Raw genomic sequence first — 83,035 nt, 5'->3', positions numbered from 1 at the left:
CCCCCCCCCCCCCACCACCGCCCCCCCCACCACGCCCCCGCCCACCACCGCACCGCCCACCACGCCCCCGCCCACCACCGCACCGCCCACCACGCCCCCGCCCACCACCGCACCGCCCACCACGCCGCCGGTGACCACGCCGCCGGCCGGCGCGACCGGGTGCGCCGTCGGGTATTCGGTCACCGGGCAATGGCAGGGCGGATTCCAGGGCGAGGTGACGATCCGCAACACCGGCACGGCCCCGGTCGACGGCTGGACGCTGCAGTGGAGCTTCGCCGACGGCCAGCGGATCAGCCAGGCGTGGAACGCGAGCTACACGCAGAGCGGCGGCACCGTCCGTGCGACCAACGCCGACTGGAACGGTGCGATCGCGGCCGGCGCGACGACGAGCTTCGGTTTCCTCGCCGACGCCACCGGCGCGAACAGCCGACCCACCGGGTTCGCCCTCAACGGCACCGCCTGCGCGCTGTCCTGACCGTGGTCGGGCGGCCCCGGTCCGGGGCCGCCCGACCGCACGCCAGCTATTCAGCTCACCACTGCTGAACCGACTCCACCAGGCTCACAGTCAGCGCAGGTAGGCCGCGAGGCCCAACTGCTGGTTACGCAGGGCGGTGGCCACCACACCGGCGATCTGCCGGGCCCCGGCCGTCTCGAAGTGGGTGTGGTCGGCGCAGAAGAACGCCCCCACCGCGCCCGAGTTGTAGTCCCCGTTGTTCGGGCACAGCTTGAGCGTGTTGTAGAGCGTGTAGCTCAGCTTGTGCAGGTCGATGACGGGGACGTTGTTGGCCCGCCCCGCGTCGAACGTCTCGGTGAGGAAGCCCCGGTTGCCCACGGCGGTGCTGCCCGAGCAGGTGATCGCGGCGGCCGGGGTGAGGAAGACCGGGTACGCGCCGCGCTGCTGGGCCGCGCGGGCCATCACGCCGAGCAGTTCCTTGTAGCGGGCCGAGCCGACGTGCCGGTTGCAGGTGGCGCTGCCGTCGTTGATGCCGAACTGGATGAACAGGTAGTCGCCGGCCTTCATCCCGCCGTTGGCGTTGAGCATGGCCTGCCAGCGGGTCGAGTAGGTCTGCGGGTTGATCACGCACTCGCCGGCCGAGTTCATCGTGGTGGTGACGTTGGGGTCGTACAGCCAGGTCTGGATGCTGCGTCCGCCGACCGCGCTGTTGACCACGGTGGCGTTGCCGTTGAGGTACTGGCCGAACTGGTTGCCCCAGCCCACCGGGCAGGCCCCGCTGGACGACGGGTTGGCGACCGTGGAGTCCCCGGCCAGCCACACGGTGACCCGCGGCTGCGTCGAGGGCGTCGGGGTGGGGGTGGGCGTCGGGGTGGGGGTGGGCGTCGGGGTGGGGGTGGGCGTCCGGGTGGGGGGCGGCGTGGGCGTGAGGGTGGGCGTGGGCGTCGCGGTCGGCGGGGTGGACGGCGGTGGGCAGGGCGTCGCGGTCGGCGTCGCGCCGGTGCACGACACCCCGTTGAGCGCGAACCCGGTGGGGACCGGGTTCGCGGTGGTCCACGCACCGTTGAAGCCGAAGCTGACGCCGGCACCGGTGCCGATGGCGGCGTTGTAGCCGACGTCCTTCGCGCTGACCGCCGTCCCACTCTGGGTGACGGTGGCGTTCCACGCCTGGGTGACCTGTTGCCCGCTGGCGAAGGCCCAGGTGAGCGTCCAGCCGGAGACCGGGTCACCGAGGTTGGTGATGGTCACGTCCGCGCCGAAGCCACCCTGCCACTCGCTGGTGACCTTGTAGTCGACCCGGCAGCCGGTCGCCGCCGCGGTGGCGTTCCCGGCCGCGACCGCCACCCCGCCCGCGAGGACCGCCAGCGTGATCGCGCCCAGTCCGGCGACACGTCGTCGCGCTGCTCTCATGATCTGCTCCTAGTCGCCGGTGCCGGGCCGGCGTCGCCCGCCCCCATCTGGACGGCCGCCCGAGCCCCGCGACGATGGCCGGACCCCGGGACGAGAGGAGGCGAAAATCGATGTTACTCGATATTAATCTGCTCTCCCACCTCCGCCCGGTCGAACCGGCACGCCAGATGACGCCACACCGGGCCGCAGGCGGTCGCGCTCGGTCGCCAGGCACCGCAACCCCCTCGTCTAGGGTGGTGCGGTGCTCTACTTCCTGATCGTCATCGCCGTGCTGCTGCTGGCGTACGCCGCCGTACTGGTCAGCTTCGTCCGGCGCGGACGCAAGATCCCGCCGCAGGCGTACCTGGTGCTGGCGCTGCTCAACGGGCTCATCCTGGCCGCCGTGCTGGCCTGGGCCATCGCCCGCTGACGATCCGGCCGACACGCGAAGCGGGGCCCACCCCGACCGCCGTCGGCCCGGGTGGGCCCGGCCCACTGCGTCCCTCACCGCCCGAGGGCGGGATCAGTCACCGTTGGTCACCACCGGGTCGTCATCGTCGTCGTCGATGTCGTCCTCACCCCAGCTGCGCCGGACGAACGGCAGGATGACCCAGAACGTCAGGAACCACAGGCCGGTGACCACGGTGAGCACCACGGCGATGCCGGTGTCGAGCACGAAGTCGGCGATCAGCAGGACCGCACTCACCATGGCGACCAGCATGAAGGCCAGGCCGCCGGTGGCCATCCGGTGGGCGAACCGGACCAGCTCCGGCTTACGACCCTGGCGGAACAGCGCCCGGTGGAAGGCGACCGGCGAGATGATCATCGCGGTGGCCGCGGCGGCCGACAGCAGCGCGAGAATGTAGACGTCCCGCTGGAACTCGCTCGTCCGGGTGAAACCGTTGCTGAACGGCAGGGTCAGCAGGAAGGCGAAGAGGATCTGCACGCCGGTCTGGGCGACCCGCAACTCCTGGAGCAGATCGGCGAAGTTGCGCTGCCAGCGCTGCTTCTCGGATTCCTTCGACACGCGCTACCTCCGGATGAGACGGTACGACCGACGGGAGCACCTCCCGTCGGCAGCAACGCCAGTGCCCGATCCGCAATCGCCCGAAACCGATTCACGATCCCCGATCGGCCCGGTCCACCCTCGGCAGGGCGGCTCAGGCCGCCGGGCACACCCGGGCCAGGATCGCCTCGGCCAGGGGCCCCGGCGCCTCGTCGGGAATCCAGTGCGTCACCCCGGCCAGCACCATGAACCGGTAGTCCCCCGTGACGTGCCGGGCACAGGCCTGCGCGGCGGTACGCCCTACTGCCACGTCCCGGTCGCTCCACACGTAGCTGGTCGGCACCGGCACCGGACCGACCGCCTTCAGGTCCCGCCCCGACATCGCCCGGTACCAGTTCAGCGCCCCGGTCAGCGCGCCCGGCCCGCGCATCGGCTGGGCGTAGCGGGCCACCCGGGCGGAGTCACCGACGCCGGCCAGCAGCCGACGCAGGACCACCGCCCGCCCGGCCAGCAGCACCCGCTCCGCCAGGCCCGCCCGGCGGAACAACGTCATGTACGCCGAACGCGCCCGCTGCCGACGGTCGGTGGACAGCGCGTACCCGAAGGCCGCCGGATGGGGCACCGAGACCGCGGTGAGGGTACGCACCCGCTCCGGGTGCCACGCGGCCAGCGCCCAGGCGACGATCGCCCCCCAGTCGTGCCCCACCACGTGCGCGGTGTCGACGCCCAGCGCGTCCAGCACCGCCACCGCGTCGGCGACCAGTTCCGGCAGCCGGTAGCCGGCCACCTCCGTGGGACGGGCCCCGGGCGAGTAACCCCGCTGGTCGGGGGCGTACGTACGCAGCCCGGCGGCGTGCAGGGCGGGCACCACCGCGTCCCACTCCCCGCCGTGCTGGGGGAAGCCGTGCAGCAGCAGCACGACCTCGCCGCCCTCGGGCCCACCGGCCCGTACGTCGAACGTCAGTCCCCGCGCCGCCACCCGCATGACCGGCAGCCTACCCAGCGCCCCGGTGTGCGCCCGGGACGTCGAATGCCGGGAACCATGACCTGCTGGGCCGTTGCCGCAGGTCGGTGCTAGCGTCTGCCGAGACAACTTCACATCCGACAGGGGAGCGCACAGCGCTGAGAGTGCGGGCACCGCCCGCAGACCCTCGAACCTGATCTGGGTAATGCCAGCGCAGGGAGTTCGGTCGACCTCCAGCCGCGCCGCCGTCCGGCAGCCGCCGGGCGCGGCGTGCGTCTTCTCCTGGTTCGATCGCTGGACTGGGAGCACCGACATGCCGCACACCACCACCAACAGCAACCGGTGGCGCACGATCGACATCGTGGTCGCCGCCGTGATCGCCGTGGCCTTCGGCGTCATCTTCTGGGCCTGGGGCCTGGTCTGGAAGGCCGCCGACCCGGCATTCGCCGCCGCACCCGCCAGCCAGGCGGTGATGTACGGCGTGTGGCTGGTCCCGGCGGTCCTCGGCGGCCTGGTGATCCGTAAGCCGGGGGCGGCCCTGTTCTGCGAGGCCGTCGCCGCCACCGTCTCCGCACTGCTCGGCGCGGAGTGGGGCGGGATCACCATCGTGCAGGGGCTGATCCAGGGCCTCGGCGCGGAGCTGGCCTTCGCCGCGTTCCGCTACCGGTCGTTCCGGCTGCCGGTGGCGGTGCTGGCCGGGGCGTTGACCGGGCTGAGCGCCGCCCTGTTCGACTTCTTCGTCTGGAACGCCGAGTACGCCCTGACCAGCTACCGCCTGCCGTACGCGGCGTTGACCGTGCTCAGCGCAGCCGTCGTCGCCGGGGTCGGCGGTTGGTACCTGACCCGCGCGCTGGCCGAGACCGGAGTGCTGGACCGGTTCCCCGCCGGCCGTGACCGCACCCTGGTCTGATCCTCTCCTGACGATCATGGAGGTGCCGGCGACGTGGCGAGTGTGAGGCTGGTCGGCTTCGGCTGGCGGCACGCCGGTCGGCGGGCCTGGGCGGTACGCGGGGTGGACCTGCGCATCGACCACGGGGAGCGGGTGCTGCTGCTGGGGCCGTCCGGGGCCGGCAAGAGCACCCTGCTGGCCGCGCTGGCCGGGCTGCTGCCGGCGGACTCCGGCGAGCAGGAGGGCACCGTCGAGATCGACGGCCTCGACCCGGCCAAGGCCCGCGAACGGGTCGGCACCGTCTTCCAGGACCCGCAGTCCCAGCTGGTGATGGCCCGCTGCGGTGACGACGTCGCGTTCGGCCTGGAGAACCGGGGGGTGCCCGGCGACGAGATCTGGCCCCGGGTGGACGAGGCGCTGCGCCGGGTCGGTTTCCCCTACCCCCGGGACCGGCCCACCGCGGCGCTGTCCGGCGGCGAGCAGCAGCGGCTCGCCCTGGCCGGGGTGCTGGCGCTGCGGCCGGGGCTGCTGCTGCTCGACGAGCCGACGGCCAACCTCGACCCGGCCGGGGCGGAGCTGGTGCGCGGCGCGGTGGCCGGCGCGCTGGACCCGGACACCACCCTGGTCCTGGTCGAACACCGGGTCGCCGACGCCCTGCCCCTGGTCGACCGGGTCGTGGTGCTGACTCCCGGTGGCGGGGTCCGGGCCGACGGGCCACCGGCGACGGTCTTCGCCGCGCACGGTGCCGCGCTCGCTGCCGAGGGTGTCTGGGTGCCCGGCCACCCCACCGGGTCCCGGCCGGCCACCGGGCCGCCCGGTGCGGGGTTGCTCACCGTCGACCGGCTCGGCCTGCCACCCCGGCTGGCCCCCACCGACCTGACGGTACGCGCCGGCGAGGCGCTCGCCGTCCTCGGTCCCAACGGGGCCGGCAAGTCCACCCTGGCGCTGCTGCTCGGTGGGCTGCTCCGCCCCGGCGTCGGTCGACTGACCGGCACCGCCGCCCTGGCCGACAGGGACGCCCGTACGCCCCCGCACCGGTGGCGGGCCCCCGCGCTGGCCGGTCGGATCGGTTCGGTCTTCCAGGACCCGGAGCACCAGTTCGTCACCCGCACCGTCCGCGACGAACTGGCCCTCGGGCCGCGTCGGACCGGCCGCCCGGAGGTCGCCGTCCGGGCCACCGTGGACGGGTTGCTGGACCGGTTGCGGCTGACCCGGCTCGCCGGGGCCAACCCGTACACCCTCTCCGGTGGGGAGGCCCGGCGGCTCAGCGTGGCGACCGCCCTGGCCACCGCGCCCCGGCTGCTGATCTGCGACGAACCCACCTTCGGCCAGGACCACCGCACCTGGGGTGAGCTGGTCGACCTCTTCGCCGACCTGCGTGACGCCGGGCACGGCGTGGTCACCGTCACCCACGACCGGGACTTCGTCGCCGCGCTCGCCGACCGGACGGTCACCCTGCACCCCGCCCGGGATCAGCCGTGATCGGCCTGGAACCCGTCGCGACGCCCGGTGCGCCGCTGGCCCGGCGTAACCCGGTGGCGAAACTGGCAGCCGGGCTGATCTTCTCGTTCGTGCTGGTGGCCAGCCTCGACCCGGTCGCACCGGCGGTCGCCATCGCCGTCGAGCTGGCGCTGCTGCCGCTGTTCGGCATCCGCTACCGGGTGCTGGCCCGACGGGCGTGGCCGTTGCTGGCCGGTGCCGTCGGCATCCTGGTCACCCTGCTGCTGTTCGCCGCCGACCGGTCCGGCCCGGTGCTGTGGGCGGCGGGGCCGCTGCTGGTCACCTCCGGGGTGCTGGTCACCGCGCTCGGGCTGGTGCTGCGGATGCTCGCGGTCGCCCTGCCCGGAGTGATCGTCTTCGCCACCACCGACCCGACCGACCTGGCCGACGCGCTGGTGCAGAACGCGAAGGCCCCGGCCCGGTTCGCCATCGGCGCGCTGGCCGCGTTCCGGCTGGTGCCGCTGCTCGGCCAGGAGTGGCAGATGCTCACCATGGCCCGCCGCGCCCGGGGCGTGGACGCCGGCCGCAACCCGCTGGCCCGGCTGCGGCTCTTCGTCGCCACGGCGTTCGCCCTGCTGGTGGGCGCGATCCGGCGCGGCACCCGACTGGCGGTGGCGATGGACGCCCGGGGGTTCGACGCCGGCACCCCGCGCACGGTGGCCCGCCGGCAGGTGTTCCGTCCCGCCGACTGGCTGCTGGTCGCCGGTGCCGCCACCCTGGCCGGCGGCGCGCTCGCGGTCAGCGTCGCCCTCGGCACCTTCCGGCCCCTGATCGGCTGACCCGCGCCCCACCGGGCCGTCGCCCCACCACCCCGTCGGGCACGCCGGCCACCAGGCACACCGGGGCGCACCGGCACCACTGTGCTGAAACAGCGGTATCCGGAGGTCCGGATACCGCTGTTTCAGCTATCTGGTGTGGGACGTCTGCGCCCGGGCGGCTCAGCTGCGCCGGAAGGCGTACCGACGGCCCTGGCCCTGGGCGGCGGTGGAGCCGGCCCGGACCGGCCGGCCCGACCGCGACGGCGGCCGGGGTGGGTTCGACCGGACGAGATCGTCCGGGTGGGGCGGCGTCACGGCGACCGGGACCGGGTGCGCGGGCGTCACGGTGAGTGCCGCGAGCGCCGCCGGATCCACCTCCACCGGCGACGGTACGACAGGTCGGGACTTCTTGGGACTGCGCTTGGCGGGCATTCGCTGCCTCCTGGGACGTGCGGAGGACCACACCGTCGCCTCAGCGGCGGGCGGTCGACGGACGGGATCGGCTCCGGACGACCGGCCACGAGTCATCCCCGGTCAGCAGGGGACGGGAGACGCGGACGCCCGAGCACGCGGACCCGCGGCCACGGCGGCGGGTCGGCTCTCAGAAAGGGCGTCAGATGCGCATGTCGTCACGGTAGCCGACCCCCACGCCCGGCGCACCCGCTTTTCCCGACGAGCATCCCGGCCCGACGACCATCCCGGCCCGACGGCGGAAGTCCCGACGACCCCGCCGCCCGACGACCATCCGGCCCGACGACCCCGCCGCCCGACGGCGGAAGTCCCGACGACCGGCCCGGCCCGGCGGCGGGACGGTCGCTGCCGCACGCACGCGACCACCCTGTGACACTGGGTGGACGGCGGCTGCCGGCCGTCGCGGGCGCGCGATACGGTCGCAGCACACAGGTGACGTGAGAGGGCGGGTACGGATGACGCAACAGGCGACGGCGCAGATCGGCGTGACCGGGCTGGCGGTGATGGGTCGCAACCTGGCCCGCAACCTGGCCCGGAACGGGTTCACCGTGGCGGTGCACAACCGCTCCCCGGAGCGCACCCGCAGCCTGGTCGCCGAGCACGGTGACGAGGGCACCTTCGTGCCGTCGGAGTCCCTGGCGGACTTCGTCGGCTCGCTGGAGCGGCCCCGCGCGGTGATCGTCATGGTCAAGGCGGGCGCCCCCACCGACGCGGTCATCGACGAGCTGGTGCCGCTGCTGGAGGAGGGCGACATCGTCGTCGACGCCGGCAACGCCCACTTCGCCGACACCCGCCGCCGGGAGGAGACGCTGCGCGAGCACGGGCTGCACTTCGTCGGCACCGGTGTCTCCGGTGGCGAGGAGGGCGCGTTGCTCGGGCCGAGCATCATGCCGGGCGGCTCGGCGGAGTCCTACCAGAAGCTCGGGCCGATGTTCGAGAAGATCGCCGCGCAGGTGGACGGCGTCCCCTGCTGCCAGCACGTCGGCCCCGACGGCGCCGGCCACTTCGTCAAGATGGTCCACAACGGCATCGAGTACGCCGACATGCAGCTCATCGCCGAGGCGTACGACCTGCTGCGGGCCGGGCTGGGGGCGACCCCGGCGGAGATCGCGGAGATCTTCCGGGAGTGGAACACCGGCGAGCTGGAGTCGTTCCTCATCGAGATCACCGCCGACGTGCTGGCGCACACCGACGCCGCCACCGGCAAGGCGTTCGTCGACGTGGTGCTCGACCAGGCCGAGCAGAAGGGCACCGGCCGTTGGACGGTGCAGATCGCCCTCGACCTGGGCATCCCGATCACCGGCATCGCCGAGGCGACGTTCGCCCGGTCGCTGTCCGGGCACGCCGGTCAGCGGGAGGCCGCCCGCCGTACCTTCGGCGACGCGGGCGAGAAGTGGCAGGTCGAGGACCGGGACGCGTTCGTCGAGGACGTCCGCCGGGCGCTGCTGGCCAGCAAGATCGTCGCGTACGCGCAGGGCTTCGACCAGATCCGGGCCGGCAGCCGCGAGTACCACTGGGACATCGACCTGGGTGGCACCGCCACCATCTGGCGGGGCGGCTGCATCATCCGGGCCCGCTTCCTGGACCGCATCCGCGAGGCGTACGACTCGCAGCCGGAGCTGCCGACGCTGCTGGTCGCGCCGTACTTCGCCGACGCGGTGAGCGACGGCGTGCCGAGCTGGCGTCGGGTGGTGGCGGACTCGGCCCGGGCCGGCGTGCCCACCCCGGCCTTCTCCTCGTCGCTTGCCTACTTCGACGCGCTGCGCGCGGAGCGGCTGCCGGCGGCCCTGATCCAGGGCCTGCGGGACAACTTCGGGGCGCACACCTACCACCGGGTCGACCGGGAGGGCGCGTTCCACACCCTGTGGGCGACCGCCGACCGCTCCGAAGTGGCCGGCTGACCCACCACACCTTCCCGGCGTGCCGCGGTGTCCCTGGTGGGGCACCGCGACCACCGGACCCGCACCAGTGCCACGCGAACGCCCCGCCATCCCGGTGAACAACCGGGTGGCGGGGCGTTCGCCGTGAGGTCGGTGGTGACCCGCTGGTCACCGGGGAAGCCGGTGCCGGGTGGTCACCAGAACCGGCGACGCCGGGCGGCCTTACGGGGGCGCAGCACGTCGGCGCCCTTGGAGAGCATCCGGCTCACTCCGCTGGGCCCCCGTCGGGACTCCAGGGTGTGGCTCAGCTGGCGGGCACCGGCTGCGGCCAGCGGCACGGCGACCGCCATGATTGCCCACTGCGCGATCCGCTTCTGAATCATGTGTGCCCACCTCCGCGATTGGCTGTCGGGGTGGTGGTACCCCGCAGGTGAGATCACCAATCGTGGGCCGGTCAGCGCGGCGGGGCCACCGGGTTGGGCAGCGCGCCGCCGAACCGGCGGTCCCGCTGGGCGTACAGCTCGCAGGCGTACCACAGGTGGCGGCGGTCGAAGTCCGGCCAGAGGGTGTCCAGGAACACCAGCTCCGCGTACGCCGACTGCCAGAGCATGAAGTTGGAGATCCGTTCCTCGCCGGAGGGGCGCAGGAAGAGATCGACCTCGGGGACCTCCGGGTGGTAGAGGTACTTGGCCACGGTCTTCTCGGTGACCTTGTCCGGGTCGAGCCGGCCGGCGGCCACCTCCCGGGCGATCGCGGCGGCGGCGTCGGCGATCTCAGCCTGGCCGCCGTAGTTGACGCAGAACTGGAGGGTCAGCGTCGAGTTGCCCCGGGACATCTCCTCGGCGGTCTGCAACTCGGAGATGACGCTCTTCCACAGCCGGCCCGCCCGCCCCGACCAGACCACCCGCACCCCCAGGTCGACCAGCTGGTCGCGGCGGCGACGGATGACGTCCCGGTTGAAGCCCATCAGGAAGCGGACCTCGTCCGGCGAGCGCCGCCAGTTCTCGGTGGAGAAGGCGTACGCCGACAGGTAGGGCACACCCAGCTCGATCGCCCCCTCGACGGTGTCGAAGAGGCTGTATTCGCCCTGCTCGTGGCCCTTGGTGCGGGGCAGTCCACGCTCCTTGGCCCAGCGGCCGTTGCCGTCCATCACCACGGCGACGTGCTTCGGCAGCGCCTCGGCGGGCAGCGCCGGTGGCCGGGCGCCCGACGGGTGCGGGGTCGGCGGCACCGGCGTCCGCCGGTCGGCCCTCAACGATCGGATCACTCGGTCATCTCCTTGTCCCCACCCTCCACGCCGACCCGGGGCGGCGGCACCCGGCCACCCGGGGCACCCCCGTCGTCCCCCGTCGGCCCGCCGCCCACCGGGCCGGTGTCCGGCGCACCGGGCGTCGGGCCACCCCGGTCGACCAGCGGCAGCGAGCGTAGCGCGCGTTCCAGGTGCCACTGCAGGTGCGCCGCGACCAGGCCACTGCACTCCCGGCGTACCCCGGTGGCGGTGGCGTCGGCGACCTGCCAGTCGCCGCTGGTGAGGGCGGACATCAGGTCGATGGTGGCCGGCGCGGGGTGGGCCGCGCCGGGTGGCCGGCAGTCCGGGCAGACCGCACCCCCAGCGGGTACGGAGAACGCCCGGTGCCGCCCCGGGGTGCCGCAGACCGCGCAGGCGGTCAACGCGGGCGCCCACCCGGCGAGGCTCATCCCGCGCAGCAGGTAGGCGTCGAGCACCAGCGTGGTGGCGTGCTCACCCCGGGACAACGCCTTGAGCGCGCCGAGGGTGAGCTGGAACAGCCGCAGCGACGGTTCCCGCTCGACGGGGGTGAGGCGTTCGGCGGTCTCCGCGATCGCGCTGGCCGCCGTGTACCGGGGGTAGTCCCCGAGGAAACGTTTGCCGTACAGGTCGATGCCCTCGACCTGGCTGACGCTGTGCAGCGAACTGCCGGTGTTGCCCTTCGGGTCGCCGGCGAGTTGCAGGTCGACGTGGCCGAACGGTTCCAGCCGGGCGCCGAACTTGCTGGTGGTGCGGCGTACCCCCCGGGCCACCGCGCGCAACCGGCCGTGCCGGCGGGTCAGCAGCGTGATGATCCGGTCGGACTCGCCCAGCTTCTGCACGCGCAGCACCACCGCGTCGTCGCGGTAGAGCTGTCGGCGGTACCCGGCCATCCGGTCATTCTCCCTCGGGGTGGGAAATCAGGGTCGGCTCGGGGTGGGCCCGCGCTTCGCCCCCGATGTGCCGCAGGTGGCGACGGTCGTAGGTTGCTGGGCATGGCTCTTCCCCGCAGCGCGGTCGCCCTGGGTGCGACCGCCGCCCTCATCCTCGTCACCGGGTGCGACACGCTCTCCTTCCGGCGGCTGGACTTCGACACCACCGAGGCGGCGAAGATCGCCCGGATCACCGTACGGCCCGGCTCCGGGGACGTGGTGGTCCGGGCGACCGGCCCCGCCACCGGCGTACGCGTCAAGCGGGTGCTCCGTTACCAGGGTGACCAGCCGGACACCACGTACGAGATCACCGGTGACGAGTTGGTGCTGGACACCGAGTGCGGTCCCCGCTGCTCGGTGTCGTACGAGGTGACCGCCCCGCCCGGGGTGCGGGTGCAGGGGGAGACCGGTTCGGGTGACGTGGACCTGAACAGGATCGGCTCGGTCGACTTCACCCTCGGCTCGGGCAACATCCGGATCATCGAGGCGGCCGGCCCGGTGCGGGCCGAGACCGGGTCGGGCAACATCGAGGTGCTCAACGTCACCGGCCCGGTCGACCTGCGGGCCTCCTCCGGCGACGTCACCGGCACCCGGCTCGGTGGCGACGTCTCCGCCGAGACCGGTTCCGGCAACATCACGCTCACCCTGAGCAGGCCGGCTTCGGCGCGGGCCCACGCCGGCAGCGGGGACGTCGAGCTGACGGTGCCGGCCGGCCGGTACCGGGTGAAGTCGAATGTCGACTCGGGGGACACCGAGATCGGGGTCACCAACGACCCGGGCGCACCGCTGGTGCTGGACCTGGAGGCTGGCAGCGGAAACCTGACGGTCGTGCAGCGCTGAGCGGGTGGCGTACCTCAGCGGGCCCTGATCTCGGCGGTGTCGGCCTCGGGTGTCCGGGGTGCCGGGACGCCGGGCGACGCCGTCGCCGGGCGGGGGTGCGGGCGGCCGGGGACCAGTTCGGGGCGGCGGTGGGCCGCCACGTCCTCCACCCAGCCGACCAGCAGGGTCACCACCGCGACCAGGAGGAAGACCAGCACCACCCGGATCGCCAGCCCCCACGGGTCCCGGGGTGACCAGCCGACCAGGCCCACCAGCGGGGTGAGCGCCACCACGAAGGGCATGTGCCACAGGTAGGCGGTCAACGCGCGCCGGTTCGCCACCGTCACCAGCCGGCTGAAGATCCGGTTCCGGTCCACCCAGGCGGCGGTGGCCGGGGCCCGGCCGATGACCACCAGGATGAACGCCGCCGACCACAGGGCGTTGCCCAGCGGGATGTCGTTGAGGTCGTAGCCGCGCGGCCCCGGGTGGGTGAGGATCCACGTCGTGCCGGCCCCGGCCAGCAGCACCGCCACCGGCACCAGCACCCGGTCGGCCAGCCGGCACAACATGCCGTCGTGGTGGGCGAAGCCGAGCAGCCAGGCCCCGAAATAGAGGCCGAAGGCGCGCAGCACCGCCGAGGTGGTCGGTAGGAGACCCACCTCGATCGCGACCAGCAGCAGGTAGGGGGCGGCCAGGGTGGGCAGTGGGGCCCGGCGGAACAGCCACAGCGCCACCGGGGAGGCGAGCAGGAACCACAGGTAGTCCCGCAGGTACCAGATCGGGCTGAGCGCGAGCCCGCCCCAGTAGTTGGCGGGCGGGTCGGTGATCGGGAACAACCAGATCACCACCCGGGGGGTGAACTCCAGCCCGGTGAGCAGCATGGCCGGCACGAAGATCACCGCCACCACCCACAGCGAGGGCAGCAGACGGCGCAGCCGACGCCGTAGCGCGGACACGCCGTACCGGTCCATCGACGCCGCCATCAGCGACCCGGCCAGGGCGAACATGATCGACATCGCCGGGAAGATCAGCGTCAGCGTGGCCAGCCCGGTGACGTGGTAGACCACGACCCGGACGATGGCCAGGAAACGGAGCAGGTCCAGATATCGGTTACGCATCAGGCTGCATCTATGTCGGGGACGGATGAACGTCCCCTACCCTGCGCACCCGACCTGTGAAACCGCTGCTAATCGGGGCCTGACGTGAAACTTCCCATATCGGTGTCCGGATTTCACCCCGGCGTACGGGTCAGAAACCCAGCTTGCGCAGCTGCTTCGGGTCCCGCTGCCACTCCTTGGCCACCCGCACGTGCAGGTCCAGATAGACCCGGGTGCCGAGCAGCTCCTCGATCTGCTTGCGGGCGGTGGTGCCGACCTCCTTGAGCCGGCTGGCCCGGTGGCCCAGCACGATCGCCTTCTGGCTGGGCCGCTCGACGTAGACGTCGGCATAGATCTTCATGAGCTGACCCTCGGGGATCATCTCCTCCACCACCACGGCGATGGAGTGCGGCAGCTCGTCGCGGACCCCCTCCAGGGCCGCCTCCCGGATCAGCTCGGCGACCAGCACCTGCTCCGGCTCGTCGGTGAGCATGTCGTCCGGATACAGCTGCGGCGACGGCGGCAGGTAACCGGTCATCACGTCGACCAGGGTGTCCACCTGGTGCCCGGAGACCGCGCTGACCGGCACCACGGCGGCGAAGTCGGCCAGCTCGCTGACCGCGAGCAACTGCTCGGCCAGCCGCCGCTTGTCGACCAGGTCGGTCTTGGTCACCACCGCGAGCACGGTGGCCTTCAACTCGCTCAACTCGCCGCTGATGAACCGGTCGCCCCGACCCACCGGCTCGTCGGCCGGAATGCAGAGGCCGATCACGTCGACCTCCGTCCAGGTGGTGCGCACCAGGTCGTTGAGGCGCTCACCGAGCAGCGTCCGGGGCCGGTGCAGGCCGGGGGTGTCGACCAGGACCAGCTGCGACTCCGGCCGGTGCAGCACCGCGCGGATCACGTGCCGGGTGGTCTGCGGCTTGTTGGAGGTGATCGCGATCTTGGTGCCGACGATGGCGTTGGTCAGCGTCGACTTGCCGGCGTTCGGCCGCCCGACGAAACACCCGAAACCCGCCCGGTACGGCCGCTGCTCCACGCCGGTCACTCGACCACCGTGCCGAGGACCGTGCCATCCGGGGCGGCCACGTGGATCGGCGCGTCCGCAGCCAGATCCCGCACCGCCGCGTGCCCCGCCCCGTCCAGGGTCGACGCCTCGGTCACCACCGCCGCCGCCTCCAACCGGCTCGCCCCCGCCGCCGCCGCCGAGGCGACCGCCAACTGGAGCGCCGTGACGGTCAACGAGGGCAGCGAAACGCTCGCCGCAGCGTACGTCCGGCCGTCCTGGTCGCGGACCGCCGCGCCCTCCACGGCAGCCACCCGGGCCCGGGCGCCACGGGCCAGCACGACCAGCTTGCCGTCCTCGGCGCTCAACTCGGCCGGATCGGACGGGGTGGGCCGGGCGGCCGGCACGGCGGGTGTCTCAGGCATCGGCGGGTTGCCTCTCCTCGGTGCTGTTCTGGTTGTCACGGGAATCGGGGCCCCCGGTCGACGGCACCCGGCTGACCAGCACGCTGTCGATCCGGTTACGTCGGCCGGTGGTGCCCTCGGCGACCAGCTTCAGGCCGGCCACCTCGGCGTCGGCACCCGGGATCGGCACCCGCCCCAGGGCCTGCGCCAACAGGCCACCGACCGTCTCCACCTCGTCGGTGGGCAGGTCGGTGTCGAACAACTCGCCCAGGTTCTCCACCGGCAGCCGGGCGGTGACCCGGACCGCACCGTCGGCCAGGTGCTCCACCGGCGGGCGCTCGACATCGTACTCGTCGGTGATCTCACCGACGATCTCCTCCAGGATGTCCTCGATGGTGACCAGGCCACCGGTGCCGCCGTACTCGTCGACGACGATGACCAGGTGGTTGCGGGCGGCCTGCATCTCCGACAGCAGGTCGTCGACCGGCTTGGACTCCGGCACGAACGTCGCCGGTCGCATCAGCTCGGCCACCGGGGTCTGGTGCGCCCGCAGGTCACCACCCCGGGTATGCCGGATGAGGTCCTTGAGATAGAGCACACCGAGCACGTCGTCGACGCTCTCCCCGATCACCGGGATGCGGGAGAACCCGGAACGCAGGAACAACGCCAACGCCTGGGAGAGGGCCTTGCCCTCCTCGATCCACACCATCTCGGTGCGCGGCACCATCACCTCCCGGGCGATGGTGTCGCCGAGCGCGAAGACCGAGTGGATCATCTGGCGTTCGCCGTGCTCCACCACCCCCCGCTGCTCGGCCAAGTCGACCAGCTCCCGCAGCTCCACCTGGGTGGCGAACGGCCCCTCCCGGAAACCGCGCCCCGGGGTGACCGCGTTGCCGATCAGGATCAGCAGCGAGGCCAGCGGGTTGAGCGCCCGGCCCAGCCAACGCACCAGCGGCGCCACCGCCCGACCCACCGCGTACGCGTGCTGCCGGCCCAGGGTGCGCGGGGCCACCCCGACCACCACGAAGCTGACCACCGTCATCGCCCCGGCAGTCACCAGCGCCGCCCGCCAGCCCGCGCCGAAGCTGTCCACCGCCACCAGGGCGACCAGGGTGGTGGCGGTCAGCTCCGCGAGCAGCCGGAGCAGCAGCAACAGGTTGAGGTGGCGGACCACGTCACCGGCGACGGCCTGGAGGGTACGCGCGCCGCGCGCCCCGTCGCGGGCCAGCTCCGCAGCCCGCGCCGGGGAGACCGCGGCCAGCGCGGCCTCGGTCATCGCGATCAGGCCGGCGAGCACCACCAGCCCGGCCGCGAAGAAGATCAGCTGAAGATCGGGAAGGCCGGCGGTCGGGCCGGCCGCGACTATGTCCATCACCGCGACCGGGTCGACCGCCAGCTGGCCAGCAACCGGGCCTGGAGGGCGAACATCTCCCGCTCCTCCTCCGGCTCGGCGTGGTCGTAGCCGAGCAGGTGCAGCACCCCGTGCACGGTGAGCAGGTGCAGCTCGTCGGCGGCGGTGTGCCCGGCGGTGGCCGCCTGCTTCGCCGCCACCTCCGGGCAGAGCACGATGTCACCGAGCAGGGCCGGCTCACCGCTGGCCGGGGCGCTCTCCCCCGGGCCGTGGTCGACGCTGCCCTCGTCCATGGGGAAGGCGAGCACGTCGGTGGGGCCGTCACCGCCCATCCAACGATGGTTCAGCTCGGTCATGTAGCCGATGTCGACAAGCAACACGGACAGCTCGGCGAGCGGGTTGACCCCCATCTCGTCGAGGGCGTGCCGGGCCACGGCGAGCACGGAGTCGGTGTCGACCTCGACACCGGACTCGTTGGCGATCTCGATGGACAACTGTCTTCCTCTGGTTGGTTAGCGGCGGCGGCCGGCCCGGCCGCCCTGGGCGGTCCGCCCCGGCACGGCGTGCACGCCCTGCGCCTGCTGGTTCTCCCGCTCGTCCCAGCGGGCGTACGCGTCGACGATCTCCCCGACCAGCCGGTGCCGGACCACGTCCGCGCTGGAGAGCTGGGCGAAGTGCACGTCCTCGACGTTCACCAGGATCTCCCGGACCACCCGCAGCCCGCTGGCCGTCCCACCGGGAAGGTCCACCTGGGTGACGTCACCGGTCACCACGATCTTGGAACCGAAGCCCAGCCGGGTGAGGAACATCTTCATCTGCTCGGGCGTGGTGTTCTGCGCCTCGTCCAGAATGATGAAAGCGTCATTTAACGTCCTTCCCCGCATATAGGCCAGCGGGGCGACCTCGATCGTGCCGGCGGCCATCAGCTTCGGGATGGACTCCGGGTCGAGCATGTCGTGCAGCGCGTCGTAGAGCGGGCGCAGGTACGGGTCGATCTTCTCGTTCAGGGTGCCCGGCAGGAAGCCCAGCCGCTCGCCCGCCTCGACCGCCGGCCGGGTCAGGATGATCCGGCTGACCTGCTTGGCCTGGAGCGCCTGGACGGCCTTCGCCATCGCCAGGTAGGTCTTGCCGGTGCCGGCCGGGCCGATGCCGAACACGATCGTGTTGGCGTCGATCGAGTCGACGTACGTCTTCTGGCCCAGCGTCTTGGGGCGGATGGTGCGCCCGCGCCGGGAGAGGATGTTGAGGGTGAGCACCTCGGCGGGCCGCTCGGTGCCGCCCTGTTCGAGCATGCCGACGGTACGCCGGACAGCGTCAGTGGTCAGGGTCTCGCCCTTCTCGATCAGTTCGAGCAGCTCGCTGAAGAGGCGCTCGGCGAGAGCATTGTCCGCGGGCGCACCGGTGATGGTGATCTCGTTGCCACGGACGTGCACGTCACTGGTGACCGAACGTTCGACGAGTCGCAGGATCTCGTCGCCCGCGCCGAGCAGGTTGACCATGATCTTGGCATCGGGAACCGTGATCCTGGTCTGCACCCGGGGCGGGCCGGGAGGTGGGGTGCCGGTCATAGGTCGGGCCGTGGGGCCCTGCGCCACCTGCTTCCATCTCGCGCCGTGCCCTGCTGGCACGGCGTGCGGACGATACGCCTATCGTATCCGCTCCGCACCGGCGGCACCGCGTCGAATTTCCCGGCCCGGTCGCCCGGTCAGGCCCGGAAGTCGTACCGGTCGAAGGTCTCCTGGTGACGGGTGAAGCGGTAGGTGGCCCAGTGCATCGCGACCACCGTGCCGTCAGCGTCCCGGGTAAGCCGCAGCAACTCCCCGACCTCCCGCCCGGCGACGGTCCGGAACACGTCAGGCGACTGCGGCGTCGGCGCGAAGACCGCCGGGGGCCGGCCCACCGGATCGTCCGCGCCCCGGGCCCGCAGCGTCCCCTCGTGCCAGCTGAAGACGTACTCGAATCCCTCGCCCCACCAGCGGCCCAACACCCCGCGCAGCGGCCCGGGCGCACCCGTGCCCGGACGCCACGGCGGGATGTCCGCCGGGTCGTGCTCGGCGGCGGCGGCCAGCAACCGGTGCGGCAGCTCCAGCACCTGCGCCGCCGTGCCCGAGGAGGCGAGCACCGCGCAGCCCATCGCGCCGGCCGTGCCGTCACCACCGCGCCGGCCGTAGACCCCGGCCAGGAAACCGGGCATCGCGCCGTCGTGCCCCACGTGCACCACCCGGTCCGGGTACGGCACCAGAATCAGGCCGAGGCCGAAGCCGGCCTTCCAGGCCGTCTCGTCGGTGGTCGTCACCGGCCAGCGCATCTCGTCCAGGGTGGCCGGGGCGAGCACCGCCCCGCCCGGGTCGAGGGCCCCCGGGTCGGCCAGGAACGCCGCCCACCGGGCCATGTCCGTCGCCGTGCTCCACAACTGGCCGGCCGGCCCGACCGCCCCGAAGTCGGTCGGCGGCTCCGGATGCGCCTCGTCGGAGTACGCGTCGACCAGGAACCCGGTCACCGCCTGCGACCCCGGGTCGACCGAGGTGTCGGCCAGCCCCAGCGGGGTGAGCACCCGGTCGGCGAGCACCTCGGCCCAGGTGCCGCCCCGCAGCGCGCCGACCAGCCGGCCGAGCAGCGCCATGCCCAGGTTGGAGTAGTGGTAGCGGCGGCCGGTGGGCAGCACCCGCTCGACCCGGACCAGGTCGGCGATCAACTCGTCCACCTGCGGCGCGCGCAGCGTGTCCCAGACGTCCCCGTACGGCTCCCGTTGCAGCCCGGCGGTGTGCGACAGCAACCGGCGTACGGTCAGCTCGCCGTGCGCCGGCAGGTCCAGGTGCCGGCCCAGCGGGTCGTCCAGGTCGAGCAGGCCGTCGTCGCGGCACTGCAACACCAGCACGGCGGTGAAGGTCTTGGTGACCGAACCGATCCGGAACCGGCTGCGCGGGCCGAGCACGGTGTCGTTGCCGGTGCCGCCGACCTCGCAGGTCCACAGCGGACGGTCGGCCCGGTGCAACGCCACCGCCAGCGCCGGCACCCGGGCCTGCGCCTGGACCTGCCGGACCAGCCGCGCCAACCGGTGGGTGGCGGCCGGGCCGGTGCCCGGTCCCGCCTCGGACGTCACACCGGTCTCCGATCGTCGACGACCGTCACGTCGCAGGCCGGGTCGCCGGCGGTGGTCACGCCCGGCCCCGGGCAGCCTCCGCAGGTCACGCCAGGTCCCGGGCCAGCATCGGTCCGAGCGGCGCGCCACCGAGCAGGTGGGCGTGCACGTGGAAGACCTCCTGCCCGCCGTACGCGCCGGTGTTGAACATCAGCCGGAAGCCGTCGCCGGTCAGCCCCTCGTCCTCGGCCACCGCGGCAGCCGTGGCCAGCACCTCACCGGCCAGCGCCGGGTCACCCTGGCCGAGCGTCGCCACGTCGGCGTAGTGCTCCTTGGGGATGACCAGCACGTGCACCGGCGCCTTCGGCCCGATGTCGCGGAACGCCAGGGTGCCGGCGGTCTCCTTGACGATGGTGGCCGGAATCTCCCCGGCGACGATGCGGCAGAACAGACAGTCAGCTCCCATCCCCCCACTCTAAAGACCACCCCCACCACCCCCACTCCCCCACCACCCCCACTCCCCGCCACCCCGACCCGCCCCATCCCCCGCCAGCCCACCCCACCCGGCCCAGCCCGCCGACCCCACCCAGCCCCGCCCCGCCCCGCCCCGCCTCGGCCAGCCCTCTCGTCCCGGTGATCAAGAGCTTTACGCCAATTTCAAGCCCCCAGATGACCCAAACCTCTTGATCACCAGCCACCAACGCCGAGGGTTGGGTGGTGGGCTCGGTGATCAAGAGGTTTAGGGCGGGATTGGGCTCGCGGATGACGTAAAGCTCTTGATCACGGGACGAGGGAGGTTGGCCGGGGCGAGGTGGGGCGGAGGTGGGGCGAGGGAGGGAGGGGAAGAGGGGGTTACCAGCGGGGGAGGCGGGTGGAGAGGACGGAGAGGGCGGCCACGCCGGCGGTGGAGGTACGCAGGACCGAGGGGCCCAACCGGACCGGGCGGGCGCCGGACTCGGTGAAGGCGGTCAACTCGGTCGGGGCGATGCCGCCCTCGGGGCCGACCACGAGGATGATCTCGCCGGTGGTCGGCAGCTCGACCGTGGTCAGCCGCTCCTCGGCCTCCTCGTGCAGGACGAACGCCGCGCCGGCCCCGGCGATCCGGCGGGCCACCGTGGCGGTGGACTCGTCCGGTGCTCCCGCCACCACCGGCAACCAGGCACGACGGGCCTGCTTGGCCGCCTCCCGGGCGGTCGCCGCCCACTTCTCCCTGGCCCGTACGCCCCGGTCGCCGCGCCACTGCACCACCGAGCGGGACGCCGCCCAGGGCACGATCTCGTCCACCCCGACCTCGGTCATCGCCTGCACGGCGAGTTCACCCCGGTCGCCCTTGGCGATGCCCTGCACCACGACCAGCCGGGGGACGTCCGCGTCGATGTACCCCCGGGAGGTGACGGTGAGGTCCAGGGTGCCCCGGCCGACGGCGGTGACCACGGCGGTGGCGGTGCCACCCCGACCGTCGGCGAGCAGCAGCTCCTCGCCGACGCGCAGCCGTTGCACGGTGGCGGCGTGGTGGCCCTCGGGGCCGTCCAGGATGAGCTGGTCGGCGGTGGGCAGCGACTCGACCAGGAACAGCGGCGCGGACACGCCGATCAGGCTAACCGGCCCGGCCCCCACCGCCCCGGACCGGGCCACCACCCGGACCAAGAAACCCAGACCGGGAAACCACCGGACCGGGAAACCGTCCGAGGGCCGAGCTGACCGGAGCCGGCCCGGGGTCAGGCGTGGCCGTTGAAGGCGTCGCGCATCCGGGAGAAGAAGCCGCCCTGCTTGCTCAGCTCGGCGACCTCCTCGCCCCGGGTCTTGGCGAAGTCCCGCAGCATCTTCTCCTGGTCGGCGTCGAGCTTGGTGGGGGTACGCACGTCCAGGTGGACGTAGAGGTCACCCCGGCCGGTGCCCCGCAGGTGCGGTACGCCCCGGGCGCGCAGTCGCAGCGTGCTGCCCGGCTGGGTGCCGGCCTTGACGTCGACCGTCTCCTCGCTGTCGAGCGTCTTGATGGTCAGTCGGGTGCCCAGCGCGGCGGCCGTCATCGGGACGGTGACCCGGCAGTGCAGGTCGTCGCCCTTGCGGGAGTAGACGTCATGCGGGCGCTCGTGGATCTCGACGTAGAGGTCACCGGCGGTGCCGCCGCCCGGGCCGACCTCACCCTGCTGGGCGAGCCGGATCCGCATGCCGTCCTCGACCCCGGCGGGGATCTTGACGGTCAGCGAGCGGCGGGTCCGCACCCGGCCGTCGCCGGCACAGGTCGGGCAGGGGTGCGGGATGGTGGTGCCGTAGCCCTGGCAGACGGTGCACGGGCGGGCCGACACCACCTGGCCGAGGAAGGTCCGCTGCACCGACTGCACTTCGCCCCGGCCCCCGCACGCCTCGCAGGTCGCCAGGTGGGTGCCGGCTGCGGTGCCCGCCCCGGAGCAGGTGGTGCAGAGCACTGCGGTGTCGACGGTGATTGGGGCCTCGACGCCGAAGGCGGTCTCGTGCAGGTCCAGTTCCAGCCGCAGGATCGCGTCGGCTCCGGGGCGGGTACGCGGGCGCGGACCGCGCGCCCCACCGGCCGCACCACCGAAGAAGGCGTCCATGATGTCCTGAAAGCCGACGAACGGGCCGGCCCCACCGGGGCCACCCGGGCCACCGGCGCCCCCTCCGCCCGGGGCGAGCGGGTCGCCGCCCAGGTCGACGATCTGCCGCTTCCGGTCGTCCGAGAGGACCTCGTACGCGGCGTTGATGTCCTTGAACTTCTCCTGTGCCTCCGGGTCCGGATTGACGTCCGGGTGGAACTGCCGCGCCAGCTTGCGGTAGGCACGCTTGATCTCGTCATCGGAGGCTTCCCGGCCGACGCCGAGAATGCCGTAGTAGTCCCTGGCCACTGCGTTCCGTGTCCTCATGTTCGTCTCGCGTTGCGCCGGTCGGCGGCCGGAGCCGGCCGTCGGCCCTGACTGGTCAGTTCTGGGCCAGCAGCTCGCCCACGTAGCGTGCCACGGCCCGCACCGTGGCGATGGTGCCGGGGTAGTCCATCCGGGTCGGGCCGAGCACGCCCAGCCCACCGACGATGGTGCTGCCGGGGCCGTACCCGGTGCTGACCACCGAGGCGGCCCGCAGGTTGTCGACCTCGTTCTCGTCGCCGATCAGCACCCGGGTGGTGCTCGGTTCGGCCTCGCCGATCAGCTTGAGCAGGACGACCTCCTCTTCGAGCGCCTCCAGGATGGGTCGCAGCGAACCCTGGAAGTCGAGCAGGCCGCCCCGGGTGAGGTTGGCGGTGCCGGCGAGCGCCAACCGCTCCTCGGTGCGCTCGACGAGGGTCTCCAGCAGCACGGTGGACAGGGTGGTCATGGCCCCGCGCAGGTGCGGCGCGGACTCCTCGACCAGCGCCTGGACCAGCGGTGGGGTGTCGGACAGCCGACTGCCGACCAGTTTCTCGTTGACCAGCCGGCGCAGGTCGGTGACGTCGTCGGCGGGGACCGGCGTGGGCAGTTCGACCAGCCGCTGCTCGACCCGCCCGGTGTCGGCGATCATGACCAGCATCAGCCGGGTGGTGGAGATCGGCACCAGCTCCAGGTGCCGCACCGACGAGCGGGCCAGCGACGGGTACTGCACGACGGCGACCTGCCGGGTGAGCTGCGCCAGCAGCCGTACGGTGCGGTGCACCACGTCGTCGAGGTCGACCGCGCCGACCAGGAACCGCTCGATGGCCCGACGTTCGGCGGGGCTGAGCGGTTTGACCCGGGAGAGCCGGTCGACGAAGAGGCGGTAGCCCCGGTCGGTGGGCACCCGGCCGGCGCTGGTGTGCGGCTGGCGGATGTAACCTTCCTCCTCCAGCACCGCCATGTCGTTACGGACGGTCGCCGGGGAGACCCCGAGCTGGTGCCGCTCGACGAGCGTCTTGCTGCCGACGGGCTCCTGCGTGGCGACGTAGTCCTCGACGATCGCCCGCAGCACGGCGAGTTTGCGGTCGTCGAGACCCATCTCCCACCTCCTGTCGCACGGCGACCGGACTTCTGACGCGTCCGGCGAGCGCTCTGGCACTCGACTGTAGCGAGTGCCAGTCTACGACGGCAGTACCGCCGCTGCGTTGATCAACGACGGACCGTCGGTGCGACCGCCCCGGTGGGTTGCCGGCGTGGCCGCTGACCGAATGTCGAGGCCAACCTCACCAGTGTCGCTCTGGTGCACCCTTGCCAGCAGCCCCTACCGTGACGGGCATGACTGAACCACCTCGCCCGCCCGGCGCGGGGGACGGCTACCCGCCGGACCCGAACGCTGGCCAGGGCTCGCCATATGAGCCGCCCACCGCACCACTGTCCGGGGCACCGGGTGCAGGCGGGTATCCCCCGCCCGGCGGGTATCCGCCGCCCACCGGCGACCAGCCGCCGTCGGGTGGCTACGACCCGTCGGGGGGCTACGGCCCGCCGGGTGGCTACGGCCCGCCGGGTGGCTACCCCCCGGCCGGTGGCGGATATCCGACCGCCGGCGCGTACGGCGCCCCGACCGGTGGATACGCCAACAGCGAGGACAAGACCTGGGCGCTGGTCGCGCACTTCGGCGGGGCCGCCGGCGCGCTGATCAGCCTCGGCCCGCTCGGCTTCGTCGCCCCGCTGATCGCCTACCTGGTACGCGGTCAGCAGTCGCCGGCCGTCCGGGCGCAGGCGTTGGCCGCGCTGAACTTCCAGATCCTCTGGTCGATCATCGCGTTCGTGCTGCTCTTCGTGAGCTGGTGCCTGCTCTTCCTGCCCAGCATCGCGGTCGTGGTGATCCAGATCCTGTTCGGGATCATCGCTGGCATGAAGGCCAACGAGGGTCAGGCCTACCGCTACCCGATGTCCACCAGTTTCATCAAGTGAACCCCGGCCGGCCGCTCCCCCGGCCGGTCGGGCACCACCGCCGGCCCCGGCCCGCCCCGCTGCGGTGCGCGGCGGGCCGGCGGGGCCACGCTCAGGGCAGCAGGTCGCGGACCACCGCGTCGGCCAGCAGCCGGCCCCGCAGGGTGAGCACCGACCGCCCCTGCGGGTAGGCCACCGGGTCCAGCAGCCCGTCGGCGAGCGCACGGGCGGCGGCGGCCCGGCCCGCGTCGTCCAGCACGTCCAGCGGCAGCCCGGAGGCGAGCCGGAGCCGCAGCATCACGTCCTCCATGTGCGCCTCGGCCGGGGTGAGGATCTCCCGGGCCAGGCCGGGCGAGTGCCCGGCGGCGAGCCGTTGCGCGTACGCGCTGGGGTGTTTGACGTTCCACCAGCGCACCCCGCCGACGTGGCTGTGCGCCCCCGGGCCGAGGCCCCACCAGTCGGCCCCGGTCCAGTAGAGCAGGTTGTGCCGGCACCGGCCCGCCTCGCTGCGGGCCCAGTTGGAGACCTCGTACCAGGAGAACCCGGCCGCGTCGAGGGCGGCCTCCGCCGCCAGGTAGCGGTCGGCCGCCACGTCGTCGGAGGGGTACGGCAGCTCGCCGCGCCGCATCCGGGCGGCCAACCGGGTGCCGTCCTCCACGATCAGGGCGTACGCGCTGACGTGGTCGACCCCGGCGGCGACGACCTGCTCCAGCGAGGCGGCGAAGTCCTCGGCGCGCTCCCCCGGCGTGCCGTAGATCAGGTCCAGGTTGACGTGGTCGAACCCGGCGTCGCGGGCCTCCCGGGCGGCCTCGGCGGCCCGGCCGGGGCGGTGGGTCCGGTCGAGGACCGCCAGCACCCCGGCGGCGGCGGACTGCATGCCCAGCGAGATCCGGGTGTAGCCGGCGGCCCGCAGGGTCTTCAGCGACTGCGGGGTGACCGACTCGGGGTTGGCCTCGGTGGTCACCTCGGCGTCGGCGGCCAGTCCCCAGGTGCGGTCGATGCCGTCCAGCAGGCGGGCCAGGTCGTCGGCGGGTAGCAGGGTGGGGGTGCCGCCGCCGACGAAGACCGTGTCGACCCTCGGTGGCGGGGCGTCGCCGAGCACCCGGGCGGCGAGCGCCAACTCGGCGAGCACGGTGTCGGCGTACGACTCCCGGCTGACGCCTGCGCCCAGCTCGGCGGCGGTGTAGGTGTTGAAGTCGCAGTAGCCGCAGCGGCTGGCGCAGAACGGCACGTGCAGGTAGACGCCGAAACCGCGCGCGCCGACCTCCCGCAGGGCGGTGGTGGGCAGTGCGCCGTCGACGGGAACGGTCTCACCATCTGGAAGGACGCCGGGCATGGCCACTAGTGTGCCCGGCATGACCTCTCCCGACCGACTCGTGCGGGTCGCCACGGCCCGTGGGGTGACCACGCTCACCCTGGACAGCCCGCACAACCGCAACGCGCTGTCCACGGCGCTGATGACCGAGCTGCTGGCCGGGATCGCCGCGGCGGTCGCCGACGACGCGGTCCGGGTGGTCGTGCTGGACCACACCGGTCCGGTCTTCTGCTCCGGGGCGGACCTGAAGGAGACGGCGGCGGCGTACGCCAGCGGGTCGGTGCCGGCCGGGATGCTCGGTGACGTGCTGGTGGCGGTGCGGGAGTGCCCGAAGCCGGTGCTGGCGAAGGTGGCCGGGCCGGCGCGGGCCGGCGGTCTGGGCCTGATCGCGGCGGCGGACCTGGCGGTCTGCGCGCAGGAGGCGACGTTCGCCTTCACCGAGGTGCGGATCGGGGTGATCCCGGCGGTGATCTCGGCGACCGTGCTGCCCCGGCTGCATCCCCGGGCCGCTGCCGAGCTGTACCTGACCGGCGACACCTTCGACGGTGGGCGGGCCGCCGAGGTGGGCCTGGTGACCGCCGCCGTGCCGGCCGCCGAGCTGGACGCGGCGGTGGCCGGGTACTGCGCGTCGCTGGTCCGGGGGGCGCCGGGGGCGTTGGCCGGGACGAAGGAGTTGCTGCGCCGACCGCCGGCCACGGACCTGCGGGCGGAGATCGCCGACCTGTCCGCCCGCTCCACCGGTTACTTCCTGTCGGCCGAGGGCCGCGAGGGCGTGGCGGCGTTCCGCGAGCGGCGGGACGCCGCCTGGGTACCGACGGATTGAGCTGGTTTCTTCCGATTCCGTGCGGGAACGTGAACCGGTCGACCGACCCGGGGTCCCCGGATGACGACGTAGGCTGGCTCCGACCCTGAAACAGGAGGTGCGGGTGCGGACACGGACATTCGTGGCAGCCGGTGTCGTGGTGGCGTTGTTCGCCATCGTCGGGGGCTGGGGAGTCCGTCAGTTCGACGGGGAGCTTCGGCTCCCCATCGCGGGCCGCAGTTGCACCGTTCAGGCCGACGGCACCGTGAAGCTCGACGCCGACCAGATGGCCAACGCGGCCACCATCGCCGCGATCGGCATGCAACGGCAGATGCCCGAACAGGCCGTGGTGGTCGCCCTGGCCACCGCCTACCAGGAGTCGGGGCTGCGCAACCTCACCCACGGTGACCGGGACTCGCTCGGCCTCTTCCAGCAGCGCCCCAGCCAGGGTTGGGGCACCCCGGAGCAGATCCGCGACCAGCGGTACGCGGCGACCCGGTTCTACAAGGCGTTGAAGAAGGTGCGCGGCTGGGAGCGGATGGAGGTCACCGACGCCGCCCAGGCGGTGCAGCGGTCGGCGTACCCGACGGCGTACCAGAAGTGGGCCGACGAGTCCCAGGTGCTGGCGCGGGCCCTGCTCGGCGAGGCGACCGGCGCCGTGGCCTGCACGGTGGGGCGTACCCCGGTGATGCGCGGGCAGGCGGCGGCGGCTGAGCTGACCCGTGGCCTGACCCTCGACTGGGGTCTGCCCGACGCCGGGGCGGTGGCCGAGCTGACCGACGTGACGGTGCCCGCCACGGACGTCCGCGACGGCTGGCGGTACGCGCACTGGTTGGTCTCGCACGCCCCCGACCACGGGGTGAAACGGGTCCGCTTCGACGGTCTGGAGTGGAGCGCCGACAACGGCCGGTGGGCGAAGGTCTCCGACGGCCGGCCGACCGAGGCGAGGGTGCTGGCCGAGGTCTTCGCCGACCGCGCCTGACGGGTCGACGGGCCGGTGCGGTCAGCCGGCGACGTTCAGCCGGCGACGCACCTTCTCCCGGGTCGATTCGGGCAGGTCGGGGACGTCGAGCAGCCGGGGCAGCAGTTCCGGTTCCAGGCTGGTGGCCCGGAACACCTCGCCGATGGTGACGCCGTGCGCCGGCCGGTCCACCACCTCGACCGGGTCGCCCGCGCCGACCTCGCCGTCGCGCAGCACCCGCAGGTACGCCCCGGGCATGGCCCGGACGGTGAACCGCTTGATCAGGTCGGGCACCCCCCAGAAGCCGGCGAAGGTCAGGCACGGGGTACGCGGCTTGGTGACCTGGAGCAGCGCCGACCCGACGGCCCAGCGTTCGCCGATCACCGCGCCGGTGACGTCCACCGCCCAGGTGGTGAGGTTCTCCCCGAAGCCGCCGGGGCGGATGTCGCGGCGCAGCTCGGCCGACCACCAGCCGGCGTCCTCCTGGGCGTAGGCGTAGACCGCCTGGTCGGGGCCGCCGTGCTGGGCCCGCTCACCGATGAAGTCACCGACCACCCCGTCGGCGCGCAGCAGCACCGGACCGTCGACCGGCCGCTTGTCGATGCCGCTGCGTCCGCTCGCGTCGCCCGCCCACTGCGCCTGCGTCACCACGCCGAGGTTCACCGCCGCCACCCTGCCCGTCATGGCCCCAGGGTACGGCCGGGCGCGGGTGGTCACCGTCCCGGCTCAGCCCTTGACCGCACCGGCGACCAGACCGGAGACCATCCGCCGCTGCACCAGCAGGAAGAAGACGATCACGGGGAGGGTGAACAGGGTGGAGGCGGCCATCACCGATCCCCAGGCGGTGTCGTCCCGGCCGAAGAAGAACGTCATCGCCACCGGCAGGGTGTAGCGGCTCTGGTCGTTGACGAAGGTCAGCGCGAAGATCAGCTCGTTCCAGGCGGTGATGAAGGAGAAGATGCTGGTCGCCACCAGGCCCGGCGCGACCAGTGGGAAGAGGACCTTCCGGAAGATCTGCGACCGGCTCGCCCCGTCGATCGCGGCGGCCTCCTCCAGCTCCTTGGGCACCGCCGCGACGAAGCCGCGCAGCATCCACACCGCGAACGGCAGGGAGAAGCCCAGGTAGGTCAGGATCAGGCTGGGCAGGGTGTTGTAGAGGCCGAGCCGCTGGATCATCAGGAACAGCGGGATGACCAGCGCCTCCAGCGGGATCATCTGCACCACCAGCAGCAAGATCAGGAAGGTGGTCCGCAGCCGGAACCGGAACCGGGCCACCGCCGTCGCGGCCAGCAGCGCCACCAGGCCGCTCAGCACGACCGTGCTCACCGCCACCAGCACGCTGTTGAGCAGGAAGTCGCCGAAGGTCACGCCCGGGATCAGGTTGCCGGTGAGGATCTCCCGGTAGTGCTCCAGGGTGGGGTGTGCCGGCACCGGCCGGGGGGTGGCCGAGAAGATCTCCCGGTTGGGCTTCAGCGAGGTGGCGACCATCCAGTAGACCGGGAAGACGGCGAAGAGCGCCACCAGCAGGCCCGCACCGTTGAGGGCGACCTTCTTCACGACTCGTCCTCCTGCCTGAGCACCATCCGGACGTACAGGCCGGTCACCAGCAGCAGGATAAGCGTGAGGATGACCGCGATGGCCGAGCCCACGCCGTACCTGGGCGGTGGGGAGAACGCCTCGGCGTACGAGTAGATGGCGAGCATGAACGTCGGCCGGTCCTGGGTGCCGCCGGCCAGGACGAACTGCTGGGTGAAGACCTTGAAGTCCCAGATGGTGGAGAGCACCACCAGGATGCCGAAGACCGGCCGCAGCAGCGGGAAGGTGATCTTCCAGAACACCGTCCACGGGCCGGCCCCGTCGACCCGGGCCGCCTCGTGCAGCTCGCTCGGTACGCTCTTGAGCCCGGCGAGCACGCTCACCGCGATGAACGGGAACGAGTGCCAGACCACCACCAGGGTCAGGATCGCGAAGAACAGCAGCGGCGAGTTGAACCAGCCGTAACCCGACCAGTCGGTGCGGCCGAAGAGCGCCTGCGACAGCCCGTCGGGCAGGGCGTTGAACGCCCAGGTGACCAGGCCGGAGGTGTCATCGAAGATCCATTTCCAGACGATCGTGCCGGTCAGCGCCGGGGTGGCCCAGGCCAGCATCACGCAACCGGCCACGAAGGTGGCCATCTTCCGGCCGAGCCGGTGCAGCAGCAGCCCGACCAGGGTGCCCAGCACCATCGTCAGCAGCACGTTCGCTGCGGCGAAGAGCACCGTGTTGCGCAGCACCGTACGGAAGAACGGGTCGCCGAGGATCTGGGTGTAGTTCGCCAGCCCGACGAACGGCCACTCCCGGTCCCCGCGCAGCTGCCGGACGTTGTCGAGCCGGAAGAACGACATCGTCACCACCTGACCCAACGGCCAGAGCAGCAGCACCCCGATCACGACCAGGCAGGGCAGCAGGAGCAGGTACGGCAGGCGGTCCACCCGGGACCGTCGCCGCGCGGGGGTCTCCCGCGCGGCGTCCGTCCGGGTGTGCTCGGTCAGCGTGCTCACTTGGCGTTGAGGATGCTTTCCATCTCGGCGGCGGCGTCACCGGTGGCCTGCTCGACCGATTTCTGCCCCTTGATGATCGAGCTGTTCATCGCCTGGGTGACCGTCTTCGTCCGGCTGACCTCCACCCACTTGGGGGTCAGCGGCGTCACCCGGGTGCGCTGCATGGTGCTGGCGAACGCCGACATCAGCTTGTCGTCGGCGTAGTTCCCGCCCTGCACGAGGTCGGCGTAGACCGGGAAGAACCCCAGGCTGCCGGCGAAGGTCTGGGCGTTCTTCTTGTTCAGCAGCACGGTCAGGTAGTCCCAGGCCAGGTCCTGCCGCTTGCTGTCGCGCCACAGGGCGATGTCCGAGCCGCCGGCGAAGGCCGGGGCCGGCCTGCCGTCCAGGCCGGGGATCGGGAAGGTGCCCCAGACCTTCTCGATGTCGGGGTTGTCCTTCTTGATCGCGCCGGCCTGCCAGCTGCCGGCGAAGGCCATCGCCGCCTTGCCGGTGGCGAACTGGGTACGGGCGTCGATCTCGTTCCATCCGGCGGCGGCGGGCGGGGCGACCTTGTGCACGGTCACCAGGTCGGTCCAGAACTTCACCGCCTGCCGCGCCTGCGGGCTGGTGTAACCGGACTTCCAGGTGCCGCCCTGGTCGGTGGCGATCTCGCCGCCGGCACCCCAAAGGAAGGAGTAGAAGGGCAGCTCGGAGTTGCCGGGCAGGGCGATGCCGTAGGTGCCGGGCTTCTTGGCCTGCACCGCCTTGGCGACCGCGACCAGGTCGTCCCAGTTCTTCGGCGGCTGCACGCCGGCCTCGGCGAACCAGTCGGTGCGGTAGTAGATCGCGCGCACCCCGGCGTACCAGGGGACGCCGTACTGCTTGCCGTCGAGTTGCGCGTTGCGCACCAGGTCGGGCAGGACGTCCTTGCCGTCGGCCCAGCTGCCGAACCTGCCGGAGACGTCGGCGAGGGCCTCCTGGGCCGCCCAGCCCTGGGTCTCGGTGTTGCCGAGTTCGGTGACGTCCGGGCCCTCGCCGCCGGCGAGCGCGGCCTGGAACTTCTTCGGCGCCTCCAGCCAGGGTATGTACTGGACCACCACGTCGGTGTCGGGGTGCCGCTGCCGGAACTCGGTCTCGACGCCGTCGAGGAACGTCGTCTGGGCGTCGCTCCCCTCGCCCATCATCCAGACCGTCAGCTTGCTGTCGTCGGCGGCTTCGTCGTCGCCGGAACCGCCGCAACCGGCGAGCACCATCGCGGCCGAGGCCACGATGGCGGTGACCGGGGCCAGCCGTTTCCACCTGTTCACGCCACTTCTCCCTCGCGCTGTCCGGCATTTACCTTCTCAGCCGCACCCTAGTAGGAAAATTTCCTTTACGACAGGGGTGGGTGCCGCCCCGCGCGAGCGGACCGTCGACGGCACGGCGGCGGACGGCGGGGCGTTCGGCGAGGCGACCGTATCGCAGGCGGGGGCCGCTCTGGCAGGCCCCGCGACGACCCGTCGGGATCGATGGTCACCATCCGGACGAGCGGATGCCCGCCCCCGAACCGGGGGCGGGCATCCGCTGAGTTGGTCCGCGCCGGCCGGTCACCGACCGGCGGGCGGGGTCACCGGTGGCTGACGCCCCGACGACGACCCACACCGGCCACCAGGGCCACGGCGATGGCGGCGAGGACGACCTGCACCAGCAGCTCGGTCCAGTCGATGCCGGCGGTCTGAGTGGCGATGCCCATCGCCCGGGCCAGCACGGTGCCCAGCAGCGCGGCGCCCACACCGATCAGCATGTGCAGCCAGATCGGCATGTTCTGGCGGCCCGGCACGACCAGGCGACCCAGAGCGCCGATGATGAGACCGACGACGAGCGCGGTGATGATGCCCCAGACGGTGAACTCCACGGCCGTCCTCCTTCAGTAGATATGTCGTTGGTGAGTGTTTGTTGCTGTGGTGATCGATAGGTTCCCGAAGCGGAGAATTTCCAAACCGACTCCGGTAACGATCTGGTCTAGACCGCCCGCCACCGGCGACGACCCCCGGCCGCCCGGCCCCGTACGCCAGCGGGCGCCCGACCCCGTGGGGGTCGGGCGCCCGCTCAGCGGTGCCGCTTGACTTACCGGTGGGTGACGCTGCGGCGGCGACCCACACCGGCCACCAGGGCCACGGCGATGGCGGCGAGGACGACCTGCACCAGCAGCTCGGTCCAGTCGATGCCGGCGGTCTGAGTGGCGATGCCCATCGCCCGGGCCAGCACGGTGCCCAGCAGCGCGGCGCCCACACCGATCAGCATGTGCAGCCAGATCGGCATGTTCTGGCGGCCCGGCACGACCAGACGGCCCAGAGCGCCGATGATGAGACCAACAACGAGCGCGGTGATGATGCCCCAGACGGTGAACTCCACGGTCGCCCTCCTCCTGAAGATTGAGTCACACGGTATGTGTGGTTCCTGTCGTGACAGCTAGATTCCCGACCCGCCGGAAAACCAAACCGACTCACCACCACACATGTCGCCGCACGTCGATCGAACACCGCTGCGTCGGTTCGCCGGCCGTCGATGTCCGTGCAGCTCAGGGCACTCGCGCCAGCCCATCCGGCAGCGACGCCGGGGCGGAAAAATTCGTCCGTACGACACCGGGGCGCGCATGCCGACGGCCGGCGGCCCGGTCGGAACACCGGGTCCGCCGGCCGTCGTGGGACACCTGGACCGGCCGTGCCGCGCGGGCGCGGCCGAGCCGACGGGCCGGGCGTACGCGCCCGCTGCGGGCGGCTACTTCTTGCCGGCCGGCTTGGCGTCGCCGGAGTCCGAGGAGAGCGCGGCGATGAATGCCTCCTGGGGCACCTCCACCCGGCCCACCATCTTCATCCGCTTCTTGCCCTCCTTCTGCTTCTCCAGCAGCTTGCGCTTACGGCTGATGTCACCGCCGTAGCACTTGGCCAGCACGTCCTTGCGGATGGCGCGGATGGTCTCCCGGGCGATCACCCGACTGCCGATGGCCGCCTGGATCGGCACCTCGAACTGCTGGCGCGGGATCAGGGTGCGCAGCTTCGCCGCGATCGTGGTCCCGTAGTTGTACGCCTTGTCCTTGTGCACGATCGCGCTGAACGCGTCCACCGGCTCACCGTGCAACAGGATGTCCACCTTGACCAGGTCGGACGCCTGCTCGTCGGTGGGCTCGTAGTCCAGCGAGGCGTAGCCCTTGGTGCGGCTCTTCAACTGGTCGAAGAAGTCGTAGATGATCTCGGCGAGCGGGAGGGTGTAGCGCAGCTCCACCCGGTCGGCCGAGAGGTACTCCATGCCGAGCAGGCTGCCGCGCCGACCCTGGCACAGCTCCATCACCGCGCCGACGTAGTCGTTCGGGGTGAGCACGCTGGCCCGCACCACCGGCTCGTACACCTCGGCGATCTTGCCGGTGGGGTACTCGCTCGGGTTGGTCACCACGATCTCCTGGCCGTCCTCGGTGATGGCCCGGTAGACCACGTTCGGGGCGGTGGAGATCAGGTCGAGGTTGTACTCCCGCTCCAGCCGCTCCCGGATGATCTCCAGGTGCAGCAGGCCGAGGAAGCCGCAGCGGAAGCCGAAGCCGAGCGCCCCGGACGTCTCCGGCTCGTAGTCGAGCGCGGCGTCGTTGAGCTTGAGCTTGTCCAGCGCCTCACGCAGGTTGGGGTAGTCCGAGCCGTCGATCGGGTAGAGGCCGGAGTAGACCATCGGCTTGGGGTCCTTGTAGCCGCCGAGCGCCTCGGTGGCCGGCCGGGCGTTGATCGTGACGGTGTCACCGACCCGGGACTGCCGGACGTCCTTGACACCGGTGATCAGGTAGCCCACCTCGCCGACGCCGAGCGCGTCGGCCTTGACCATCTCGGGCGAGATGACGCCGATCTCCAGCAGCTCGTGCACGGCGGCGGTGGACATCATCTTGATCCGGTCCCGGGCGCTGATCCGGCCGTCGATGACCCGGACGTAGGTGACCACGCCCCGGTAGACGTCGTACACCGAGTCGAAGATCATCGCGCGGGCGGGCGCGTCGGCGTCACCGACCGGCGGGACGAACTGCCTGACGATCTCGTCGAGCAGGTACGGCACCCCGTCACCGGTCTTGCCGGAGACCCTGATGCAGTCGGCCGGGTCGCCGCCGATCAGGTGGGCCAGCTCCTCGGCGTACTTCTCCGGCTGGGCGGCCGGGAGGTCGATCTTGTTGAGCACCGGAATGATCTTGAGATCGTTCTCCAGCGCCAGATAGAGGTTGGCCAGCGTCTGCGCCTCGATGCCCTGGGCGGCGTCGACCAGCAGCAGCGCCCCCTCACAGGCGGCCAGCGACCGGGACACCTCGTAGGTGAAGTCCACGTGGCCCGGGGTGTCGATCATGTTGAGGACGGCCTGCTCACCCGTCCGCTCGCCCTCGCGGATGGTCCACGGCATTCGGACGGCCTGGCTCTTGATGGTGATGCCGCGCTCGCGCTCGATGTCCATCCGGTCGAGGTACTGCGCGCGCATCTGCCGGGGATCGACCACGCCGGTCAGCTGCAACATCCGGTCGGCCAGGGTCGACTTCCCGTGGTCGATGTGGGCGATGATGCAGAAGTTCCGGATGCGCGCCGGGTCGGTGGCACCAGGAGCGTTCGCGCCGGGATCGAGCGTCGGTGGCACAGCGGTCCGTTCTGGTCGGCTGACGGGAGCGGGCCGACGCACGCCGGCCCCCTCTATGCTCCCACGTCGCCGCGAACCCGGTCCGATCACTCCTGGGGTACCCGGACCGGACCCGACGCGGCAGGGCCCGGCGGGGTGCACTCCTCGGCCACCTCGACGGAGAGGGCGGGCCCGGCGGGGTTCACTCCTCGGGCGGCTCGACGAAGAGGGCGGCGAGCTTCGGCAGCCGACGGCGGGCCTCCTGCTCGTCGTCGAAGTCCCAGAAGTCGTTCAGGTCGGGCACCGGCACCCGGTCCCGCTCCGCCGGCAGGTCGGTGGCGGTCGCCTTACGGTAGGCGTCCCACGGCACCGCCAGCATGTCCTCGCACTCGAACTCCTCACCGCTGAGCGCCGCTGACCGGACCCGGGGCACCTCGGCCAACGAATCCGGCGCGGTCACCGCGGCGGCGAAGACCGCCCGCCCCTGGGTCATCAGCCAACCCCGGAAATACTCGAACCCGTCGTCGGAGCAACCCCCGTTGATCAGGTACGCCGCACCCCACAGGTCGACCCGGTAGGAAGCGGCAAGCACCCGCTGCTGGTGGTGCGCGTACCCGACGATGTCCTGCGGGGTGCGTTCGGCGAGCAGCGCGACCGCCCGGGCGGCGACCGCGCCGGCCTCGCCCCCGCCCCCGGCCCGGGCCTGGTCGATCAGCTGCCAGAAGTCGTCGGTCCTCATGGCCTGGAGTCTCCCAGACCCCCGCCGGCACCCGGTCGACGCCGGGCCACCGTCGTCCCGGCCGGGGCGCACGCGCCGCGCGGGTCGGCGGTCCACCCGGTTCGGCCCGACCGGGCACGATGGTGGGGTGTCCACGACGCCGCCGCCGTACCACCGCACCGCCGTGCGGCCCGACTGGCGGGAGCTGCCCGCCGGCCTGCGGGACGCGGTCACCGCCCGGCTCGGTGCGCCGGTGGTCACGGCCCGGACCGCGACCGCGGGCTTCACCGGCGGCTTCGCCGCCGTGCTGGAGACGGCAGCCGGCACCCGGGTCTTCGTCAAGGCCGCCGAGTTGGCCCGGCAACGCCACCTGGCCGACTGGTACGCCCGCGAGCTGGCCGTCCTCGCCCGGCTGCCGGCCGGCCTGCCGGTCCCCCGCCCACGCTGGGCGCTCGACGCGGCCGGTTGGTACGCGGTCGGCCTCGACGCCCTGGACGGGCGGACGCCCCGCCTGCCCTGGGACCCGGCCGACCTGGCCGCCGTGCTCACCGGCTACGCCGAGGTGGCCGCCGCGCTGGTCGACCCGCCGGCCGCACTGACCGCCCTCGGCCTCCCCCGGCTGGCCCAGCTGGCCCGCGACGACATCCTCTGGTGGGGTGAGGTGGCCGCCGGCCGGGAGCCGATGCCCGCACTGCCCCCGGCGGCCCGCGACCGGCTACCCGACCTCGTCGCGCTGGAGTCCCGGCTGCCCGGCTACGCGGCAGCCGCACCCGGCCTGGCCCACGGTGACCTGCGGCTGGACAACGTGCTGCTCGACCCAGCCGGGCGGGCCTGGTTCTGCGACTGGAACTGGCTCTGCCACGGCCCCGCCTGGTTCGACCTGGCCGGCCTCCTGATCACCGGGTACGGCGACCGGGTGGACCTGGATGCGGCCTTCGCCGCCCACCCGGCGGCGGCCGACGCCCCGCCCGACGCCCTGGACGTGACGCTTGCCGCCCTCTGCGGCTACTACCTCACCGCCGCCGGCCCACCCTCAGCCGCCGCCTCCCCGCCGGCTGACGCTCTCCCGCCGATTGGCGGCCCCCCGCCGGCTGGCGGCCTCTCAACGGTCGCCGGCTCCTCAGCGGCTGATTGCCTCGCGGCGGCCAGCGGCTCTCCACCGGCCGGGGGCTCCCCACCGGCCGGGGGCTACCCGGCGGCTGCCCAGGGGGCGGGCGGCCCGGGGGCGGCGGGCCCGTCCGCGCTGCTGGGAGTGCATCGACGGTTCAGCGGGGAGCAGGCTCTGCGCTGGCTCGCCGCCCGGCAGGGCTGGTGGTGACCACCTGCCGTGCCGGGCTGGCCGGTCCGGGCGGGGGTGGGGCGTTTTGGCTCGTCCGGACCGACCTGGTAGCCTGGCTTTTCGCGTGGCGATGACGCATGCTCGTCGCGCGCGGTAATGCAGACCAAACCGAGCTATCAAGACGAGGCTGTCGCGTGGCGAACATCAAGTCCCAGATCAAGCGCAACCGGCAGAACGAGAAGCGCCGGCTGCGTAACAAGTCGGTCAAGTCGTCGCTGAAGACCGCCATCCGGAAGTTCCACGAGGCTGCGGAGGCCGGTGACGCCGAGAAGGCCACCGCCCTGATGCGTGACGCCGCCCGCAAGCTCGACAAGGCCGCCAGCAAGGGCGTCATTCACGCCAACCAGGCGGCCAACCGGAAGTCGGCCATCTCGAAGCGCGTCGGCTCGCTCTCGGCCTGACCGAGCGACCCAAACCCGACCGTAGGCCCCGGAGCAGTGCTCCGGGGCCTACGGCTTCGTACTTTCCGGGCCTCGACCCGTCGTCCGCGCTGCCCTGACGAGTCAGGTCTACCCGGGAGAGACGAGCGGCGAGTCGCGTCTACCCGTGGGAGACGGGCGGGGCGGCGGGTCGGGTCTACCTGCGGGAGACGGGCGGGGGCGGCGAGTCGGCCGGCTCCCAGCGGGCAGGTGCGGTGGTGACCATCGCGCCCGGCAGGGCGTAGGGCACCCGGGCGCGTCCGACCACCGGCTCGACCTGCCGCCGGAACCGGTCCCGCTCCTGCTCCGGCACCAGCGCCGCCGAGTGGACCACCCGCTCGGCGACCTCGTCGTTGAGTTTCACCATGACCGCCACCGCCATCGGCAGCACCGGCACCGCCCACCAGTTGACCAACTCGGCCAGGGCAAGAAGCACCGCGAGCGCCACCGCCCCCTCGAAGAAGAGGAAGCAGAGCACCCCACCCGGGTTGACGAAGCGCAGGCCGAGCAGCCGGGCGTAGAGCGGTCGGTAACGCTGGTCGTCCGCCGGCACGGTCGACCAGCCCGGCCGGCCGTGCCCCGTCACCGGGCGGGTGGTCCCGCTCACCGGCCGGTGCACGCCATCCACCTGCCGCAGGTGGCCGGCCGCCGGGCGGATCGGGCCGGTCACCGGGCGGTGCCCTGCCGGGCGGCGGCGACCGAGAAGACCGCCTTCTCCAGGGCGTACGCCCGGTCGTCGGCACCGCCCTTGACCGCCGCGTTGCACTCGGCCGCCGCCCGCATCGCCTCGACCAGCCCTTCCGGTGTCCAGCCCCGGGCCCGCTGCTGGGCATTCTTGATCTTCCAGGCGGGCATGCCGAGGGTGCTCGCCAGCTGGTACGGATCGCCCCGGCCGGCGGCTGCGACCCGGGCCACCGTCCGGACCCCGTCGGCGAGGGCGTCGGCGATCGGCACCGGGTCGACCCCGACGTGCAGCGCCCAGCGCAACGCCTCCAGCGCGGCGGGGACGTCGCCGATCATGGTGGCGTCGGCGACGGTGAAGCCGCTCACCTCGACCCGACCCCGGTAGTAGCGGGACACCGTGTCCGCGCCGATCCGCCCATCCGTGTCGGCGATCAGCTGGGAGCAGGCGGCGGCCAGCTCCCGCAGGTCGGTGCCGACGGCGGCGATCAACGCGTCGGCCGCGTCGTCGGTGCACCTGCCACCGCCCCGGCGGATCTCGTCGCGGACGAAAGCCACCCGCTCGCGGTGCCCCTTGAGCTTCGCCGCCGCGATGACCGTCGCCCCGGCGGCGCGCAGCCCGTCGGCGAACGCCTTGCCTTTGCCCCCGCCCAGGTGCAGCGCCACCAGTTGGACGTCCGGGTCGGGGTTCTTCGCGTAGCCGAGCAGGGCGGTGACCAGGTCCTTGCGGGCATCCTGGGCGGACCGCAGCACCAGCACCCGCCGCCCGCCGAACAACGACGGGCTGAGCATCTCGGCGATCTCGCCGACGGCCAACGCCCCGGCCTGGTATTCCCGGACGTCGACCTCGGGGTCGACGCTACGGGCCTTCGCCACGGCTTCGCTCACCGCGCGCGTGGCGAGCAGCTCCTCGTCGCCGAGGACGAGCAGAATAGGAGCAAGGTCGACGCCGGTCACGTCGCTCATCTTGGCACGCTCGGCGGCTGATCGTGCCTGCTCGTCGACGGCTGCGACGGCCCACCCCGCACTCAGCGCAAATATAGACATTTACCTTGATTGTCGGGCAGTGGGCGCAATATGGCTCTGATTCCTGATTTCCCTTCACCTTCGTCCGGCCTGCCCCGGGCTGGCCAGCCGCCCACCCCACCAACCGGGGCAGGCCCGGAAGCACCGTTTCGTCCCACCCGGGTCAGCGGCGACCCGGGGGCAGGCCCCGACCGACCACTGCCAGCCGGCCGGACCGCAGCACCACCGCCACGTCCCCGTCGGTGTCGGTACGCAGCACCCGGGCACCGGCTCGGGTGAGCCGATCCAGGATCACCGGACTCGGATGGCCGTAGTCGTTGTCGGCTCCCACCGGCACCAACGCGACCATCGGCCGGACCGCATCGAGGAAGGCCGGCTCCTGGTATGCGCTGCCGTGGTGGGCCACCTTGAGCACCTCGGCCCGCAGTTCCTGCGGCGGCGTCCGGTCCAGCAGTGCCCGCTGCTCCTCCGTCTCCGCGTCCCCCGGCAGCACGATGCGGACACCGGCCACGGTGGCCCGCAGGACGAGGGAGTTGTTGTTCGGGTCGGACCGGGTGCCCCGCATCGGATAGGGCGGACCGAGCGCGACCAACTCCACCCCACCCGACCGGTACGACCAGCCCGCCGCCGGCACCACCTGCCGCGCGGCACCGGCCGCGAGCGTCACCGACTCCCGTCCCGCCGCCGGCTCGGCCAACGCCGGGGCGACCACCATGGCCACCCGTCGGCCCCGGGACACCCCGGCCACACCCCCGACGTGGTCGGCGTGGAAGTGGCTGACCACCAGCAGCGAAACCTCCCGGACGCCGAGCCGGCGCAGGCAGCCGTCCACCGCCGACGGCTCCGGGCCGGCGTCCACCACCACCGCCCGGCCTGCCGTCACCGGCAACACGAGGGCGTCTCCCTGGCCGACGGCGCAGGCCACCACCACCCACCCGGGTGGCGGCCACCCGCTGGCGACCAGCCGGACCGGGAGGGTGCCCAGCACCACCGCCACCGCACCGACCGCCACCAGCCGGCGGACCAACGGGCGGCGGACGGCCAGCAACAACCCCAGGGTCAGCCCGGCCAGCAGCAACGCGCCCGGCAGTCCGCCCGGCCAGGGCAGGGTGCCGGCCGGCAGACGGGCCCCGACCCGGGCCACGGTGACCAGCCACCAGGCCGGCCAGCTCGCCAACCAGGCGGTGAACTCCGCACCGGCCGGCCACACCGGGGAGACGACCGCCGCCGCCACCCCCAGCACCGTGGCCGGGGCGATAGCCGGCACCACGAGCAGGTTCGCCGGTACGGCCACCAGGCTCACCGTGCCGGAAATGCCCGCCACCACCGGCCCGCAGGCGAGCTGGGCCGCCGCCGGAACGGCGAGCGCCTCCGCCAACCCCGCCGGTACGCCCCGGCGACGCAGCCCGTCCCGCCAGCCCGGGGCGAGCAGCAGCAGCCCACCGGTGGCCAGTACGGACAGCGCGAAACCGGCGTCACCGGCCAGCTCCGGGTCGACCAGCACCAGCACGGCCACTGCCGCAGCCAACGCAGGCAGGGTCGCCCGGGGACGCCCGGCAGCCAACGCGGCCAGCCCGATCGCCCCCATGGTGGCCGCCCGGACCACGCTGGGCGAGGGGCGGACCAGGACGACGAAACCGATCAGGGCGAGCCCACAGAGGATCACCGCCAGCCGGGGACCGGCCCGGACCCAGCGGGCCAGCAGCAGCACCGCGCCGACCACGATCGCCACGTTCGACCCGGACACCGCGTTGAGGTGGGTCATCCCGGTGGCGCGGAAGTCCTCCTCCACGGTGGCCGGCAACCGGCTGGTGTCCCCGACGACCAGGCCGGGCAGCAGACCACCCTGGTCGGGCGGGAGCGGGGCGCACGCGCGGTGCAGACCGGCCCGCAGGGTGCCGGCGGCACGCTGGAGCCACGGCGGTGGCCCGTGCCGCACCGGTGGACCGGGCACGCTCAGCACGGCAGCGGTGAGGTCACCGCCCCGGGGTGCGGCCAGCCGCCCCTGGGCGGTCAGTCGCTGTCCGGGCAGCAGACCACGCCAGGTCGGGTCGGTGGCGAGCACGAGCACGCGTACCGGGGCCCGCAGGCGGTGCCCCTCGGGGTCGGTGAGCGTGGCCAGGTCCGCCGTGACGAGCAGGGTCGCCGGGCGGCCGGGTGCGCCGCGTACCGGGCGGGGATCGTCGCGGAGCACCAGGTCGGCGGTGACCCGGGCCCGGTCGTCGACCAGGGCACGCACCGGGGCGGCGTCCCGCACGTGCAGGCGGGCTCCGGTGGCGGTGCTGCCACAGACCACGCCGAGCAACACGGCGACGGCGATCCAGCCGTACCGGCGGACCGGGGTGGCCGGGGTGCCCAGCACGCCGTGCAGATGCCCGGCGAGCAGCGCGGCGAGGACGGCGGCGGATGCGGCGAGCAGGACCGCCGTGCGGGTGGTGAGGTGCAGGCAGCTCAGCGCCGCCAGCCAGGCCGCCACCGCCAGCCCCGCCAGTCGCAGGTCGGGGGTCCGGTCGGAGGCAGGACCGCCGGGGTCGGTGAGCGGCGTCCCGGCCGGGGTCCGGTAGGGGGCAGGACCGCCGGGGTCGGTGGCCGGTGTGCAGCCGTCGGCAGCCGGTCCGCCCGGCCCTGGCCACCGACCGGCGGTGACGCCCCACCGATCCGGGAGCGGCCCGGGACCGCCGGTCGCACCGTCATCCCACCCGGGACCGCCGGTCACACCGTCACCAGGTCCTTGAGCTGCTCGTACCGGGCGTCGCCGATGCCGTCGACCTGACGCAGGTCGCCCACGCTGCGGAAGCCGCCCTGCTGGTCGCGGTGGGTGAGGATGCGTTGGGCGAGCACCGGACCGACCCCGGGCAACGCGTCGAGCTGCGCCAACGTGGCGGTGTTCAGGTTGACCCGGCCACCCGGCACACCCCCGCCCGGCGCGGCTGGGCCGGCCGCAGCGGCGTCCGGCCCGGTCGCGCCGGGCGGGGCGGTCACGCCGACCAGGATCAGCTCGCCGTCGGCCACCTTCCGCGCCGGATTGAGCAACGCCACGTCGATGCCGGGCAGGACACCGCCGGCCGCCTCGACCGCGTCGGCGACCCGCGCCCCGGCCGGCACCCGGACGAGCCCGGGGCGGCGTACCTTGCCGGCCACCGCCACCACCAGCTCACCTGTCGGCTTCGGGGCCGGGCCCGACGCGGACCCGGCGGAGGACTCCGGCCCGGCCACCGCCGTCGCCGTCGGGACCGGTTCCGCCTCGGGGCGCGACCGCCAGGCCCAGAACCCGGCACCGAGCACCACGACCACCGCCACGGCAGCCAACGCCCGGACACCGCGCCGGCCAGGGTCGAAGGCACCGGGGCCGGGCAGCCGACCGACCGACGCCGGGTCGTCACCGTCGGCGCGGGGCAGCCGGTCGGGGTCGAGTGCCTCGCGGCGGGGCAGCCGGTCGGGGTCGAGTGCCTCGCGGCGGGGCAGCCGGTCGGGGTCGAGTGCCTCGCGGCGGGGCGCCCCACCACCCGGGACCGGATCGTCCAGGTCTGCCTGACGCGACCGGTCGACAGCGGGAGGGTCGACGACGCGCGCGCCCACCCCGGGTGAACCGCCGACGGGGAGACCACCGACCTCCGGTGAGGCGGCCCGGCGGGATCTGGAGCCGCCGGCCGGGCCGGGCCGTCCGGCCGGCACCCCACCTGCGCCGTCGCCGGACGGTACGCGAAGCCCGACCGCCGGCCGGTACGGGCGGGGTGGCGGCTCCGGCGGCCCTGCCGCCCGCACCGTCGACACCCCGTCGGTCAGCCGGTACAGCCGTCGCCGCACCATGGTTTCCTCATCCTCCGACACGGCGCGAGGTTAGGCCGACGGACGGCACCCGCTCAGCCCGACGGAGGTCGGCTGTGGACGACGACGAGGGCTGTGGACAACCACCTGGCCATGGCCGGGATCTGCTATGGCACGGGCAGGCAGGACGTGTCGGCCCGTACGTACACCGGCCCTCATCCTCGGGCCCGCGCCCAGGCGACGACGCGGTCCGCCAGGTCCGCGTGCCGGTCGGGGTTGAGCTGGGTGAGTTGGCTCGCCGCCTCCTGCATCAGGGTGCCGAGGTAGACGAGCAGGGCGGTCCGATTTCCCCGGTACTCGACGAGGAGCGCGAGCTTGGCCGGCTGGCACGGCCACTCCCTGCCGCAGTTGCGGCAGCGGCACAGCGGGCGCATGGCGACGTGCGGTACGGGCGGACGGCCTGCTCAGTCGGATACGGGACGCCCTGATCAGGGAGAGCCTGATGCCGTGGTTCCGCGAGTGGGTCACGATCGAGCGGCAGGAGATCCTTGAGCGGGACAGTCCGCCACTGTTCGTGGCGGTGTTCGACTACACCGCCCTGGAGCGCCCGATCGGTGGCCAGAAGGTGATGCACGAGCAGTTGCTCCACCTCCGGGAAGTGGCGCAGCGGCCACGAGTCCACATTCGCCTGGTCCCGAAGGGCACGGGGGCGTACCACGGGCTGAACGGCGCCTTCGTGATCGCCACCCCGGCGGAGGGTGACGACGTCGCCTACCTGGACAACCAGCTACAGGGATCGATCGTCGAGCGGGCGGCGGACGTACACTCTCTGCGGCAGGCCTGGGAGTCTGTGCGCGCAGCGGCTATGCCCAAAGGGCCACCCTCAAGTTGATCTCGGAGGTGGCAGAGTCGTGGAGCTGACCGGCGCGATCTGGCACAAGAGCACGCGGAGCAGTGGCAACTCCGGCGACTGCGTCGAGGTGGCGGACAACCTGCCCGGTGTCGTGGCCGTGCGCGACAGCAAGGACCCGTCCGGCCCGGTGCTGGCCTTCGATCCGACGACCTGGCGGTCGTTCGTCGGGTTCGCCAAGCGCGCCTGACCCCGGCACGAAACGACCCGCTCCGCGCGCGGTACGGGCGGGAGCCGGCCATCGGTGCCGCTCACCCACCCCGCGTCAGGCCGGCCGGCGGTGGACCACGACGCTGGCCAGTCCCGGTCCGGCGTGGGCGGCGACCACCGCACCCGCCTCGGAGGCGTAGGTGTCGTGCAGGCGGTCGCCGAGCCGGGCGGTGAGCGCCTCGACCAACTGCTGGGCGCGTTGCGGGGCGGCGAGGTGGTGCACCCCGAGGTCCACGTCGGCGTCGCCGGCTGCCTCGACGGCCAGGTCGATCAGGCGGGCCACCCCCCGGCTGGCGGTACGCACCTTGTCGCGCACCACGATCGCGCCGTCCGGCATGTGCATGATCGGTTTGACTGACAGGGCGGTGCCGAGCAGTGCCTCGGCCGCGTTGATCCGGCCGCCCCGGCGCAGGAACTCCAGCGTGTCGACATAGAAGAAGATGGTCGTCCGGTCGACGGCGGCCAGCGCTGCGGCGCGTACCCCGGCCAGGTCGGCACCGGTCTCGGCGGCCGAGGCGGCGGCGAGCACCGGGAAGCCGAGCCCCATCCCGGCGGACCGGCTGTCGACGACCTCGACGCGGCCACCGACCTCGGCGGCGGCGAGCCGGGCCGCCGCCACCGTGCCGGACAGCTCCGCCGACAGGTGCACCGACACCACCCCGTCCGCACCGTCGGCCAGCAACCGCCGGTACGTCGTGACGAACTGGGCCGGCGACGGTCGGGACGTGCTCACCGAGACCCGCCGGCCGCCGAGTGCCCGGGTGGCGTCGGCGGGGAAGGTCTCCACCCCCTCCAGCCCTTCCGCTCCGTTGAGCACGACGGTCAACGGCACCACGGTCAACCGGTGCGCCCGCACCGGCTCGGGGGGCAGGTAGGCGGTGGAGTCGGTGACGACCGCGACGGACATGACCGGCACGCTAGCCGATGCCGGGGCGGGTCGCCCGCGCCGGCCGGCTCAGACCGGCTCGGACGACGCCGGCCGGGCCGGCGGGCCGACGTTGTGGGCGCGCAGGTGCCAGCCCCGGACGTCGTTGCGACGCAGCTCGGTCCAGTGGCAGTTGGCCAGTGCGCCGACGCTGCGCAGCACGTCATGGTCCCAGCCGAGCAGGTGACCGACGCCCTGCCGGGCCGCGCCGCCGTGGGTGGCGACCACGACCGTGCCGCCGTCGGCCAGCTCGACGGCGGCCAGCAGCGCCGTACCGACGCGCTTACCGAGGTCGTCGAGGGGTTCGATGCCCGCGCCCGGGTCCGGGTCGCCGGCCCGCCAGCGGGCGTACTCGGTGGGGAACCGTTCGGCCGCGTCGGTCAGGGCGAGGCCCTGCCAGTGGCCGAAGTGGCGTTCCCGCAGCCTCGCGTCGGGGCGGACCGGATGGCCGGTGAGCTGGGCGAGCGCGGCGGCGGTGTCGGCGGCGCGGCACAGGTCGGAGGCGACGACGACGTCCGGGCGCAGCGCCGCGAGCAGCGGCGCGGCGCTACGGGCCTGCTCCCGGCCGAGGTCGTTGAGGGGTACGTCGGTCTGCCCCTGGACCCGGCCGGCAGCATTCCAGTCGGTGTTGCCGTGCCGCCAGATGATCAGGCGGGTCATTCGGCGGCGGCACCCGTGGCGTCGGCGTCGACCAGGTCGCGGTCGACGAACGGGAGCTGCGGGCAGTCCTTCCAGAGCCGGTCGAGGGCGTAGAACTCGCGCTCCTCGGTGTGCTGGACGTGGACCACCATGTCGACGTAGTCGAGCAGCACCCAGCGGCCACCGCGCTCGCCCTCGCGGCGGAGCGGCTTGGCCTTCTCGGGCAGCTCCAGCAACCGCTCCTCGATGGCGTCGACGATGGCCATCACCTGGCGCTCGTTGGGCGCCGAGGCCACCAGGAACGCGTCGGTGATGGCGAGCTGGTCACCCACGTCGATGATGACGATGTCCTGCGCCTTTTTGTCAGCCGCAGCCTGGGCGGCGGCCATCGCCAGCTCGTGAGCGCGTTCGGAAACTGTCACCGTTCTCCTTCGATCAACCGTGCGACCCGTCAAGCGTCTCACACCCGACGCGGAGACGACTTGTCAGTTCTGGCCGGTTACCGGGACGAACTGGCGGTTACCGGGCGGAATCACTGCTGGTAGAGCCGTCGTTTCGCGATGTACTGCACCACACCGTCGGGCACCAGATACCAGACCGGTTCCCCCCGACCGACCCGGTCGCGGCAGTCGGTCGACGAGATCGCCATCGCGGGCACCTGCACCAGGCTGACCGTGTCGGCGGGCAGGTGCTCGTCGGTCAACGCGAACCCGGGCCGGGTGACCCCGATGAAGTGGGCCAACGCGAAGATCTCGTCCAGGTCTTTCCAGGACAGGATCCGCTCCAGCGCGTCCGCGCCGGTGATGAAGTGCAGCTGCGCCTTCGGGCCGTACTCGTGGTGCAGGTCACGCAGGGTGTCGACGGTGTAGGTGGGGCCACCACGGTCGATGTCGACCCGACTGACCTGGAAACGCGGGTTGGAGGCGGTGGCGATGACCGTCATCAGGTAACGGTCCTCGGCCGGACTGACCGGGGTGTCCGCCTTCTGCCACGGCTGGCCGGTCGGCACGAAGACCACCTCGTCCAGGCCGAACCGGTCCGCCACCTCGCTGGCCGCCACGAGGTGGCCGTGATGGATCGGGTCGAAGGTGCCGCCCATGATGCCGATCCGCCGGATGTCTTCCTCCACCCGATGATCGTAGGCCCGGCCCACCCCGCCTGAGCGGCCGGTGGGGATGCCGGGCATCCCCACCGGCCCCGTCAGGCGGCGGCAGCGGCGACCGCCGTCCGGGCGACCAGCGCCCGGCGCAGGTCGTCGGCGGCGTCGACGACGCTGCGCCGCAGCCCGGGGGTGAGGTCGTCCCGGCTGAGCAGGGCCGCGGCCGAGTCCAGGGTGGGCTGGGCCACGGCGTACCGGGGGAAGGCCAGCCGGGCGACCCGTTCGGCCACCCACGCGGTACGCCGTCGCGCCGCCGCCGGCATCTCGGTGAAGTACCGGTCGACGTACGTGCCGGTCAGCTCAGCCTGCTCGGGTTGCCAGAACCCTTCGGCCGCCGCCTCGACGAGCCGGTTGGAGCAGCTGGTGTCCCGGGTGATGATCTCCCAGGCGGCGTCCTTCGCGGCCACCTCGGGCCGGGCCGCCCGGCACCGGGCGGCCCGCTCGGCACCGGTGGCGCTGCGGTCGGCCGACGCCTCGGCGGCGATCTCGGGCTCGCCGGCCGCACCCAGCACCACCAGCCGGTGCAGCAGCGCCCAGCGCAGCTCGGCGTCGACGGCCAGCCCGGCCGGCACCTCCCGGCCCGCGAGCCACCCGGCCAGCAGGTCGGCGTCGGCGGTGGCGGAGAGCAGCCCCCGGGCAGCGGCCAGTTGCAGCGAACCGCCGGCCGGGGCGGCGGCGAGCAACGTGGCGCACGCTTCGGCCGTCCGCAGCAGGGCGGCGTCGCGGGCGAGCGGGTCGAGGTAGCGGTCGACCAGGTTGCGACTGCGGGCGAGCACGCTCTCGGCGACGGCCACCTCGGTCTCGGCGGGCAGGGCCACCGTCAGCAACGACACCACCGCCGACACCGGCCGCTCGCCGTCGGTCGCCGCGTCCAACGACTCCTCCCAGAGCAGGGCGCGGGCCAACGGGTCGGTGAGCGTGGGCAGCACGGTGCCGACCGCGTCCGCCGACGCCGGGTCGAGCCGGATCTTGGCGAAGGTGAGGTCACCGTCGTTGGGCAGGAGCAGGCCCTCGGCGACCCGACCGGTCAGCTCGGGCAGCTCGGTACGCCCCCGGTCGGCGGCCGGGTCGAGGTCGACCTCGATCCGTTCGGCCGCGCCGTCGGGGGTGTACCGGCCGACGGCGATCCGGTGCGGGCGCAGCACCGGGTACTCCTGCGACGCGGTCTGCACCACGGCCACCGAGGACCACCGGCCGTCGGCGTCCACCGAGGTCTCCGTCCGCAGCGTGTTGACCTGCGGTTGACGCAGCCACCGGGCGGCCCAGTCGGTGAGGTCCCGCCCGCTGGCGGCGCTGAGGTTGGCGAGCAGGTCGGCCAGGGTGGCGTTGCCGAAGCGGTGGGCGGCGAAGTGCCGGTTGAGCCCGGCCAGGAAGGCGTCGTCGCCGAGCCAGGCGACGAGCTGGCGGAGCACGCTGGCGCCCTTGGCGTACGAGATGCCGTCGAAGTTGAGCAGGCCCTGGGCGGCGTCGGCGACCTCGTCCGGAGCGACCGGATGGGTGGACGGGCGCTGGTCGGCGGCGTACCCCCAGGCTTTGCGGCGGATCGCGAAGGTCGTCCAGGCCCGGTCGAACCGGGTCGCCTCGGCGGTGACCCGGTTGCCCAGGTACTCGGCGAAGGACTCGTTGAGCCACAGGTCGTCCCACCAGCGCATGGTGACCAGGTCACCGAACCACATGTGGGCCATCTCGTGGGCGATGGTGGTGGCCCGCTGCTCCCGCTCGCTGTCGGTGACCGCCGAGCGGAAGATGTCGTCGTCGCGGATGGTGACCAGGCCCGGGTTCTCCATCGCCCCGGCGTTGAACTCCGGCACGAACGCCTGGTCGTACTTGACGAACGGGTAGGGCTCGGCGAAGAGCTGGTGGAAGCGGTCCAGGCACTGCTTGGTGACGGTGAGGATCTCGTCGAGGTCGGCATCGAGGTGGGTGGCCAACGACTGCCGGCAGTAGACGCCGAGCGGGATGCCGTCGTGGTCGTCCCGCCGGACGTGCCAGGGGCCTGCGATCAGCGTGACGAAGTAGCTGGCCAGCGGCGCGGTGGGGGCGAACTCCCAGCGGCCCGGGGCCGGGTTGGCGGTGAGCGGGCCGTTGGCGGCCACCGTCCACTCTGGCGGGGCGGTCACCGCGAGGGTCACCGGGGCCTTGAGGTCGGGCTGGTCGAAGGCGGCGAAGATGCGCGGCGCCTCGTCCAGGAACGACATCGCATAGAGGTACGTCGCCCCGTCGGCCGGGTCGACGAACCGGTGCATCCCCTCACCGGTGTTGGAGTAGGCCATCTCGGCGGTGACCGTGAGGGTGTTCTCCGCCGCCAGCCCGGTGAGGGGGAACCGGCCGTCGGTGAGCGCTCCCGGGTCCAGCTCCCGGTCGTTGAGCCGGACCGTCTCCAGGGTCGCGGGCTTGACCTCGACGAAGGTCTCGGCACCGGCGGTGGCCCGGAACCGGATGGTGGTCGTCGACCGGAAGCGCTCCTCGCTACCGGTCAGATCGAGGTCCACCTGATAGGACTCGACATCGATCAGTGCGCGACGCGCGGTCGCCTCTACACGGGTCAGGCTCGGCATCCGCTTATCCTGCCCGACGGGGAGCCGGCCGGGCTTCCCGATACGCGCGGCAATGGAGGATCAACAATGGGTCAGCACCCCAAGGGCGACTTCGACCTGTCCCGGGCGGTCTGGCAGCGAGCCGAGGGAGACACCTCCGACAGCGCGGTCGAGGTGGCCTTCGTGGACGACCTGATCGGGATGCGCAACTCGGCCGAGCCGGACGGCCCGGTCCTGGTCTTCACCCAGGCCGAGTGGGACGCGTTCGTCGCAGGCGCGCAGGACGGCGAGTTCGACCTCGACTGAGTGCCGGACGCCGACCCCCGGGCGGTAGGTGGCGAGACACCCTACCCCCGGGGGCACCGGCCCGGTGGGCGTCCGGCTGGCCATCGGGCGGCCGGCCGGTCGACCGGTGTCGGGCCCCCGGCTCACCCGTCCCCCTCGCCCCAGCCGAGCCCGCCCGGCCCGGGTGCGTAATGGAACCCCGGGTGGCCGGCGACGTCGACGCAGCGCTCGCCGTCCGGGCCGACGACGTGACAGAAGAGCCGCTGCGCGGCCCGCCAGGAGCCGGCCGGTGACAGGGCGGCCGAGGCCAGCACCAGCTCCGGGCGGAGCAGGCTCAGTGCCTGCGCGTACGCCACCGCCAACTCCCGGGCCTGCTCCGGCCCGTCGGCGGCGAAACCCAGGTGCACGGTGAAGTGTCGGGGTGGCCGACGGGGACGCCGGATCAGCGGCTGATCCGGCGGGCGGACCCCACCCGGCCCACCGGGCAGGTCGACCAGCCGCCGCTCCCGCCAGTACGGCGGTGTGTTCTCCCGCATCGGGCCTCCCCCGTCGTCGAACCGGCCCCCGTGGTGGCCGTACCGCTGAGCCAAGCAGGTTTCCGGCGTCGCGGGAGGGGCCAGCGGTCGCCCGGCTGCTGGCCCACAGCCGACCCGGCCCGCCGCGGTGGCGGGGGCCGGCCGGGGGATTCAATGCCCCAAACCCGGGTAGAACACCCAAGGCCGACCAGCCGGGTCCGCCCACCGTCACCGCGTCAGGAGAGCCCGATGGCCACCACCCCGGCCGACCGCAGCCCGGAGAGCACCCTGGCGTTCTTCCGCGAGGGCTACCGGTTCATCAGCACCCGGTGCGAGCGCTACGACACCGACATCTTCACCGCGCGGCTGCTGCTGGAACCGACGATCTTCCTACGCGGGCGGGACGCGGCGGAGCTGTTCTACGACACCGAGCGGTTCCGGCGGGCCGGGGCGGCACCCAAGCGGGGCCAGCGGACGCTGACCGGGCAGGGCGGGGTGCAGGGCCTCGACGGCGCGGCCCACACCGAACGCAAGGCCATGTTCATGTCGATCATGACCCCGTCGGGCGTCGCGCGGCTCGGCCAACTCTTCGCCGACCAGTGGCGCACCCGACTGGCGAGCTGGGGTGGACCCGGCCCGGTGGTGCTGCGCGACGAGGTCGGCCCACTGCTCCTGCGGGCCGTCTGCGCCTGGGCGGGCGTACCGCTGCCGGAGAGCGAGGTCGTCCGGCGCAACGCCCAGATGCAGGCCATGATCGACGGGCCGGCCGCACTGGGTCTTCGGCACTGGCGTGGTCTGCGCGGACGCCTGCGCGCCGAACGCTGGATCACCGACGTGGTGGAGCGGGTACGGATCGGCACCCTGGCCGCGCCGCCGGGAAGCGCGCTGGCGGTCATCGCCGAACACCGCGACGCCCAGGGGCGGCTGCTGCCCCGCCGGGTCGCCGCGGTGGAACTGATCAACGTGCTGCGCCCCACCGTGGCCGTCGACCGGTACGTGGTCTTCGCCGCCCTGGCCCTGCACGACCACCCGGCCTGGCGGGACCGGGTCCGCACCGGCGACGAGCCGACCGAGTGGTTCGTCCAGGAGGTACGCCGCTACTACCCCTTCTTCCCGGTCGCCTTCGCCCGGGTGCGGCACTCCTTCGAGTGGCAGGGACACCACTTTCCCAAGGACCGCCGGGTGCTGCTCGACCTGTACGGCACCAACCACCACCCCCGGCTCTGGCCCGAACCGGAGCAGTTCCGCCCGGAGCGGTTCGCCGGCTGGCGCGACGACCCGTACGGTTTCGTGCCGCAGGGCGGAGGCAGCCACCTGGGCGGCCACCGCTGCGCCGGGGAGTGGATCACCATCGAGCTGATGAAACAGGCGGTCGGTCTGCTGGCCGGGGCGATGGACTACCAGGTGCCACCACAGGACCTGGCCCTGGACCTGTCGCGGGTCCCGACCCTGCCCCCCAGCGGCTTCGTGCTCACCGGCGTCCAGCGCGCCGACTGAGCCGCCGGGCCGACTGACCAGTCCCGCCACCCGAACCCGACCGGGGAGCCGACCCGGGAGCCGGAAACCAGAAGCCTGACGTCGGGCGCCGGGCGCCGGGCGCCGGGCACCGGGCGTCGGGCATCGGGCATCGGGGACTGGAAGCCGGTAGCCGGGCGCGGGGTTGCCGGACACCGGCGGGTGAACCGAGGCGTACCGGGGAGCCACGCGGTTTGTCACGGCGCGGGTGGGGGATGCCCGGGGACCGCCGTCACCGGGAGGACCCTTGCCCGCCACCGTCACCCGCCGGGCCCGCCGCACCGGCCGGCACCGCCGTACCGGCACCTTCCAGGGCCACTGGTCGGCGGGCGGATGAGCGCCCCCGCCGCGCGGCCGGTCCCGGTCGGGTCCCGCCCGACCGCCACGCCGGGCGGCCCACCCCGGCTCCCCGTCGAGTACGTCCTACCGCTGTGCCACGGTGACGACGACAGCCCGGACGAGCTGACCGGCTACCTGCGCACGCTGGGCCGGCTGGTCGACGTGACCGTGGTCGACAGCTCACCGCCGGAGGTCTTCGCCCGGCACGCCGCCCGCTGGCACGGCCTGCTGCGCCACCTGCCACCCGATCCGACGGTGCACGGCGTCAACGCCACGGTGCGCGCGGTGCTGACCGGGGTGGCGGCGGCGCGGCACGAACACGTGGTGATCGCCGACGACGACGTCCGGTACGACGAGGCGGGGCTGCGGGCGGTGCACCGGTTGCTGGACGCCGCCGACCTGGTCCGCCCGCAGCACTACTTCCACCCGCTGCCCTGGCACGCCTGGTGGGACACCGGTCGGACCCTGCTCAACCGGGCGTTCGGCGCGGACCGGCCGGGCACCCTGGCGGTGCGGCGCAGCACCTTCCGGGCGATGGGCGGCTACGACCCGGACGTGCTCTTCGAGAACCTGGAACTGGTCCGCACCGTCCGGGCGTACGGCGGGACCGAGGCCAGCCCCGCCTGGCTCTACGTACGACGGTTGCCGCCCGGTGTGGCGCACTTCCGCAGGCAGCGGGTCCGCCAGGCGTACGACGACCTGGCCCGGCCGGCACGGCTGCTGGTCGCGCTGGCGGTGCTGCCCGGGGCGCTGACCGCGGTGCTGGCCCGCCGGCCGGGTCTGCTGGCCGGCGCGGCGGCCACTGCGGTGGCGGTGGCGGAGGTCGGCCGACGGCGGGCCGGCGGATCGGCGGTGTTCCCCCCGACCACCGCGCTGGCCGCGCCGTTCTGGCTGCTCGAACGCGGGGTCTGCGGCTGGCTCGCGCTGGCCCGTCGGGTGGGTCGCGGCGGCGTCCGCCACGCCGGTCGACGGGTCCGGCTGCCGGCCCACTCGGTACGGGCGCTGCGTCGCCAACTGACCCCGGTGGAGCCCAGCGACCTGACCCGGTGGATCCGCGCCGATCCCGCCACCCGGGGCCGCTGACCGGGCCTGACCCACCGCCCGGGCCGCTGACCGGGACTCACCCGACCACCCCGGGCCGCTGACCGGGACTCACCGACCACCCGGGCCGCTGACCGGGCCCGACCGGCCGGCCGGTCATGGGGTCCGGCCGCCGGAACCGGCCGTTGCCGGCCGGCCGCCACCGCGCGGGTGCCGCAGCAGGTGGTCGGGGTCCTTTCGTCGTTTCCCCCGCCCAGGGCCGCCACACCGCCCAGAATATGGAGATCGTCCGACCGTCGGCCCCTGGAGGTGACAGCGATGGCCCACGCCACGCGACGGCCCGCCCCGGCCGCCCCGAAGCCCCGGGTCCAGATGGTCGCCACCATCGTCGCGGCCGTCTTCCTGCTGCTCGGCATCCTCGGCTTCGTCCCCGGCGTCACCACCGGCTACGGGGAGCTGGCCTTCGCCGGCCACCACTCCGGCGCGGAACTGTTCGGGGTGTTCCAGGTGTCGGTGCTGCACAACCTGCTGCACCTCGTCTTCGGCCTGGTCGGCCTGGTGCTGGCCCGCCGGCTCGGCGGGGCCCGGCTCTACCTCACCGTAGGCGGGGTGCTCTACCTGGCGCTCTGGCTCTACGGTTTCGCCGTCACCCGGGACACCCCGGCCAACATCGTGCCGTTCAACGACGCGGACAGCTGGCTGCACCTCATGCTCGGCCTCGGCATGCTCGCCGTCGGCCTGCTGCTGTCCAACGACGCCGGCACGGGCGGTCGGCTGGACGTCCCACCCGACCGGGGCTGACCCTCGCGTTCAGGCCGCCACGGGCAGCCGCTTGGCGAAGCACACGCTGTACGGGTTGTCGACGTACTCGCCGTAGACCGGGATCGGCCGGTAGCCGCAGGAGGTGTAGAGGCCGATCGCAGCCGGCAGGTAACTGCCCGTCTCCAGGCAGAGCACCGAGTGGCCCTGCTGGAACGCCAACTCCTCCAGCGCGCTGAGCAACTGCCGGGCGATCCCCCGCCCCCGGTAACCCGGGCGGACGTACATCCGCTTCAACTCGCCGGTGTCGGCGTCGAGGGACTGGACACCACCACAGGCCACCACCCGGCCGCCGTCCACCACCACCAGGTAGCGGATGCCGTCGTGCACCACCGTGGCCTGCCCGTCCAGCCCGCCGTCGGCCTCGCGCAGCTCCCGCTGCTGGGCGGCGACCAGCGCGTCGACCTCCGGGTCGGTGGCGGGACGGGACTCGATCAGCATCACCCCACGCTAGGCCGGGTCCGTTTCGCGGAGGTTTCCGGAAAACGACCCGGGCCCGACCGGTACGGGGCTACTCCTCGTCCTCGTCGTCATCCTCGTCGTCGTCCGGCAGGTCATGCGGGGCCGAGGCCAGCTCGTCCTCGGGGCGCTGCCGGCGGGCCTTGCGGGCGGCCAGCCGCTCGGCCGCCGCGGGGCGCGACGACTTCTCCTCCAGCCGCACGTCGGTGCCCCGGTTGCCGGGGACGAAGTCGACGCCGGCATACAGGGTCGGCTGCCAGTCGAACTCCCGCTCGCCGATCCGGACCAGGTCACCGGGGCTCGCGCCGGCCTTGGCCAGCTTCTCCTCCACCCCCAGCCGGGCCAGCCGGTCGGCGAGGAAACCGACCGCCTCGTCGTTGTCGAAGTTCGTCTGGCGTACCCAGCGCTCGGGTCGGACCCCCCGGACGGTGAACGAGCCGTCGGCCGCCGCCTCGATGGTGAAGCCGGCGTCGTCGACCGCCGTGGGGCGGATCACGACCCGGGTCGGCTCGGCCGGCGGCGCGGCACGGCGGGCCTGGTCGACCAGCTCCGCCATCGCGTACGTCAGCTCCTTGAGCCCCTCCCGGGTGGCCGCGGAGACGTCGAACACCCGGAACCCACGCGCCTCGAGGTCGGGGCGGACGATGTCGGCGAGGTCCTGCCCGTCGGGCACGTCGACCTTGTTGAGCGCCACCAGCCGGGGCCGGTCGGCCAGCCCGCCGTACTCGGCCAGCTCCGCCTCGATGGTGTCGATGTCGGCCAACGGGTCCCGGCCCGGCTCCAGGGTCGCCGTGTCGACCACGTGCACCAGCACGGCGCACCGCTCGACGTGACGCAGGAACTCCAGGCCCAGCCCCTTGCCGGTGGCCGCACCCGGGATCAGACCCGGCACGTCGGCGACGGTGAAGGTGTGGTTGTCCACCCGGACCACGCCCAGGTTGGGCACCAGGGTGGTGAACGGGTAGTCGGCGATCTTCGGCTTGGCGGCGGAGATCACCGAGATCAGCGACGACTTGCCCGCCGACGGGAAACCGACCAGGCCGACGTCGGCGACGCTCTTGAGTTCGAGCACCACGTCGAGCCGGTCACCGGGCTCGCCCAGTTCGGCGAAGCCGGGCGCCTTGCGTCGGGCGTTGGCCAGCGAGGCGTTGCCCCGCCCGCCGCGCCCACCCCGCGCCGCCTCGAAGGTGGTGCCCACACCGACCAGGTCGGCCAGCACCGTACCGTCGAGGGTCTGCACGACCGTGCCGTTCGGCACCTTGATCAGCAGGTCGTGGCCCTTGGCGCCGTCCCGGTTCGAACCCGCGCCGCCCTTGCCGTTCTCGGCCTTCATGTGCGGGCGGAAGTGGAAGTCCAGCAGCGTGGTCACCTGCGGGTCGACCACCAGCGAGACACTGCCGCCGTGTCCGCCGTCGCCCCCGTCCGGGCCGCCGAAGGGCTTGAACTTCTCCCGGTGGATGGAGACACAGCCGTGCCCGCCGTCGCCGGCCTGCATGTGCAGGACGACCCGGTCAACGAACGTCGTCACGACGCCAATCCTTCCAGCGGGGTCCGGCCCCGCACCTGAAAACACCCCCCGGGCCCCGGCGCGACGGCGACGGGCACCCGGCGGTGGGAGCATCCCCCACCTGAAACGGCGAAGCGGGCCGGGACCCGAGGTCCGCGGCCCGCTTCGCCTTCGAGCTACTGCGGCACGATGCTGACGGTCTTGCGACCCCGCTTGGTGCCGAACAGGACCGAGCCGGCGGCCAGCGCGAACAGCGTGTCGTCGCCACCACGGCCGACCAGGTCACCGGGGTGGAACTTGGTGCCACGCTGACGGATGAGGATCTCACCCGCGCTGACGACCTGACCACCGAAGCGCTTCACGCCGAGTCGCTGGGCCGCGGAGTCACGACCGTTACGCGAGCTGGACGCACCCTTTTTGTGAGCCATTGTCCGACGACCTACTTCCCGCTGGAGATGCCGGTCACCTTGACCTGGGTCAACGGCTGGCGGTGACCCTGGCGCTTGTGGTAGCCGGTCTTGTTCTTGAACTTGTGGATCCGGATCTTCGGGCCCTTGGTGTGCGCGGCGATCTCGCCGGACACCGCGACCTTGGCAAGCTTCGCCGCGTCGGTCACCAGGTCGTCACCGTCGACGAGGAGCACCGCGGTGAGCTTCACCGCGTCACCGGGGGCACCGGTGAGCTTCTCGACCTCGATCACGTCGCCCTCGGCGACCTTGTACTGCTTGCCGCCGGTCTTGACGATCGCGTACATCGGAGGCGGACTCCCTGTCGTTGAGGCTGCTGGCGGTCGTTCCCATGGCAACTCGCCGGGTAGCTGTGACACCGGCAGCGCGGGCACGCGGGAACTCGGCACACCAAAGTGCGCCGCAGGAAAGAGTACGCCATCATCCACCCGCGCCCCAAACCGACCCCCCCCTGTCGAGCGGCCCTCCCGGCGGCCGGGCGGGTCGACCGACCACACCGCCACCGACCGCCGTCAGCGGGAGCAGAGCTGGTCCAGCCGCTGCTGGAGCCGGTCCAGCTCGGTCTCGTCGATCGAGTCGACGTCGGTGCCGAGCCGGCCGATCTCGGTGGCCAGGTCGGCGAGCAGGGCCTTCAACTGGGGGTCGGTGGCCCGGCCGGACTGCTGCCGCAACACGGTCCGCCACGTGGTCAGCGCCGTCTCCGCCCGCTTGCGGGCGGTGTCCGCCGCCGTGCTGTCGTTCGCGCCGACCGCCGCGATCATCTTGCCCAGTTCCTCGACGTAGGTGCGCACCGCCGTGGTCGACGCGGCCTCCGCGTCGGCGCACACCTGCGGCCCGTTGCCACCCGCCGGGGAACCGCTCACCACGGCGGACGGGACCACGGTGGCGGGGGTCACGGCACCGGACGGTTGGCCGGAGGTGGTCGGCGGGTCGGCCCGGTCGCCGGAGCACCCGACGCCGGTCAGCAGGACGGTGGCCACCACGATGGCGGCGGGCAGGCGGCGCATGTCATCTCCTAGCCGGGGTGCCCGATCGTATCGTCGGCCACCGGCACGGCAGGACCCCTCCCACCGGCGGTGTGCCGGGGAAGGGGTCCGGTGCTGCCAGGTGCGGGTCAGCCCGTCACGGCCGGGTACGGCGACGGGCACCGCCCCGGCGGGAACGACGCCGGCCCGTGCCGGCCTCCCCGCCGTCGTCGTCGCCGTCGGCCTCGCCGAGCGCGTCCGGGTCGTCCGCCCCCGCGAGCCGGGCCGACTCGCCCGTCTGGGCGTCGGCCACGGCCGGGGTCTGCGTCTCGTACCGGGACAGGTCGTAGCCCATGGTGTCGTCGTAGCCGGCGTCGACCGCCGGGGCGGCGACCTCGACGTCGGTGGCGTCGGTGGTCTCGACCACGGTCCGCTCCGCCGTGGCCGCCTTGCGGGCCCGCCGCCGCGACGACGCGCTGACCGGCGGCTCGGCCGCCGGGGCGGTGACCGCCGAGGCGACGGCCTTGACCCGGTCGCCCGCGCCGCCGTTGACGGCACGCGGCTTCTCCGGCACCGGCTCGGTGTGGATCACCAGGCCCCGGCCCTTGCAGCACTCGCAGGGCTCGCTGAACGCCTCCAGCAGGCCGGCGCCGATCCGCTTACGGGTCATCTGCACCAGGCCAAGCGAGGTGATCTCGGTCACCTGGTGCTTGGTGCGGTCCCGGCCCAGGCACTCGGTGAGCCGGCGCAGCACCAGCTCCCGGTTGGACTCCAACACCATGTCGATGAAGTCGATCACCACGATGCCGCCGATGTCGCGCAGCCGCAGCTGGCGGACGATCTCCTCGGCCGCCTCCAGGTTGTTGCGGGTGACCGTCTCCTCCAGGTTGCCCCCGGAGCCGGTGTACTTGCCGGTGTTGACGTCGATGACGGTCATCGCCTCGGTACGGTCGATCACCAGCGAACCACCGGAGGGCAGGAAGACCTTGCGGTCCAGCCCCTTGATGATCTGCTCGTCGATGCGGTACTCGGTGAACACGTCGGCGGTGCCGACGTACCGGCGCACCCGGTCGACCAGGTCCGGCGAGACGTGCGACAGGTACGACTCGACCATGCCGTACGACTGCTCACCCTCGATGACCAGCTCGCGGAAGTCCTCGTTGAACAGGTCCCGGACCACCCGGATGACCAGGTCGGGCTCCTCGTAGAGCAGCACCGGAGCGCCGCCACCGGTCGCCTTGGCCTGGATGTCCTCCCACTGGGCCTGCAACCGCTTGACGTCCCGGGCCAGCTCGTCCTCGCTGGCCCCCTCGGCGGCGGTCCGGACGATCACGCCCGCGCCGTCGGGGACCAGCTTCTTGAGCACGTCGCGCAGCCGCTTGCGCTCGTTGTCGGGCAGCTTGCGGCTGATCCCGGAGGCGTTGCCGTTGGGCACGTAGACCAGGTGCCGGCCGGAGAGCGCGACGTGGCTGGTCAGCCGGGCACCCTTGTGGCCGATCGGGTCCTTGGTGACCTGGACCAGCACCGAGTCGCCGGAGCGCAGCGCCTGCTCGATCGAGCGCGAACGCCCCTCCAGGCCGCTGCTGTCCCAGTTGACCTCACCGGCGTACAGGACGGCGTTGCGGCCCCGCCCGACGTCGACGAAGGCCGCCTCCATGCTGGGCAGGACGTTCTGCACCTTGCCCAGGTAGACGTTGCCGGCCATGGTGCCCGACGAGTTGCGGGTGACGTAGTGCTCGACCAGGACGCCGTCCTCCAGGACCACGATCTGGGTCCGGTCGCCGCGCTGGCGGACCGCCATCACCCGGTCGACCGCCTCCCGGCGGGCCAGGAACTCCGACTCGCTCAGGATCGGCGGCCGGGTCCGGCGCTGCTCCCGGCCGTCCCGGCGACGCTGGCGCTTGGCCTCCAGCCGGGTCGAGCCGGAGACGCCCTGCACCTCGTCGACGGCCTTGCGGGGCTCCCGGATCTTGACCACCGTGGGTACGCCGTCGTCGGCGCCACCCTCGACGTCCCCGGCACCCCGACGGCGACGCCGACGCCGACGACGGGTCAGCCCGTCCCCGTCGCCCTCGTCCTCGGCGTCGTCCCCCTCGGCCTCGGCCTGGGCCGGCTCCTCGATGTCGTCCTCGTCGGCGTCGTCCGCGCCGCCCTTGCCCCGGCCCCGACCCCGCCGACCCCGGCGGCGTCGTCGGCGCGCGGCGGCCGACTCGTCGTCGTCCTCGTCGTCGCCGTCGTCCTCGGCGCCCTCCTCGGCCTCGCCGGTGGGCTCCTCCACGACGGGCTCGACCGGCTCGACGGCCTCGACCGGCTCGGTCTCCCGGCGGCCACGGCGACGCCGCCGCCCGGTCTCGACGGGCTCCTCGGCGAGCTCCTCGACCGGTGCCTCGGCGACCGGGCCGGGCTCGACCACCCGGAAGGTGGGCAGCTCCTCCGGCTGCGGGGCCATGAACAGGACCGTCGGGGCGGCGATCGCGGCCCGTCGCCGACGGGTCCGCGGCTGCGGCTCGGCCGGCTCCACCGCCTCGTCCACGGCCGGCACGGCGACCCCGGGCGGCACCTCCCCGGTCCGGTTACCGGCCGCGGCCGGCGGCGTCGACACGGGGGTCGACCGGTCGGCTGCGGGCTCCTCCGCGACGGGCTCCCCGACCAGGGGCTCCTCGGCCTCGTCGGCGACGGTCGGCTCGGTCGGGGCAGCCGCCTCCACGGCGGGCTCCTCCGCCGCGACGACCGGCTCCTGAGCTGCGGCAACCGGAGCCACCGCCGCCGGAGCAGCAGGGGCCTCGGCGGCCGGCAGCGGCGCGGCCGGGGTCTCGGCGGGTGGCTCGGTCGCCGCCGGGGCGACGGCCTTCTTCCGCCGGGTACGGGTCACCTTCACCGGCGGGACGAGTTCCGCGCTGCCCTCCTCCACCCCGTCGGCGACCACCGGCTCCTCGGCCGCCTTGGCCGGGGTGGCCTTGCGGCGACGTCGGGTGGTCTTCGGCGCGGAGTCCAACTCACCGGCGACCGGGACGATCACCTCGGCCTGCTGTGACTCGTCGGTGGCCGAGGTGGCGGTGGCGGACGCCTCGGCGGGCGCTCCCCCGGTCAACTCCGGCTGGCTCAGCGGCGCGACCCGCCGTCGGGTGGTCCGCCGCCGGGTCGGGGGGGCCGCCGCGCCGTCCGGCGACGCCGCAGCGCCCTCCGGTGGCGTGGCGGCGGCTCCCGTGCCGCCGTCGACGGTGCTGTCGGCGGTGTCGCCGGCCGGCTGGGAACCGGTCCGTTCGCCGCCCTCGGGCTCGTTCTCGAGCATGGACGTTCTCCAGTTCTGGCGGCCCCGGGCGCGGGTGAGCGCTGCCACGCAGGATCGCCGCAAAAGTGTTTCCGCCGGGCACGCGACGTGCGCGACCGCCGAAGTCTGCCTGCCAGAACGCTGACCGACGGTCAGTGTTCTCCGATGGCTGCCCCGTCGCGATCCGCGTCCAACGGATCCACGATCGCACCCTGCGCCGTCAACACGCCCTGCGCCAGCCGGATCACCCTCGGGGAGACCGGCGGCTCCAGGGCGGCCACCACGCGGAGGCCGGAAAGGACGTCATCGGGTCGTACGGACGGGGTGACCTGCCGTACGACCAGTTCGAGTATCGCACATGACGAGTCCGCTGCCCCGGAAGGCGTCTCCCCCGGCGGCAGCACATCGATGTGGGTCACCGCGCCACGGGCGTCGAACGTCCGTCGGCCCTGCTTGGTCATCCGCTCGACCTGCACCTCGTCGGCGGCCACGAAGGCGGCCACCGCCCGTCGTGCCACGTCCGGGTCGACGTCGGGCAGCTCGATGCGCCAGTGCGACGCCTCGATCCGCTCGGCCAGGCTCCCCCCGGCGGCGACGACCACCTCCAGCACGTCGAGGCCCGGTGAGAGCGCCGCGTCGAGGGCCAGCCGCAGCTGCTCCGGGTCGACCGTCGCCTGGAGGCCGACCTCCAGGTACTCCGCCTCGCTGGCGACGCCGGTGGGGGCGGCGCTGGCGTAGGAGATCTTCGGATGCGGGGTGAAGCCCTGGGAGAAGGCCACCGGCACGGCGGCCCGGCGCAGGGCCCGCTCGAAGGCACGGGCGAAGTCCCGGTGGGAGGTGAACCGCAACGGCCCGCGCTTGGCGTACCGGATCCGGACACGCTGGACGACCGGCGCCTGCCCGCCCTCCGGCTGTGGTTTCCTGCTGATCGTCGTACTCCTCGGTCTGACGCCGGCCGGTGGTGCCGCGCCCCGGGTCGACCCGGGGCGCGAACTGCCGGTGACGATAGCTTCACGATCGTCGGAACGGGACGGGCGGCCCGCCACAGCGCGCCGGCCCCGCCCCGTCGGCGGTCACTGCTGGGCGCCGGTGGGCACCTTCAGCGCGGTGACCGGGGTGAGCGGCAGGAGCTTACGGCCGGTGGGCCCGATCTGGATCTCGGTGTCCATCGACGGGCAGACGCCGCAGTCGAAGCACGGGGTCCACCGGCAGTCGTCCTGCTCGTACTCGCCCAGCGAGTCCTGCCAGTCCTGCCACAGCCAGTCCTTGTCCAGGCCCGAGTCGAGGTGGTCCCAGGGCAGCACCTCCAGCTCGTCGCGCTGCCGGGTGGTGTACCAGTCCAGGTCCACGCCGAAGCCCGGGAGCACCGCGGCGGCGGCGTCCACCCAACGCCGGTACGAGAAGTGCTCGCTCCAGCCGTCGAACCGGCCACCGTTGCGCCACACCTCGTGGATCACCGCACCGACCCGGCGGTCACCCCGGCTGAGCAGCCCCTCGATCAGCGACGGCTCGCCGTCGTGGTAGCGGAAACCGATGGCCCGGCCGAGCGACCGGTCCGCGTTGATGGCCTGCTTGAGCAGCTTGAGCCGGCCGTCGATGACCTCGGGCCGCTCCATCGACGCCCACTGGAACGGGGTGTGCGGCTTGGGCACGAACCCGCCGATCGAGACGGTGCAGCGGATGTCCTTGGAGCCGGTGGCCGCCCGCCCGGCCCGGATCACCTCGTGCGCCATGTCGGCGATCTCGAGGACGTCGGCGTCGGTCTCGGTGGGCAGGCCGCACATGAAGTAGAGCTTCACCTGCCGCCAACCGTTGGTGTACGCGGTGACCACCGTGCGGATCAGGTCGTCCTTCGACACCATCTTGTTGATGACCTTGCGGATCCGCTCCGACCCGCCCTCCGGGGCGAAGGTCAGCCCGGTCCGCCGTCCGTTGCGGGACAGCTCCTGTGCCAGGTCGATGTTGAACGCGTCCACCCGGGTCGACGGCAGGGACAGCGACACGTTGGTGCCGGCGTACTGCTCGGCCAGGCCGGAGCACATGTCGCCGATCTCGGAGTGGTCGGCCGACGACAGCGACAGCAGCCCCACCTCGTGGAAGCCGGAGAACTCCAGCCCCTGCTGGACCATCTGCCCCACGGTGGTGATCGACCGCTCCCGCACCGGGCGGGTGATCATGCCGGCCTGGCAGAACCGGCAACCCCGGGTGCAGCCCCGGAAGATCTCCACCGCGTACCGCTCGTGCACCGTCTCGGCCAGCGGCACGAGCGGCTTCTTCGGGTACGGCCAGGCATCCAGGTCCATCGTCGTGCGCTTGTGCACCCGGAACGGCACGTCCGGGCGGTTGGGCACCACCCGCTGGATCCGACCGTCGGGCAGGTAGTCGACGTCGTAGAAGCGCGGCACGTAGACGCTCTCGGTGCGGGCCAGCCGCAGCAGCAGCTCGTCGCGGCCACCCGGGGAACCCTCCGCCTTCCACTCCCGGACGATCGTGGTGATCTCCAGGACCGCCTCCTCGCCGTCGCCGAGCACGGCGGCGTCGATGAAGTCGGCGATCGGCTCCGGGTTGAACGCGGCGTGCCCACCGGCCACGATCACCGGGTCGGCCTCGGTGCGGTCGGCCGCCAGCATCGGGATGCCGGCCAGGTCGATCGCGGTGAGCAGGTTGGTGTAGCCCAGCTCGGTGGAGAACGAGACCCCGAACACGTCGAAGCGGCGCACCGAGCGGTGCGCGTCGACGGTGAACTGCGGCACGCCGTGGGTGCGCATCAGCGCCTCCAGGTCGGGCCACACCGCGTACGTCCGCTCGGCCAGCACGTCGGGCAGCTCGTTGAGCACCTCGTAGAGGATCTGCACACCCTGGTTGGGCAGGCCCACCTCGTACGCGTCGGGATACATCAGCGCCCATCGGACGGTCGCCGCGTCCCAGTCCTTGACCACCGCGCCCAGCTCGCCACCGACGTACTGGATGGGCTTGGTCACCTGGGGCAGCAGCGCCTCCAGCCGGGGCCACACCGACAGCGTGGTGTCGTGGTGCGGCGACGCGACCGCCGCGTCGTCGGGCGTGGCCGCGGCGGGGCGCGGGGTCGTGGACGGAGCACTCATGGAGCCCAAGGGTACGCGTCCACCCACGGACGGCACGCCGCACCGCCGGTCTCCCCCACCGCCCCGACGGCCCGCTGGTGTCCGGTGCCCGGCGGGCGGGCGGACGGCCGGTGGCGGGGCCGGGGATTCCCGGACGCGGGGCGGGCGGTCGCGGTACCGCCGATTGGTCGAGGTGGCGCCCCGGTACTAACCTCGCAACCGGTGCGAGAGGAGATTGCCGCGATGCCGCAGCCGCAGCCGGGAACAGACCGGCTGGCCGAGGGGGGCGACCCGGTCCCGGGTCGGCAGCAGGATCCGGTGGTCTCCGCCGGGCCAGCCGACCTCCCCGTACCGCCTGACAGCGACCCTGCCGACACCGCAGCGCCGGCCGAGGAGCCCGCTGAGGTCACGCAGGGCGACCCCACGCACCCGGCCGGCGAGTCTTCCCCGCCCGCCGACTCCACCCCGCCGGAGCCGACCACCCCGACGGAGCCGACCACCCAGACGGAGCCAGCCAGCCTGGCCGACCCGCCCGCGCCGACAGGCCCAGACGAGCCGGCCACTCCGCCGAAACCGGCCGACCCGGACGAGCCGGCCACCGCGCCGGACCCGACCGACGCGGCCACCCCGCCAGAGCCGACCAACCAGGCCACCCCGCCGAAACCGGCCGAGCCGGACGAGCCGGCCACCGGGCCGGACCCGACCGCCCAGGCCAGCCCGCCGGAGCCGACAGGCCCGGCCGGACAGTTCAGCCCGCCGGTGCCCGGCACGGCGGCGGAACCGGCAAGCCCGGCACGGGGGGTCGCACCCGGCCCCACCACCCCGGCGCGCGGGTCGGCCACCGTTCCGGCCCGGAGCACGGCACCCGAGCCGCCGACACCCGAGCCGCCGCCCGGTCGACCCGACCCGACCCGGGTGGAGCAGCACCCCGGCACCCCCCGCCCCGACGCCGTTCGCCCCGACGCCACCCGGGTGGAGCACCGGCCCGACGCCACCCGGCTCGAACAGCGCCCCGACGCCACCCGGCTGGAGCAGCGGCCCGACCCGACGCTGGAGCAGCCCGCGGCCCCCCGCTGGAGTGGTTCCGCCGCCGTGCCCGCGCCGCCGCCCCGCCGCCGCAGCTGGGGTGAGTCGGTGGAGTTCGCCCCGGTGCCGCCGCCTCCGCCGCCCCTTCCGCCGGAGCTGCCCGAACACCGCGCCCCGGTGGACCCGTGGGCGGGCGTGGACACCGGCGGCTGGGACCTGCACCACCCGGAGCTGGCCGCGCTGCCCTACCCCCCGTCTCCGCCGACCCGCCCCTACCCACCGGCCGCCGACCCGGCCCCACCCCACCAGCACCCCCCGACCCCGACCCCGCCCCACCAGCACACGCCCACCCCGACCCCGCCCCAGCCGAACTCCCCGGCGCCGGCGTACCCGTCGGTGTCGTCGGCCGGCCCCGCCGCACCCTCACCGACCCGGCCGTACCCGGTCGCGCCGGTGCCGGTCGCGCGGCCGGCGTCCCCGCCGCCGGCCCGCCCGGCGCTGCCACCTGCGCCGCCGCCCGCGCCACCCCGGCCGCCGAAGCAGCGGCGGGTCCGCCCGGAACCGGCCGCCCCACCGCCGAACCCGGGCCGACCTCCCAAGGGGTACGTCCGCCGCAAGCGTCGGCGCTGGCCCTGGGTGCTGCTGCTCAGCCTGGCCTGCTGCTGTGGCTGCCCCGCCTGGTTCGGTAGGCCGGCCTGGCAGCAGTACCCGGCCGATGCCGCCCTGCCGACCCAGGTGGCCGACCTGACCCTGCGCGAGGATTCGGGCAGCGAGGTCGAGAAGCTCAAGACCGAGGTACGCAAGGCGAACCTGCTGGCCGAGGACGTCTACGCCGGGGTGTACAGCACCTCCGACGGCAAGCGGGTGACCGTCTTCGGCGACACCGGTTTCCGGTTCCGGCCGGAGTCCGAGGCGGACGACACGATGGTGCGGCTGACCGACACGTTCACGCTGGGCACGCCCCAACCGGTGGACAGCGGCGTCCGTGGCCGGTACGAGCGCTGCGCGACCGGTTCCTCCAGCGGCACCGCCGTGGTGGTCTGCACGTCGGTGGACTACGGCAGCAGCGCCACCGGGGTCTTCACCCGGCTCTCGGTGGACGACAGCGCCCGGCTGCTCGCCACCATGCGTGCCCAGATCGTCACCCCCAAGCAGGGCTGAGCACGCGCCGGCCCTGCGAGGTCAGCTCGGGTCGGGTGCGCAGAACCCCGCAGACCGGGGGTGGTCAGGCCGGGGTCTCGCCCGGGGTGGGCTCGGCCCGGCGGGGGGCGTAGCGGGGGACGTACTCCTGACCGGTGAGTTTCTGGATCTCGGCCATCAGCTCGTCGGTCATCTCCCGCAGTGAGGTGCGGTCGTCGGCGCGGCCGGTGAAGTCCAGCGGCTTGCCGAACCGGATGACGATCTTCGCCTTGCCGGGGCGGGGGATGCGGGTGCCGATCGGCTGGACCTTGTCGGTGCCGGTCACCCCGACCGGGATCACCGGCACCCCGGCCGCCACGGCCAGCCGGGCGGTGCCGGTCCGTCCCCGGTAGAGCCGGCCGTCGGGCGACCGGGTCCCCTCGGGATAGACGGCGACCAGGTCACCGGAGCGCAGCGCGGGGATGGCCGCGTCGAACGCGGACAGCGCGGCCCGGCCACCGGCCCGCTCGACCGGGATGGCCCCCAGGCCGGTGAGCACGAACTTGGACAGCGCGCCCTTCGGGCCGGTCCCGGTGAAGTACTCCGACTTGGCCCAGAAGGCGAGGTGCCGGGGGACTACGGTGCCGAGCAGCAGCTCGTCGGCGACGGAGAGGTGGTTGCCCGCGAAGATCGCGCCACCGCTCGCCGGAATGTGCTCCAGTCCCTCGACGGCCGGGCGGAAGGCCAGCCGCATCGCGGGTCCCACGGTGAGCTTGCCGATGGTGTAGAGCAGCGGCACGGGTCCTCCGGCGGTCGTACGGTGAACAGGCGGTGTCACGGTAGCGGACGGACGCCCCCGCGACCCAACGGGTGCACGCGCGTCCGCCTGCTGGATGGCGCGGGTGGTCGGTGGGGTCCCGACCCGTCGGGCCGGGACCCCACCGACGACCTCACACCGGGCGGACGGTCACCGTCACCCGCTCGCCGTCGCCGACCTCACCGGTGAAACCGGCCAGGCCGTCGGCGAAGTCCACCGTGTCGGCGAGCACCTCCCGGGCCACGAACCCGGTGTACGCCGACACCGCCGCCCGCACCTGCTCGGAGGCCGACACCGACACCACGATCCGGTCGGAGATGTCCAGGTCGGCGTCCCGGCGGGCCTGCTGCACGACCCGGACCACGTCCCGGGCCAGCCCCTCGGCGGCCAACTCCGGGGTGACCTCGGTGTCGAGCACCACCACGCCCTCACCACCGGGCAGCGGCGCGGAGTGCTCGGCGTCGGCGGCGACCAGGCGCAGCTCGTACTCACCCTCGGCGAGGGTGACCCCGGCGGCGACGGGGGCGCCGTCGTGCAGCTCCCACTCCCCCGCCTTGACCGCCCTGATCACCTGCTGCACCTGCTTGCCGACGCGGGGGCCGAGCGCCCGGGGCACCACCGTCAGCACCTGCTGGCAGTAGCTGGCGACCTCCGCCGAGAACTCCACCTCCTTGACGTTGACCTCGTCGGCGACCAGGTCGGCGAACGGCCGCAACTGGTCGGCGGCCGGGGAGGCCACGGTCAGCTTCGGCAGCGGCAGCCGGACCCGCAGCCCCTTGGCCTTGCGCAGCGACAGCGCCGCCGAGCAGACGTCCCGGGTGGCGTCCATCGCCGCGACCAGGTCGTGGTCGGCGGGCAGGTCCTGCGCCGACGGCCAGTCGGTCAGGTGCACCGACCGCTCGCCGGTCAGCCCGCGCCAGATCTCCTCGGCGGTCAGCGGGGCCAGCGGCGCCACCACGCGGCAGAGCGTCTCCAGCACGGTCCACAGGGTGTCGAACGCGTCGGCGTCGCCGGACCAGAACCGGTCCCGGGATCGCCGCACGTACCAGTTGGTCAGCGCGTCGAGGTAGGACCGGACGGTGCCGCACGCCCCGGAGATGTCGTACGCGTCCATCTGCGCGCCGGTCGTCTCGACCAGTTCCCGGGTCTTGGCCAGCACGTACCGGTCGAGCAGGTGCGTGCTGTCCACCCGCCGCCGGGCGGTGTGCCCGGCGGCGTTGGCGTAGAGCGAGAAGAAGTACCAGACGTTCCACAGCGGCAGCAGCACCTGCCGGACGGCGTCGCGGATCGCCGGTTCGGTGACCGCCATGTCGCCGCCGCGCAGCACCGGCGAGGACATCAGCATCCAGCGCATCGCGTCCGAGCCGTACGCGTCGAAGACGTGGTAGACGTCCGGGTAGTTGCGCAGGCTCTTGGACATCTTGCGCCCGTCGGAGCCGAGCAGGATGCCGTGGCTGAGGCAGTTGCGGAACGCCGGCCTGTCGAACAGCGCGGTGGCCAGCACGTGCATGGTGTAGAACCAGCCCCGGGTCTGCCCGATGTACTCGACGATGAAGTCGCCCGGGTAGTGGTGCTCGAACCAGTCCGCGTTCTCGAACGGGTAGTGCACCTGGGCGAACGGCATCGACCCGGACTCGAACCAGCAGTCCAGCACCTCCGGCACCCGGCGCATCGTCGACCGGCCGGTCGGGTCGTCCGGGTTGGGCCGGGTCAGGTCGTCCACCGCCGGCCGGTGCAGGTCGGTCAGGCGTACCCCGAAGTCCCGTTCGATGTCGGCCAGCGAACCGTAGACGTCGACCCGGGGGTAGGTCGGGTCGTCGGACTTCCACACCGGGATCGGCGAGCCCCAGAACCGGTTGCGGCTGATCGACCAGTCCCGGGCGTTGGCCAGCCACTTGCCGAACGAGCCGTCCTTGATGTGACCCGGCGTCCAGTTGATCTGCTGGTTCAGCTCCACCATCCGGTCCCGGAACTGCGTCACCGCGACGAACCACGACGACACCGCCTTGTAGACCAGCGGGGTGTCGCAGCGCCAGCAGTGCGGGTACGAGTGGGTGTAGGTGTCCTGCCGCAGCACCACCCCCCGCTCCTTCAGCTCCCGGATCACCGGCTTGTTGACGTCGAAGACCTGCTCGCCCTCATACGGCGGGACCAGCGCGGTGAACCGGGTGTGGTCGTCGACGGTGACGACGGTGGGGATGCCGGCGGCGTTGCAGACGTTCTGGTCGTCCTCGCCGAACGCGGGGGCCAGGTGGACGATCCCGGTGCCGTCCTCGGTGGTGACGAACTCCGCGCCGAGCACCTGGTAGGCGTGCTCGCCGGCCTGCTCGACGAGGAAGTCGTAGAGCGGGGTGTAGCGGCGTCCGACCAGGTCCCGGCCGTACACGGTGCCGACCTGCTGGTAGCCCTCCAGCTCCTTGGCGTACGCGCCGAGCCGGGCGGCGCCGACGACGAACCGTTCCCCGTCGCGGTCGAGCACCGCGTACTCGATGTCGGGGCCGACGGCGAGCGCGAGGTTGGACGGCAGGGTCCACGGGGTGGTGGTCCAGACGCCCAGCCTGACCGGCCCGCGCAGCAGCTCCGGGGCGGACTCGTCGGCGGTCAGCCCGAACCACACGGTCAGCGTCGGGTCGTGCCGGTCGCGGTAGACGTCGTCCATCCGGGTCTCGGTGTTCGACAGCGGCGTCTCGCACCGCCAGCAGTACGCCAGCACCCGGAAGCCCTCGTAGATCAGGCCCTTGTCGTGCAGGGTCCGGAAGGCCCACATGACGCTTTCCATGTAGTCCAGGTCGAGGGTCTTGTAGTCGTTGGTGAAGTCGACCCAGCGGGCCTGCCGGTTGATGTACCGCTCCCAGTCCTGGGTGAACTCCAGCACCGAGGATCGGCACGCGTCGTTGAACCGGGCCACCCCGAGGTCGAGGATCTCCGCCTTGCTGGTGATACCGAGCTGCTTCTCGGCCACCACCTCGGCGGGCAGGCCGTGACAGTCCCAGCCGAAGCGCCGCTCGACGTGCCGGCCGCGCATCGTCTGGTAACGCGGCACCACGTCCTTGACGTACCCGGTGAACAGGTGGCCGTAGTGCGGCAGGCCGTTGGCGAACGGCGGGCCGTCGTAGAAGACGTACTCGTTCTTGCCGTCGTCGCCGGCCGGCCGGGCCGTCACCGACGCCTCGAAGGTCCGGTCGGCGGTCCAGTGCTCCAGGACGCGGCGTTCGACCGCGGGCAGGTCCGGGCTCGCCGGGACGCCGGCGGCGGTCGGGTCGTGCAACGGATAGCCCATCGGGGGTCGCTCTCCTCTGGCAGCTCACTCAGTCGTGGTCTGCGAGGACGAGCCTGCTCCGGTACGCCGTGGTCGACGCCCCGGGCCGGGCCCGCGGTACCACCCCGCTTGACGGTCAGGATCGACCGCCCGCTCGTTGGCCGGCTGTGACGGGCCGCCCCGTCCGGTTCTAGTCGGGCCCGTCGGGCCCTTTCTTCCGGAGGCTCACCGGTGATGGCCGGGTCGTCGCCTGTGCCGGTAAGGATACTCGACCTGTCCGGGTCGCCGCCGCCGAGTAATGGGTGTGCGGGTCACCGGCCCGACCCATAGATTCGCGGCCATGGGTGAGCACGCGATCGAGGCGGTGGGGCTGCACCGCAGCTACCGCAGCCGGACCGGATGGCTACGACCGCAGCGTCGGGAGGTGCACGCCGTCGCCGGGGTCGACCTCACGGTGGGCCACGGTGAACTGTTCGGCCTGCTCGGCCCGAACGGCGCCGGCAAGACCACCACCATCAAGCTGCTCAACACCCTGCTCATCCCGACCGGGGGCGAGGCCCGGATCTGCGGCTTCGACGTGGTCCGGCAGACCCGGGAGGTGCGCCGCCGCATCGGGTACGTCTTCGGCGGCGACCGGGGCCTCTACGACCGGCTCTCCGCCCGGGACAACCTGCGCTACTTCGCCGAGCTGTACGGCGTACCGGGCCGGGAGCAGAAGCGTCGGATCGCCGAGCTGTTCGAGCTGGTCCGGTTGACCGGCCGGGAGGACGACCGGGTCGAGGGCTACTCCCGGGGGATGCGCCAGCGGCTGCACATCGCCCGGGGGCTGCTGCACCGGCCCCGGGTGCTGTTCCTCGACGAGCCGTCGATCGGGGTCGACCCGGTGGCCGCCCGGGAGCTGCGGCAGACCGTCGCCGACCTGGCCGCCACCGGCACCACCGTGCTGCTGACCACGCACTACATGGCCGAGGCCGACGAGTTGTGCGGTCGGATCGCGGTGATCGCGGGCGGTCAGATCCAGGCCCTGGGCACCCCCGCCGAGCTGCGCCACCACGCCGACGGCCGGCGGGTGCTGGAGGTGCAGGCGTACGGGGTGACCGACGGGCAGCTGGCCGCCATCCGGGCCCGGCCCGGCGTACGCGAGGTCAGCCTGGCGGTGCACGGGGCGGCGCAGGTCCTCGGGGTGCAGTCCGACGCGGGGGTGGACGTGCAGGCCGACGTGCTGCGGGAGCTGGACGGGGTACGGCTGGGCCGGGTGACCGCCCGGCAGCCCACCCTGGAGGACGCGTACGTGGCGATCGTCAACCGGGCGGCGGAGCCGACGCCGGTGGCCGGGCCGGTGCCGGCGTGAGCACCCTGCGGATGATCGCGGTCGGTGCGCTGCTGCACGTCAAGCAGCTCAGCCGCTCCCCGTTCGAGATCGCCATCGCGTTGTTCGTCCCGGTGGTGCAGGCGACCCTGGCGGTCTATCTGTTCCGGGCCGGCGGTGAGCCGGACCGGCTGCTGGAGGCGGCGGTCGGCGCGGGGCTGATGGGGGTCTGGTCGACGGTGCTGTTCGGCTCCGGCGGGGCGATCCAGAACCAGCGTTGGCAGGGCACCCTGGAAATGATCATGCTGGCGCCCCGGTCGCCCGCGCTGGTGCTGCTGCCGGTCACCCTGGCCACCGGCATCACCGGCACGTACGCGATGCTCGCCACGCTGGCCTGGGGCCGGTTGCTCTACGGCATCCCGCTCGACTTCGCCCACCCGGTGGCCTTCCCGGTGGCGGTGGCCGGTTGCATCGCCGGGCTGGGCATGTTCGGGCTGCTGCTGGCTTCCAGCTTCGTGCTGCTGCGGCACGCCAACGCGCTGGCCAACATGCTGGAGTACCCGATCTGGCTGGTCTCCGGGATGCTCGTGCCGGTCACCGCGCTGCCCGGCTGGACCGGGCCGGTCGCCGCGGTGCTCCCGACCACCTGGGGCGCCCGCGCCGTGCACGAGGCCGCGTCCGGCGGGCCGGTCTGGCCGGCGCTGGCCGTCTGCCTGGCGATCAGCCTGGCCTGCCTGGCCGCCGGCTGGGTGTTGATGACGTACGTCGAGCGCCGGGCCCGGGTCACCGCGACCCTGGCCCTGTCCTGAGGAGGCACCGGTGCCAGTCCCGTCCCGACCGGCCGACGGAGGTCCCCGGTGAGCGCGCTGTTCCGGCTCGTCGGCGTCGGTGGGGTGATCGCCTACCGGGCCCTGTTCAACTGGACCACCCCGTCGATCTTCGTGGGCACCCTGCTGGTGGGCCCGCTGTTCCAGCTCTTCTTCTTCGCCTACCTGGGGCGCGAGTTCGGGGTCGCCGACGACCGGTTCTACATCGTCGGCAACGCGGTGCTCACCGCCGCACTGGCCTGTGTCTTCGGCGGCACCATGGCGGTGGCCAACGAGCGGCGCTTCGGCACCCTCGGGCACGTGCTGCTCTCCCCGCGCAGCCGCACCGCCATCTTCCTCGGCCGGGTGCTGCCGTACGCCGGCAACGGCCTGCTGATCGCGGCGAGCACGCTCACCGTGGCCGCGCTCCTGCTCGGCCTGCGGATCCCGCCCACCGCCCTGCCCGGCCTGCTGCTGGCCCTGGCGACGGCCTCGCTGGCCTGTGGTTTCTTCGGGCTGACCCTGGGGGCGTTGGGGTTGCGGTTCCGGGACGTCTTCCTGATCTCCAACGTGGCGGTGGCGTTGCTGCTGCTGTTCACCGGGGTGAACGTGCCGGCCGACGCCCTGCCTGCGGGCATCCGCGCGGTCGGCGCGGTGCTGCCGATCACCCATGCCGCCGACGCGGCCCGACGGCTGGCCGGCGGCGTCCCGCTGGTCGACGTCCTGCCGGCGATCGGTGCGGAGCTGGCCGTCGGGGTCGGCTACGCCGTGCTGGCGGCCGGGCTGCTGCGGGTGTTCGAGGCGGAGTCCCGTCGTCGCGCCTCGCTCGACACCCTCTGAGCCCCGGGCCGGCCGCCCGCCCGGGCCGGCCCCACCGCGCGGGCGGTCGGCGGGGCGGGCGGGCGCGACCGCCACCCCGCCGGCCCGGGCCGGGCCGCGGCTCAGCCGGTGACCTCCAGGTAGCGGTCGAGCATCGCGTCGACCTGGGCCGGCACCTGGAGCTGGACGAAGTGTCCGGAGCCCACCGTCTGCCCGATGAACGCCTGCGGCGCGAGCTGGGCCAGCCGGGCGTAGTCGGCGAACGGGGCGTTGCTGCCCACGAAGAGCAGCGGGCGGTCCCACCGGTGCAGGGCGGCCACGTCCCCGTCGGTGGCGATCCAGTCGGCCAGTCCGGCGATCGGCGCGTACGCGACCTCGGTCGAGGGTCGGGCCATGGCCGCCACCACCCGCTCCACCAGACGCGGGTCGGAATACGCCGGGAAGTACGACCTGACGATCGACTCCCGGACCGCGCCGGAGGTGTCGTCCCGCAGCGAGGCCGCCACCTGGGCGATCGCGGCGGCGGCCCCGGGTGGCCCGGCCACCGCCGAGTCGAGCAGCCCCAGCCCGGTGAACCGGTCCCGGTCACCGGCGGCGGCCACCAGCGACCAGACGCCGCCCAGGCTGTGCCCGATCACGAAGACCCGGCGCAGGTCGAGGGCGTGGGCGAAGGCCCGCAGGTGGCCGGCCAGCTCGGGGACACCGTAACCGTCGGTCGGGGGTGGACTGGCCCCGTGGCCGGGCATGTCGACGGCGATCACCCGGGCCTGCCGGTCGGCCAGGTGCCGGGCCAGGGGCGCCATGAAGTCGTGGTCGCAGCACCAGCCGTGCACCAGCAGGAAGGTGCCCCGCCCGCCGTGCCCGTACGTCCGGTACCGCATCCCGGCGGCCGTCTGCCTGTCCGTCATCGAGTCCTCCCCGGAGTTTGCGCAGCGTAGTGGCGTTCTTCCACTTAAGCGCGCCCGGCCGCGTCCGGCGCGGCGTATTGTTCCTTTTGGCACACCTGGACCTTTTCGCCGGTGTGCCGGCGTGGGACGGGAGCGGGCGGTGGACGGGCGGATCGAGGAGTTCTTCGCCGACCTGGCCGCGAACGGCCGGGGACGGTTGCCCGCCGCCCCCACCGGGCTGCTCCGCTTCGAGATCGTCGCCGAGGACGGCGGGACCGCCGCCTGGTTCGTCCGGCTCGATGACGGGCACACCCGGGTGACCCGGCACGGGGACGACCCCGACTGCACGGTGGAGGTCCGGCCGGAGGCGTTCACCCGGTTGCTGGCCGGCCGGGACAACCTGGTGGCGATGCTGCTGCGTGGTGACGTCTCGGTCGCCGGCGACCTGGCGCTGCTGTTCACCTTCCGGCGGCTGCTGCCGGTCGACGCCGACAGCACCGGCACGGGGCCGGCCGCCGAACTGGTCCGGCACACCACCCCCAGCCTCATCGGGCTGCACGAGGTCAGCAGCGTCTTCGCCGGCAACATCTTCATGATCAGCGCCCGGAACGGTGACGTGCTCAGCGCCCCGAACACCCCGCTCGGGTTGTTCTCCTTCGACACCCGGTTCCTGTCGACCTGGCGGCTGACGGTCAACGCGGAGACCCTCTCGGTGCTCTCCGTCGACGACGTCGCCACCTACGAGGCCAAGTTCGGGCTGGTCCCCGGGGAACCCACCCACTACGTCAACGCCACCACCTCCGTGCTGCGCCACCGCTGGGTGGGCCCGGAGTTCGAAGAGGAGATCGTGCTGTTCAACTACGCACCGGAACCGGTGCGGTACGTCGTCCGGCTCGACGCGGGCGCGGACTTCACCGAGGTGCTGGAGGTCCGCGACGGCTTCCGCCGGGCCCGGCCGGTGACCGCGACCATCGCCGACGACGCGCTGCGGCTGCACCACCGGCGGGGCAGCCTGCACCGGGAGACCGTGATCACCTCCAGCACGCCGGCCGAGCTCGACGACCACGGCCTGACCTGGACGATCACCGTCGCGCCGCACGGCACCTGGTCCACCCGGCTACGGGTGCTGGCCCTCCTGCGCGACCTGCACCGCCGCGACCTGCGGGAACGACTGACCAGCTCGGTGGGGCGCAGCGAACACCAGCGGGGCCGGGACATCGCCGCCCGCACCGCCGGGGTGCCCCGGCTGCGCGCCGACCACAAACCGTTGCAGCAGGCGTACGAGTACGGCATCCGGGACCTCGCCGCGCTGCACTACCCGGGGCTGAACTTCCAGACCGCGCTGCCCGCCACCGGGCTGCCCTGGTCGATGGCGCTACTCGGCCGGGAGAGCCTGATCAGCAGCTTCCAGGCGCTGCCCTTCATGCCCGAACGGGCCGTCAACACGCTGCGCATCCTGGCGCTGAGCCAGGGTGTGCGGCAGGACCCGTTCCGGGGCGAGCAACCCGGCAAGATCGTCCAGGAGAGCCGGTACGGCGACTCCGGCGCGTTCAACGACACCCCGGAGGCCGCCAGCTTCAGCGCGGTCGACACCACCGCCGCCTTCGTCATCCTGCTCGACGAGTACGAACGCTGGACCGGCGACGCGGAACTGGTCCGCCGGTTCGAGTTCGAGGCCCGGGCCGCCATCGGCTGGCTCGACTCCGACGCGGACCCGCCCGGCAGCGGCTACGTCTGGTCCACCCGACGCCCGACCCGTACCGGTCCGCAGAACGAGAGCTGGCGCAACTCCGCCGACGCGATCTGCTTCCACGACGGCCGCCCGCCCACCTACCCCCTGGCGATCTGCGAGATCCAGGGGTACGCCTACGAGGCCCGCCGCCGGGCCGCCCGGATGGCCCGCCGCTTCTGGGGCGACCCGGGCTGGGCCGACCAGCGGGAACGCGACGCCGCCCGGCTGCGGGAGCGGTTCGACCGGGACTTCTGGTTACCCGAGCGTGGCCACTACGCGGTGGCGGTGCAACTCGACGGCACCCCGCTGGACTCGCTCACCTCCAACATGGGGCAGCTGCTCTGCACCGGCATCGTCGCGGCCCACCGAGCCGAGCAGATGGTGGCGCACCTGTTCTCCCCGGCGCTCTACTCCGGTTGGGGCATCCGCACCCTGGCCAGCACGGCAGCCGACTACAACCCGCTCGGCCACCACACCGGCGCGGTCTGGCCCTGGGAGAACTCGCTGATCGCCTGGGGGCTGCGCCGGGCCGGGTTCCGGGCCGAGGCCGCCCGGATCGCCACCGGGCTGCTCGACGCCGCCCGGCACTTCCAGGGTCGACTGCCGGCCTACCTCACCGGCTACGACCGGGCCACCACCCACGTTCCCGTCCCGCACGGCTTCACCGACAGCCCGTACGCCCCCTCGGCCGGGGCGCCCCTGTTGCTGCTGCGCACGCTGCTCGGGCTCGAACCGTACGAGGACCATCTCGCCGTCGACGCCGCGATGCCGGAGGAGCTGGGGCAGATCGAACTGCTCGACATCAGGGGCCGCTGGGGCTACGCCGACGCCCTCGGCCGGGGCCGCCCGTTCCGCGACCGCCCCACGCCCTAGCGCGGGGTGGGGCGGTGGGCCCACCCCGAGCTGCCGTCCCCGGCCCACGGCCCGTCCTGCCGGCCGGGGGTGGCCGGGCAACCCTACGGGTGACCCGCCGTCAGCGCAGGATCAGCCGAGGGTGGGGAACCACAGGGCGATCTCGCGCTTGGCGCTGTCGGTGGAGTCCGAGGCGTGCACGAGGTTCTCCCGGTTGGACAGCGACAGGTCACCCCGGATCGTGCCGGCGGCGGCCTTGCGACCGTCGGTGCTGCCGATCATCGCGCGGACCACCTCGATCACCTGGTCGCCGGAGAGCACCAGCGACACCAGCGGACCGCTGGTCATGAACGTCTTCAGCGGCGGATAGAACGGCTTGTCCACGTGCTCGGCGTAGTGCTGGTCGGCGAATCCGCCGTCCAGGGTCCGGGTCTCCAGCGCGTCGATCCGCAGGCCCTTGCGCTCGAAGCGGGAGATGATCTCGCCGACCAGGCCACGGCGCACCGCGTCGGGCTTGATCAGTACGAGGGTGCGCTCATCCGCGCTGCTGCTGGACACGCTGGGTTCCTCCTGTGCGCACAAGGCGGTTCGGCTGGGTACGGTCAGCCTAGCGACCCGGTTGCGGTACCGGCACGGCGGCTGCTCTTTCCCTCGGTCGCCGTCGGGCCTAGCCTGGCTCTGACCCCTGGGAGGTCCACTGTGGCGAATGGCGGGAACCGCACCATCGCGCCGGTACGCAAGCTGATCGCCGCGGTGCTCGGCACCGTGGCCACCTTCGTCGTCCTGTTCGGGCTGGGCATGACCAGCTGGGCCATCGTCGCGCTGGGCGTGGCCCTGGTGGTGCTCGCCGTGGCCCTGGGCACCGTGCGCGGGGGCGGACGCACCTGGGTGGTCGGCGTCGGCCACGTGCACAGCGCCTCCGAACCACCGACCCAGTACGCCTTCGGCCGGTGCGAACTCCAGTTGGTGATCGACGCCCCGGGTATGCCGCCCCGGTCCAAGAAGATCATCGAGCCCCGGGTGCCGGTGGCGAAGTGGCCGTCGTTGGGGCAGACCCTGCCGATCCGGGTGGCCCTGGACGACCAGCGGCACATCCGGGTCCTCTGGGACGAGGTGCCGACCCACACCGAGTCGACCATGACCATGGCCGACCTTCCCCCGGAGTACGCCGGGGCCGAGCCGCTCGACGACATGCTGATCCAGCAGGAGGCCCCACCGTGGGCCGGCCGCACGGCCGACGACGACTTCCGCGACGAGTTCCGTGACGACCTGCGCGACCCCCCGTCCGTCGGCCCCCTGCCCGACGACGCGTCGCCGGACGACCCGCCGCGGTCGACGTCGCCCCACCAGGAGCCGGCCCGGGCCGAGCCGCTGCGCGACGACGTCGAGGTGCTCACCGACGAGCGGGAGCCGGTGGTGGTGCACCAGCGGCCCGGCCGCCCGGTGGTGCTGGAGGGCACCGTGGTCGAACAGTCGACGACGGGCCCACTGCCCCGGCGGGCCACGGCGACGGCCGCCCCCGCCCCCCGCCCGCCCGCCGAGGAGCGGTTCGACGAGCCGATCCTCGACCCGGTCGACGTGCCGCTGGACGCCCCCGCCGCCACCGAGGGGCGGCTCGACCCGGAACTCGACGAGGCGATCTTCGGGTACGACCCGACGGCCGCACCCGCCGAGCCCGAGGAACTGGCCGCCCCGATCAGTGGCGTCGGGTTGACCCTGCTGGTCACCGACCTGTCCCGGTCGTTGGAGTTCTACCGCGACGTGCTCGGGTTCGAGGAGTTCGACCGGGGCTCCGGCAACGCCGTCCTCGCCTCCGGGGCGACCCGCCTGGTGTTGCGTGAGGTGACCGGGGCGGCCCCGATGAGCCGTCGGCTGGTCCACGTCAACCTGGAGGTCGACGACATCGAAGCGGCCTACCGGCGGCTCAAGGACTCCGGCCTGCGGTTCACCTACGCCCCCCGGGTGGTCAACCGTGGCTCCCGGGTGGAGGTGTGGGCAGCGGCGTTCCGCGATCCCGACGGGCACGGCATCGCGCTGACCCAGTGGCGGGAACGCGCCGACGCCTGACCCCGGTCAGCCGAGGATGACCCGGCGCACGTGCAACGCGTACGCCCACACCAGGGCGAAGATGACCCCGAGCCCGAACAGCGACCAGTGCAGCAGGCCGGCGAGCAGCAGCAGCCCCTGGAGCACGGTGCCCGCCGACCAGGCCCACCGGCGGCGCATCAGGCCGGCCAGCAGCACCGCCGCGACGGCCAGCGCCACGGTGGCCGCGATCGCCGCCCCACCGAAGTGCCCGCCGACCACCCGGATCGGCTGGATCGCCAGCAGCAGGACCAGCGCCTCCAGGCCGAGCGTCCCGGCCCCGAGGCCCCGTACCGCCGCCTCGGGGTTGCGCAGCCCGGAACGCCGCCCGGTCGCCCCCGCCGATCCGGCCTCCTGCGCTGGCCCGGCGCTCCCGGTCGGTCCGGCGTCCTTCGACGGTCCGGCGCTCCCGGACGGGGCGGCGTGGGTCGGGTCCGGGCGGTCGGCGGGGCTGACCGGGCCCGGGCGGTCCGGGGTCGGCCCGGTCATCGCTTGAGCAGCCGTCGGGCGTCGGCCACCGTCACCACCGAACCGGTGACCAGCACCCCCACCCCGGACAACTCGCCGGGGACGTCGTACTCGGCCTCGGCGACGGCCGCCTCGATGGCGTCCGGCATCTCGTCGGCCACCTGCACCCGGTCCGGGCCGAAGACCTCGGTGGCCAGCTCGGCCAGCTCCTCGGCGGGCATCGCCCGGGGCGAGCTGTTGCGGGTGACGACGAGCGAGTCGAGCACCGGTTCCAGCAGCTCCAGCAGCCCGGCGGCGTCCTTGTCGCCGAGCACGGCGAGCACCCCGACCAGCTTGCTGAACGCGAACTCCTCCTGCAGCGCGGTGACCGTGGCGGCCATCCCGTGCGGGTTGTGCGCCCCGTCCAGCAGCACCGTCGGGGCGTTGCGCACCTTCTCCAGCCGGCCCGGGGAGCTGGTGGCGGCGAAACCCTCCCGGACGGCCTCGATGTCCAGCTGCCGCTTCGCCCCGGCCCCGAGGAACGCCTCGACGGCGGCCAGCGCCACCGCCGCGTTCTGCGCCTGGTGCGCCCCGTGCAGCGGGAGGAACACCTCGTCGTACACCCCGCCGAGGCCCTGGATGGTCAGCACCTGGCCGCCGACGGCGACCGCCCGGCGCAGCACCCCGAACTCCGCGCCCTCCCGGGCGACCGTGGCACCGACCTCGGCACACCGTTCCAGGATGGGCCGGGCCGCCTCCTCCTCCTGCGCGGCGGCGATGACCGTCGCGCCGGAGTGGATGATGCCGGCCTTGTGCAGGGCGATGTCCTCCAGCGTGTCGCCCAGCCACTCGGTGTGGTCGAGCCCGATCGGGGTGAGCACCGCCACCCCGGCCTGGAGCACGTTGGTGGCGTCCTCGGCGCCGCCCAGCCCCACCTCCACCACCGCCACGTCGACCGGCGCGTCGGCGAACGTGGCGAAGGCCAACGCGGTGGTCAGGTCGAAGTAGGTGAGCGGCTCGGCCGACCGCTGGTCGACCAGGTCGGCCAGCGGCTTCACCTCGCGGTACGTGGCGACGAAGCGCTCCTCGTCGACCGGCTCCCCGTCCAGGCTGATCCGTTCCCGGACGGTCTCCAGGTGCGGGCTGGTGTAGCGGCCGGTGTGCAGGCCGAAGGCCCGCAGCAACGAGTCGATCATCCGGGCCGTGGACGTCTTGCCGTTGGTCCCGGTGAGGTGGATCGACGGGTACGCCCGCTGCGGGCTGCCCAGCAGGTCGAGCAGCATCTCGATGCGGTCCAGCTCGAAATGCATCCGGGTGAACCCGCGCGCGGCCAGCTCGGCGTCGACGGCGGCGAACTCGCCGCGCCCGGCCCCGGGCCGGCTGGTCTGATCGGTGCGGTCGGTCACGAGGAAAGCGCCTCCAGAGCGGCGTCGATGCGGATCAGGTCGGCCTCGGCCACCGCCAGCCGGTCGCGGATCTTCGCGACCACCGGCTCGGGGGCCTTCCCGACGAACGCCGGGTTGTCGAGCTTCGCGCGGGCCTGCGCGACCTCCTTCTCGGCCGCCGCACGGTCCTTGGTGAGCCGGGCCCGCTCGGCGGCCACGTCGATCGACCCCCGGGTGTCCAGCGCCACGCTGACCTCACCGGGCATGGCGAGGGTGGCGCTGGCCTGGAAGTCGTCGGCCGGGGCGTCCAGCCGGGCCAGCGAACGGATCAGCGGCTCGTGCGCGGCGATCCCCGCCCCGCCGAGCCCGTCCAGCCGGGCGGCCACCCGCTGGGTCGGCCGCAGCCCTTGGTCGGACCGGAACCGCCGGATCTCGGTCACCACCCGCTGGACGGTGCCGACCTCGCGCTCCGCGGCGTCGTCCATCAGCGTACGGTCGGCGGTCGGCCAGGCCGCCGTCATGACCGTCTCGCCCCCGGTCAGCGCCGTCCACAACTCCTCGGTGACGAACGGGATCACCGGGTGCAGCAGCCGCAGCAGCTGGTCCAGCACGTGCCCGAGCACCCGGCGGGTGGTGTCGGCGGCCGGCCCACCCTCGGCGAGCACCGGCTTGCCCAACTCCACGTACCAGTCGCAGACGTCGTCCCAGGCGAAGTGGTACAGCAGGTCGCACACCTTCGCGAACTCGTACGCCTCGAACTGCTCGTCGACCTCGGCGGTGACGTGCGCCAGCCGGGACAGGATCCACCGGTCGACGGTGGAGAGCTGGTCGACGGCCGGCAGCGCACCGGTGGTGTGCGCCCCGTTGAGCAGCGCGAACCGGGTGGCGTTCCACAGCTTGTTGCAGAAGTTGCGGGAGCCCTGGCACCACTCCTCGCTGACCGGCACGTCCCCGCCGGGGTTCGCCCCCCGGGCCAGGGTGAAGCGGGTCGCGTCGGCGCCGTACCGGTCGACCCAGTCCAGCGGGTCGACCACGTTGCCGAACGACTTCGACATCTTCTTGCCGTGCTGGTCGCGGACCATGCCGTGCAGGGCGACCGTGTCGAACGGCTGCCGGCCGTCCATCGCGTACAGGCCGAACATCATCATCCGGGCGACCCAGAAGAAGAGGATGTCGTAGCCGGTGACCAGCACGTTCGTCGGGTAGAACTTCGCCAGGTCCGGGGTGCGCTCCGGCCAGCCGAGGGTGGAGAACGGCCACAGGCCGCTGGAGAACCAGGTGTCCAGGACGTCCTCGTCCTGCCGCCAGCCCTCGCCGGTGGGGGGCGTGTCGTCGGGGCCGACGCAGACGATCTCGCCGGCCGGGCCGTACCAGACCGGGATGCGGTGGCCCCACCAGAGCTGCCGGGAGATGCACCAGTCGTGCATGTTGTCGACCCAGGCGAAGTAGCGCTTGGCCAGCTCGGCCGGCTCGATCTTCACCCGCCCGTCGCGTACCGCGTCGCCGGCCGCCTTGGCCAGCGGGGCGGTGTTGACGAACCACTGCAACGACAGCCTCGGCTCGACGGTGGTACGACACCGGGAGCAGTGTCCCACCGCGTGCACGTACGGCCGCTTCTCGGCCACGACCCGGCCCTGCTCGCGCAGCGCGGCGACGATCGCCGGGCGGGCCTCGTACCGGTCCAGGCCCTGGAACGGGCCGGGGGCGGTGATGACGCCCCGCTCGTCCATGATCGTCAGGGCGGGCAGGTCGTGCCGCTGGCCGATCTCGAAGTCGTTGGGGTCGTGCGCCGGGGTCACCTTGACCATGCCGGTGCCGAACGCCGGGTCGACGTGCTCGTCGGCGACGATCGGGATGTGCCGGCCGGTCAACGGCACCTCCACCGTGGTGCCGATCAGGTGCCGGTAGCGCTCGTCGTCGGGGTGCACGGCCACGGCGGTGTCGCCGAGCATCGTCTCGGCCCGGGTGGTGGCGACCACCACCTCGTCGCTGTACCGGATCGAGACCAGCTCACCCTCGTCGTCGGTGTGCTCCACCTCGATGTCGGACAGCGCGGTCAGGCAGCGCGGGCACCAGTTGATGATCCGGTTGGCCCGGTAGATCAGCCCGTCGTCGTAGAGCTTCTTGAACATGGTCTGCACGGCCCGGGACAGGCCCTCGTCCATGGTGAAACGCTCACGGTCCCAGTCGACCGAGTCGCCGAGCCGGCGCATCTGGCCGAGGATCGCACCCCCGGACTCGGCCTTCCACTGCCAGACCCGCTCGACGAACTGTTCCCGGCCCAGGTCGTGCCGGGACAGCCCCTGGCCGGCGAGTTGCCGCTCCACCACGTTCTGGGTGGCGATGCCGGCGTGGTCCATGCCGGGCAGCCAGAGCGCCTCGTACCCCTGCATCCGCTTGCGACGCACCAGGGAATCCTGGACGGTGTGGTCCAGGGCGTGGCCCATGTGCAGCACACCGGTGACGTTCGGTGGCGGGATGACGATGGTGAAGGGGGGCTTGTCGCTCTGCGCCGACGCCCGGAAGTGGCCGGCGGCTACCCACTGCTCGTACCGTCGCTGCTCTACCTCGCCGGGCTGGTACTGGCCGGCAAGGGTCGGGGCGTCGGGGCGTCGGGCATCCAGTCTCTCGGTCACCTGCGAAAGTCTACGGAGCGCTTCGGCGGACCCGACGTGCGCCACCGGTCATTCGCGTACGGTGGCGAACATGTCCGACGCACATCTCACCGAGCGTCAGCTCATCGAGGGTCCCGAACCGGTCGAGCTGACCGACGAGCCGATCCGGTTGAGCAACGACGACCCGGAGCGGAGCCCCCGGGCGCTGGGCCGGGTGTCCCGCCGCCGGCGGATCGCGCTGACCGTCGCCCTGGTCGTCGGCCTGGCCGGTGCCGCCGCGTTGGGCACCGCCGGCTGGCGGATCGCCCGGGAGAAGGATGCCCGTCTCGGCACCCCCGACCAGGTGGCGGGTCTGACCCGCGACGACTCGGAACGGGCCCGCAGCACCGCCGACTACCTGCGCAGCGGATTCGCCGCCGACATCGACCTGGACCGCAGCATCGGTACCGTCTACCGCGACCCGGCCGACGAGAAGCGGGCGGTGCTGTTCTTCGGCGGCACCACCCTGCTCTGGCAGCCGGAACGTGACCTGGACAGCCTCTTCCGGCTGATGGCCGACGAGACCGGCCGGGTCACCGACGTCCGTGAGGTGCCCGCTGGAAAGTACGGCGGCGTGATGAAGTGCGGTCGCACCAGTGGCGACGGTGGGGACTTCGCGATCTGCGGGTGGGCGGACCACGGCAGTGTGGCGATGGGCATGTTCGCCAATCGCCCGGTCGACGAGTCGGCCGGCCTGTTCCGCCAGCTCCGCGACGCCATCCAGACCCGAGGCTGACACAGGTAGTGGTATCCGGCCGGTTGGGATACCGCAATGTCAGCCCCCGAGTAAACGGCGACACCCAACGCCCGGCACCTCATACCTGAGGCCCGCTGTTTGACGGTGTGGCTTGGCGTGTTCGGGGCGTGAAAACAGTTGAGGCCGACCCCGAAGGGTCGGCCTCAACCAAAGATTGTCCGGCGGTGTCCTACTCTCCCACACCCTC

The 83,035-nt window shown here is 73.2% G+C and carries 79 protein-coding genes and 1 riboswitch; of the genes, 25 read left to right on the top strand and 54 right to left on the bottom strand.

From position 1 onward, the window contains the following. On the top strand, positions 1-475 hold a 475-nt coding region (locus tag AB0K25_RS26925; protein ID WP_363823358.1), incomplete at its 5' end, for a cellulose-binding domain-containing protein. A 90-nt stretch (positions 476-565) separates the two neighbouring features. Here AB0K25_RS26925 and AB0K25_RS26920 read toward each other — a convergent pair. Beyond that, a complete protein-coding gene (locus AB0K25_RS26920) occupies positions 566-1,864 on the bottom strand; it encodes a cellulose binding domain-containing protein (RefSeq protein WP_357535660.1) in 1,299 nt (432 codons plus the stop codon). 241 nt (positions 1,865-2,105) lie between these two features. Between AB0K25_RS26920 and AB0K25_RS26915 the strand changes: the two genes are divergently transcribed. After that, positions 2,106-2,273, top strand: a complete 168-nt coding sequence (locus AB0K25_RS26915; RefSeq protein ID WP_204926308.1) for a hypothetical protein — start codon at positions 2,106-2,108, stop codon at positions 2,271-2,273. Between the two features lie 93 nt (positions 2,274-2,366). Here the strand turns inward: AB0K25_RS26915 and AB0K25_RS26910 are convergent, their stop codons facing one another. Both AB0K25_RS26910 and AB0K25_RS26905 read right to left on the bottom strand, forming a co-directional pair. After that, a complete protein-coding gene (locus AB0K25_RS26910) occupies positions 2,367-2,870 on the bottom strand; it encodes a DUF6328 family protein (protein WP_219464261.1) in 504 nt (167 codons plus the stop codon). A gap of 133 nt (positions 2,871-3,003) precedes the next feature. Beyond that, positions 3,004-3,834 (bottom strand): alpha/beta fold hydrolase, encoded by an 831-nt coding sequence (locus AB0K25_RS26905; protein WP_357535663.1) that lies wholly within the window; start codon positions 3,832-3,834, stop codon positions 3,004-3,006. Positions 3,835-3,945: 111 nt separating this feature from the next. Further along, a riboswitch (TPP riboswitch) is annotated at positions 3,946-4,051 on the top strand. A gap of 75 nt (positions 4,052-4,126) precedes the next feature. On the opposite strand from AB0K25_RS26905, the gene AB0K25_RS26900 reads away from it, so the two are divergent. From AB0K25_RS26900 to AB0K25_RS26890, 3 genes are read left to right on the top strand one after another with little or no spacing between them, the layout of a single operon-like run. Further along, positions 4,127-4,723 (top strand): ECF transporter S component, encoded by a 597-nt coding sequence (locus AB0K25_RS26900; RefSeq protein WP_208570095.1) that lies wholly within the window; start codon positions 4,127-4,129, stop codon positions 4,721-4,723. A 33-nt stretch (positions 4,724-4,756) separates the two neighbouring features. Then, on the top strand, positions 4,757-6,184 hold the full coding sequence (locus tag AB0K25_RS26895; RefSeq protein ID WP_363823355.1) for an ABC transporter ATP-binding protein: 1,428 nt from the start codon (positions 4,757-4,759) through the stop codon (positions 6,182-6,184). Further along, positions 6,181-6,981 carry an energy-coupling factor transporter transmembrane component T gene (locus AB0K25_RS26890; RefSeq protein ID WP_363823353.1) on the top strand — a complete coding sequence of 267 codons (801 nt, stop codon included), beginning with the start codon at positions 6,181-6,183 and terminating at the stop codon, positions 6,979-6,981. The genes AB0K25_RS26895 and AB0K25_RS26890 overlap by 4 nt, the downstream gene beginning before the upstream one ends. A 159-nt stretch (positions 6,982-7,140) precedes the next feature. On the opposite strand, the gene AB0K25_RS26885 is transcribed toward AB0K25_RS26890, so the two are convergent. Both AB0K25_RS26885 and AB0K25_RS26880 read right to left on the bottom strand, forming a co-directional pair. Further along, positions 7,141-7,392 (bottom strand): hypothetical protein, encoded by a 252-nt coding sequence (locus AB0K25_RS26885; protein ID WP_363823351.1) that lies wholly within the window; start codon positions 7,390-7,392, stop codon positions 7,141-7,143. 181 nt (positions 7,393-7,573) lie between these two features. Then, complete coding sequence (locus AB0K25_RS26880; RefSeq protein WP_363823350.1) at positions 7,574-7,789, bottom strand: hypothetical protein; 216 nt, start codon at positions 7,787-7,789, stop codon at positions 7,574-7,576. A 97-nt stretch (positions 7,790-7,886) separates the two neighbouring features. On the opposite strand from AB0K25_RS26880, the gene gndA reads away from it, so the two are divergent. Then, positions 7,887-9,332, top strand: coding sequence for an NADP-dependent phosphogluconate dehydrogenase (gene gndA, locus AB0K25_RS26875; RefSeq protein WP_208570099.1), 1,446 nt, complete (start codon positions 7,887-7,889; stop codon positions 9,330-9,332). A gap of 173 nt (positions 9,333-9,505) precedes the next feature. Here the strand turns inward: gndA and AB0K25_RS26870 are convergent, their stop codons facing one another. From AB0K25_RS26870 to recO, 3 genes are all read right to left on the bottom strand, one after another. Further along, on the bottom strand, positions 9,506-9,694 hold the full coding sequence (locus tag AB0K25_RS26870; protein WP_219464271.1) for a hypothetical protein: 189 nt from the start codon (positions 9,692-9,694) through the stop codon (positions 9,506-9,508). A 71-nt stretch (positions 9,695-9,765) separates the two neighbouring features. Next, entirely contained in the window at positions 9,766-10,542 is a 777-nt protein-coding gene (locus AB0K25_RS26865) for an isoprenyl transferase (RefSeq protein WP_208570145.1), read from the bottom strand. A 32-nt stretch (positions 10,543-10,574) separates the two neighbouring features. After that, positions 10,575-11,471, bottom strand: a complete 897-nt coding sequence (recO, locus tag AB0K25_RS26860) for a DNA repair protein RecO (protein ID WP_208570101.1) — start codon at positions 11,469-11,471, stop codon at positions 10,575-10,577. A gap of 102 nt (positions 11,472-11,573) precedes the next feature. On the opposite strand from recO, the gene AB0K25_RS26855 reads away from it, so the two are divergent. Beyond that, a complete protein-coding gene (locus AB0K25_RS26855) occupies positions 11,574-12,350 on the top strand; it encodes a DUF4097 family beta strand repeat-containing protein (protein ID WP_357535668.1) in 777 nt (258 codons plus the stop codon). Between the two features lie 14 nt (positions 12,351-12,364). On the opposite strand, the gene AB0K25_RS26850 is transcribed toward AB0K25_RS26855, so the two are convergent. From AB0K25_RS26850 to hrcA, 11 genes are all read right to left on the bottom strand, one after another. Then, the gene (locus AB0K25_RS26850) at positions 12,365-13,447 is read right to left on the bottom strand and encodes an acyltransferase (RefSeq protein WP_357535670.1); all 1,083 of its coding nucleotides are present in this window, start codon (positions 13,445-13,447) and stop codon (positions 12,365-12,367) included. A gap of 130 nt (positions 13,448-13,577) precedes the next feature. Continuing rightward, positions 13,578-14,474 carry a GTPase Era gene (era, locus tag AB0K25_RS26845; protein ID WP_208570104.1) on the bottom strand — a complete coding sequence of 299 codons (897 nt, stop codon included), beginning with the start codon at positions 14,472-14,474 and terminating at the stop codon, positions 13,578-13,580. Continuing rightward, on the bottom strand, positions 14,471-14,857 hold the full coding sequence (locus tag AB0K25_RS26840) for a cytidine deaminase (protein WP_208570105.1): 387 nt from the start codon (positions 14,855-14,857) through the stop codon (positions 14,471-14,473). Before AB0K25_RS26840 ends, era begins: the two co-directional genes overlap by 4 nt. After that, positions 14,850-16,232 carry a hemolysin family protein gene (locus AB0K25_RS26835; protein ID WP_219470287.1) on the bottom strand — a complete coding sequence of 461 codons (1,383 nt, stop codon included), beginning with the start codon at positions 16,230-16,232 and terminating at the stop codon, positions 14,850-14,852. The genes AB0K25_RS26840 and AB0K25_RS26835 overlap by 8 nt, the downstream gene beginning before the upstream one ends. Then, positions 16,208-16,681 (bottom strand): rRNA maturation RNase YbeY, encoded by a 474-nt coding sequence (ybeY, locus tag AB0K25_RS26830; protein ID WP_208570106.1) that lies wholly within the window; start codon positions 16,679-16,681, stop codon positions 16,208-16,210. The genes AB0K25_RS26835 and ybeY overlap by 25 nt, the downstream gene beginning before the upstream one ends. Before the next feature lie 18 nt (positions 16,682-16,699). After that, a complete protein-coding gene (locus AB0K25_RS26825) occupies positions 16,700-17,755 on the bottom strand; it encodes a PhoH family protein (protein WP_219464275.1) in 1,056 nt (351 codons plus the stop codon). A 137-nt stretch (positions 17,756-17,892) separates the two neighbouring features. Further along, positions 17,893-19,290 (bottom strand): serine hydrolase domain-containing protein, encoded by a 1,398-nt coding sequence (locus tag AB0K25_RS26820; RefSeq protein WP_363823344.1) that lies wholly within the window; start codon positions 19,288-19,290, stop codon positions 17,893-17,895. 85 nt (positions 19,291-19,375) lie between these two features. Beyond that, positions 19,376-19,735 carry a histidine triad nucleotide-binding protein gene (locus tag AB0K25_RS26815; protein WP_219464277.1) on the bottom strand — a complete coding sequence of 120 codons (360 nt, stop codon included), beginning with the start codon at positions 19,733-19,735 and terminating at the stop codon, positions 19,376-19,378. Between the two features lie 386 nt (positions 19,736-20,121). Further along, positions 20,122-20,856: a 16S rRNA (uracil(1498)-N(3))-methyltransferase gene (locus AB0K25_RS26810; protein ID WP_357535677.1), complete on the bottom strand. Its 735-nt coding sequence runs from the start codon at positions 20,854-20,856 to the stop codon at positions 20,122-20,124. 131 nt (positions 20,857-20,987) lie between these two features. Next, a complete protein-coding gene (gene dnaJ, locus AB0K25_RS26805) occupies positions 20,988-22,133 on the bottom strand; it encodes a molecular chaperone DnaJ (RefSeq protein ID WP_208570147.1) in 1,146 nt (381 codons plus the stop codon). A gap of 73 nt (positions 22,134-22,206) precedes the next feature. Continuing rightward, positions 22,207-23,229, bottom strand: coding sequence for a heat-inducible transcriptional repressor HrcA (gene hrcA / locus AB0K25_RS26800; protein WP_208570111.1), 1,023 nt, complete (start codon positions 23,227-23,229; stop codon positions 22,207-22,209). A gap of 236 nt (positions 23,230-23,465) precedes the next feature. Between hrcA and AB0K25_RS26795 the strand changes: the two genes are divergently transcribed. Further along, positions 23,466-24,104: a DUF4870 domain-containing protein gene (locus AB0K25_RS26795; RefSeq protein WP_357024084.1), complete on the top strand. Its 639-nt coding sequence runs from the start codon at positions 23,466-23,468 to the stop codon at positions 24,102-24,104. Between the two features lie 91 nt (positions 24,105-24,195). On the opposite strand, the gene hemW is transcribed toward AB0K25_RS26795, so the two are convergent. Next, positions 24,196-25,419 (bottom strand): radical SAM family heme chaperone HemW, encoded by a 1,224-nt coding sequence (gene hemW, locus AB0K25_RS26790; protein ID WP_219470289.1) that lies wholly within the window; start codon positions 25,417-25,419, stop codon positions 24,196-24,198. 19 nt (positions 25,420-25,438) lie between these two features. Here hemW and AB0K25_RS26785 point away from each other — a divergent pair, with 19 nt between their 5' ends. Both AB0K25_RS26785 and AB0K25_RS26780 read left to right on the top strand, forming a co-directional pair. Beyond that, entirely contained in the window at positions 25,439-26,221 is a 783-nt protein-coding gene (locus AB0K25_RS26785; protein WP_219464280.1) for an enoyl-CoA hydratase-related protein, read from the top strand. A gap of 97 nt (positions 26,222-26,318) precedes the next feature. After that, on the top strand, positions 26,319-27,182 hold the full coding sequence (locus AB0K25_RS26780) for a hypothetical protein (protein ID WP_208570114.1): 864 nt from the start codon (positions 26,319-26,321) through the stop codon (positions 27,180-27,182). Positions 27,183-27,203: 21 nt separating this feature from the next. On the opposite strand, the gene AB0K25_RS26775 is transcribed toward AB0K25_RS26780, so the two are convergent. From AB0K25_RS26775 to AB0K25_RS26740, 8 genes are all read right to left on the bottom strand, one after another. Beyond that, complete coding sequence (locus AB0K25_RS26775) at positions 27,204-27,845, bottom strand: MOSC domain-containing protein (protein ID WP_219464281.1); 642 nt, start codon at positions 27,843-27,845, stop codon at positions 27,204-27,206. Positions 27,846-27,887: 42 nt separating this feature from the next. Further along, positions 27,888-28,718, bottom strand: coding sequence for a carbohydrate ABC transporter permease (locus AB0K25_RS26770; RefSeq protein ID WP_219464283.1), 831 nt, complete (start codon positions 28,716-28,718; stop codon positions 27,888-27,890). Next, the gene (locus tag AB0K25_RS26765; protein ID WP_357535680.1) at positions 28,715-29,701 is read right to left on the bottom strand and encodes a sugar ABC transporter permease; all 987 of its coding nucleotides are present in this window, start codon (positions 29,699-29,701) and stop codon (positions 28,715-28,717) included. The genes AB0K25_RS26770 and AB0K25_RS26765 overlap by 4 nt, the downstream gene beginning before the upstream one ends. Next, the gene (locus AB0K25_RS26760) at positions 29,698-30,987 is read right to left on the bottom strand and encodes a sugar ABC transporter substrate-binding protein (protein ID WP_363823339.1); all 1,290 of its coding nucleotides are present in this window, start codon (positions 30,985-30,987) and stop codon (positions 29,698-29,700) included. Before AB0K25_RS26760 ends, AB0K25_RS26765 begins: the two co-directional genes overlap by 4 nt. 299 nt (positions 30,988-31,286) lie before the next feature. Beyond that, entirely contained in the window at positions 31,287-31,574 is a 288-nt protein-coding gene (locus AB0K25_RS26755) for a GlsB/YeaQ/YmgE family stress response membrane protein (protein WP_208570119.1), read from the bottom strand. A 212-nt stretch (positions 31,575-31,786) separates the two neighbouring features. Then, positions 31,787-32,074: a GlsB/YeaQ/YmgE family stress response membrane protein gene (locus AB0K25_RS26750; protein ID WP_219464287.1), complete on the bottom strand. Its 288-nt coding sequence runs from the start codon at positions 32,072-32,074 to the stop codon at positions 31,787-31,789. A 366-nt stretch (positions 32,075-32,440) separates the two neighbouring features. Next, on the bottom strand, positions 32,441-34,318 hold the full coding sequence (lepA, locus tag AB0K25_RS26745; protein WP_219464288.1) for a translation elongation factor 4: 1,878 nt from the start codon (positions 34,316-34,318) through the stop codon (positions 32,441-32,443). A gap of 181 nt (positions 34,319-34,499) precedes the next feature. Further along, positions 34,500-35,036 (bottom strand): DUF4240 domain-containing protein, encoded by a 537-nt coding sequence (locus AB0K25_RS26740; protein WP_357535684.1) that lies wholly within the window; start codon positions 35,034-35,036, stop codon positions 34,500-34,502. Between the two features lie 127 nt (positions 35,037-35,163). On the opposite strand from AB0K25_RS26740, the gene AB0K25_RS26735 reads away from it, so the two are divergent. Both AB0K25_RS26735 and rpsT read left to right on the top strand, forming a co-directional pair. After that, entirely contained in the window at positions 35,164-36,333 is a 1,170-nt protein-coding gene (locus AB0K25_RS26735; protein WP_357535686.1) for an aminoglycoside phosphotransferase family protein, read from the top strand. A gap of 155 nt (positions 36,334-36,488) precedes the next feature. Continuing rightward, complete coding sequence (gene rpsT / locus AB0K25_RS26730; protein WP_067311213.1) at positions 36,489-36,755, top strand: 30S ribosomal protein S20; 267 nt, start codon at positions 36,489-36,491, stop codon at positions 36,753-36,755. Positions 36,756-36,930: 175 nt separating this feature from the next. Here the strand turns inward: rpsT and AB0K25_RS26725 are convergent, their stop codons facing one another. The 5 genes from AB0K25_RS26725 to AB0K25_RS26705 all read right to left on the bottom strand — a co-directional run bounded on the left by AB0K25_RS26725 (position 36,931) and on the right by AB0K25_RS26705 (position 42,682). Then, entirely contained in the window at positions 36,931-37,359 is a 429-nt protein-coding gene (locus tag AB0K25_RS26725; RefSeq protein ID WP_208570149.1) for a hypothetical protein, read from the bottom strand. 80 nt (positions 37,360-37,439) lie between these two features. Next, positions 37,440-38,420, bottom strand: coding sequence for a DNA polymerase III subunit delta (holA, locus tag AB0K25_RS26720; protein ID WP_208570124.1), 981 nt, complete (start codon positions 38,418-38,420; stop codon positions 37,440-37,442). Between the two features lie 223 nt (positions 38,421-38,643). After that, positions 38,644-40,977, bottom strand: a complete 2,334-nt coding sequence (locus tag AB0K25_RS26715; RefSeq protein ID WP_363823362.1) for a ComEC/Rec2 family competence protein — start codon at positions 40,975-40,977, stop codon at positions 38,644-38,646. A 215-nt stretch (positions 40,978-41,192) separates the two neighbouring features. Further along, positions 41,193-42,005, bottom strand: a complete 813-nt coding sequence (locus AB0K25_RS26710) for a ComEA family DNA-binding protein (protein ID WP_357535771.1) — start codon at positions 42,003-42,005, stop codon at positions 41,193-41,195. 458 nt (positions 42,006-42,463) lie between these two features. Continuing rightward, positions 42,464-42,682, bottom strand: a complete 219-nt coding sequence (locus AB0K25_RS26705; RefSeq protein WP_219464290.1) for a flavin reductase — start codon at positions 42,680-42,682, stop codon at positions 42,464-42,466. A 68-nt stretch (positions 42,683-42,750) separates the two neighbouring features. Here AB0K25_RS26705 and AB0K25_RS26700 point away from each other — a divergent pair, with 68 nt between their 5' ends. Continuing rightward, positions 42,751-43,140: a DUF5753 domain-containing protein gene (locus AB0K25_RS26700; RefSeq protein ID WP_255597701.1), complete on the top strand. Its 390-nt coding sequence runs from the start codon at positions 42,751-42,753 to the stop codon at positions 43,138-43,140. 19 nt (positions 43,141-43,159) lie between these two features. Then, complete coding sequence (locus AB0K25_RS26695) at positions 43,160-43,348, top strand: DUF397 domain-containing protein (RefSeq protein ID WP_219464291.1); 189 nt, start codon at positions 43,160-43,162, stop codon at positions 43,346-43,348. Between the two features lie 75 nt (positions 43,349-43,423). Here the strand turns inward: AB0K25_RS26695 and AB0K25_RS26690 are convergent, their stop codons facing one another. The 5 genes from AB0K25_RS26690 to pepN form a co-directional block, all read right to left on the bottom strand. Further along, entirely contained in the window at positions 43,424-44,275 is an 852-nt protein-coding gene (locus AB0K25_RS26690; RefSeq protein ID WP_219464293.1) for a DegV family protein, read from the bottom strand. A 48-nt stretch (positions 44,276-44,323) separates the two neighbouring features. Then, on the bottom strand, positions 44,324-44,953 hold the full coding sequence (locus tag AB0K25_RS26685; protein ID WP_208570130.1) for a histidine phosphatase family protein: 630 nt from the start codon (positions 44,951-44,953) through the stop codon (positions 44,324-44,326). Continuing rightward, on the bottom strand, positions 44,950-45,354 hold the full coding sequence (gene rsfS, locus AB0K25_RS26680; RefSeq protein WP_208570131.1) for a ribosome silencing factor: 405 nt from the start codon (positions 45,352-45,354) through the stop codon (positions 44,950-44,952). The genes AB0K25_RS26685 and rsfS overlap by 4 nt, the downstream gene beginning before the upstream one ends. 110 nt (positions 45,355-45,464) lie before the next feature. Further along, entirely contained in the window at positions 45,465-46,061 is a 597-nt protein-coding gene (gene nadD / locus AB0K25_RS26675; protein ID WP_219464295.1) for a nicotinate-nucleotide adenylyltransferase, read from the bottom strand. A gap of 71 nt (positions 46,062-46,132) precedes the next feature. Continuing rightward, positions 46,133-48,649, bottom strand: a complete 2,517-nt coding sequence (gene pepN, locus AB0K25_RS26670; RefSeq protein ID WP_219464296.1) for an aminopeptidase N — start codon at positions 48,647-48,649, stop codon at positions 46,133-46,135. A gap of 66 nt (positions 48,650-48,715) precedes the next feature. Here pepN and AB0K25_RS26665 point away from each other — a divergent pair, with 66 nt between their 5' ends. Further along, positions 48,716-48,934, top strand: coding sequence for a DUF397 domain-containing protein (locus tag AB0K25_RS26665; RefSeq protein WP_067312494.1), 219 nt, complete (start codon positions 48,716-48,718; stop codon positions 48,932-48,934). A 122-nt stretch (positions 48,935-49,056) separates the two neighbouring features. Here the strand turns inward: AB0K25_RS26665 and AB0K25_RS26660 are convergent, their stop codons facing one another. Next, on the bottom strand, positions 49,057-49,449 hold the full coding sequence (locus AB0K25_RS26660; protein WP_363823330.1) for a hypothetical protein: 393 nt from the start codon (positions 49,447-49,449) through the stop codon (positions 49,057-49,059). Positions 49,450-49,677: 228 nt separating this feature from the next. Here AB0K25_RS26660 and AB0K25_RS26655 point away from each other — a divergent pair, with 228 nt between their 5' ends. The 3 genes from AB0K25_RS26655 to AB0K25_RS26645 all read left to right on the top strand — a co-directional run bounded on the left by AB0K25_RS26655 (position 49,678) and on the right by AB0K25_RS26645 (position 53,124). Then, a complete protein-coding gene (locus AB0K25_RS26655; protein ID WP_363823327.1) occupies positions 49,678-50,925 on the top strand; it encodes a cytochrome P450 in 1,248 nt (415 codons plus the stop codon). A gap of 351 nt (positions 50,926-51,276) precedes the next feature. Then, positions 51,277-52,365, top strand: coding sequence for a glycosyltransferase family 2 protein (locus AB0K25_RS26650; RefSeq protein WP_363823324.1), 1,089 nt, complete (start codon positions 51,277-51,279; stop codon positions 52,363-52,365). A gap of 276 nt (positions 52,366-52,641) precedes the next feature. Then, positions 52,642-53,124: a DUF4383 domain-containing protein gene (locus AB0K25_RS26645; protein ID WP_219464301.1), complete on the top strand. Its 483-nt coding sequence runs from the start codon at positions 52,642-52,644 to the stop codon at positions 53,122-53,124. 9 nt (positions 53,125-53,133) lie between these two features. Here the strand turns inward: AB0K25_RS26645 and AB0K25_RS26640 are convergent, their stop codons facing one another. From AB0K25_RS26640 to AB0K25_RS26605, 8 genes are all read right to left on the bottom strand, one after another. After that, positions 53,134-53,583 carry a GNAT family N-acetyltransferase gene (locus tag AB0K25_RS26640; RefSeq protein WP_219464303.1) on the bottom strand — a complete coding sequence of 150 codons (450 nt, stop codon included), beginning with the start codon at positions 53,581-53,583 and terminating at the stop codon, positions 53,134-53,136. A 70-nt stretch (positions 53,584-53,653) separates the two neighbouring features. Next, a complete protein-coding gene (obgE, locus tag AB0K25_RS26635; RefSeq protein ID WP_357535720.1) occupies positions 53,654-55,129 on the bottom strand; it encodes a GTPase ObgE in 1,476 nt (491 codons plus the stop codon). 155 nt (positions 55,130-55,284) lie between these two features. Further along, a complete protein-coding gene (gene rpmA, locus AB0K25_RS26630; protein ID WP_088647594.1) occupies positions 55,285-55,536 on the bottom strand; it encodes a 50S ribosomal protein L27 in 252 nt (83 codons plus the stop codon). Positions 55,537-55,547: 11 nt separating this feature from the next. Continuing rightward, positions 55,548-55,862 (bottom strand): 50S ribosomal protein L21, encoded by a 315-nt coding sequence (gene rplU, locus AB0K25_RS26625; protein ID WP_067312477.1) that lies wholly within the window; start codon positions 55,860-55,862, stop codon positions 55,548-55,550. Positions 55,863-56,087: 225 nt separating this feature from the next. Beyond that, positions 56,088-56,582, bottom strand: coding sequence for a hypothetical protein (locus AB0K25_RS26620; protein WP_219464311.1), 495 nt, complete (start codon positions 56,580-56,582; stop codon positions 56,088-56,090). Positions 56,583-56,697: 115 nt separating this feature from the next. Continuing rightward, positions 56,698-59,832 carry an Rne/Rng family ribonuclease gene (locus AB0K25_RS26615; protein WP_363823320.1) on the bottom strand — a complete coding sequence of 1,045 codons (3,135 nt, stop codon included), beginning with the start codon at positions 59,830-59,832 and terminating at the stop codon, positions 56,698-56,700. A gap of 131 nt (positions 59,833-59,963) precedes the next feature. Then, the gene (locus AB0K25_RS26610) at positions 59,964-60,683 is read right to left on the bottom strand and encodes a TIGR03936 family radical SAM-associated protein (protein ID WP_357024105.1); all 720 of its coding nucleotides are present in this window, start codon (positions 60,681-60,683) and stop codon (positions 59,964-59,966) included. A gap of 201 nt (positions 60,684-60,884) precedes the next feature. After that, positions 60,885-62,915, bottom strand: a complete 2,031-nt coding sequence (locus AB0K25_RS26605) for a TIGR03960 family B12-binding radical SAM protein (RefSeq protein WP_219464312.1) — start codon at positions 62,913-62,915, stop codon at positions 60,885-60,887. Positions 62,916-63,116: 201 nt separating this feature from the next. On the opposite strand from AB0K25_RS26605, the gene AB0K25_RS26600 reads away from it, so the two are divergent. After that, positions 63,117-65,081 (top strand): hypothetical protein, encoded by a 1,965-nt coding sequence (locus tag AB0K25_RS26600; protein ID WP_363823317.1) that lies wholly within the window; start codon positions 63,117-63,119, stop codon positions 65,079-65,081. Positions 65,082-65,145: 64 nt separating this feature from the next. Here the strand turns inward: AB0K25_RS26600 and AB0K25_RS26595 are convergent, their stop codons facing one another. Both AB0K25_RS26595 and ileS read right to left on the bottom strand, forming a co-directional pair. After that, a complete protein-coding gene (locus tag AB0K25_RS26595) occupies positions 65,146-65,838 on the bottom strand; it encodes a lysophospholipid acyltransferase family protein (protein ID WP_357535729.1) in 693 nt (230 codons plus the stop codon). Positions 65,839-65,989: 151 nt separating this feature from the next. Continuing rightward, on the bottom strand, positions 65,990-69,136 hold the full coding sequence (gene ileS / locus AB0K25_RS26590) for an isoleucine--tRNA ligase (protein ID WP_357535731.1): 3,147 nt from the start codon (positions 69,134-69,136) through the stop codon (positions 65,990-65,992). Between the two features lie 319 nt (positions 69,137-69,455). Here ileS and AB0K25_RS26585 point away from each other — a divergent pair, with 319 nt between their 5' ends. From AB0K25_RS26585 to AB0K25_RS26575, 3 genes are read left to right on the top strand one after another with little or no spacing between them, the layout of a single operon-like run. After that, positions 69,456-70,466: an ABC transporter ATP-binding protein gene (locus AB0K25_RS26585; protein ID WP_363823313.1), complete on the top strand. Its 1,011-nt coding sequence runs from the start codon at positions 69,456-69,458 to the stop codon at positions 70,464-70,466. Continuing rightward, entirely contained in the window at positions 70,463-71,233 is a 771-nt protein-coding gene (locus tag AB0K25_RS26580; RefSeq protein WP_308290885.1) for an ABC transporter permease, read from the top strand. Before AB0K25_RS26585 ends, AB0K25_RS26580 begins: the two co-directional genes overlap by 4 nt. 48 nt (positions 71,234-71,281) lie before the next feature. Continuing rightward, positions 71,282-72,070: an ABC transporter permease gene (locus AB0K25_RS26575; RefSeq protein WP_219464321.1), complete on the top strand. Its 789-nt coding sequence runs from the start codon at positions 71,282-71,284 to the stop codon at positions 72,068-72,070. A 101-nt stretch (positions 72,071-72,171) separates the two neighbouring features. Here AB0K25_RS26575 and AB0K25_RS26570 read toward each other — a convergent pair whose 3' ends face one another. Continuing rightward, entirely contained in the window at positions 72,172-72,957 is a 786-nt protein-coding gene (locus AB0K25_RS26570; protein ID WP_363823310.1) for an alpha/beta fold hydrolase, read from the bottom strand. Positions 72,958-73,078: 121 nt separating this feature from the next. Between AB0K25_RS26570 and AB0K25_RS26565 the strand changes: the two genes are divergently transcribed. Next, the gene (locus AB0K25_RS26565) at positions 73,079-75,541 is read left to right on the top strand and encodes a glycogen debranching N-terminal domain-containing protein (protein ID WP_363823307.1); all 2,463 of its coding nucleotides are present in this window, start codon (positions 73,079-73,081) and stop codon (positions 75,539-75,541) included. Positions 75,542-75,652: 111 nt separating this feature from the next. Here the strand turns inward: AB0K25_RS26565 and ndk are convergent, their stop codons facing one another. Next, positions 75,653-76,078 carry a nucleoside-diphosphate kinase gene (gene ndk / locus AB0K25_RS26560; protein WP_208570945.1) on the bottom strand — a complete coding sequence of 142 codons (426 nt, stop codon included), beginning with the start codon at positions 76,076-76,078 and terminating at the stop codon, positions 75,653-75,655. A gap of 141 nt (positions 76,079-76,219) precedes the next feature. On the opposite strand from ndk, the gene AB0K25_RS26555 reads away from it, so the two are divergent. After that, the gene (locus AB0K25_RS26555) at positions 76,220-77,587 is read left to right on the top strand and encodes a VOC family protein (protein ID WP_363823304.1); all 1,368 of its coding nucleotides are present in this window, start codon (positions 76,220-76,222) and stop codon (positions 77,585-77,587) included. A 6-nt stretch (positions 77,588-77,593) separates the two neighbouring features. Here AB0K25_RS26555 and AB0K25_RS26550 read toward each other — a convergent pair whose 3' ends face one another. The 3 genes from AB0K25_RS26550 to AB0K25_RS26540 all read right to left on the bottom strand — a co-directional run bounded on the left by AB0K25_RS26550 (position 77,594) and on the right by AB0K25_RS26540 (position 82,073). Then, entirely contained in the window at positions 77,594-78,094 is a 501-nt protein-coding gene (locus AB0K25_RS26550; RefSeq protein WP_363823301.1) for a DUF4233 domain-containing protein, read from the bottom strand. Then, positions 78,091-79,362 carry a folylpolyglutamate synthase/dihydrofolate synthase family protein gene (locus AB0K25_RS26545; RefSeq protein WP_244253659.1) on the bottom strand — a complete coding sequence of 424 codons (1,272 nt, stop codon included), beginning with the start codon at positions 79,360-79,362 and terminating at the stop codon, positions 78,091-78,093. Before AB0K25_RS26545 ends, AB0K25_RS26550 begins: the two co-directional genes overlap by 4 nt. A 92-nt stretch (positions 79,363-79,454) precedes the next feature. Further along, positions 79,455-82,073 (bottom strand): valine--tRNA ligase, encoded by a 2,619-nt coding sequence (locus AB0K25_RS26540; RefSeq protein WP_219464327.1) that lies wholly within the window; start codon positions 82,071-82,073, stop codon positions 79,455-79,457. A 70-nt stretch (positions 82,074-82,143) separates the two neighbouring features. Here AB0K25_RS26540 and AB0K25_RS26535 point away from each other — a divergent pair, with 70 nt between their 5' ends. Beyond that, positions 82,144-82,827, top strand: coding sequence for a hypothetical protein (locus AB0K25_RS26535; RefSeq protein ID WP_219464328.1), 684 nt, complete (start codon positions 82,144-82,146; stop codon positions 82,825-82,827). Positions 82,828-83,035: the final 208 nt, after the last annotated feature.

Source organism: Micromonospora sp. NPDC049257 (assembly GCF_040678915.1).
Classification (GTDB): domain Bacteria; phylum Actinomycetota; class Actinomycetes; order Mycobacteriales; family Micromonosporaceae; genus Micromonospora; species Micromonospora antibiotica.
This window is presented reverse-complemented; position numbering and strand designations above follow the sequence as displayed.

Excerpts from the sequence above, each read along its gene's own strand:
- pepN (WP_219464296.1), bottom strand. The coding sequence starts at position 48,649 with ATGCCGAGCCTGACCCGTGTAGAGGCGACCGCGCGTCGCGCACTGATC.
- AB0K25_RS26570 (WP_363823310.1), bottom strand. The coding sequence starts at position 72,957 with ATGACGGACAGGCAGACGGCCGCCGGGATGCGGTACCGGACGTACGGG.
- AB0K25_RS26585 (WP_363823313.1), top strand. The coding sequence starts at position 69,456 with ATGGGTGAGCACGCGATCGAGGCGGTGGGGCTGCACCGCAGCTACCGC.
- AB0K25_RS26795 (WP_357024084.1), top strand. The coding sequence starts at position 23,466 with ATGACTGAACCACCTCGCCCGCCCGGCGCGGGGGACGGCTACCCGCCG.
- AB0K25_RS26840 (WP_208570105.1), bottom strand. The coding sequence starts at position 14,857 with ATGCCTGAGACACCCGCCGTGCCGGCCGCCCGGCCCACCCCGTCCGAT.
- gndA (WP_208570099.1), top strand. The coding sequence starts at position 7,887 with ATGACGCAACAGGCGACGGCGCAGATCGGCGTGACCGGGCTGGCGGTG.
- AB0K25_RS26545 (WP_244253659.1), bottom strand. The coding sequence starts at position 79,362 with ATGCATTTCGAGCTGGACCGCATCGAGATGCTGCTCGACCTGCTGGGC.
- holA (WP_208570124.1), bottom strand. The coding sequence starts at position 38,420 with ATGAGCGACGTGACCGGCGTCGACCTTGCTCCTATTCTGCTCGTCCTC.
- hemW (WP_219470289.1), bottom strand. The coding sequence starts at position 25,419 with ATGCCCGGCGTCCTTCCAGATGGTGAGACCGTTCCCGTCGACGGCGCA.
- AB0K25_RS26850 (WP_357535670.1), bottom strand. The coding sequence starts at position 13,447 with ATGCGTAACCGATATCTGGACCTGCTCCGTTTCCTGGCCATCGTCCGG.
- AB0K25_RS26885 (WP_363823351.1), bottom strand. The coding sequence starts at position 7,392 with ATGCCCGCCAAGCGCAGTCCCAAGAAGTCCCGACCTGTCGTACCGTCG.
- AB0K25_RS26905 (WP_357535663.1), bottom strand. The coding sequence starts at position 3,834 with ATGCGGGTGGCGGCGCGGGGACTGACGTTCGACGTACGGGCCGGTGGG.
- AB0K25_RS26825 (WP_219464275.1), bottom strand. The coding sequence starts at position 17,755 with ATGACCGGCACCCCACCTCCCGGCCCGCCCCGGGTGCAGACCAGGATC.
- AB0K25_RS26535 (WP_219464328.1), top strand. The coding sequence starts at position 82,144 with ATGTCCGACGCACATCTCACCGAGCGTCAGCTCATCGAGGGTCCCGAA.
- recO (WP_208570101.1), bottom strand. The coding sequence starts at position 11,471 with ATGGCCGGGTACCGCCGACAGCTCTACCGCGACGACGCGGTGGTGCTG.
- AB0K25_RS26740 (WP_357535684.1), bottom strand. The coding sequence starts at position 35,036 with ATGAGGACCGACGACTTCTGGCAGCTGATCGACCAGGCCCGGGCCGGG.
- AB0K25_RS26870 (WP_219464271.1), bottom strand. The coding sequence starts at position 9,694 with ATGATTCAGAAGCGGATCGCGCAGTGGGCAATCATGGCGGTCGCCGTG.
- rplU (WP_067312477.1), bottom strand. The coding sequence starts at position 55,862 with ATGTACGCGATCGTCAAGACCGGCGGCAAGCAGTACAAGGTCGCCGAG.
- hrcA (WP_208570111.1), bottom strand. The coding sequence starts at position 23,229 with ATGGGTCTCGACGACCGCAAACTCGCCGTGCTGCGGGCGATCGTCGAG.
- AB0K25_RS26620 (WP_219464311.1), bottom strand. The coding sequence starts at position 56,582 with ATGCGCCGCCTGCCCGCCGCCATCGTGGTGGCCACCGTCCTGCTGACC.
- AB0K25_RS26665 (WP_067312494.1), top strand. The coding sequence starts at position 48,716 with ATGGGTCAGCACCCCAAGGGCGACTTCGACCTGTCCCGGGCGGTCTGG.
- AB0K25_RS26550 (WP_363823301.1), bottom strand. The coding sequence starts at position 78,094 with ATGACCGGGCCGACCCCGGACCGCCCGGGCCCGGTCAGCCCCGCCGAC.
- AB0K25_RS26920 (WP_357535660.1), bottom strand. The coding sequence starts at position 1,864 with ATGAGAGCAGCGCGACGACGTGTCGCCGGACTGGGCGCGATCACGCTG.
- AB0K25_RS26900 (WP_208570095.1), top strand. The coding sequence starts at position 4,127 with ATGCCGCACACCACCACCAACAGCAACCGGTGGCGCACGATCGACATC.
- AB0K25_RS26615 (WP_363823320.1), bottom strand. The coding sequence starts at position 59,832 with ATGCTCGAGAACGAGCCCGAGGGCGGCGAACGGACCGGTTCCCAGCCG.
- AB0K25_RS26690 (WP_219464293.1), bottom strand. The coding sequence starts at position 44,275 with ATGTCCGTCGCGGTCGTCACCGACTCCACCGCCTACCTGCCCCCCGAG.
- AB0K25_RS26640 (WP_219464303.1), bottom strand. The coding sequence starts at position 53,583 with ATGCTGATCGAGTCCCGTCCCGCCACCGACCCGGAGGTCGACGCGCTG.
- AB0K25_RS26685 (WP_208570130.1), bottom strand. The coding sequence starts at position 44,953 with ATGACCCGCCTGATCATCTGGCGGCACGGCAACACCGACTGGAATGCT.
- rpmA (WP_088647594.1), bottom strand. The coding sequence starts at position 55,536 with ATGGCTCACAAAAAGGGTGCGTCCAGCTCGCGTAACGGTCGTGACTCC.
- AB0K25_RS26700 (WP_255597701.1), top strand. The coding sequence starts at position 42,751 with ATGCCGTGGTTCCGCGAGTGGGTCACGATCGAGCGGCAGGAGATCCTT.
- ileS (WP_357535731.1), bottom strand. The coding sequence starts at position 69,136 with ATGGGCTATCCGTTGCACGACCCGACCGCCGCCGGCGTCCCGGCGAGC.
- AB0K25_RS26785 (WP_219464280.1), top strand. The coding sequence starts at position 25,439 with ATGACCTCTCCCGACCGACTCGTGCGGGTCGCCACGGCCCGTGGGGTG.
- AB0K25_RS26855 (WP_357535668.1), top strand. The coding sequence starts at position 11,574 with ATGGCTCTTCCCCGCAGCGCGGTCGCCCTGGGTGCGACCGCCGCCCTC.
- AB0K25_RS26650 (WP_363823324.1), top strand. The coding sequence starts at position 51,277 with ATGAGCGCCCCCGCCGCGCGGCCGGTCCCGGTCGGGTCCCGCCCGACC.
- AB0K25_RS26705 (WP_219464290.1), bottom strand. The coding sequence starts at position 42,682 with ATGCGCCCGCTGTGCCGCTGCCGCAACTGCGGCAGGGAGTGGCCGTGC.
- AB0K25_RS26645 (WP_219464301.1), top strand. The coding sequence starts at position 52,642 with ATGGCCCACGCCACGCGACGGCCCGCCCCGGCCGCCCCGAAGCCCCGG.
- AB0K25_RS26815 (WP_219464277.1), bottom strand. The coding sequence starts at position 19,735 with ATGGGAGCTGACTGTCTGTTCTGCCGCATCGTCGCCGGGGAGATTCCG.
- AB0K25_RS26775 (WP_219464281.1), bottom strand. The coding sequence starts at position 27,845 with ATGACGGGCAGGGTGGCGGCGGTGAACCTCGGCGTGGTGACGCAGGCG.
- AB0K25_RS26660 (WP_363823330.1), bottom strand. The coding sequence starts at position 49,449 with ATGCGGGAGAACACACCGCCGTACTGGCGGGAGCGGCGGCTGGTCGAC.
- AB0K25_RS26605 (WP_219464312.1), bottom strand. The coding sequence starts at position 62,915 with ATGAGTGCTCCGTCCACGACCCCGCGCCCCGCCGCGGCCACGCCCGAC.
- AB0K25_RS26655 (WP_363823327.1), top strand. The coding sequence starts at position 49,678 with ATGGCCACCACCCCGGCCGACCGCAGCCCGGAGAGCACCCTGGCGTTC.